100 protein-coding genes and 2 tRNA genes (2 of these 102 cut by a window edge) are annotated in these 113,414 nt (G+C 70.9%); 57 read left to right on the top strand and 45 right to left on the bottom strand.

What is annotated here, in order from left to right:
• A protein-coding gene (locus tag LGI35_RS20530) for a class I adenylate-forming enzyme family protein (protein ID WP_227295266.1) crosses the window boundary here: on the top strand, positions 1-673 show its end. Its footprint begins 1,049 nt before the window's first position; the window shows 673 of its 1,722 coding nt (coding positions 1,050-1,722); its start codon lies beyond the left edge, outside the window; its stop codon occupies positions 671-673.
• 340 nt (positions 674-1,013) lie between these two features.
• Here LGI35_RS20530 and LGI35_RS20525 read toward each other — a convergent pair whose 3' ends face one another.
• Positions 1,014-2,291 (bottom strand): M6 family metalloprotease domain-containing protein, encoded by a 1,278-nt coding sequence (locus LGI35_RS20525; RefSeq protein ID WP_227300402.1) that lies wholly within the window; start codon positions 2,289-2,291, stop codon positions 1,014-1,016.
• A 264-nt stretch (positions 2,292-2,555) separates the two neighbouring features.
• Here LGI35_RS20525 and LGI35_RS20520 point away from each other — a divergent pair, with 264 nt between their 5' ends.
• Together LGI35_RS20520 and LGI35_RS20515 are read left to right on the top strand one after the other, a co-directional pair.
• Positions 2,556-3,227: a TetR/AcrR family transcriptional regulator gene (locus LGI35_RS20520; RefSeq protein ID WP_376567990.1), complete on the top strand. Its 672-nt coding sequence runs from the start codon at positions 2,556-2,558 to the stop codon at positions 3,225-3,227.
• Between the two features lie 154 nt (positions 3,228-3,381).
• A complete protein-coding gene (locus LGI35_RS20515) occupies positions 3,382-4,866 on the top strand; it encodes an MFS transporter (RefSeq protein ID WP_227295265.1) in 1,485 nt (494 codons plus the stop codon).
• Between the two features lie 21 nt (positions 4,867-4,887).
• On the opposite strand, the gene LGI35_RS20510 is transcribed toward LGI35_RS20515, so the two are convergent.
• A complete protein-coding gene (locus LGI35_RS20510; RefSeq protein WP_227295263.1) occupies positions 4,888-5,391 on the bottom strand; it encodes a MarR family winged helix-turn-helix transcriptional regulator in 504 nt (167 codons plus the stop codon).
• Between the two features lie 116 nt (positions 5,392-5,507).
• Between LGI35_RS20510 and LGI35_RS20505 the strand changes: the two genes are divergently transcribed.
• Positions 5,508-6,269, top strand: a complete 762-nt coding sequence (locus LGI35_RS20505; RefSeq protein WP_227300398.1) for a dioxygenase family protein — start codon at positions 5,508-5,510, stop codon at positions 6,267-6,269.
• 58 nt (positions 6,270-6,327) lie between these two features.
• On the opposite strand, the gene LGI35_RS20500 is transcribed toward LGI35_RS20505, so the two are convergent.
• Positions 6,328-6,900 (bottom strand): GNAT family N-acetyltransferase, encoded by a 573-nt coding sequence (locus LGI35_RS20500; RefSeq protein ID WP_376224582.1) that lies wholly within the window; start codon positions 6,898-6,900, stop codon positions 6,328-6,330.
• Between the two features lie 154 nt (positions 6,901-7,054).
• Here LGI35_RS20500 and LGI35_RS20495 point away from each other — a divergent pair, with 154 nt between their 5' ends.
• Positions 7,055-8,059, top strand: coding sequence for a sigma-70 family RNA polymerase sigma factor (locus tag LGI35_RS20495; protein WP_116512489.1), 1,005 nt, complete (start codon positions 7,055-7,057; stop codon positions 8,057-8,059).
• Between the two features lie 54 nt (positions 8,060-8,113).
• Here LGI35_RS20495 and LGI35_RS20490 read toward each other — a convergent pair whose 3' ends face one another.
• Complete coding sequence (locus LGI35_RS20490) at positions 8,114-9,109, bottom strand: helix-turn-helix transcriptional regulator (protein WP_227295260.1); 996 nt, start codon at positions 9,107-9,109, stop codon at positions 8,114-8,116.
• Between the two features lie 153 nt (positions 9,110-9,262).
• Between LGI35_RS20490 and LGI35_RS20485 the strand changes: the two genes are divergently transcribed.
• Positions 9,263-10,765, top strand: coding sequence for an MFS transporter (locus LGI35_RS20485; RefSeq protein ID WP_227295259.1), 1,503 nt, complete (start codon positions 9,263-9,265; stop codon positions 10,763-10,765).
• Between the two features lie 75 nt (positions 10,766-10,840).
• Here LGI35_RS20485 and LGI35_RS20480 read toward each other — a convergent pair whose 3' ends face one another.
• Positions 10,841-12,100, bottom strand: a complete 1,260-nt coding sequence (locus LGI35_RS20480; protein WP_227295257.1) for an extracellular solute-binding protein — start codon at positions 12,098-12,100, stop codon at positions 10,841-10,843.
• Between the two features lie 71 nt (positions 12,101-12,171).
• Between LGI35_RS20480 and LGI35_RS20475 the strand changes: the two genes are divergently transcribed.
• Positions 12,172-12,819: a TetR family transcriptional regulator gene (locus LGI35_RS20475; protein WP_227295255.1), complete on the top strand. Its 648-nt coding sequence runs from the start codon at positions 12,172-12,174 to the stop codon at positions 12,817-12,819.
• A 64-nt stretch (positions 12,820-12,883) separates the two neighbouring features.
• Positions 12,884-13,648 (top strand): glucose 1-dehydrogenase, encoded by a 765-nt coding sequence (locus LGI35_RS20470; protein ID WP_227295253.1) that lies wholly within the window; start codon positions 12,884-12,886, stop codon positions 13,646-13,648.
• A 177-nt stretch (positions 13,649-13,825) separates the two neighbouring features.
• Here LGI35_RS20470 and LGI35_RS20465 read toward each other — a convergent pair whose 3' ends face one another.
• On the bottom strand, positions 13,826-14,143 hold the full coding sequence (locus LGI35_RS20465; RefSeq protein WP_227295252.1) for a hypothetical protein: 318 nt from the start codon (positions 14,141-14,143) through the stop codon (positions 13,826-13,828).
• An 860-nt stretch (positions 14,144-15,003) separates the two neighbouring features.
• The gene (locus tag LGI35_RS20460; protein WP_227295250.1) at positions 15,004-15,255 is read right to left on the bottom strand and encodes a hypothetical protein; all 252 of its coding nucleotides are present in this window, start codon (positions 15,253-15,255) and stop codon (positions 15,004-15,006) included.
• Between the two features lie 115 nt (positions 15,256-15,370).
• On the opposite strand from LGI35_RS20460, the gene LGI35_RS20455 reads away from it, so the two are divergent.
• Positions 15,371-17,011, top strand: coding sequence for a hypothetical protein (locus LGI35_RS20455; RefSeq protein ID WP_227295248.1), 1,641 nt, complete (start codon positions 15,371-15,373; stop codon positions 17,009-17,011).
• A 1,035-nt stretch (positions 17,012-18,046) separates the two neighbouring features.
• Positions 18,047-18,280 (top strand): hypothetical protein, encoded by a 234-nt coding sequence (locus LGI35_RS20450; protein WP_116512495.1) that lies wholly within the window; start codon positions 18,047-18,049, stop codon positions 18,278-18,280.
• A gap of 35 nt (positions 18,281-18,315) precedes the next feature.
• On the opposite strand, the gene LGI35_RS20445 is transcribed toward LGI35_RS20450, so the two are convergent.
• The 3 genes from LGI35_RS20445 to LGI35_RS20435 form a co-directional block, all read right to left on the bottom strand.
• A complete protein-coding gene (locus LGI35_RS20445) occupies positions 18,316-19,086 on the bottom strand; it encodes a DUF6227 family protein (RefSeq protein ID WP_227295247.1) in 771 nt (256 codons plus the stop codon).
• A 134-nt stretch (positions 19,087-19,220) separates the two neighbouring features.
• Entirely contained in the window at positions 19,221-20,504 is a 1,284-nt protein-coding gene (locus LGI35_RS20440; RefSeq protein WP_423835771.1) for a L,D-transpeptidase, read from the bottom strand.
• Between the two features lie 144 nt (positions 20,505-20,648).
• Complete coding sequence (locus LGI35_RS20435) at positions 20,649-21,731, bottom strand: P1 family peptidase (RefSeq protein WP_227295244.1); 1,083 nt, start codon at positions 21,729-21,731, stop codon at positions 20,649-20,651.
• 363 nt (positions 21,732-22,094) lie between these two features.
• On the opposite strand from LGI35_RS20435, the gene LGI35_RS20430 reads away from it, so the two are divergent.
• A complete protein-coding gene (locus tag LGI35_RS20430; protein ID WP_116512499.1) occupies positions 22,095-22,277 on the top strand; it encodes a hypothetical protein in 183 nt (60 codons plus the stop codon).
• 7 nt (positions 22,278-22,284) lie between these two features.
• Here LGI35_RS20430 and mscL read toward each other — a convergent pair whose 3' ends face one another.
• The 6 genes from mscL to LGI35_RS20400 all read right to left on the bottom strand — a co-directional run bounded on the left by mscL (position 22,285) and on the right by LGI35_RS20400 (position 28,496).
• The gene (mscL, locus tag LGI35_RS20425; RefSeq protein WP_116512500.1) at positions 22,285-22,743 is read right to left on the bottom strand and encodes a large conductance mechanosensitive channel protein MscL; all 459 of its coding nucleotides are present in this window, start codon (positions 22,741-22,743) and stop codon (positions 22,285-22,287) included.
• A 150-nt stretch (positions 22,744-22,893) separates the two neighbouring features.
• The gene (locus LGI35_RS20420) at positions 22,894-23,499 is read right to left on the bottom strand and encodes an RcpC/CpaB family pilus assembly protein (RefSeq protein ID WP_227295242.1); all 606 of its coding nucleotides are present in this window, start codon (positions 23,497-23,499) and stop codon (positions 22,894-22,896) included.
• 346 nt (positions 23,500-23,845) lie between these two features.
• Positions 23,846-24,721 carry an S-methyl-5'-thioadenosine phosphorylase gene (locus LGI35_RS20415; RefSeq protein ID WP_227295240.1) on the bottom strand — a complete coding sequence of 292 codons (876 nt, stop codon included), beginning with the start codon at positions 24,719-24,721 and terminating at the stop codon, positions 23,846-23,848.
• Between the two features lie 93 nt (positions 24,722-24,814).
• Positions 24,815-25,159 (bottom strand): FmdB family zinc ribbon protein, encoded by a 345-nt coding sequence (locus LGI35_RS20410; protein ID WP_227295239.1) that lies wholly within the window; start codon positions 25,157-25,159, stop codon positions 24,815-24,817.
• A gap of 67 nt (positions 25,160-25,226) precedes the next feature.
• A complete protein-coding gene (locus LGI35_RS20405) occupies positions 25,227-26,513 on the bottom strand; it encodes an MFS transporter (RefSeq protein WP_227295238.1) in 1,287 nt (428 codons plus the stop codon).
• Positions 26,514-26,924: 411 nt separating this feature from the next.
• Complete coding sequence (locus LGI35_RS20400; protein WP_227295237.1) at positions 26,925-28,496, bottom strand: potassium/proton antiporter; 1,572 nt, start codon at positions 28,494-28,496, stop codon at positions 26,925-26,927.
• Positions 28,497-28,713: 217 nt separating this feature from the next.
• On the opposite strand from LGI35_RS20400, the gene LGI35_RS20395 reads away from it, so the two are divergent.
• Entirely contained in the window at positions 28,714-31,530 is a 2,817-nt protein-coding gene (locus LGI35_RS20395) for a penicillin acylase family protein (protein ID WP_227295236.1), read from the top strand.
• 74 nt (positions 31,531-31,604) lie between these two features.
• Here the strand turns inward: LGI35_RS20395 and LGI35_RS20390 are convergent, their stop codons facing one another.
• A complete protein-coding gene (locus LGI35_RS20390; RefSeq protein ID WP_227295235.1) occupies positions 31,605-32,207 on the bottom strand; it encodes a 5-formyltetrahydrofolate cyclo-ligase in 603 nt (200 codons plus the stop codon).
• A gap of 84 nt (positions 32,208-32,291) precedes the next feature.
• Here LGI35_RS20390 and galU point away from each other — a divergent pair, with 84 nt between their 5' ends.
• The 7 genes from galU to LGI35_RS20355 all read left to right on the top strand — a co-directional run bounded on the left by galU (position 32,292) and on the right by LGI35_RS20355 (position 37,962).
• Positions 32,292-33,194 (top strand): UTP--glucose-1-phosphate uridylyltransferase GalU, encoded by a 903-nt coding sequence (gene galU, locus LGI35_RS20385; protein ID WP_227295234.1) that lies wholly within the window; start codon positions 32,292-32,294, stop codon positions 33,192-33,194.
• Positions 33,195-33,198: 4 nt separating this feature from the next.
• A complete protein-coding gene (glp, locus tag LGI35_RS20380; protein WP_227295233.1) occupies positions 33,199-34,548 on the top strand; it encodes a molybdotransferase-like divisome protein Glp in 1,350 nt (449 codons plus the stop codon).
• An 85-nt stretch (positions 34,549-34,633) separates the two neighbouring features.
• Positions 34,634-35,128 (top strand): cyclic pyranopterin monophosphate synthase MoaC, encoded by a 495-nt coding sequence (gene moaC, locus LGI35_RS20375; RefSeq protein ID WP_116512507.1) that lies wholly within the window; start codon positions 34,634-34,636, stop codon positions 35,126-35,128.
• Complete coding sequence (locus tag LGI35_RS20370; protein WP_116512508.1) at positions 35,125-35,625, top strand: MogA/MoaB family molybdenum cofactor biosynthesis protein; 501 nt, start codon at positions 35,125-35,127, stop codon at positions 35,623-35,625. Before moaC ends, LGI35_RS20370 begins: the two co-directional genes overlap by 4 nt.
• The gene (locus LGI35_RS20365; protein WP_227300395.1) at positions 35,622-36,293 is read left to right on the top strand and encodes a GNAT family N-acetyltransferase; all 672 of its coding nucleotides are present in this window, start codon (positions 35,622-35,624) and stop codon (positions 36,291-36,293) included. Before LGI35_RS20370 ends, LGI35_RS20365 begins: the two co-directional genes overlap by 4 nt.
• A 171-nt stretch (positions 36,294-36,464) precedes the next feature.
• On the top strand, positions 36,465-37,802 hold the full coding sequence (sepX, locus tag LGI35_RS20360) for a divisome protein SepX/GlpR (RefSeq protein ID WP_227295232.1): 1,338 nt from the start codon (positions 36,465-36,467) through the stop codon (positions 37,800-37,802).
• An 86-nt stretch (positions 37,803-37,888) separates the two neighbouring features.
• Positions 37,889-37,962 (top strand) — tRNA-Ala (locus LGI35_RS20355).
• 95 nt (positions 37,963-38,057) lie between these two features.
• On the opposite strand, the gene LGI35_RS20350 is transcribed toward LGI35_RS20355, so the two are convergent.
• On the bottom strand, positions 38,058-38,555 hold the full coding sequence (locus tag LGI35_RS20350; protein WP_227295231.1) for a GNAT family N-acetyltransferase: 498 nt from the start codon (positions 38,553-38,555) through the stop codon (positions 38,058-38,060).
• 46 nt (positions 38,556-38,601) lie between these two features.
• Between LGI35_RS20350 and LGI35_RS20345 the strand changes: the two genes are divergently transcribed.
• Both LGI35_RS20345 and LGI35_RS20340 read left to right on the top strand, forming a co-directional pair.
• On the top strand, positions 38,602-39,423 hold the full coding sequence (locus tag LGI35_RS20345; RefSeq protein WP_227300393.1) for an exodeoxyribonuclease III: 822 nt from the start codon (positions 38,602-38,604) through the stop codon (positions 39,421-39,423).
• Between the two features lie 269 nt (positions 39,424-39,692).
• Entirely contained in the window at positions 39,693-40,589 is an 897-nt protein-coding gene (locus tag LGI35_RS20340; RefSeq protein ID WP_227295230.1) for a DUF6528 family protein, read from the top strand.
• A 13-nt stretch (positions 40,590-40,602) separates the two neighbouring features.
• On the opposite strand, the gene LGI35_RS20335 is transcribed toward LGI35_RS20340, so the two are convergent.
• Positions 40,603-41,229: a MerR family transcriptional regulator gene (locus tag LGI35_RS20335; RefSeq protein ID WP_227300391.1), complete on the bottom strand. Its 627-nt coding sequence runs from the start codon at positions 41,227-41,229 to the stop codon at positions 40,603-40,605.
• 211 nt (positions 41,230-41,440) lie between these two features.
• On the opposite strand from LGI35_RS20335, the gene LGI35_RS20330 reads away from it, so the two are divergent.
• The 4 genes from LGI35_RS20330 (at position 41,441) to LGI35_RS20315 (ending at position 45,152) form a co-directional block, all read left to right on the top strand.
• Positions 41,441-42,982 carry a flavin-containing monooxygenase gene (locus tag LGI35_RS20330; RefSeq protein WP_227295229.1) on the top strand — a complete coding sequence of 514 codons (1,542 nt, stop codon included), beginning with the start codon at positions 41,441-41,443 and terminating at the stop codon, positions 42,980-42,982.
• Entirely contained in the window at positions 42,979-43,932 is a 954-nt protein-coding gene (locus LGI35_RS20325) for an alpha/beta fold hydrolase (protein ID WP_227295228.1), read from the top strand. The genes LGI35_RS20330 and LGI35_RS20325 overlap by 4 nt, the downstream gene beginning before the upstream one ends.
• Positions 43,929-44,804: an SDR family oxidoreductase gene (locus tag LGI35_RS20320; protein ID WP_227295227.1), complete on the top strand. Its 876-nt coding sequence runs from the start codon at positions 43,929-43,931 to the stop codon at positions 44,802-44,804. The genes LGI35_RS20325 and LGI35_RS20320 overlap by 4 nt, the downstream gene beginning before the upstream one ends.
• A 135-nt stretch (positions 44,805-44,939) precedes the next feature.
• The gene (locus LGI35_RS20315) at positions 44,940-45,152 is read left to right on the top strand and encodes a hypothetical protein (protein ID WP_227295226.1); all 213 of its coding nucleotides are present in this window, start codon (positions 44,940-44,942) and stop codon (positions 45,150-45,152) included.
• A 214-nt stretch (positions 45,153-45,366) separates the two neighbouring features.
• Here LGI35_RS20315 and LGI35_RS20310 read toward each other — a convergent pair whose 3' ends face one another.
• Positions 45,367-48,660, bottom strand: coding sequence for a S41 family peptidase (locus LGI35_RS20310; protein WP_227295225.1), 3,294 nt, complete (start codon positions 48,658-48,660; stop codon positions 45,367-45,369).
• Between the two features lie 176 nt (positions 48,661-48,836).
• Between LGI35_RS20310 and LGI35_RS20305 the strand changes: the two genes are divergently transcribed.
• A complete protein-coding gene (locus LGI35_RS20305; RefSeq protein ID WP_227295224.1) occupies positions 48,837-49,427 on the top strand; it encodes a TetR/AcrR family transcriptional regulator in 591 nt (196 codons plus the stop codon).
• Positions 49,428-49,533: 106 nt separating this feature from the next.
• Positions 49,534-51,744 (top strand): MMPL family transporter, encoded by a 2,211-nt coding sequence (locus LGI35_RS20300; protein ID WP_227295223.1) that lies wholly within the window; start codon positions 49,534-49,536, stop codon positions 51,742-51,744.
• Positions 51,745-51,780: 36 nt separating this feature from the next.
• Here LGI35_RS20300 and LGI35_RS20295 read toward each other — a convergent pair whose 3' ends face one another.
• Entirely contained in the window at positions 51,781-52,110 is a 330-nt protein-coding gene (locus LGI35_RS20295; RefSeq protein ID WP_227295222.1) for an SsgA family sporulation/cell division regulator, read from the bottom strand.
• A gap of 203 nt (positions 52,111-52,313) precedes the next feature.
• Here LGI35_RS20295 and LGI35_RS20290 point away from each other — a divergent pair, with 203 nt between their 5' ends.
• Genes LGI35_RS20290 through LGI35_RS20270 form a run of 5 tightly spaced genes read left to right on the top strand, consistent with a single transcriptional unit; the run spans position 52,314 to position 56,917 of the window.
• Complete coding sequence (locus LGI35_RS20290) at positions 52,314-53,366, top strand: energy-coupling factor ABC transporter permease (RefSeq protein WP_227295221.1); 1,053 nt, start codon at positions 52,314-52,316, stop codon at positions 53,364-53,366.
• Position 53,367: 1 nt separating this feature from the next.
• The gene (gene cbiQ, locus LGI35_RS20285) at positions 53,368-54,129 is read left to right on the top strand and encodes a cobalt ECF transporter T component CbiQ (protein ID WP_116512522.1); all 762 of its coding nucleotides are present in this window, start codon (positions 53,368-53,370) and stop codon (positions 54,127-54,129) included.
• On the top strand, positions 54,117-54,893 hold the full coding sequence (locus LGI35_RS20280) for an energy-coupling factor ABC transporter ATP-binding protein (protein WP_227295220.1): 777 nt from the start codon (positions 54,117-54,119) through the stop codon (positions 54,891-54,893). Before cbiQ ends, LGI35_RS20280 begins: the two co-directional genes overlap by 13 nt.
• A gap of 52 nt (positions 54,894-54,945) precedes the next feature.
• A complete protein-coding gene (locus LGI35_RS20275; protein ID WP_227295219.1) occupies positions 54,946-56,103 on the top strand; it encodes a serine hydrolase domain-containing protein in 1,158 nt (385 codons plus the stop codon).
• Positions 56,104-56,143: 40 nt separating this feature from the next.
• The gene (locus LGI35_RS20270) at positions 56,144-56,917 is read left to right on the top strand and encodes an SDR family NAD(P)-dependent oxidoreductase (RefSeq protein WP_227295218.1); all 774 of its coding nucleotides are present in this window, start codon (positions 56,144-56,146) and stop codon (positions 56,915-56,917) included.
• Between the two features lie 9 nt (positions 56,918-56,926).
• Here LGI35_RS20270 and LGI35_RS20265 read toward each other — a convergent pair whose 3' ends face one another.
• The 5 genes from LGI35_RS20265 to LGI35_RS20245 form a co-directional block, all read right to left on the bottom strand.
• Positions 56,927-57,781 (bottom strand): DMT family transporter, encoded by an 855-nt coding sequence (locus tag LGI35_RS20265; RefSeq protein WP_227295217.1) that lies wholly within the window; start codon positions 57,779-57,781, stop codon positions 56,927-56,929.
• Positions 57,778-58,302, bottom strand: coding sequence for a YbaK/EbsC family protein (locus LGI35_RS20260; RefSeq protein ID WP_227295216.1), 525 nt, complete (start codon positions 58,300-58,302; stop codon positions 57,778-57,780). Before LGI35_RS20260 ends, LGI35_RS20265 begins: the two co-directional genes overlap by 4 nt.
• A gap of 55 nt (positions 58,303-58,357) precedes the next feature.
• Positions 58,358-60,022: a penicillin-binding transpeptidase domain-containing protein gene (locus LGI35_RS20255; RefSeq protein ID WP_227295215.1), complete on the bottom strand. Its 1,665-nt coding sequence runs from the start codon at positions 60,020-60,022 to the stop codon at positions 58,358-58,360.
• A 91-nt stretch (positions 60,023-60,113) separates the two neighbouring features.
• Positions 60,114-61,751, bottom strand: a complete 1,638-nt coding sequence (locus LGI35_RS20250) for a penicillin-binding transpeptidase domain-containing protein (protein ID WP_227295214.1) — start codon at positions 61,749-61,751, stop codon at positions 60,114-60,116.
• A gap of 150 nt (positions 61,752-61,901) precedes the next feature.
• Positions 61,902-63,665 carry a dolichyl-phosphate-mannose--protein mannosyltransferase gene (locus LGI35_RS20245; protein ID WP_227295213.1) on the bottom strand — a complete coding sequence of 588 codons (1,764 nt, stop codon included), beginning with the start codon at positions 63,663-63,665 and terminating at the stop codon, positions 61,902-61,904.
• A 110-nt stretch (positions 63,666-63,775) separates the two neighbouring features.
• Between LGI35_RS20245 and rsmI the strand changes: the two genes are divergently transcribed.
• The 7 genes from rsmI (at position 63,776) to LGI35_RS20210 (ending at position 69,915) form a co-directional block, all read left to right on the top strand.
• Positions 63,776-64,672: a 16S rRNA (cytidine(1402)-2'-O)-methyltransferase gene (gene rsmI, locus LGI35_RS20240; protein ID WP_227295212.1), complete on the top strand. Its 897-nt coding sequence runs from the start codon at positions 63,776-63,778 to the stop codon at positions 64,670-64,672.
• Positions 64,673-64,866: 194 nt separating this feature from the next.
• Positions 64,867-65,307, top strand: a complete 441-nt coding sequence (locus LGI35_RS20235) for a hypothetical protein (protein WP_227295211.1) — start codon at positions 64,867-64,869, stop codon at positions 65,305-65,307.
• Between the two features lie 74 nt (positions 65,308-65,381).
• Positions 65,382-66,263, top strand: coding sequence for a TatD family hydrolase (locus tag LGI35_RS20230; RefSeq protein ID WP_227295210.1), 882 nt, complete (start codon positions 65,382-65,384; stop codon positions 66,261-66,263).
• Positions 66,264-66,398: 135 nt separating this feature from the next.
• Positions 66,399-67,748, top strand: coding sequence for a resuscitation-promoting factor (locus tag LGI35_RS20225; RefSeq protein ID WP_227295209.1), 1,350 nt, complete (start codon positions 66,399-66,401; stop codon positions 67,746-67,748).
• A gap of 65 nt (positions 67,749-67,813) precedes the next feature.
• Positions 67,814-68,677: a 16S rRNA (adenine(1518)-N(6)/adenine(1519)-N(6))-dimethyltransferase RsmA gene (rsmA, locus tag LGI35_RS20220; RefSeq protein ID WP_227295208.1), complete on the top strand. Its 864-nt coding sequence runs from the start codon at positions 67,814-67,816 to the stop codon at positions 68,675-68,677.
• Entirely contained in the window at positions 68,674-69,573 is a 900-nt protein-coding gene (locus LGI35_RS20215; RefSeq protein ID WP_227295207.1) for a 4-(cytidine 5'-diphospho)-2-C-methyl-D-erythritol kinase, read from the top strand. Before rsmA ends, LGI35_RS20215 begins: the two co-directional genes overlap by 4 nt.
• Before the next feature lie 78 nt (positions 69,574-69,651).
• Positions 69,652-69,915, top strand: a complete 264-nt coding sequence (locus LGI35_RS20210; protein ID WP_227295206.1) for a hypothetical protein — start codon at positions 69,652-69,654, stop codon at positions 69,913-69,915.
• On the opposite strand, the gene LGI35_RS20205 is transcribed toward LGI35_RS20210, so the two are convergent.
• A complete protein-coding gene (locus LGI35_RS20205) occupies positions 69,851-70,285 on the bottom strand; it encodes a hypothetical protein (RefSeq protein ID WP_227295205.1) in 435 nt (144 codons plus the stop codon). The two genes, LGI35_RS20210 and LGI35_RS20205, sit on opposite strands and share 65 nt — an antisense overlap.
• A gap of 122 nt (positions 70,286-70,407) precedes the next feature.
• Here LGI35_RS20205 and LGI35_RS20200 point away from each other — a divergent pair, with 122 nt between their 5' ends.
• The 4 genes from LGI35_RS20200 (at position 70,408) to LGI35_RS20185 (ending at position 77,162) form a co-directional block, all read left to right on the top strand.
• On the top strand, positions 70,408-72,228 hold the full coding sequence (locus LGI35_RS20200; RefSeq protein WP_227295204.1) for an ABC-F family ATP-binding cassette domain-containing protein: 1,821 nt from the start codon (positions 70,408-70,410) through the stop codon (positions 72,226-72,228).
• A gap of 180 nt (positions 72,229-72,408) precedes the next feature.
• Complete coding sequence (locus LGI35_RS20195) at positions 72,409-74,217, top strand: outer membrane protein assembly factor BamB family protein (protein WP_227295203.1); 1,809 nt, start codon at positions 72,409-72,411, stop codon at positions 74,215-74,217.
• 73 nt (positions 74,218-74,290) lie between these two features.
• Positions 74,291-76,177, top strand: coding sequence for an outer membrane protein assembly factor BamB family protein (locus LGI35_RS20190; RefSeq protein ID WP_227295202.1), 1,887 nt, complete (start codon positions 74,291-74,293; stop codon positions 76,175-76,177).
• A gap of 247 nt (positions 76,178-76,424) precedes the next feature.
• Positions 76,425-77,162: a helix-turn-helix transcriptional regulator gene (locus LGI35_RS20185; protein ID WP_227295201.1), complete on the top strand. Its 738-nt coding sequence runs from the start codon at positions 76,425-76,427 to the stop codon at positions 77,160-77,162.
• A 22-nt stretch (positions 77,163-77,184) separates the two neighbouring features.
• Here the strand turns inward: LGI35_RS20185 and LGI35_RS20180 are convergent, their stop codons facing one another.
• Both LGI35_RS20180 and LGI35_RS20175 read right to left on the bottom strand, forming a co-directional pair.
• Entirely contained in the window at positions 77,185-77,463 is a 279-nt protein-coding gene (locus LGI35_RS20180; protein ID WP_227295200.1) for a hypothetical protein, read from the bottom strand.
• 18 nt (positions 77,464-77,481) lie between these two features.
• A complete protein-coding gene (locus LGI35_RS20175; protein WP_227295199.1) occupies positions 77,482-79,164 on the bottom strand; it encodes a sodium:solute symporter family protein in 1,683 nt (560 codons plus the stop codon).
• A gap of 211 nt (positions 79,165-79,375) precedes the next feature.
• Here LGI35_RS20175 and galT point away from each other — a divergent pair, with 211 nt between their 5' ends.
• Genes galT through galK form a run of 3 tightly spaced genes read left to right on the top strand, consistent with a single transcriptional unit; the run spans position 79,376 to position 82,575 of the window.
• On the top strand, positions 79,376-80,437 hold the full coding sequence (galT, locus tag LGI35_RS20170) for a galactose-1-phosphate uridylyltransferase (protein ID WP_227295198.1): 1,062 nt from the start codon (positions 79,376-79,378) through the stop codon (positions 80,435-80,437).
• Positions 80,434-81,399 (top strand): UDP-glucose 4-epimerase GalE, encoded by a 966-nt coding sequence (galE, locus tag LGI35_RS20165; RefSeq protein ID WP_227295197.1) that lies wholly within the window; start codon positions 80,434-80,436, stop codon positions 81,397-81,399. The genes galT and galE overlap by 4 nt, the downstream gene beginning before the upstream one ends.
• 3 nt (positions 81,400-81,402) lie before the next feature.
• A complete protein-coding gene (gene galK, locus LGI35_RS20160) occupies positions 81,403-82,575 on the top strand; it encodes a galactokinase (protein WP_227295196.1) in 1,173 nt (390 codons plus the stop codon).
• Between the two features lie 36 nt (positions 82,576-82,611).
• Here galK and LGI35_RS20155 read toward each other — a convergent pair whose 3' ends face one another.
• Positions 82,612-83,067: a GNAT family N-acetyltransferase gene (locus LGI35_RS20155; RefSeq protein WP_227295195.1), complete on the bottom strand. Its 456-nt coding sequence runs from the start codon at positions 83,065-83,067 to the stop codon at positions 82,612-82,614.
• Positions 83,068-83,333: 266 nt separating this feature from the next.
• Here LGI35_RS20155 and LGI35_RS20150 point away from each other — a divergent pair, with 266 nt between their 5' ends.
• Positions 83,334-84,083 carry a LuxR C-terminal-related transcriptional regulator gene (locus LGI35_RS20150; RefSeq protein WP_116512544.1) on the top strand — a complete coding sequence of 250 codons (750 nt, stop codon included), beginning with the start codon at positions 83,334-83,336 and terminating at the stop codon, positions 84,081-84,083.
• A gap of 25 nt (positions 84,084-84,108) precedes the next feature.
• Here the strand turns inward: LGI35_RS20150 and LGI35_RS20145 are convergent, their stop codons facing one another.
• Positions 84,109-84,606 (bottom strand): MarR family winged helix-turn-helix transcriptional regulator, encoded by a 498-nt coding sequence (locus LGI35_RS20145; RefSeq protein WP_100596154.1) that lies wholly within the window; start codon positions 84,604-84,606, stop codon positions 84,109-84,111.
• A gap of 89 nt (positions 84,607-84,695) precedes the next feature.
• Here LGI35_RS20145 and LGI35_RS20140 point away from each other — a divergent pair, with 89 nt between their 5' ends.
• Positions 84,696-85,487, top strand: a complete 792-nt coding sequence (locus LGI35_RS20140; protein WP_227295194.1) for a trans-aconitate 2-methyltransferase — start codon at positions 84,696-84,698, stop codon at positions 85,485-85,487.
• Positions 85,487-85,861: a VOC family protein gene (locus tag LGI35_RS20135; RefSeq protein ID WP_227295193.1), complete on the top strand. Its 375-nt coding sequence runs from the start codon at positions 85,487-85,489 to the stop codon at positions 85,859-85,861. The genes LGI35_RS20140 and LGI35_RS20135 overlap by 1 nt, the downstream gene beginning before the upstream one ends.
• On the opposite strand, the gene LGI35_RS20130 is transcribed toward LGI35_RS20135, so the two are convergent.
• Positions 85,858-86,541 (bottom strand): TetR/AcrR family transcriptional regulator, encoded by a 684-nt coding sequence (locus LGI35_RS20130; RefSeq protein WP_116512547.1) that lies wholly within the window; start codon positions 86,539-86,541, stop codon positions 85,858-85,860. The two genes, LGI35_RS20135 and LGI35_RS20130, sit on opposite strands and share 4 nt — an antisense overlap.
• Positions 86,538-87,533 (bottom strand): acyl-CoA desaturase, encoded by a 996-nt coding sequence (locus LGI35_RS20125; RefSeq protein WP_227295192.1) that lies wholly within the window; start codon positions 87,531-87,533, stop codon positions 86,538-86,540. Before LGI35_RS20125 ends, LGI35_RS20130 begins: the two co-directional genes overlap by 4 nt.
• Positions 87,534-87,808: 275 nt before the next feature.
• Between LGI35_RS20125 and ppc the strand changes: the two genes are divergently transcribed.
• Positions 87,809-90,547 (top strand): phosphoenolpyruvate carboxylase, encoded by a 2,739-nt coding sequence (gene ppc, locus LGI35_RS20120; protein WP_227295191.1) that lies wholly within the window; start codon positions 87,809-87,811, stop codon positions 90,545-90,547.
• A 31-nt stretch (positions 90,548-90,578) separates the two neighbouring features.
• On the opposite strand, the gene LGI35_RS20115 is transcribed toward ppc, so the two are convergent.
• The 7 genes from LGI35_RS20115 to LGI35_RS20085 all read right to left on the bottom strand — a co-directional run bounded on the left by LGI35_RS20115 (position 90,579) and on the right by LGI35_RS20085 (position 96,210).
• Positions 90,579-91,034: a hypothetical protein gene (locus tag LGI35_RS20115; RefSeq protein ID WP_227295190.1), complete on the bottom strand. Its 456-nt coding sequence runs from the start codon at positions 91,032-91,034 to the stop codon at positions 90,579-90,581.
• Positions 91,035-91,128: 94 nt separating this feature from the next.
• Positions 91,129-91,725, bottom strand: coding sequence for an aminoacyl-tRNA hydrolase (pth, locus tag LGI35_RS20110; RefSeq protein ID WP_227295189.1), 597 nt, complete (start codon positions 91,723-91,725; stop codon positions 91,129-91,131).
• Positions 91,726-91,825: 100 nt separating this feature from the next.
• Positions 91,826-92,413: a 50S ribosomal protein L25/general stress protein Ctc gene (locus tag LGI35_RS20105; protein ID WP_227295188.1), complete on the bottom strand. Its 588-nt coding sequence runs from the start codon at positions 92,411-92,413 to the stop codon at positions 91,826-91,828.
• Between the two features lie 179 nt (positions 92,414-92,592).
• Positions 92,593-93,570: a ribose-phosphate diphosphokinase gene (locus LGI35_RS20100; protein ID WP_116512553.1), complete on the bottom strand. Its 978-nt coding sequence runs from the start codon at positions 93,568-93,570 to the stop codon at positions 92,593-92,595.
• 119 nt (positions 93,571-93,689) lie between these two features.
• Positions 93,690-95,138: a bifunctional UDP-N-acetylglucosamine diphosphorylase/glucosamine-1-phosphate N-acetyltransferase GlmU gene (gene glmU / locus LGI35_RS20095; protein WP_227295187.1), complete on the bottom strand. Its 1,449-nt coding sequence runs from the start codon at positions 95,136-95,138 to the stop codon at positions 93,690-93,692.
• Positions 95,139-95,255: 117 nt separating this feature from the next.
• Positions 95,256-95,326: transfer RNA gene (locus LGI35_RS20090), tRNA-Gln, on the bottom strand.
• 11 nt (positions 95,327-95,337) lie between these two features.
• The gene (locus tag LGI35_RS20085; protein WP_227295186.1) at positions 95,338-96,210 is read right to left on the bottom strand and encodes a hypothetical protein; all 873 of its coding nucleotides are present in this window, start codon (positions 96,208-96,210) and stop codon (positions 95,338-95,340) included.
• A 167-nt stretch (positions 96,211-96,377) separates the two neighbouring features.
• On the opposite strand from LGI35_RS20085, the gene LGI35_RS20080 reads away from it, so the two are divergent.
• Positions 96,378-97,682 carry a sensor histidine kinase gene (locus LGI35_RS20080; RefSeq protein WP_227295185.1) on the top strand — a complete coding sequence of 435 codons (1,305 nt, stop codon included), beginning with the start codon at positions 96,378-96,380 and terminating at the stop codon, positions 97,680-97,682.
• A 245-nt stretch (positions 97,683-97,927) separates the two neighbouring features.
• Here the strand turns inward: LGI35_RS20080 and LGI35_RS20075 are convergent, their stop codons facing one another.
• Positions 97,928-98,410, bottom strand: coding sequence for an SUKH-3 domain-containing protein (locus tag LGI35_RS20075; protein WP_116512556.1), 483 nt, complete (start codon positions 98,408-98,410; stop codon positions 97,928-97,930).
• 70 nt (positions 98,411-98,480) lie between these two features.
• Positions 98,481-99,053, bottom strand: coding sequence for a YwqJ-related putative deaminase (locus LGI35_RS20070; protein ID WP_227295184.1), 573 nt, complete (start codon positions 99,051-99,053; stop codon positions 98,481-98,483).
• A gap of 222 nt (positions 99,054-99,275) precedes the next feature.
• On the opposite strand from LGI35_RS20070, the gene LGI35_RS20065 reads away from it, so the two are divergent.
• The 3 genes from LGI35_RS20065 (at position 99,276) to LGI35_RS20055 (ending at position 104,291) form a co-directional block, all read left to right on the top strand.
• Positions 99,276-100,301 carry an SMI1/KNR4 family protein gene (locus tag LGI35_RS20065; RefSeq protein WP_227295183.1) on the top strand — a complete coding sequence of 342 codons (1,026 nt, stop codon included), beginning with the start codon at positions 99,276-99,278 and terminating at the stop codon, positions 100,299-100,301.
• Positions 100,302-100,308: 7 nt separating this feature from the next.
• Complete coding sequence (locus tag LGI35_RS20060; protein ID WP_227295182.1) at positions 100,309-103,104, top strand: SUKH-4 family immunity protein; 2,796 nt, start codon at positions 100,309-100,311, stop codon at positions 103,102-103,104.
• Positions 103,105-103,391: 287 nt separating this feature from the next.
• Positions 103,392-104,291, top strand: a complete 900-nt coding sequence (locus tag LGI35_RS20055) for a coiled-coil domain-containing protein (protein ID WP_227295181.1) — start codon at positions 103,392-103,394, stop codon at positions 104,289-104,291.
• A 613-nt stretch (positions 104,292-104,904) separates the two neighbouring features.
• Here the strand turns inward: LGI35_RS20055 and LGI35_RS20050 are convergent.
• The 3 genes from LGI35_RS20050 to LGI35_RS20040 form a co-directional block, all read right to left on the bottom strand.
• Positions 104,905-106,530 (bottom strand): sodium/solute symporter, encoded by a 1,626-nt coding sequence (locus LGI35_RS20050; RefSeq protein WP_227295180.1) that lies wholly within the window; start codon positions 106,528-106,530, stop codon positions 104,905-104,907.
• On the bottom strand, positions 106,527-107,126 hold the full coding sequence (locus LGI35_RS20045; RefSeq protein ID WP_227295179.1) for a DUF485 domain-containing protein: 600 nt from the start codon (positions 107,124-107,126) through the stop codon (positions 106,527-106,529). Before LGI35_RS20045 ends, LGI35_RS20050 begins: the two co-directional genes overlap by 4 nt.
• Positions 107,127-107,241: 115 nt before the next feature.
• Positions 107,242-108,846, bottom strand: coding sequence for an MFS transporter (locus LGI35_RS20040; RefSeq protein WP_227295178.1), 1,605 nt, complete (start codon positions 108,844-108,846; stop codon positions 107,242-107,244).
• A 365-nt stretch (positions 108,847-109,211) separates the two neighbouring features.
• Between LGI35_RS20040 and LGI35_RS20035 the strand changes: the two genes are divergently transcribed.
• The 3 genes from LGI35_RS20035 to mfd form a co-directional block, all read left to right on the top strand.
• Positions 109,212-110,000, top strand: coding sequence for an ABC transporter ATP-binding protein (locus tag LGI35_RS20035; RefSeq protein ID WP_227295177.1), 789 nt, complete (start codon positions 109,212-109,214; stop codon positions 109,998-110,000).
• Positions 109,997-112,567, top strand: a complete 2,571-nt coding sequence (locus tag LGI35_RS20030) for an ABC transporter permease (RefSeq protein ID WP_227295176.1) — start codon at positions 109,997-109,999, stop codon at positions 112,565-112,567. Before LGI35_RS20035 ends, LGI35_RS20030 begins: the two co-directional genes overlap by 4 nt.
• Before the next feature lie 215 nt (positions 112,568-112,782).
• Positions 112,783-113,414: the beginning of a transcription-repair coupling factor gene (mfd, locus tag LGI35_RS20025; RefSeq protein ID WP_227295175.1), read on the top strand. 2,899 nt of this gene lie beyond the right edge of the window; only the first 632 of its 3,531 coding nucleotides appear in the window; its start codon is at positions 112,783-112,785; its stop codon lies beyond the right edge, outside the window.

Here is a 113,414-nt window from a genome sequence, read left to right as displayed (position 1 = left end):
GGAGCGGGTGGAGCCCCGTAACGGATATGGCCTGACGGAGACGCTCGGCGGGGTCACCGCCAACTTCGGTGCGGAGTACCGGGCCCACCCGGAGAGCGTGGGCAGGCCCGCGCCGGCCGTGGAGGTGCGGGTCGCCGGGCCCGGCGGCGAGGCTGTCGCCGACGGCGAGGTGGGGGAGCTGTGGCTGCGCGGGCAGTCGGTGATACGCGGTTACTGGCGCGACGAGGCGGCGACAGCCGCGGCCTTCGCGCCGGGCGGCTGGTTCAGGACCGGGGATCTGGCGACGCTGCGGGACGGGCGGGTCAGCGTGGTCGACCGGATCAAGGACATGGTGATCCGGGGTGGCGAGAACGTGTACTGCGTGGAGGTGGAGGCCGTCCTGCACGACCATCCGGACGTCCTCGACGCGGCGGTGCTCGGCGTGCCGCACCCCGTGCTCGGCGAGGAGGTCGCCGCGGTCGTGCAGGTACGGCCCGGGTCGGAGCTGGACGCCGACGCGGTCAGGGCGCACGTCGCCAAGTCGCTCGCGGCGTTCAAGGTCCCGGCGCACGTGCTCCTGCGGGACGCCCCGCTCCCGCGCAACGCCACGGGCAAGCTCCTGAAGCGGGAGCTGCGCGGGCCGGTGGGCGAGGCCGTCCGCCCGGCGCCGGGTGCGCCCACTGCCTCCGCCTAGGCCAGGTCGCCTCCGCGTGACCTGCACCCGGTGATCCCCTGGTTTGAGGCAGGTCGTGTGCGGGTGACCAGCTTTCTGTGGTCTCCCTGGTGTGGGTCAGGCCGTGTGTGCGTGACCGGCACCCCGTGGTCCCCCTGGCCCGGGCTGCGTCGCTTCCGCGTGACCGGCGCCCGGTGGTCCCCCTGGCCCGGGCTGCGTCGCTTCCGCGTGACCGGCACCCGGTGGTCCCCTTGTTTGAGGCAGGTCGTGTGCGGGTGACCAGCCTTCTGTGGTCTCCCTGGTTTGGGTCAGGTCGTGTGTGCGTGACCGGTACCCCGTGGTCCCCCTGGCCCAGGCTGCGTCACTTCCGCGTGACCAGCACCCGGTAGTCCCCCTTCAGGTCCGCCGCCACGACCTTGATCTTCACCCCTGTCCTGGGGTCCTTGAAGGTCTCGCCGGGGGTGAAAGCGGCGTCGGAGAGTTCCGCGTGGACGTTCGGACTGCGGGTGCAGCCGCCGCTGTCCTGGGTGGCGTCCTCGACGGTGACCGGGCCGTGGCCGGTGTCGACTCCGGCGTCGACCCGGTAGATGAGGACGCCGGGCCGGCACACCGCCTCGTCGTTGCCCGCGCGCGTGCGGACCTCGATCGCGTACCCGGTCTTGGCGGTGAGCGGTACGAAGGTGAGCTTCAGGCCGCCCCGGCGGCCGAGCGGGGTGAGGACGTGCTCGCTCGTGCCGTGCGCCGACGCGCAGCTGATCTGGTCGTCCCCGAGCCAGCCGAGCTTCCACTTGTGCCAGCCGAGGAGGTCGTTGTCGGCCCCCCAGTCCTCGCTCATGATGTCCCAGTGCCCGACGGCGCCGCCGCCGTCCTGGGTGTAGAGGTCGGGCAGGCCGAACGTGTGGCCGTTCTCGTGGGGGAGTACGCGGTATCCGGTCTCGGAGTACGAGCCCGAGCCGTCGTCCTGGCGGCTGTAGACGAACGACGCGTTGGCGATCGGGACGCCGTCGGCGACCGGCGCGTCGTGGTTGCCGGCGAACGTCACGGACAGCACCGTGTCCAGGGCCGAGGGGCCGGCGTTCGGGGTGACCAGGATGTTGATCAGGTCGTAGTCGCGGAAGTCCACGTCCGGGTCGGCCTTGGCCACTATGTCGTCGATGAGGTCGCGGTAGCCGGGGTCGAAGGGCGCGCCCCGTTCTATCCCGTACGCGGCGAACGTCTTCGGCATGCGCAGCCAGTGCCGGATCGGCGCCTCCGGGCGGTAGTCGAGCTTCCCGTACGACGCGGTGCGGAACCAGTCCCGGGTCTGCGGGAAGAACTCGCCGAGGCGGTCGAGCGCGGTGCCCTCACCGTGGGCGTCGGGGAAGTCGACCATGAGGTTCAGGGCGTGGACGGTGCCCGTGGAGCGGGCGTAACCCGACTGTGTGGGCACGCCTTCCGACATCTGTACACCCATCGCCCCCTCGATCATGCAGGGGTTCAGCGCGGCCGGCCGGGACCGGGACGTGGAGCCCGAACCGGACGGGGACGGTGACTGTTCCATGAAGCGGCCCGTACTCGCAGAGGTGGTGACGGCGAGGGCCACGGCGGTGAGCCCCGCGAGCCCCGCGCTGCGCCGGGCCCTGCGTATGCGGTGCCGCAATGAGATCGCCTCGCCCTCGGTCCCCGGCAGCTCCGGGAACGGGCTGCGTCCTTCGATCACCCTGTGACGGGGTGTGCCGGGCCGCTCGCTGGGTGCGCCGATCGTGGGTTTCTCGAAGACGTGACTCAGGTCACACGAATGCCGGGAAATAACCGGGGAGGCCTTCCCCGTTTAGCCCTACGTCCGCACGAAACGGGGACTCACTCCCCGGAACGAGCGGGCAACGGAGAATGACCGCAACGTCCGCCGGAAGGAGCCAGAATCGTGAGCGCCGCAGCCACCACCACCGCACCCGCGACGGGGAAGCGCGTGCCCAAGCCGCGTGCCGACGCCCTGCGCAACAGGGAGCGGATCGTCGCCGCCGCTCGCGAGATGGTCGTCGAGTTCGGGGCCGAGGTGCCGATCGACGAGATCGCCCGCCGCGCGGGAGTCGGCAACGCCACGGTCTACCGGCACTTCGCGGACCGCGCCGACCTGCTCCGGCACGTCGTCCTGTCCGTCATGGACAGCGTCACCGAACACGCCGAACGGGCGCTCGCCGTCGCGGACGCCGACCCGGACGCCTCCTTCGGCGCCCTGCGGACGTTCGTGCACGCGGCCGCCGACGAGCGGATCGGCGCCCTGTGCCCGATGCTCACGGCCGGCTTCGACAAGGACCACCCCGATCTGCTGGCCGCCCGCGACCGGCTCGAGGCCGGCACCGAGGGCCTCATGGAGCGGGCCCGCGCGGCCGGCCGGCTGCGCACCGACATCGCCGTCGGAGATCTGATGGTCGCCCTCTCCCAGCTCACCCGTCCGCTGCCCGGCATCGCCTGCCTGGACATCGACCGCTTCGTCCACCGTCATCTGCAGCTGTTCCTCGACGGCCTGATGGCACCGGCCCGCTCGGAGCTTCCGGGTGCGCCCGCGACTCTGGAGGACCTCCGGCAGGCCTGATCCACCCCGCGCCCCGCCGTCGCCGGCTCGTCGGCGGAGCCCACCAGCATCCTCAGCAGCTTCTGTAACGCCCGATATTTCACGCTTATTTGAGACTTGGAGTGCCGTAGTGGCTACCCCCTTGCCAAAAATAGATCTGCCCCAGGCAGACCCCATGCGCTGGAAGGCGCTCGTCTTCATCGCGCTCGCCCAGCTGATGGTCGTGCTCGACGCGACCATCGTGAACATCGCGCTGCCGTGGGCCCAGCAGGACCTCGGCATCTCCGACGGAAACAAGCAGTGGGTCATCACGGCCTACGCGCTCGCCTTCGGCGGACTGCTCCTGTTCGGCGGCCGCATCGCCGACATGTGGGGCCGTAAGCGGACCTTCGTCACCGGCCTGCTCGGCTTCGCCTTCGCGTCCGCGCTCGGCGGCGCGGCCCAGGGCGAGGCCATGATGCTCGGCGCCCGCGCCCTCCAGGGCGTGTTCGGCGCGCTGCTCGCGCCCGCCGCGCTCTCCCTGCTCGCGGTGATGTTCACCGACGCCAAGGAGCGCGCCAAGGCGTTCGGCATCTACGGTGCGATCGCCGGTGGCGGTGGCGCCGTCGGCCTGATCCTCGGCGGCTTCCTCACCGAGTACCTGGACTGGCGCTGGACGTTCTTCGTGAACATCCCGTTCGCGATCATCGCGGCCGCGGGTGCCTACTTCGTCATCCGTGAGCCGGCCGGTTCCCGTAACCGCTCGTCGCTCGACATCCCGGGCGTCGTCCTGTCGACCCTCGGCCTGGTCTCCCTGGTGTACGGCTTCACGCGCGCCGAGTCCAACGGCTGGTCCGACGCCGTGACGGTCGGCCTGTTCGTGGCCTCCGCCGTGCTGCTGCTCGGGTTCGTCTTCACCGAGTCCAAGGTCCGCTCGCCGCTGCTGCCGCTGCGCGTCCTGCTCGACCGCAACCGCGGCGGCGTCTACATGTCGCTCGGTCTCGCCGTCATCTCGATGTTCGGCCTGTTCCTCTTCCTGACGTACTACCTCCAGGTCGTCCGCGGCTACTCGCCGGTGACCACCGGCTTCGCGTTCCTGCCGATGATCGTCGGCATGATCACGGGCTCCACGCAGATCGGCGCCCGGCTCATGACGCGGGTCCCCCCGCGGCTGCTCATGGGCCCCGGCTTCCTGGTCGCGGCGCTCGGCATGCTGCTCCTGACGCAGCTGGAGATCGACTCCTCGTACCCGTTCCTGATCCTGCCGGCGCAGCTGCTGCTCGGCCTCGGCATGGGTACGGCGTTCATGCCCGCCATGTCCCTGGCCACGCACGGTGTCGAGCCGCGTGACGCCGGTGTCGCCTCCGCGATGGTCAACACCTCGCAGCAGGTCGGTGGCGCCATCGGTACGGCCCTGCTGAACACGATCGCCGCGTCGGCGACCACCGCCTACGTCGCCGCGCACGCGGCCGGCGCCACCAACGCCAAGCTCCTCCAGGCGCAGGCCATGGTGAACGGCTACACCCACGCCATCTGGTGGGCCGTCGGCATCCTGGCCGTGGCGGCGACGATCGCCCTCACCCTCATCAACACGGGTGTCCCGGGCAGTGCCGCCCCGAAGGCCTCCGGCTCCACGGAGGACGCGCAGGACGAGGTGCAGATCCCGGTGATCGCGCACTGACCCCGTAGAAGACCCGGGGCACTACCGGAGCCAGGGGAGATCCGCCCCCGCCTCCTTCGGCTGAAGTCCCTCGGCGACGATCCTCATGATCTCGCCGAGGGACTTCTGCTGTTCCGGGGAGAGTCGGTCGAAGAGCGCCTGCCGGACGGCGGTGACATGACCCGGCGCCGTCCGCGTCAGGACCTCGTGCCCCTCGTCCGTGAGGCACGCCAGCTGGCCGCGCTTGTCGGAGGGGCAGTCCTCGCGGCGCACCCAGCCGTTCTTCTCCAGGCGCGCGACGGCGTGGGAGAGGCGAGAGCGGGTGATCTTCGCGTTCATGGCCAGCTCGGTCATGCGCAGACGCCGGCGCGGCGCCTCGGAGAGCTGGACGAGCAGCCCGTAGTAGATGTGCGGCATGCCCGCGTCCCGCTGGAGTTGGCGGTCGAGGTGGTCCTCCAGCAGCGTGGTCGCATGGAGATACGCCTGCCAGGTGCACTGTTCCTCGTCCGAGAGCCAGCGAGGGGCTTGGGTGGGTCCCGTCGTCATGGGTCCACTGTACGTACCTCCTTCTTGAAGATTAAACAACCCGGAGCTACTCTGTTGGCATAGCTTGAGACTTCAAGTAATCCAGGGTCACGTCATCCAGGAGTGTCGCCATGCGTATGCCCGCCCTCTATCTCAGCCACGGCGCGCCGCCGCTCGCCGACGACGACCTGTGGACCGGCCAGCTCGCCGCGTGGTCGGCCGAACTGCCGCGCCCCAGGGCGATCCTGATGGTCTCCGCGCACTGGGAGGAGGCCCCGCTCGCCCTCGGCGCCACCGAGACCGTGCCGCTCGTCTACGACTTCTGGGGCTTCCCCGAGCACTACTACCAGGTGCGGTACGGGGCCCCCGGCGCCCCCGAACTGGCCGATTCCGTACGGAAGCTGCTGCGTGGGCCCGGCACCCCGGTCCAGGACATCCCGGACCGCGGCCTCGACCACGGCGCGTACGTCCCGCTCGTCGAGATGTACCCCGGAGCCGACATCCCGGTCCTGCAGATCTCCATGCCGACGCTCGACCCGCAGAAGCTGATGGACATCGGGCGCAAGCTCGCGCCGCTGCGTGACGAGGGGGTCCTGATCGTCGGCTCGGGCTTCTTCACGCACAACCTCGCCGCGCTGCGGCAGGGCGGCATCCCGGCCTGGTCGGCGGAGTTCGACGACTGGGGGCACCGCGCCCTGGAGAGCGGCGACGTGGACGGTCTGCTCGACTTCACCCACAAGTCCCCGGCGGGTGCGCTGGCGCACCCCCGGACCGAACACTTCGCGCCGCTGTTCGTGACGATGGGGGCGGCGGACCGGGCCGGCGAGCTGGACGCGCAGCGGAGCGTGATCGACGGGTTCTGGATGGGGCTGGCGAAGAGGTCCGTGCAGTTCGGGTAGCGAGTGGCCGGGCCCCCAATGGGCGGAGGGAGGGGGCGGGCGCACTCGGCCGCGTCGCTCAGCTCCCGTTCAGCGGCTTCTCGTACCAGGCCACGTCCCAGTAGCGGTCGAACTTGCGGCCGACCTCGCGGTACGTGCCGACGTAGGTGAAGCCGAATCGGGTGTGCAGGCGGACCGAGGCGTCGTTCGGCTGGGTGATGCCCGCGTACGCGCGGTGGACGTCCTCGCCCGCGAGCGCCTCGAAGAGCGCCTTGTAGAGCTGGGTGCCGATGCCGCGGCGGCCCGCGTCGGGCGCGCAGTAGACGCTGACCTCCACCGAGGTGTCGTACGCCGCCTTCGCGCGGAAGGGGCCCGAGGTCGCGTAGCCGAGGATGCGGCCGGAATCGCGTTCCTGGGCAACCAGCAGCAGGTGCCGGCCGTCTTCAAGGTGGGAGAGCAGCCAGGGACGGCGCTCCTGCGGGGTGAAGACGGTCGTGTCAAAGGTGATCGGCGTCTCACGCACATAGTGGTTGTAGAGGTCGGTGAGAGCGTCGAGATCCGCTTCGCCGCCTGGCCTGACCAGCACTTCTGTGGACTCCGTCACGCTGTGGACCTCCCTGTGTCCGGCCGGTGGCGGCACAGGGTACTGCATGATCACGAAAATCGATGGTCCGCTTGGGAATTCTGTCCGGATTCCAGTCGTTGTTTCCATCGGATGCAGGGCACCCGGGAGGGTGTGCCGGGCACCACAGGACCACAGGACCTGTCCACCGCAGGCCCCCGCCCACCATCGCAAGGGAGCACGCATGGCAACCCGTGCCGTCGCCCGTCGTAAGTCCGCCGTCTCCGGCGAGACCGACGGCGCACGCAGTGTTCGCGCCGTAGGCGGCGAGATCGCCGACCGCGACCTGGTCGGCATGTACCTCGACGAGATCGCGCGTACACCGCTGCTGGACGCCGCCAAGGAAGTCGAACTTTCCCAGACCATCGAGGCGGGCGTGTACGCCCGGCAGATCCTCGACGGCGAGGCGGAGAGCGAAGCCGCGGGCAAGGCGTCCCGCGAGGAGCTCGAAGCGCTCGTCGCCGCGGGTGAGCGGGCCAAGGACGTCTTCATCAAGTCCAATCTGCGCCTGGTCGTGGCCGTCGCGCGCCGTTACCCGAGGAGCGGTCTTCCGCTCCTCGACCTCATCCAGGAGGGGAACGCGGGCCTGGTGCGCGCGGTCGAGAAGTTCGACTACCGCAAGGGCTTCAAGTTCTCCACGTACGCGACGTGGTGGATCCGGCAGGCCATCACGCGCTCGATAGCCGACCAGTCGCGCACCATCCGGCTCCCCGTCCACCTGGTGGAGGAGCTGGGCCGTATCCGGCGCGTGCAGCGCGAGTTCAACCGGAAGAACGGGCGGGACCCCGAGCCCGAGGAGATCGCCGCCGAGCTCGAGTCCAAGCCCGAGCGCGTCGTCGACGTCCTGGACTGGGCCCGCGACCCGGTCTCGCTGAACATGCCGGTGGACGACGAGGGCGAGACCCAGTTCGGCGACCTCCTGGAGGACACGTCGGCCGTGTCGCCCGAGCAGTCCGTCCTCACGCTGCTGCGCAGCGAGGAGCTGGACGACCTCATCGGACGCCTCGACCAGCGCACGGCGTCCATCATCAAGATGCGGTACGGGATCGACGACGGCCGTGAGCGCACGCTCACGGAGGTCGGCAAGGAGCACGGGCTGACCCGCGAGCGGATCCGGCAGATCGAGAAGCACGCTCTTCTCGAGCTGAAGAAGCTGGCTCGGGACACCGGGTTCGATGCCGCCGCGTGAGGTTCCGGGGGCGCTGCCCCCGGACCCCCGCGCCACGCGCCTTCGAGCAGATCCTCAAGCGCCGGACGGGCCGGATATGACCGGCCCGTCCGTGGCGCGGGCCAGACGGCTGCTCAACTCTCTGAGATAGTCCGCCAGTTCATCGGGCCCGTGCACCGTGAACTCGCAGTCCACCAGCGCGAGCCGCAGCGCCAGCCACTCCACGGAGTCGGTCGCCGTCGCGCGCAGCCGGCAGGTCCCGTCGGGCCGCGCCTCGGGCGCGCCCAGCGCCGAGGGCAGCCGCGCCACCACGAAGTCCGCCGGCGCTTCGAACGTCACGTCGATGTCGTACGAGGGCCGGCCGCGCCCCGACATGGACCTCCGCAGATACTCCGCCGCGTCCCCCGTCGGCAGCTCCCGCGGCGCGAACCGCGCGCCCGTGGCGAACGGCTCCTCGACCCGGTCCACGCGGAAGGTGCGCCAGTCGTCCCGGTCGATGTCGTACGCCACCAGATACCAGCGCCGCCCCGTCGACACCATCCGGTACGGCTCCGTCAGACGGCGTGACTCCGTGCCGTCGCCCGAGCGGTAGCGGAACCGCAGCCGCTCCTGCCCCGCCGTCGCCGAAGCGAGCACCGTGAGCGTCTCCGTGGCGATGGACGCGCCGTCCCCGCCGGTCAGCGGCATCGTGGCGGCCTGGAGCGTGGAGACCCGGTGCCGCAGGCGCGAGGGCAGCACCTGCTCCAGCTTGGCGAGGGCCCGTACGGACGCCTCCTCCACGCCCTCGACGGCATGCCCCGCCCCGGCCCGCAGGCCGACCGCGATGGCCACCGCCTCCTCGTCGTCCAGGACCAGCGGGGGCAGTGCCTTCCCCGCGACCAGGCGGTAGCCGCCCTCCGCGCCCATCGACGCCTGCACGGGGTAGCCGAGATCACGCAGCCGGTCCACGTCCCGGCGCACCGTGCGCCGGGACACGCTCAGGCGCGCGGCGAGCTCGCCGCCGGGCCATTCGCGCGGGGTCTGGAGCAGGGAGAGCAGTTGAAGGAGCCGTGCCGGGGTGTCGGTGGTCATGGTGCGTCCCCTCTCGTTCGCGTCCCGTCATCGTGTCCGTCCCGCTCGCGGCGCCCTCGCTCGTGGCTTTCGCGGCGCATTCGTTATCGGGAGATTCCAGGGTGCGCGCCATGTAGGACACGGTGTGACCTACATGCCTCCTAGTCTCCCCGTATGACTTCACCCGTGACCACCCCCGACAGGCGACGCTGGTTCGCCCTGGCCATCGTGATGACCGCCGCCTTCATGGACCTGGTCGACGTCACGATCGTCAATGTCGCGATCCCGTCGATCCAGCTGGACTCGGGCGCCACCTTCAGCCAGATCCAGTGGATCACCGCCGGGTACGCGCTCGCGTTCGCCGCCGGCCTGATCACCGGCGGGCGGCTCGGCGACATCTACGGCCGCAAGCGGCTCTTCCTGATAGGGATCGCCGGCTTCACGCTCGCCTCGGCGCTCTGCGGCTTCGCCGCGAACCCCGAGATGCTGGTCGCCTCGCGCATCCTCCAGGGCGGCATGGCCGCGATGATGGTGCCGCAGGTCCTGTCGATCGTCCACGCCACGTTCCCCGCCGAGGAGCGCGGCAAGGTCTTCGGCCTCTTCGGCATGATCGTCGGCCTGGGCGCGGTCTCGGGCCCGCTGCTCGGCGCGCTGCTCACCGAGTGGAACCTGTTCGGACTCGAATGGCGCCCGATCTTCCTGATCAACCTGCCGGTCGGCATCGCCGGACTGCTCCTCGGCCGCAAGTTCATCAGCGAGTCCAAGGCACCCCGCGCCCTCAAGCTCGACCTCGTCGGCGTCGTCCTGGTCACGCTCGGCCTGCTGATGCTGCTCTACCCGCTGACGCGCGGCCGCGAGCTGGGCTGGCCCGTGTGGGGTTACGTGGTGATGGCGGCCAGCGTCCTCGTCTTCGGCGCGCTCGTCGCGTACGAGAAGTACAAGGCGCGGCGCGACGGTTCGCCGCTGGTCGAGCTGTCCCTGTTCAAGGTGAAGAGCTTCGCGGCCGGTATCGCCGTGCAGGTCGTCTTCGGTGTCGCGCTCGGCGTGTTCTTCCTGGTGTGGACGATGTACATGCAGGTCGGCCTCGGGTGGACGCCGCTCCACGCGGGCCTGACCGGGGTGCCGTTCTCCATCGCCGTGTCGGCGGCGGCCGGGATGTCCGTGCAGAAGCTCGTGCCGCGGTTCGGGCGCAAGGTGCTCCAGACCGGCGCGCTGGCGATGATCGCCGGACTGCTGATCTACATCTGGGAGGCCGGGCGCTACGGCGCCGGGATCACGTCCTGGCAGATGGCGCTGCCGCTCGTCGTGATGGGCGTCGGCATGGGCCTCATCGTCGCCCCGCTGACCGACGCGGTGCTCTCCGACGTGCCGCGCGAGCACGCCGGTTCCGCGTCCGGGCTGATCAACACCACGCAGCAGATGGGTACGGCGCTCGGGCTCGGCCTCGTCGCCGTGGTGTTCTTCGGGACGATCGGCGACCACCTCGCGCCGGCCGAGGTCGGGCAGGCGTTCACCGACGCGTTCCGCAACTCGCTCTGGTACGTCGTCGGCGTGCTCGCCGTGATCTTCCTGCTGATGTTCGCGCTGCCGGGACGGCCCGCGCAGCATGTCGAAGGGGGCGCGCAGGACGCGGACCCGGAGGCCGGACCGGTCGAGAAGGCGCCGGAACTGGTCTAGTTCCCGCGGGATTCACCAGGGGCGGGCCCCCGCGCAATGGCGCGGGGGCCCGCCCCTTCCGTTTCAGCTCGTCGTTCAGCCGGCCGTACGGATCTCCGCGCGGCTCGCCTTCGTGTCCAGGGCCTGGAGCACCGCGCGAGGGTTGCCGCCCCGGACGACCGCCGAGCCGATGTCCTCGCGGATCGCGGCGCGCACGTCGGGCCAGGACGCCTGGTTCACCGGCTGGAACTCCGCCCGCGGCATCTGGTCGATGAACTTCCACAGCGGGCGCTGCGCCGGGTCGGAGCGGAGGGTGTCCGACGCGGACGCCGTCACGGGCAGCGCCGCCTGGCCGCCCCCGTACGTCCGGGCCGACTTGCGGCTGTAGAGGTACGTCAGGAACTCGCCGCACTCGGTCTTGCGGCCGTTCTGCTTGAACGCGAGCAGCCAGTCGCTCAGCCCGACCGGCGCCGCCGCGCCCCCGTCCCGCTGCGGGAACGCGGCGTGCGCGTACGGGACCTTCGCCCGGTCGGCCGCGTTCATCAGGACCGGGTGGGCGATCATCATGCCGATCTGCCCGCGCAGGAACTGCTCGTACGCGGCCGTCCGGTCGAGGAGCTGGGGCGCGGCGCCGGCCAGGCCCTCGCCGGCGAGGCGGTCGCGCAGCCAGGTCAGCGTCGCGATGTTGCTGTTGGTCGCGAAGTCGTAGCCGGTGACGCCCGCGTAGGTGCCGCCGCCGGCGAGCAGCCAGGCGAGCGCCTCGTCCTCGGCGGCCTCGGGACCGAGCTGGAGCCCGTACGGCGTCTTCACGCCGAGCGCCTTCAACGCCTTTGCCGCGGAGTGCAGTTCGTCCCACGAGCCGGGCGCGGAGACGCCCGCGCGCTCGAAGAGCGCCGTGTTGTAGAAGAGGCGTGGGGTGCTCGCCATGAACGGGATGCCGTACTGGACGTAGTGCGCCGTGCCCGCCTGGGCGAACGACTGCGTGAAGTCGGCCTGGGTGGGGATGTCGAAGAGCTCCGACACCGGGTAGAGCTTGCGCTGCTCGGCGAATGTCGCGAAGACGTTGGACTGCGCGATGTCGGGCGCCTTGCCGTCCTTCACCCGCTGGGCGAGGGTCCGGTCCAGCTTGGCGAACGGGATCCGCTCGACATGGACCGTGACGTCCGGCTTCACCTTCTTGTACGCCTTGACGACCTGGTCCCACTGGTCGCCGATCGAGGAACCGACGCTCTGGTCGTAGCTCGCCACCATCAGGTCGAGGGAGGACTTCGACGAGCCGGAACCGCAGCCGCTGAGCCCGTAGGCCGCGGCGCCGGCGAGCCCGGCCGTCTGAAGAAGGAAACGTCGCCGCCGCACTGCTCTCGCCCACCCCTTGGTTGCACGCCAGATCGGTGGCAGATTCTGCCATATAGGCATACCATGACTTCATGCCCGGTAGCTCTACGACTGAGACGCTGACGGAACGACGCAAGGCCGCCACCCGCCTGGACATCGCCCGCACGGCGGCGGCGCTCTTCGCACAGGACGGCCTGCGCGCCACCCGAGCCGAGGACATCGCCCGCGCCGCGGGGGTCGCCCCGCGCACCTTCTACCGCTACTTCGCGACCAAGGAAGAAGCGGTCGCCCCGCTCCTCGCCGCAGGAGCCCAGCAGTGGGCGGAGGCCGTGCGCGACGCCCCGGCCACGCTCTCCGTGCCCGAGGCGCTGCGGCACGCGGTCGCCCGCTCGCTCACCGCGGAGGACGCGGCGAACGTGGAATCCCTGGAGTGGGTCAGGTCCCTGCTGCGCATGGCGGCGGAGAGCCCGGCGCTGCAAGCGGTGTGGGGCACCGCCTGCCACGCGTCGGAGGCCACGCTGCTGGCGGTCCTCGAGGAGCGGATGGGGGGCGGGGGTGACACGGGGATACCCCCGTCGCTCGCTCTGCGCATGGCCGCCGGGGTCGCGTGCACGGCCATTCGCGTAGGCGTGGAGACCTGGGCCGCGAGCGACGCCCCCGCCGGCGGCGAGCTCGGGCCCGCGTCGCTCGCCGCGCGGTGCCTCGCGTCGCTCGGCGACTTCCCGTGGGCCCCGGCCTAGCCCCCGCCCACGCCCGCACCCCCTGAACTCCCCTGTTCCACCCTCGACTTCTTCTGGAGCACCCATGAACAACCTCACCGGCAAGACCGTCCTCATCACCGGCGGAGCCCGCGGCATCGGCGCCGAGACAGCGCGCCGTGCCGTCGAGGCGGGTGCCAACGTCGTCGTCACCGACGTCCTGGAGGACGAGGGCAAGACCCTCGCCGAGGGGCTCGGTGAGCGCGCCCGCTTCATGCGGCACGACGTGACGTCGGAGGAGGACTGGACGGCCGTCGCCGCGTTCGCCACCGCCGAGTTCGGCGGGATCGACGGCCTGGTCAACAACGCGGGCATCTCCACGGGCCAGCCCCTGGAGACGGAGACCGTCGAGCACTTCCGCAAGGTCCTCGACATCAACCTCACCGGCGTCTTCATCGGCATGAAGACGGCCATCAACGCGATGAAGGACAACGGCGGCGGCTCCATCGTCAACATCTCCTCCGCCGCCGGCCTCATGGGCCTCGCCCTCACCGGCTCCTACGGCGCCTCGAAGTGGGGCGTGCGCGGCCTGACCAAGCTCGCCGCGGTCGAACAGGGCACGGCGAAGATCCGCGTGAACTCCGTGCACCCCGGCATGATCTACACCCCGATGACGGCCCAGCTCGGCATCCAGCAGGGCGACGGCGGCTACCCGAACACCCCGATGGGCCGCGTCGGCGAGGCGGAGGAAATCGCCAAGGCGGCCGTGTTCCTGCTCTCGGACGACTCCTCGTACGTCACCGGCGCGGAGCTCGCCGTGGACGGCGGCTGGACCACGGGCCCGACGGTCAAGTACGTGATGGGTCAGTAGGCGCCGCGGGTGCCGCAGGCACGGCAGGTACCCCCCGAAGGGCCCGGTTCTCCGCGAGGAAGCCGGGCCCTTCGGCCTGCACGGCTACGGCGGCGCTCGCCGACGCCGCCGAGTACGGGGCACGGCCCCGGCACCCCCCGGCGTTCGCTACTGGGTCGGTCGTCCGAACCGTTCGTGTCATTCGGGCCGAACGTCGTTCAGACTGTCGACGATGGTCACCGACGGCGGATGTGCAGGCGCAGGCACTTGAATGAGAATGGGGACATAGACCATGTCGCCGTGCCTGAACTCGGCCTTTGCTGAAAATCGGTAGCAGGTGATCTCGTTCGGACTGCTGCGCGCCGCATAGCACCGAAGCGTCGACTTCGTCGGAGCTACCTGCGACTTCTGCGACAGGGCACCTGATTCACTCGCTGATGCGCTCCATTCGCCGAGCGCGAAACAGCACGAGGCCGCAGCGACAATGCCGGCACTTCGCAATGCCGTCTTCTTCATCCTCATCACCCCGAAATCTGCGAGTGAACTGAGTTGTTCTATCGTCCCACGCCGGCAAGAGCCGCGCGAGGCGCTGCGGGTCCGTCACGCGTGAAAGTCCGTCAGGGACTTCGGCAGCGTCCCTCACGGATCGCACGACCTTTGGTAAGGATCTTCGGCGTGCGCACCGGTCGGGTGACGGTCGTGAGCCGGTTGCAGGCAGGGCCTTCAGGCAGTGGTTCGGGACGTCCGAGGTCTCAACTCCCTTTGCTCGCAGTCACGTTGATTGCCTGTTCTGTCGCGTCGCCGAGCACGACTGTGCCGGCGATGGCGAACGGGAAGACGGCCGCAAGGCCAGACGGAACGGAGTGGACATCCGGTCCGTCATCGACTCCGCGGGCGATCTGATTCCCCACTCGTCGGCGGCGCCCGGGCGCACGACTGAAGATTCTAGTAATCAATTCACATCGGGTGGCGATCTGACACGCCGGGTCGGCGCCAACAACTTCCCCGGCAGGATGCTGGGTTAGACGTCAAAAGAGATGAATGGGTGATGTTCACGGCGACACTGACCGCTTGGGTGGGGTCCAGCCTCCGGCATGTGAGTTTTTATCTAGCATGCAGCCCTGCATCGATATGTGAGCTTGCACAGCTCAGAGTCCGAGGGGAAGAACCTTGCGCAGAATCCAGCACGTTCTGATCACCGTCGCCGCAGTGGGAAGCTTCGCTGTTGCGGGAATGGGTGTCGCTCACGCGGACACCTCGAACAGCTACAACGGCCCGTCCTACAACTTGAACTTGATTAGCTTGCTGGGAGGCCAGACACCCCAGACCCCTCAGACTCCTCAGACACCCCAGACTCCTCAGACGCCGCAGACTCCTCAGACGCCCCAACTGGCGCAGACGTCGACTGCAGCCACGCGGGTGGACGCTCCCCCGAAGGGCTCCGGGGATGAGGCGAAGAACCCGCCGAACACGCCCAACACGCCGAACACGCCGAACACGCCGAACACCCCCAACACGCCGAACACGCCGAACACCCCCAACACCCCGAACACCCCGAACACCCCCAACACCCCCAACACCCCGAACACGCCGAACACCCCCAACACCCCGGGCCTCGTGAAGGCCATCACCGCGCTGCTGCAGCCTGGGGGACTTCTCTGAGACCTGACGCCGTAAAGATGGGGCAGCGCAACCTGTTGTTGCGCTGCCCCATCTTTATTTCTTCGGTGACGTCAACCCGGGGTGTTCGGGGTGTTGGGCGTGTTGGGGGTGTTGGTGTTGCCTCCGCCACCCGGGGTGTTGGGCGTGTTGGGGGTGTTCGGAGTGTTGGTGTTGCCTCCGCCACCCGGGGTGTTCGGTGTGTTGGGGGTGTTCGGAGTGTTGGTGTTGCCTCCGCCACCCGGGGTGTTCGGTGTGTTGGGGGTGTTCGGAGTGTTGGTGTTGCCTCCGCCACCCGGGGTGTTCGGGGTGTTGGGGGTGTTGGGGGTGTTGGTGTTGCCTCCGCCACCCGGGGTGTTCGGGGTGTTGGGGGTGTTCGGAGTGTTGGTGTTGCCTCCGCCACCCGGTGTGTTCGGGGTGTTCGGGGTGTTGGGAGTGTTGACTCCGCCCCTGCCACCCGGTGTGTTCGGGGTGTTGGGCGTATTCGGAGTATTGACTCGGCCCCTGCCCGGGGTGTTCGGGGTGTTGGGCGTGTTCGGGGTGTTGACTCGGCCCCTGCCCGGCGTGTTGGGGGTGTTCGGGGTGTTGGGGGTGAACCGGTTCCTGCCACTCGGGGTGTTGGGGGTGTTCGGGGTGTTGGGGGTGAACCGGTTCCTGCCGCTCGGGGTGTTGGGGGTGTTCGGGGTGTTGGGGGTGAACCGGTTCCTGCCACCCGGGGTGTTGGGGGTGTTCGGGGTGTTGGGGGTGAACCGGTTCCTGCCACCCGGGGTGTTCGGGGTGTTCGGGGTGTTGGGGGTGTTGACTCGGCCCCTGCCCGGAGTGTTGGGGGTGTTCGGGGTGTTGGGCGTGTTGACTGTGCCTCCGCCACCCGGTGTGTTCGGGGTGTTGGGAGTGTTCGGGGTGTTGGTCCCGCCTCCGCCACCCGGTGTGTTCGGGGTGTTGGGAGTGTTCGGGGTGTTGGTCCCGCCTCCGCCACCCGGTGTGTTCGGGGTGTTGGGAGTGTTGGGAGTGTTGGCTCCGCCTCCGCCACCCGGTGTGTTCGGGGTGTTGGGGCTGTTCGGGGTGTTGGTCCCGCCTCCGCCACCCGGTGTGTTCGGGGTGTTGGGAGTGTTGGTCCCGCCTCCGCCACCCGGTGTGTTCGGGGTGTTGGGAGTGTTCGGGGTGTTGGCTCCGCCTCCGCCACCCGGTGTGTTCGGTGTGTTGGGGGTGTTGGGTGTTGGCACAACTGCGGTGCTCTGGGTCGTGGATACAGCCTCTGCGCTGGCTACGCCAACAGATGCAGAGAGCAGGGCTGCGGCGCAGGAGGCTCCTGCGATACGCGCGATCCTATTTCGAGCAATGAACATGGGAGACCTCGCCCTCGGTTTCCAACCAGGTGAACCGTCCCACTGGGCGGCTGGCATTTCGCCTAAAAATGGAGTGCCCGAATATTCGCTTGGTGAATATTCGACGCTGAGAGGTTCAAAGGGGGTTACCACTTCCCGGAGGAGTTGGCGAGGATGTCGGATTTGGATCTGGGGTGGGTGGCTGCGCCCTGCCAACGGCGTACACAACCACACTCTGGGGCAGCGGATTCTCCGCGCCGACCGACGCCGCTGCTGTGGCGAGCAGCGCGATGACATGCGAACCCGCCGGCTGCATGCAGTACGTGCTCGCGAGCGCCGACCATGGCTTGAGGATCCTTCTGAGAGCCGATCCTCAAGTGGAGTGCCGCAGGGAAAGTGATTCTTCAATACGTGGAATCACACCCTCAGAGGCATTTCACTCCAGGCGTTCGCCTTGACTGCCACTCACATATGCAGCTTAGTCCAGAGGTTGCGGCTCGACCACTCGAGTGACTTTGAGGTGTGAATCCCGTACGACATCCGCTGCCTACTCAGTTGGATTTGTCGCGATAGAGGAATGCAGATGGCTTCATCTGCGGCCACCGCCACAGCGCTTTGGCCGTGCGAGAACAGGGATTTCCCCAGACGGGGGAGCCGCAACCATCCGTTGCCCGGCGCCTTCCCTGTCCATATCAGCCATGGCGCTGGCCATACATTCACACTAGCCCCGGCGCGACGTCTACGCAGCTTGCGGCATGCTCTGCCCTGTGCATGAAGGCAGTTCCGGCCGACGGGCACCGCAATGACAGCATCGAGCTGCTACCCCTCCTCGACGCGATTCCGCGAGCCGGCGGCTTGTCTCATCCCGTGAAGTGGCGATGTGGAGGTTGTGACTCCACAGGTCGCGACGACGACCGGCCGCCCGGCGCGCTGCCGAAGATGCGGGTCCGACTTGCGAGAGAAGCTTGGGGGGCGCATCCTGCGCCTGGCTTACTCGACCCAATGTGAGGCACTCAGGCCGAAGTGGTCCGGTTCTCTGCGCCACTTCGGATGGTGCGTCCCTCGAAACGCCTGGATGGCCCCCGGGTATTAGTGCGCACAGGATACCTATATTTTTCGACGTCGCATTTTCACGCTCTCTCGGTATCCCGCCGAGAGTACTATTTCAATGAGAGCGTTTTCGTGCGGATCCAGGAACTTCCAATTCGTAAAGGCTCTTGCTGGAGTTTTACTGGGGCCTCCGTTCGACCTCGTTCGGCCTCGTTCACCGCTGAGGGCGCGATCCCGTTCGCCGTGGCGGGCACCTGCACCCTGTAGATGGCCTCCGACTGCGCCCTGCGTGCCGGTCGCCGCCTGACAGTTCGGAACTGTCCGCTCATGCGAGATACGTCACGGTCCGGGACCAAAGGCCCGGACCGTGGTGTTGACTGGCCCCATGCCTGAACACCTGTCGTACTTCCAGCAGATAGGCGTGGCGTTCCTCGCGGCCGCCGCCGTGGTGTGGGTGGTCGGTGTCGTCCGGCTGGTGCGCCATGTGGGCTGGGGCGCAGAGCAGCCCCTCGCCTCGCTGCCGGTCCAGGGCGGTCCGCCCGCTCAGGAGTCCGTGCCGCTGACGCCGGACGAGCGTGATGCGTTCGCGGGCCTGGTACGACAGTTCAGCCGCCGTTAGTCGCAGGCCGCGGTCGGCGGCCGGTGCTTGTACAGCTAGCCGCAGCTGGGGCGGGAGCGACCGGTGGCGCGGCGCTGCATCGCCGCGCGGGCCTCGTCCTGCGTGGCGTACACCTCACACATGTGACGGCCGTCCGGCGTCGCCGTGTGCTCGATCTCCCAGAGACTGATCTCGCTGCCGTCGTGCAGCAGGAACGCGTGCTCGTACAGCGTGAAGCCGAGTCGTGGGCGGCCGAACGCCTGCGTGATCTGGTGCGCGTACGCGGTGTGCAGGAGCCCTGCCGTGTCGGGCCCCGGGCGGTCCTCGTTCTCCGCGCGGCGCAGCAGGCGGCGGGCGTGGTCCGCCGAGTCGTCGGCCGCGTAACTGCGGCGCGGCTCGGGGATCGACGGGAGCTGGAGCGGGAGCGGCAGCTCGAAGTCGGGGGCGGCCTCGCGGGGCAGCGGGAGGCGGTCCGTCGCCAGGTGGAGGTCCTCCTCCGACGTGTACACCTCGTGCTGGGTCCCCCGCTCGGGCATCGTGTTGTGGACGAGCTCCCACAGGGTGAGCGCGCTGCCGTCCGCGAGCAGCCACGTGTGCCGGTACGTCTCGCGGTGCAGGCCCGCGCTGTGGTGGGCGGAGTGCAGCGAACTGTCGTACGCGAGCGCGCAGTCGAGGCGGGCGAGGGCCTCGTCGGGCAGCTCGAAGGAGTTCAGGGCCCGGCCCAGCAGGCGCCCGAGGTGCTCATCCGGCTGGTGCGTGCCGTCCGGCTGATGCGACTCGTGCGAATCGGGTGGCTCGTACGCTGCGGTGTCGTACGGAACGCTCAAGGCATCTCCCGGCGTTGCTACATGTCACCTTGTGGGTGCATACCGTAGCCCCTAGGTCGGACATCATGTCCTCGAAATCAGAAACGAACGGGCCGCGCGGGGAAGTTCCCGCGCGGCCCGTCCTCATGAGTGCGTCAGACGGCGCTGCCCGCCGTCCACTGGCTCCACGACATGTTCCAGCCGTTGAGGCCGTTGTCGGGCGCGATGGTGGTGTCGGGGGAGTGCTTGACGGTCACCACGTCGCCGACGAGCGAGTTGTCGTAGAACCACTTGGCGATCGTCGCCCCGCCCGCGCCCTGGACGTCCGCGAGGCCGATGCAGCCGTGACTGGTGCCGGAGCGGCCGAAGGGCGGATTGCCCTTCGGATACCAGTAGTTGCCGTGGATGAACGTGCCGGACGAGGACAGACGCATCGCGTGCGGGACGTCGGGGATGTCGTACTCGCCGCCGAAGCCGACCGTCGACCCGTTCATCCGGGTCTGCACGAACTTCTCGGAGATCACCATCTGACCGTTGTACGTGGTGTGCTGCGCGCTGCCGGCCGAGATCGGGATCGTCTTGATCGTCTTGCCGTCCCGCACGACCGTCATCGTCTGGGTGTTGACGTCGACCGTGGAGACCTGGGAGCGGCCCACGGTGAAGCTGACCGTCTTGTTCTGGACGCCCGTCACGCCGTTCGCGCCCTGCACGCCGTCCAGGTCGATCTTCATCGTGACCTTGGAGCCGGCCTTCCAGTACTCCTCGGGGCGGAAGTCGAGCCGCTGCGCGCCGAACCAGTGGCCCACGATCTGCTGGCCGCTGCTGGAGGAGACCGTGATGTGCGACTGCACGGCCTTCTTGTTCGTGATCGCCTTGTCGAACGTGAACGAGACCGGCATGCCGACGCCGACGGTGGTGCCGCCGTCCGGCGTGTACGTGCCGATGAAGCTGCCCGACGTGGTGACCGTCGTGAAGATCGAGTTGGCGGCGGCGGTACGCCCGTCGGAATCCTTGGCGGTGGCCGAAATGCGGTACTTCGTCCCGCGCTCGAGCTGCTCCTTGGGCTTCCACGCCGAGCCGTTGGCGGTGAAGGAGCCCGGCACGGTCTCCCCGCTGTCGGGCTCCGTCATCTTCACGTCGGTGAGCTTGCCGGACTTGACCTTCACGCCCGTCGCGTTGATCGACGCACCCGTCGAACCGTCCTTGGCCGAGATCATGATCTGCGCGGCGGACGAGCCCTTGCCCTTGGTGCCGCCGTTCTTGCCGTCGGCGTTCTCCGCGTTGGCGCTGCCGCCGCAGGCGGTCAGGGCGAGCGCGCCGACGGTGACCGCGGCCGTCGCCACCAGGACCCGCCGCGCGGTACGCCTGCGGCCCTGTTCGGGCTGCCGGGGGTGCTGCTGGGGCGCGGCTGTGTCCGGGGTTGTCACGAGATACTCCAGGATTTGTCAGTTACTCCAGTGTGTGTAGAGAGGGCGAACTGACCGGAAAGGTTCCTTCGGGAAGGTGTGAACGGAGACACAGGTCACGCCAGGAACCGGGCGGGCCGGGCGCGTGGCGCCCCGAGTGGTGCGCGCCCCCGTGCCTCAACTCCCGTACAGATCCCCGTACGAGAGGAACGTCCCGCCCGGCCCTCGCACCGACTCCGCCGCTAGCACCGCCCGCACGATCGCGCGCGTCACCATGTCGGCGCCCGCCGCGAGGATGTCGTTCAGCGCGAGGGGGTCGGCCTCGTCGAGCGGGCGCGTGCCGGTCGCGACGGCGAACACGGTGTCCCCGTCGTTGAGGAGGTGCACCGGACGGACGGCGCGCGCGATGCCGTCGTGCGAGGTGCCCGCGAGCTTGTGCGCCTGGGAACGGGTGAGCACCGCGTCCGTGGCGACGACGGCGAGCGTGGTGTTCATCGGCGGCGCCTGGCCGGCGGCCTCCTCCTTGGCCTGCGCGATCCGCTCCTGCGCCGCCGCGTGCGTCTCCGGCGAGGGGTACGGATACGGGCGCGCGTGGGGTCCGCCGTCCCGCGCGTCGGCGGGGTCCGGGGCGAGGAACCGCCCGTAGAGCGCGCCCGTCGCCGGATCGACCGCGGAGCCCACCGCGTTGGCCACGACCAGCGCCGCGACCGTCACCCCCGAGTCGAGCACCGTGCTCGCCGTGCCCACGCCGCCCTTCAGCCCGCCGATCACCGCGCCCGTGCCCGCGCCGACCGAGCCCTGCGCGACAGGAGAGCACGGCGCGGAAGCGGCCGCCGCCTCCACCGCCGCGCGGCCCGTAGCCGCGTCGGGCCTGGCCTGGAACTCCCCGCCGCGCCCCAGGTCGAAGACGCACGCGGCGGGGACGACCGGCACCACCTCGCGCGGCCCGGCCCCCACCCGTACGCCCCGGCCCTGCTCCTCCAGCCACGCCATGACACCCGACGCGGCGTCCAGGCCGTAGGCGCTGCCGCCCGTCAGGGTCACGGCGTCGATGCGCCGGACCACATTGCGCGGGTCGAGCGCGTCCGTCTCCCTCGTGCCGGGGCCGCCGCCGCGCACGTCCACGGCGGCGGTCATCCCGCCCTCGGGCGCGAGCACCACCGTCGTCCCGGTCAGCCAGCCGCCTTCACCGGCGCGGGTGGCATGACCGACCCGCAGGCCGGCGACATCGGTCAGGGCATTGCGCGTGGGCGTCGTCATACGGCATGCGTATCACGTGAGTTGGGGCCCGGGGCCGCCTCCGCGCACGCCCGTGAGCGTGACCATTCACGCTCACGACGCCGTCACGCCGACGGCGAGGGTGAGCGCGGCCACGACGCCCCGGCGACGTTCGCGAACTTCGCCCGTGACGAGCTCCCTGAGGTGCTTCTTGGCCCTCTGCGTCACGTGCATCGGCGTCTGCTGGTGGTTCTACGCCGCAAGGGCGCCGATCCCCCAGCTGACCCCACAACCCGAGCAGCCCGCCCCCTGTGCCCGCAGCCCCCGTGTCCCCAGCCCCTTGTACCTCGTCTCCTTGCACCCCGCTCCCAGCACCCCGCCCCCCGACGGACGTACGCTGGAGGCATGAGTACCGCTCCCGACCCCGAGCCGCGCGATCCGAAGAGCGCGCTGGTCTTCGACGATCCGCTGAGCACGCAGTCCTCGGACGACACGGACCGAGGGTGGGGCGAGCGGCCCACCGCCGGCGGCGACAGCGCCGCCGACCTGGCACGCTTCCTCGACGAGAAGCCGCCCCACCACCTCTGAGCCGCGGCTACTGCTCGCTGTGCCCAGAGCCGCGCTGCGCCACCAGGGCGTCGCGGATCTCCTTCAGGACCTCCAACTCGGACAGCTCCACGACCTCCGCGGCGCCTTCCTTCGCGGCGTCCCGGGCCGCCTTCTTGGCGAGGTACTTGGCCATCGGCAGCACCATCAGGAAGTACACGACCGCGGCCGTGATCAGGAACGTGAGAGTGGCGCTGAGCACCGAGCCCCACAGGATCTCGATGCCGTCGTCGCCCGGGCAGGTGCCCTTCAGGCACGACTTGTAGCCGTTCAGGTCCTTCGTGCCGAACGCGCCGACCAGCGGGTTGATGACGCCCTTCACGACGGAGTTCACGATGTTGGTGAACGCGGCTCCGATGACCACGGCGACCGCGAGGTCGATCACATTGCCGCGCATCAAGAAGGCCTTGAAGCCCTCCCACAGACTCGGCTTCTTCTTCTCGCTCACCAGAAGGCCTCTCTTCACTTGTGCAGGATGTGGAGCAAACAGCTCCGCAACCTACGACAGCGCTTGGCGGGCCTGTCCAATTCGCTGACTCGAACGAGGGACTTGGTTTCGAAACCGTGCGGACCGGCCCGTCCGGGCAGCCGAAAACGATCACCACAGGGTCACCGCCAGCCGCGAGGTGGCACCGGCGCCGGCGAGCCGCGCCGCCGTCTCGCGAGGCACGGACAGGACGACCAGGGCGCCGCCTGCCGAGGCGGCTTCGCCGGCTGACTCCGCCGACTCCGCGGAATCCGGCACGGAACTGACCCTCGCCCCCGCCGCCACGACCCTGCCGTCCTGGCCCCCGGATCCCCGCCCGTCACCGGAGCCGGCTCCCGCGCCCGCCGCCACGACGTCGACCCGGTCACCGGGCCGCAGCAGTCGCACCGCCGCCGCGTCCGCGATCCGCACCGGCGCGGACACCGTCACGACCGACCGCCGCACCCGCTCCCGCCCGGTGCCCGAGGGCTCGGAGCCCGAGGAGCCCGATCCGGAGGACCCGGAACCGGTGGACCCGGAACCTGTGGACCCGGAACCGGAGGACCCCGCCCCCGACGGCCCCGCGGCCACCAGCACCGCCGCCGTCACGGCGAGCCCCGCAGCGACCGCCCGCCGCCGGTGCCGGCCCGCCCGCCGTGGCCGCCACCGCCCGCCGCGCACCCGCAGCGGCGCGAAACGCGGGACCTCGCACGTCGGGGGAGTGCTGAACGGGGACATGGGCGACCACCACCTGGATCGAGAGGCACCGGAAGACATGGAAAACATCGAAGAGCCTCGGAACGCGCAAGCTCGAAAGCCCGCCTCGCGCTCCACGATCCAGGCCCGCGCCGATTCCCGCTGAGCCCCGTGCACTACTCGCCGGTTGTGGACAACACCCTCACCCGAAGGCGAAGTTCAGCCCCGGCCAGCCCCGGCCAGCCCCGGCCGGCGCGAACACCGCACCGGGCCGCCGGCAGCGCCTCCCGGATCCCGCCTCCCGGGGCGCGGCGCCGACGGCCTCCCCAGCCGCGTACCTTCGCCGGCCAGCCCCGGCCATCCCCGCTCAACACCGTTCATCACGCCGCTACGGCAGCACGATCCCCGGATCCATCCCCCCGAGCGCCCTCACGCACAGGCAGTCCCGCTCGCCCTCCGCCGGCAGCCCCGCCACCGTGTCGAAGAGCACCGTCCGCAGCCGGTCCACATTGGCGGCGAAGACCTTGAGAACCTCGTCGTGCGACACGCCCTCGCCCGACTCGGCGCCCGCGTCGAGATCGGTCACCAGGGTCAACGACGTGTAGCAGAGCTCGAGTTCACGCGCGAGCATCGCCTCGGGGTGACCGGTCATGCCGACCACCGACCAGCCCTGGGAGGCATGCCAGCGGGACTCGGCGCGGGTCGAGAAGCGAGGCCCCTCGACCACGACGAGCGTCCCACCGTCCACCGGCTCCCAGTCGCGGCCGCGCGCCGCCTTCACGGCGACCCGGCGCCCGGCCGGGCAGTAGGGGTCGGCGGGCGACACGTGCACCACGTTCGGCACGGTCCCGTCCGCCAGCGGCTCCCCGTCGAAGTACGTCTGCGCGCGGGCCTTCGTCCGGTCCACGAACTGGTCCGGCACCAGGAGCGTCCCTGGCCCGAACTCGGGCCGGAGGCCGCCCACGGCGCACGGGCCGAGGACCTGCCGTACGCCCACGGAGCGCAGGGCCCAGAGGTTGGCGCGGTAGTTGATGCGGTGCGGCGGCAGATGGTGGCCGCGGCCGTGGCGGGGCAGGAAGGCGACCTTGCGGCCCGCGATCTCGCCGAGGAACAGGGAGTCGCTCGGCGCTCCGTACGGGGTGTCGACCTGGACCTCGGTCACGTCGTCCAGGAACGAGTAGAAGCCGGAGCCGCCGATGACGCCGATCTCGGCCGTGCCCGGTGTGTTCGCCGTGTTCGCCGTGCCCGGAACTGTATTCGCCATGTCCGGCACAGTATCCGCCCGGGAACGCCGAAAACCCCGTCGTCAAAGGACGACAGGGTTCCGTAAGAACTTGGCCGAAGCGGCCGAGTGGCCTTACGCGGCGGAAGAGCTCGAGGACGAGCTCGAAGAGGAAGACGAAGCGGAGGCCGAGGACGTCGACGTGGAGGACGACGACCCGGACGCCTTGGAGTCCGAGGACGAAGACTTCGTGTCCGAGGCCGACTTCGCGGACGACGACGCCGGCGAGCTGCTCGACGAGGAGCCGCGGCTGTCGTTGCGGTAGAAGCCCGATCCCTTGAAGACGATGCCGACCGCCGAGAACACCTTCTTGAGGCGTCCGTCGCAGCTGGGGCACACGGTCAGGGCGTCATCGGTGAACTTCTGCACCGCCTCGAGGCCCTCGCCGCATTCGGTGCACTGGTACTGGTACGTCGGCACTTGCTTCCTCCTGGCACTCTCACTCGATGAGTGCTAACGACAATCCATAGTGACGTATTCCGCGAGATCAGTCCACTGACACGGGCACTCGGTGACCGACGCCACGCGCCACGGTCAGGCCTGTCGACGGCGGGACGAGGCGGGATCGCAGGGTCGCCAGGATCAGCAGGGCGAGCACCGTGCCGCCCATCGGGACGAGGAATCCGGCGCCGTCCCAGAGGCGGTCCTCCAGCTGACCGGCGACCGTGACGGCCGCTGCCTGGCCCAGCGCGACCGCGCCCGTGAGCCACGTGAAGGCCTCGGTGCGGGCGGTCGGGGGGACCAGCTTCTCGACGAGCGTGTAGCCGGTGATCAGGGCCGGGGCGATGCACGTGCCCACCAGCAGGCCGACCCCGGCGAGCAGGAGCACGGACTGCGCGGCCCAGAGGCCGGAGGCGGTCACGGCGAGCGCGGTGTAGGCGAGCAGGAGGCGGCGCTGGGGCGCGATCTTCCAGGCGACGGCTCCGCAGACGATGCCGGAGAGCATGTTGCCCGCGGCGAACGTCCCGTACAGGACACCGTTCAGGCCGGGCTCGCCGATCGACTCGGTGAAGGCGGCCAGGGCGACCTGCATGCCGCCGAAGACGGAACCGATGCCGAGGAACGCCACGATCAGGACGCGCACTCCGGGGACGCGCAGCGCGGAAACGTGCTCCACGCGTGCGTGGACATCGCCGGCCGACCGCGAGGGCAGGGGCTGTGTGCCGCGCTGCGCGGCGAACAGGAGGCCGCCCACGAGCGTCAGGGACGCCTCCGTGACGAGACCGGCGGCGGGGTGCACGCCGGTGCACAGGGCGGTCGCGAACAGCGGGCCGAGCACGAACGTGAACTCGTCCGTGACCGACTCGAAGGCGGCGGCCGTGGTCATCAGGGGCGAGCCCTGGAGCTTGACGCCCCAGCGGGCCCGCACCATGGGGCCGATCTGCGGGGTGGAGGCGCCGGTCGGGACCGCCGCGACGAACAGGGCCCACAGGGGGGCGTCGCTGAGCGCGAGCAGCGTCAGCAGAAGCACGGACGCCGTGTGCAGCAGGACGCCGGGCACGAGGACGGCGCGCTGCCCGAAGCGGTCGGCGAGCTTGCCCGTGAAGGGGGCGAACAGCGCCATGGAGACGCCGGTGGTGGCGGAGACGGCGCCGGCGGTGCCGTACGAGCCGGTGGTGTGCTGCACGAGCAGGACCGTCGAGATGGTGAGCATCGCGAACGGCTGCCGGGCGGCGAAGCCGGGGAGCAGGAACGTCCAGGCGCCGCGGGTGCGCAGCAGCTGTCCGTATCCCGGGCGCTTGTCGGTGACCGTGGCCGTGTAATTCTCTGGCACGGCCCTTGCCTTTCTGCCGCCTGGTAGCGCTGACCCGGTGGGGTGCGCCGAGAGCCGTCCTCATGCGCCGGGAACCGAGTGATACCGGGGTCCGCGCCAGGAGGGCCTGGGCCATGCAGGGTATGCAAGGGAACCGCGGCCGCTTTGCGGTCGCGCCGGCTCTACATCAGGCAGAGTCGGTGGAACTTCAAGTGTGTACCGACCATGCTAACGGCCGGACGGGCCACTTTCTTCCGCGTAGCGGAACTTCATCCACCGGCCATCGACCCGCCATCCACCCGCCGGCCCCCGCAAGGAGGCCCGGCTTCCGCCCCGGCACCCCAGCTTCCGCTCCAGCGCCCCGGTCCCCGCCACGGCGTCCCCGCTCTGGCCCCGGTGTCCGAGTTCCCGCCCGGCGCCCCCGCTCTCCGCCTACTGAGCCCGTCGTCCGCGCCCCGCGGCCCCGTTCCCCGAGAGCCATCCGGCGAGCTTGCCGCCCTGTGCCACGGCCCGCAGCCGGGCCTCGGCCTCGTCCCGCACCTGGTCCGTCGCCACCACGAGCAGTTCGTCGCCGTGCCGCAGGACGGTCGTCGGCAGCGGCACGAAGGACTGCTTCTCGCGCACGACGAGCGTGACGGCGGCACCCGGGGGCATCCGCAGCTCGCTGACCTCGACGCCGTGCATCCGGGACCCCTCGGGGATCGACACGGACAGCAGATGTCCGCGCAGCCGCTCCAGGGGCGCCGATTCGATGCCGAGGTCGGCGGCGGACGCGGAGTCGCTGCCGAGCCGCAGCTTCCGGGCGAGCCAGGGCAGCGTCGGTCCCTGGATGAGCGTGTAGACGACGACGAGGACGAAGACGATGTTGAAGATCCGGGTGCTGTCATCGACGCCGTTCACCATCGGGATGGTCGCCAGGATGATGGGCACCGCGCCGCGCAGTCCGGCCCAGGACATGAGGGCCTTCTCCTGCCAGGGCATCCGGAACGGCAGAAGGCTCAGGACGACACTGAGGGGGCGCGCCACCATCGTCAGGACGAGGCCGATGACGATCGCGGGCCATGCGTCGTCCACGAGGTCGTGCGGGGTGACGAGCAGGCCGAGCAGGACGAACATGCCGATCTGCGCGATCCAGCCGAGTCCTTCGGCGAAGCCGCGCGTGGCGGGCCAGTGCGGCAGTTTCGCGTTGCCGAGGACCATCGACGCGAGGTAGACGGCGAGGAACCCGCTGCCGTGGGCCATGGCTCCGGCGGCGTACGCGGTGACGGCGATGGCCATGACGGCGATCGGGTAGAGGCCGGAGGCGGGCAGCGCGACGTGCCGCAGGCCGAAGGAGCCGAGCCAGCCCACCGCGATCCCGATCGCGGCGCCGATCGCGAGTTCGAGGGTGATCTCGCCGATGAGGCCGTACCAGTGCTCGACGGGTCCGGCCGTGGAGAAGGCCACCACCAGGATCACCACAGGGGCGTCGTTGAAGCCGGACTCGGCCTCCAGGACGCCCGTCACGCGGGACGGCAGCGGCACCTTGCGCAGCACGGAGAAGACGGCCGCGGCGTCCGTCGAGGACACCACCGCGCCGATGATGAGCGCCTGCCGCCACTCCAGGCCCACGACATAGTGCGCCCCGGCGGCCGTCACGCCCACGCTGATGGCGACGCCGACCAGCGACAGCATGACGGCGGCCGGCAGCGCCGGTTCGATCTCTTTCCACTTCGTGCCGAGGCCGCCCTCGGCCAGGATCACGACGAGGGCCGCGTAGCCGATGACCTGCGTCAGCTCGGCGTTGCTGAACGACACGTTGCCGATGCCGTCCTGACCCATGGCCACCCCGATACCGAGGTAGAGGAGCAGGCTCGGCAGACCGCTGCGCGAGGAGATGCGCACGGCGGCCACGGCGATCAGCAGGACCAGCGAACAGACGAGCAGGAGCTGGTTGAGGTGGTGGACAGTCAGGGGCTGTTTCCTTCCTCCGAAGGTCGTGCAGGAGGGCCCGTACGGGTGCACGGGCCGCCGTGGAACGACCAGGTACTTCGTTACCTTACCTAATCGTTAACGCTTTCTTGACGCTCGACAGGGTGACCTCGGGCGGTTTGGGGCCCCGGGTTCTTGACACCGCGTCCGAGGCCGCCGAGCCCTGCGCCTATGGTTGCTCCAGCGCTCCGTGACCCCACAGCCCGCCTGCAGCCCGCTCTGCCGCTCGCGAAGGACAGCAAGGACAGCGATGCCCTCGAACACCAACGCCTCTTCCGGCCATTCGTCCGGCAAGAAGAAGGGGCGCAGAGCCCGACTGATCGTGATCGTGCTGGTCCTGGCCATTGTCGCGGGCATCGGCTACGGCACGTACTGGAGCGTCAGTACCGTGCGTGGCTCCTTCCCGCAGACAAAGGGCTCGATCAAGCTCGACGGGCTCTCCGGTCCCGTGGACGTGAAGCGGGACTCCTACGGGATCCCTCAGGTCTATGCCTCGTCCGACGAGGACCTGTTCATGGCCCAGGGCTATGTGCAGGCGCAGGACCGCTTCTGGGAGATGGACGTCCGCCGCCATATGACCTCCGGCCGGCTCTCCGAGATGTTCGGCAAGAGCCAGGTCAAGACCGATGAGTTCCTGCGGACGCTCGGCTGGCACCGGGTGGCGCAGAAGGAGTACGACTCCAAGCTCTCGCCCGAGACGAAGAAGTACCTCCAGGCGTACGCCAAGGGAGTCAACGCCTACCTCGCCGGCAAGGACGGCGCGGACATCTCCCTCGAGTACGCGGCACTCGGGTTCACCAACGACTACGCGCCGCAGAAGTGGACGCCGGCCGACTCCGTGGCCTGGCTCAAGGCGATGGCGTGGGACCTGCGCGGCAACATGCAGGAAGAGATCGACCGTTCCCTGATGACGAGCCGCCTCGGCCCGCAGCAGATCGCGGACCTGTACCCGGACTACCCGTACGACCGGAACAAGGCGATCGTCCAGTCGGGCTCCTACGACAGCGCGACCGGCTCCTACGGGGCGGGCTCCGACGGGTCCGGAAATCAAACCGGCACGGGTACGGGTACGGGTACGAGCACCGGAACGGGTACCTCCACCGGGACCGGCACCAGCACGGAAGGCGCCGCAGGCACCGGTCTCGCCGGCGACACGGAGGCCCCCGACGGCCTCCAGAGTCAGCTGACCGGGCTCTCCGACGCCCTGGACCAGGTCCCCGCGGCCGTCGGCCCGAACGGCAACGGCATCGGCTCCAACTCGTGGGTGGTCTCCGGAGCGCACACCATCACCGGGAAGCCGCTGCTCGCCAACGACCCGCACCTGTCGCCCCAGCTCCCGTCGGTCTGGTACCAGATGGGTCTGCACTGCCGGAGCCTGTCGGCCTCGTGCCAGTACGACGTCACGGGCTACACGTTCTCCGGGATGCCCGGCGTGATCATCGGCCACAACCAGGACATCTCCTGGGGCATGACGAACCTCGGCGCCGACGTCACCGACCTGTACCTGGAGAAGCTCAACAGCGGCGGCGGGTACCAGTACGACGGCAAGACGGTCCCGTTCAAGACCCGCAAGGAGACCATCAAGGTCGCCGGCGGCGACGACAAGACCATCACCGTCCGCGAGACCAACAACGGTCCGCTGATCTCCGACCGGGACGACGAGCTGGTCAATGTCGGCAAGAAGGCGAAGGTCGACGCGGCCGCCCCCGACCGGGGCGACGGCTACGGAGTCTCGCTGCGCTGGACCGCGCTGACCCCCGGCAAGTCCATGGACGCCGTGTTCGAGCTGAACAAGGCGAAGGACTGGAAGCAGTTCCGCAAGGCCGCCGCCGACTTCGAGGTGCCCTCGCAGAACCTGATCTACGCCGACACCAAGGGCAACATCGGCTACCAGGCGCCCGGCAAGATCCCGGTTCGCGGCAAGGGCGACGGCTCGCTGCCCGCGCCCGGCTGGGACGCCGCGTACCGCTGGAAGAGCTACATCCCGCAGTCCGCGCTGCCGTACGAGTACAACCCCAAGCGCGGCTACATCGTGACCGCCAACCAGGCCGTCATCGACAAGGACAAGTACCCGTACCACCTCACCTCCGACTGGGGTTACGGCACGCGCAGCCAGCGCATCACCGATCTGATCGAGTCGAAGATCGCCGGCGGCGGCAAGATCTCCACCGACGACATGCGCACCATGCAGATGGACAACAGCAGCGAGATCGCCAAGCTGCTCGTGCCCAAGCTGCTCAAGATCGACGTCTCGGACAAGTACGTCCGTGAGGCGCAGAAGCTCCTGGAGAACTGGGACTACACCCAGAACCCGGACTCGGCGGCCGCCGCGTACTTCAACTCGGTCTGGCGCAACATCCTCAAGCTGTCCTTCGGCAACAAGCTCCCCAAGGAGCTGCGGGTCAAGGGGCAGTGCCTGAGCGTCGAGCCGGCCGGTGACACCGGCCCGGCGGACGAGGACCGCCGCGTGCGCGAGTGTGGCGAGCGCGACGAGGACTCGGCGCAGCCGGACGGCGGAGACCGCTGGTTCGAGGTCGTCCGCAAGATCATCAACGATGACAACAACGACTGGTGGAAGGCCCCGGCCACCCGCACCGACGCCGAGACCAAGACCCGCGACCAGCTGTTCGCGCGGGCCATGGAGGACGCGCGCTGGGACGTCACGGCCAAGCTCGGCAAGGACATCGACACCTGGAGCTGGGGCCGGCTGCACCAGCTGAGCCTGAAGAACCAGACCCTCGGCACGGACGGGCCCGGCTGGCTCCAGTACGTGCTCAACCGCGGCCCGTGGAAGCTCGGCGGCGGCGAGGCGGCCGTGGACGCGACCGGCTGGAACGCGGCCGGCGGCTACGGCGTCATCTGGGTCCCGTCGATGCGCATGGTGGTCAACCTCGCGGACCTCGACAAGTCCAAGTGGATCAACCTCACCGGCGCCTCGGGGCACGCGTTCAGCGCGCACTACACCGACCAGACCGAGAAGTGGTCCAAGGGCGAACTCCTCCCGTGGGTCTCCTCGGAGAAGGCGGTCGGCGCGAACACGAAGGACACCCTGGTGCTGCACCCCTGACGAGGGGCGACACCGCATGAAAGGGCCCTCCACGCACGCGTGGAGGGCCCTTTCACGTCACCGGGGCAGGCGGTTCACCGGAAGCGGCGCACTCCCGAAGGCGTCACCACGGCGTGCACGGGACGGTCGTGCGGTTCCTCGGGGACGCGCTCGACGACCTCGCCGTCGTACAGGAGCACCACGAGCGCCGGATCCGCGTCCGCGCGCTCGAGGCGGGCGAGGACGCGGTCGTACGAGCCGCCGCCGCGGCCCAGCCGCATGCCGCGCCCGTCGACCGCGAGGCCCGGCAGCAGCACCGCGTCGGCCTCCACGACGGCCTCGGTACCGAGCGGCTCCCCGGAGGGCTCCAACAGGGCCATCTTTCCCGCATGTTGCACGCGCGCGAGGGACCCCTGTCCGTCGTAGGCGCCCCAGTCCAGGTCGTTGTCCTCGAGGAGTACGGGAAGCAGGACGCGTACGCCGCGCGCGTGGAGCGCGTCGAGCAGCGCGCGGGTGCCCGGTTCACGGCCGACGGAGACGTACGCGGCGACGGTCCGCGCCCCGGCCAGCTCGGGAAGTTCCAGTGCCTGACGGGCGAGCGCGCCGGCCGCCGTCTCGACGTCATCGGCGGGCAACCCCGACCTCACCTGGAGGAGTTCTGCCCGCAACGCGTTCTTGTCAGCCTTTGACAAACACATAGCCAGCTCACAAACCCCTCATATAGGCATCAAGTTAACTGGAAGCAAATCTTCCGCCCAGACGCTACGGATATGGTTCACCGCATGACTGAGTCGCACCCCAGGATCAGCAAGGCTGTCATCCCCGCCGCAGGCCTCGGCACCCGGTTCCTGCCGGCCACCAAGGCAACGCCCAAGGAGATGCTGCCGGTCGTCGACAAGCCGGCGATCCAGTACGTCGTCGAAGAAGCCGTGTCCGCCGGCCTCGACGACGTACTCATGATCACAGGCCGCAACAAGCGGCCCCTGGAGGACCACTTCGACCGCAACTACGAGCTCGAGTCGGCTCTCCAGAAGAAGGGCGACGCCGGCCGTCTCGCCAAGGTCCAGGAGTCCAGCGACCTCGCGACCATGCACTACGTCCGCCAGGGCGACCCCAAGGGCCTCGGTCACGCCGTCCTGTGCGCGGCCCCCCACGTCGGCCAGGAGCCCTTCGCGGTCCTCCTCGGCGACGACCTGATCGACCCGCGCGACCCCCTGCTCGCCCGCATGGTCGACGTCCAGGAGCAGCGCGGCGGCAGCGTCATCGCCCTCATGGAGGTCGAGCCCTCGCAGATCCACCTCTACGGCTGCGCCGCGGTCGAGGCGACCGAGGACGGCGACGTCGTCAAGATCACCGGCCTCGTCGAGAAGCCCGACCCCGCGGACGCCCCGTCGAACTACGCGATCATCGGCCGCTACGTCCTCGACCCCGCGATCTTCGAGATACTCCGCCGGACCGAGCCGGGCCGCGGCGGCGAGATCCAGCTCACCGACGCCCTCCAGCAGCTCGCCGACGACGAGAAGGCCGGCGGCCCCGTCCACGGCGTCGTCTTCAAGGGCCGCCGGTATGACACCGGAGACCGTGGCGACTATCTGCGTGCCATTGTCAGACTCGCGTGCGAACGTGAGGACCTGGGCCCGGACTTCCGCGCCTGGCTTCGCAGTTACGTCACCGAGGAGATGTAGCACCTTGAGCAGCACGACCACGCACGTCACCGGTCAGCAGCACGTCTGGTCGGTGGCGGAGCACCTGGAGGACATCCTCGCCACGGTCCGCCCGCTGGAGCCCATCGAGCTCCAGCTCCTCGACGCACAGGGCTGCGTCCTCGTCGAGGACGTCTCGGTACCCCTCTCGCTGCCCCCCTTCGACAACAGCTCGATGGACGGGTACGCGGTCAGGGCCGCCGACGTGGCAGGCGCGAGCGAGGAGTTCCCCGCGGTGCTCACGGTCGTGGGGGACGTCGCCGCGGGCCAGGCCGGGCGGCTCCGCGTCGGGCCCGGACAGGCCGCCCGCATCATGACCGGCGCCCCGCTCCCGCCCGGCGCCGAGGCCGTCGTCCCCGTCGAGTGGACCGACGGCGGCCTGGGCGAAGGCCCGGTCTCCGGGATGCGCGCCCACAGCGCCGCCCCCGAGGGCGCCTCCGGCGAGGTCCGTGTGCACCGCCCCGCCGAGGCACGCGCGCACGTGCGCGCCAAGGGCAGCGACGTGAAGACGGGCGACCGCGCCCTGGAGGCCGGCACGGTCCTCGGCCCGCCGCAGATCGCCCTCCTCGCCGCGATCGGCCGCGGCACCGTACGCGTGCGCCCGCGCCCGCGCGTGGTCGTCATGTCCACCGGCAGCGAACTCATCCAGCCCGGCGAGGAGTTGGCCGAGGGCCAGATCTACGACTCCAACAGCTTCGCCCTCACCGCCGCCGCCCGCGACGCCGGAGCGATCGCCTACCGCGTCGGCGCGGTCGCCGACGACGCGGAGACACTTCGCTCCACCATCGAGGACCAGCTGATCCGCGCCGACCTCATCGTCACCACGGGCGGCGTCAGCGTCGGCGCGTACGACGTCGTGAAGGAGGCGCTGACCTCCGTCGGCGACTCCGAGGACGAGACCGGCATCGGAGCCGGCAGCGGCGTCGAGTTCCGCAAGCTCGCCATGCAGCCGGGCAAGCCCCAGGGCTTCGGCACCATCGGCCCCGAGCACACCCCGCTGCTCGCCCTGCCGGGCAACCCCGTCTCCTCGTACGTCTCCTTCGAGCTGTTCGTACGCCCCGCGGTGCGCACCCTCATGGGCCTGCCCGCCGCGGACGTCCACCGGCCTTCGGCCCGCGCGGTCCTGAAGTCGGCCAAGGCACTCAGCTCGCCCGCGGGACGACGCCAGTTCCTGCGCGGGACGTACGACGCCGAGGACGGGACCGTGACTCCTGTCGGGGGCTCCGGATCCCACCTCGTCGCCGCGCTCGCCCACGCGGACGCGCTGATCGTCCTGCCCGAGAAGACCACGTCGGCCGAGCCCGGCGCCGAGGTGGACGTGGTCCTCCTCGGCTGAGCGCCCCGTCCGCGCGATACCGTGTCGCGCACAACAGGCCGCGCGCCGCACCGCGTAGCCCACGGACCGGGAGCGCCAGAGCACCATGAGCAGTTCGCAGGACCGACTGACGCACATCGACGAGGCGGGCGCGGCCCGCATGGTCGACGTGTCCGCCAAGGACGTGACCGCGCGCACCGCCCGTGCCAGCGGCCGCGTCCTCGTATCGCCCCGCGTGGTGGAGCTGCTGCGCGGCGAGGGAGTGCCCAAGGGCGACGCCCTCGCCACGGCGCGCATCGCCGGAATCATGGGTGCCAAGCGCACCCCCGACCTCATCCCGCTCTGCCACCCGCTGTCGGTGTCCGGAGTGAAACTGGACCTGTCCGTCGCCGACGACGCGGTCGAGATCCTCGCCACGGTGAAGACCACCGACCGCACGGGCGTCGAGATGGAGGCCCTGACGGCCGTCTCGGTGGCCGCGCTCACGGTGATCGACATGGTGAAGGCCGTCGACAAGGGCGCCGTCATCACGGACGTACGCGTCGAGGAGAAGACGGGCGGCAAGTCGGGCCACTGGACCCGCCCGGAGGCCGGGGAATGAGCCCCTACCGCGCCTTGGTCGTCACCGCCTCCAACCGCGCCGCCGCCGGGGTCTACGCCGACACGGGCGGCCCCCGCATCGCGAAGGGCCTCGAAGCCATGGGCTTCCAGGTCGACGGGCCGCAGGTCGTGCCCGACGGCGACCCGGTGGCCGAGGCGCTGCGGGCCGGTGTCGACGCCGGGTACGACGTCATCCTCACCACCGGCGGCACCGGCATCTCGCCCACCGACCGCACCCCCGAGGCCACCCGCAGCGTGCTCGACCACGAGGTGCCCGGCATCCCCGAGGCCATCCGCGCGTTCGGACGCGAGAAGGTCCCCACGGCCGCGCTCTCCCGGGGCCTCGCCGGCGTCGCGGGACGCACCCTGATCGTGAACCTGCCCGGGTCGTCCGGCGGCGTCAAGGACGGCCTCGCCGTACTCGGCACCCTGCTGACCCACGCCGTCGACCAACTGCGCGGCGGCGACCACCCCAGACCTGACGGGGGTGCGAGCTGAACAGCCCATCCTGGCCGGTCGAGCTGACGGACGGTGACGTCTGTCTGCGCCCGATAAAACTGCGCGACCAACGGGCCTGGCGCGAGGTCAACCGCCGCAACCGCGACTGGCTGCGCCCCTGGGAAGCGACCATCCCGCCGCCCACGCCCAGCGGCCCCGTCGCCCACCGTCCGACCTACCGTCAGATGGTTCGCCATCTGCGCGCCGAGGCGAGCGCGGGGCGCATGCTGCCCTTCGTCATCGAGTACCAGGGGCGCATGGTCGGGCAGTTGACGGTGGCGGGGATCACCTGGGGCTCGATGTGCTCGGGCCACGTCGGCTACTGGGTCGACGAGTCGGTGGCCGGGCGCGGTGTGATGCCGACGGCTGTGGCGCTCGCGGTCGACCATTGCTTCCGCACGGTGGGCCTGCACCGCATCGAGGTCTGCATTCGCCCGGAGAACGGGCCGAGCCGCCGGGTCGTCGAAAAACTCGGATTCCGTGAGGAAGGGCTGCGGCCCCGCTATCTCCACATCGACGGCGGGTGGCGCGACCATCTCGTCTTCGCGCTCACCGCGGAGGAGGTCCCGGAAGGCCTCCTGAGCCGCTGGCGTCGCAAGCGTGGCGGCAACGCCGCTGGTCCGGGCGGTCCGAACACCGCGGGGCAGCCCGGCACATCGCCAAAATAAAATAAGTGTTCGATATTGATCGGGATCCGTCCGCCGCAGGCATTAAATTCGCTCGACGGGCGGCGCGTTGATGCCTCAGTCGGAAAAAAAGCTCGAAATATCAGCCAGATCGTGCGACACACCGGCTCAATTGGCGGATGCCCCCATGCAAACCCCTCTACCGTGTGAGGCGTGAGCAGCAGCGGCCTCATCTACGCAGTCATCGTCGGGGCCTGGGCCGCCTACTTGGTGCCGATGTGGCTCCGTAGGCAGGACGAGCTGAACGAGGCCCGTCCGACGGAACGCTTCAGCACCGCCATCCGGCTGCTGTCCGGACGGGCGGGCATGGAGCGCCGATACGCCAAGGACCTGCAGACGCGCTCTCCCGAAGGGGAGGAGCAGCGCAGCGACCCGGACGACGTCACCGACTCGGTGGACGTCCGGGCCTTCGCCGCGCCTCCGATCCGCGGCGAGCGCAGGAACGAGAACCGGGACGCCTGCCACGAGCGGCAGCCCGGATCCGAGTCCCGGCCCCAGCCCAGGACCTCGCCCGCCCGGCAGACACCCGAGCGCCAGGTCTCCGCCCGGACCCCCCACGACCAGCAGGCACACGACCGGCCGAACCACGACCGGCCCGCCGGCGACCCGCACACGAACGGCAGGTCGGCAACCGGACGCCCGGGCCCCGACCGCCAGCAGTCGGACCGCGCGCAGTCCGACCGGTCCGCGGCCGAGCGCCAGGCCGCCTCGGCGGACGCCGCCGCCCGTGCCCGCCGCTCCAAGGTGCTCGCGCGCAGGCGCCGTACGACCGTCATGCTCTTCCTCGCCTTCACGGCCGGCGCGGTCGTCGCCGCCGTCGGCGGGCTCGCGTTCCTGTGGGCACCTGCCGTGCCCGCCGTGCTGCTCAGCTCGTACATCTTCTATCTGCGGGCCCAGGAGCGGCGGCGCTTCGCGTACACGATGGACCGGCGCCAGGCCGAGGTCGCGGCGCAGCGGCTGCGCGAGCGGCAGCCTCGCAGGCGCCAGCCCGCCGCGGGCCGGGCCGCCGCGGAGGAGACCGAAGAGGGGCCTGCGCCAGAGGTGGAGACCGACCCCGGTCTCGAGGCGCTCGCGGCCGACCGGCGCGCACTCGTCGAGCAGACCGACCATGCCGAGTGGGTCGACCAGCAGCGCGAACGGCAGCGCGGCCCCGGCCAAGGCGACAGCTGGGACCCGGTCCCGGTGCCCCTGCCTACGTATGTGACCGCCCCGGTCGCCCCGCGCGCCACGGGCAGCGTCGACCTCGGCGCCCCCGACGCGTGGAGCTCGGCCCGCTCCAGCACGGCGGGCGCGGCGCAGCAGGAGCCGGACGGGCATGCCGGCGAGGAGCCGGCGGCGGCGTCCGAGGAATGCGACGGCGCGGACGAGATCGGGGACGAGCGCAGCGACGCCCGCCGGGCCGCCTCCGCGCGCCGCTCGCGCGAGCGCGGCCGCACGCCGCTCTTCGACCAGTACGACGACGGCGGCCGCCCCCGCGCGGCCAACGAGTGAGACCCGTCCGGGGCCACCCTGGCTGACCAGCCAGGAACGGATTTCCGAGCACCCCGATCGGGATGCTAGAGTTTCACTCGTTGCAAGGGCCTGTGGCGCAGTCTGGTAGCGCACCTCGTTCGCATCGAGGGGGTCTGGGGTTCAAATCCCCACAGGTCCACCGCAATTAAGAGCCCCACCGGATTCGTCCGGTGGGGCTCTTGCCTTGCTTTCCGCTCTCTCCCCCGTGGCGCCCTTTCCCTGATGTTGCGCGCGTCACAGTGCCTTGGCGAAGCAGCGGCTCAGTTCCTCGAAGCGGTAATGGCCGAACTTGCTGCAGGGCGTGTAGCCGCTCGACCCGTAGAGAGCGATGGCCTCCGGCTGCTTGAGGCCCGTCTCCAGGACCATGCGCGAACGGCCGGCGGCGCGGGCGTCGTCCTCCAGGGCCGCGAGAATGCGCCGGGCCAGACCCAGGCCCCGGGCCTCCGGCGTGACGTACATCCTCTTCAGCTCGGCGTCGCCGTCCGAATATCCCTCGTCGTTCCGGTCCTGGGTACGCCAGCCGCCGGTGGCGAGCGGGGTGCCCCCGTCGTCGTACGCGATCAGGTAGAGGCCGCGCGGGGCGTCGAACATCGTCGGGTCGAGCGGGGTGACGTCGCCGTCGTCGCCGTAGCGCTCGGCGTATTCGAGCTGCACGCGGTCGTTCAGCTTGATCGCGTCGGGGTGTCCGAAGGAGACGCGCTGGAGGGTGGGCGCCATGGGCTGAATAGTCATGCTGAGTATCGTATCTCTATGCTGGCGAATGCGGCTGTCCGTTCAAGTGTGCCGGTATGGTGCCCCGGTGCTGACTGTGACGAGTGTCAACGTGAACGGGCTGCGGGCCGCCGCCAAGAAGGGCTTCGTGGAGTGGCTGGCCGGGACCTCCGCGGACGTCCTGTGCCTCCAGGAGGTGCGGGCGGAGCCGCAGCAGCTGCCCGACGAGGTGCGCGAGCCCGAGGGGTGGCACGTCGTGCACGCCCCCGCCGGCGCGAAGGGGCGGGCGGGTGTGTCGCTCTACACGCGCCGTGAGCCGGAGCGCGTACAGATCGGCTTCGGGTCCGAGGAGTTCGACGGGAGCGGGCGGTACGTGGAGGTGGACCTCCCCGGCGTCGTCGTCGCCAGCCTCTATCTGCCCTCCGGCGAGGTCGGGACCGAGCGTCAGGACGAGAAGATCCGCTTCATGGGCGAGTTCCTGGCCTATCTGAAGGGCCTGCGCGAGCGGGCCGCCGCCGAGGGCCGCGAGGTGCTCGTGTGCGGCGACTGGAACATCGCCCACCGCGAGGCCGACCTCAAGAACTGGAAGTCCAACAAGAAGAACTCCGGCTTCCTCCCCGAGGAGCGCGACTGGCTCGGACAGGTCCTCGACGAGGCCGACGGCGGCTACGTCGACGTGGTGCGCTCCCTGCACCCCGACGAGGAGGGTCCGTACTCGTGGTGGTCGTACCGGGGGCGGGCTTTCGACAATGATTCTGGATGGAGGATCGACTACCACCTCTCGACGCCCGGGCTCGCCGGGCGTGCGGTCAAGGGGTTCGTCGAGCGGGCCGCCACGCATGACGAGCGGTGGTCGGACCACGCGCCGGTGACCGTCGTCTACGAGTAGGTCCTTGAGGCGCGCGCGGGGCCTTGGGGTGCGAGTGGTCCTGCGTCACAAAGTCCGGTAGGGGTCTGTCCCCGCGCTCGCGCGCCGTGGCAGATTTCGGCGTGCGCATGGCACGTCGTTCGAGTGGTCAACTGGCAATCGTGCGGGGGGACTTCATGTCTGTGCTTCCTTCCAGGCGTCGTGTGCTGCTCGGGGCCGCCGGGGCCGGGGTTGCGGCTGTGGTGGCGCCGGGGGTCGCTCGTGCGGTGGCCTCCGGGGTGCCCGGGGTCATGGTCACCGAGCAGGCGAGCAAGCGGATCCTCGTGCTCGATCCGGGGCGGACCGTCTGGGATCCGGCCGTCGATCCGTCCTGTGTGCGGTGGCAGTTCTCGCCCGTCGGGGACCCGCGCTACCGGGATCTCGTGCCGGACGAGAGCTGGGTGTACCCCGCCGAGGCGAAGGTCCGGGTGCATCGTGGGCGGACGTATCTGCTGACCACGGCGTCCTTCGGGTTCGCGGCCGTCGTGTCGTATCCGTCGGGGCGGCGGTACTGGGGTGCGACGCTCGGGCCCGGCGACGACCTCTTCAACCCGCACAGCATCGAGATCCTGCCGGACGGGAACGTGGCCGTCGCGTGCAGTACGGGGGCGCTCGTCAGGCTCTACGCCGCCTCGCTCGGCCCGCACGCGCAGCGGTTCGCCGAGGTGACGCTGAAAGGTGCGCACGGGCTGCACTGGGACGCCCGGCGTGAGGTGTTGTGGGCGCTGGGCGACGACGAGTTGGTCGCGTACCGGGTGGGTGGCAGCCGGGTGCGGCCCGCGCTGACGCGGCTGTCGTCGGTGGGGCTGCCGGTCGCCAAGCCGGGGAAGTCGCCCGGCGGGCACGACCTGTTCCCGGTGGCGGGGCGCCCGGGGCGGCTGTGGGTGACCACGAGCGCTTCCGTGTTCCAGTACGACATCGCGGGCGGGGTCTTCGTGCAAGACTTCGCCGGTGCGGCCGAGATCGTGCGGTCCGGGGTGAAGGCGATCGGGGACGATCCGCGCACCGGGCAGGCGCTCACCACGGTGCCGGAGAGCGGTCTGGGTGAGACCTGGTGGACGACGAAGGTGGGTGTGCACCGGCCGCCGGGTTCGTACACGCTCGTCGACGGCGGGATCTACAAGGCGCGTTGGTGGTTGCCGAGGTAGGCGGCGGGGCTGCTCACTCTTCGGGTTTCCTGGCCAGGGCGCGGTCCAGGGCCAGGGACAGTTCCGCCTCGACGACGCTCTTGGCGAGCGGGCGCAGGCGCTGGAGGTCGTGTTCCGTGGCGTGCGAGAGGACCAGGTCGGTGAAGAGTTCGGCCAGGTCCTCGGCGTGGGCGCGGACGCGTTTGGCGGCCGCGAGGACGTCGGCGAGCGGGACGCCCTCGCGGACCAGGGCGGCCGACACGTCGAGCAGGCGCCGGCTGACGTGGACGATCTCCTCGCCGTCGACGCCGACGTAGCCGAGGTCCATCGCGGCTTCGAGGTTTTCCGGGGTGACCTGGCCCGCGAAGTAGTCGGCCAGCTCCTCGGGGGTGAGGCGGACGGGGGTCTCCTCGGAGGGTTGGCCGAGGCCGAGGAGTTCGCCGACGTCGCGGCCGCGGTCGAAGGCCTCGGAGAGTTCGGCGATGCCGTTGAGGGTGTGGCCGCGTTCCAGGAGGGCGGCGATGGTGCGCAGGCGGGCCAGGTGGCTCTCGTCGTACCAGGCGATGCGGCCCTCGCGGCGCGGCGGCGGGATGAGCTTGCGCTCGCGGTAGAAGCGCAGGGTGCGCACGGTGATGCCCGCCTCCCGTGCGAGCTCCTCCATGCGGAACTCCCGGGTGCCGGTGTTCTTCGCCGCCTCTTTCGCCGCTTCTTCCACGGATGTTTCCGCCGCTTCCTTCGCCACGTGAGAACCCTATGTTGTACCGCCGGTAACTTTCGTGGTCCCGACCCCTACCCATCAGTACGCACCTGCTCTACTCTCCCCATTGTGCCAGTGTTCACTGGCAGGGTCGTGCGGTTAGGGAGGCGCCGGGATGACTGAGCACGAGCATGAGCACGTACGGGTGGCGGTGATCGGGTCCGGGTTCGGCGGCCTCGGGGCCGCGGTCCGGCTGCGGCGCGAAGGCGTCACCGATTTCGTGGTCCTGGAGCGGGCGGGCGCCGTGGGCGGCACCTGGCGCGACAACAGTTACCCGGGATGCGCGTGCGACGTGCCCTCCCACCTGTACTCCTTCTCCTTCGCGCCCAACGCCGACTGGCCGCGCACCTTCTCCGGCCAGGAGCACATCCGGGAGTACCTGGAGCGCGTCGCCGACACCTTCCGGCTGCGCCCGCACATCCGCTTCGACCACGAGGTGACGCAGGCGCGCTGGGACACCGAGAAGCTGTGGTGGGAGGTCGAGACGTCGCAGGGGACGCTCACCGCCGACGTCGTCATCTCCGCGACCGGCCCGCTGTCCGACCCGAAGATGCCGGACATCAAGGGCCTCGACGCCTTCCCCGGCAAGGTCTTCCACTCCGCGCGCTGGGACCACGACTACGACCTGCGCGGCAAGCGCGTCGCCGTGATCGGCACCGGCGCCTCCGCCATCCAGATCGTGCCGGCCATCCAGCGGGACGTGGCGCAGCTGACCCTCTTCCAGCGCACCCCGCCGTGGGTCATGCCGCGCGCCGACCGCGCCATCACCGGCGCCGAGCGCTGGCTGCACCGTCAGCTGCCGTTCACCACGCAGGCCCGCCGCGGCCTGCTGTGGGGCATCCGCGAGCTCCAGGTGCAGGCGTTCACCAAGCGGCCCAACGAGCTGGGCCTCGTCGAGCAGCTCGCCAAGCGCAACATCCACCGGTCGATCAAGGACCCGGCCCTGCGTGCCAAGCTCACCCCGAACTACCGCATCGGCTGCAAGCGCATCCTGCTGTCCAACGCCTACTACCCGGCGCTCGCGCAGCCGAATGTCGACGTCGTGGCCTCCGGGCTCAGCGAGATCCGCGGCTCCACGCTGGTCGCCACCGACGGGAGCGAGGTCGAGGTCGACGCGATCGTCTTCAGCACCGGCTTCCACGTCACGGACATGCCGATCGCCGACCGGGTCGTGGGCGCCGAGGGGCACACGCTCATGGAGTCCTGGAAGGACGGCATGAAGGCGCTGCGCGGCGCGACGGCGGCCGGGTTCCCGAACTTCATGACCGTCATCGGGCCGAACACCGGCCTCGGCAACTCCTCGATGATCCTGATGATCGAGTCCCAGCTGAACTATCTGGCCGACTACGTACGCCAGTTGGACGTGCTCGGCGGCCGGGTCGCCCTCGACCCGCGCGCCTCCGCGGTGAACGCGTGGAACCGCCGCGTGCAGGACCGGATGGAGCGCACCGTGTGGAGCTCCGGCGGCTGCAGCAGCTGGTACCTCGACGCGAGCGGCGTGAACACCACGCTGTGGCCGGGCACGACGACCGAGTTCCGGTCCGCCACGCGCCGGGTCGACCTCGGTGAGTACGAGGTGGTCAGGGCGCCGGCGGCGGTACCCGCAGGACGTACGAAGAAGGGCCGGGGCGGCAAGGTGGAGGCGGGAGCGGCATGAGCCGGTTGATGCATGTGGTGAGCGGTCCCTACGCGCCGCCCGCGGCCGCGCGTGAGCTGACGGCGGTCTCCGCCGACGGCGCCCGGCTGCACGTCGAGGTGCACGGAACCGTCGACAATGCCGCGGCGCCCACCGTGGTGCTCGCCCACGGGTGGACGTGCTCAACCGCGTTCTGGGCCGCGCAGATACGTTCCCTTGCCGCCGACCACCGGGTCGTCGCCTACGACCAGCGCGGTCACGGTCGCAGCCCCGCGGCGCCGGCCCCGTACTCGACGGAGATGCTCGCCGACGACCTGGAGGCCGTGCTCGGCGCGACGCTCGCGCCGGGTGAGAAGGCCGTGCTCGCCGGGCACTCCATGGGCGGGATGACGATGATGGCCGCGTCGCGGCGGCCGAAGTTCCGTGAGCACGCGGCCGCGGTACTGCTGTGCAGCACGGGCAGTTCGCAGCTGGTCGCCGAGTCGACCGTGCTGCCGCTGCGGCCCGGGCGGCTGCGGACCCGGATCACGACGGCCGTGCTCGGCGCGCGGGCCCCGCTCGGGCCGGTCACGCCGCTCGGCAAGAAGGTCCTGCGCTACGCGACCATGGGCGCGGGGTCGTCGCCGGACAAGGTCGAGGCCTGCGCGCGGATCGTGCACGCCTGCCCGACGAAAGTGCGCCACCACTGGTCGCACGTCCTCGCCGGGCTCGAACTCGACGAAGGTGTGGCCGAGTTGCGGGTACCCACGGCGGTCATCGCCGGTACGGCCGACCGGCTCACGCCCGTCGTGCACGCGCGGCGCCTGGCTGCGACGCTGCCGGAGTGCGTGGGGCTCACCGAACTCGCCGGGCTCGGGCACATGACGCCCGTCGAAGCGCCCGACCTGGTCACCGAGCGCATCCGCGAACTGGCCGGGTACGTCACGAACGACGAGACGAACGACGAGTTGAAGGGAGCGGCATCCGCATGAGCAGGGTCAGTCTCGAAGGACAGGTAGCGGTCGTCACGGGTGCCGCGCGCGGCGTGGGCGAGCTGCTCGCGCGCAAGCTGGCGGCGCGCGGCGCCAAGGTCGCGCTGGTGGGTCTGGAGCCGGACGAGCTGAAGGCGGTGTCGGAACGCCTCGACACCGACAGTGACTTCTGGCACGCCGACGTCACCGATCATGTGGCGATGGCGCAGGTCGCCGCGGAGGTCAAGCAGCGCTTCGGCAAGGTCGACATCGTCGTCGCGAACGCGGGTGTCGCCAACGGCGGCCCGTTCCTCGACTCCGACCCGGTCGCCTGGCGCCGCGTCATCGAGGTCAACCTGATCGGATCCGCGGTCACGGCGCGGGCGTTCCTGCCGGTCCTCATGGAGAGCCGCGGGTATCTGCTCCAGATCGCGTCGCTCGCCGCGATCACGCCGGCGCCCATGATGACCGCGTACTGCGCGTCGAAGTCGGGCGTGGAGGCGTACGCGCACAGCCTGCGCGCCGAGGTCGGCTACAAGGGCGTACGGGTCGGCGTCGGGTACCTGTCGTGGACCGACACCGACATGGTGCGCGGCGCCGACCAGGACGACGTGATGCGCGAGCTGCGGCAGCGGCTGCCGTGGCCGTCGAACAAGACGTATCCGCTGGGCCCGGCCGTGGACCGGATCGTCGCGGGCATCGAGCGGCGCTCCAGCCATGTGTACGCGCAGTGGTGGCTGCGGGGCATGCAGGGCATCCGCGGATATCTGCCCGGGGTCATCGGGGCGGTCGGGCAGCGCGAGATGAGGCGGTTCGAGCCGCGCCTGGGCAGTGTCTCGACGGGGCTGGTCGGGGCGGGCGGCGCCGCCGACGAGTCGGTAAGGGGCGGTTGACGGTCCCTCAGCGGCTCTGACCTGCGGTTTTGAGGGTCGAGTACAGTCCGTTACTGATCGAAATGCGTGCTCTGTCCCAGCGTGTAACTCTGGTCGAGGCCCGACCCCCTCACCCAAAAACGGGAGTGAAATCGCATGGGCATGAAGGACCAGTTCCAGGACAAGGCTGAGCAGCTCGCCGCGCAGGCCAAGAAGCGGCCCGGTCAGAGCAGGGACCGCCGGGACGAGGCGAGCGAGCGCTCCTCGCAGACTCACGACAGCCTGCGTGAGCGTGGCTCGCAGTCCGAGGACTCCGAGCGGCGGCGGCAGGAAGCGCAGGACAGGTACGACCACGACTACGAGGTCTGACGCTTCGTCTGGCTGAGCCAGTCGTACGAGGGCCACCCGGGACGCCGGGTGGCCCTCGTTCTTGTGCGGTCGGGGCGGGGGCGGGCTTGTGCGGGTCGGCGTTGCGGGCTTGTGCGGTCGGGGCGGGGCAGGCCTGTGCGGGTCGGCGAGGCGGACTTGTGCCGGTCAGCGTGGCGGGCCTGTGCCGGTCAGGGCTGCGGGCTGCGGGACGCGGTCAGCGAGGCGGGAGCTTGGGGCGGGCGTGGTTCGGGGTGTTCGTGTAGTCCGGGGGAGTCTTGGCCGGGGAGGCCACCAGGAGGTCCAGGGCCAGATAGACCGCGTCGTCGAGTTGGGCGTGGCGGCCCTCCGCCCAGTCCAGGGGGGTGCGCAGGGCCTCGATGTCCGGTTCGACGCCCTTGTTCTCGACCGACCAGCCGTACTCGGGGAACCAGGCCGCGTTCATGGGGACCGTGATGACCGTGCCGTCGCCGAGCGTGTGACGGCCCGTCATGCCGACGACGCCGCCCCAGGTGCGCTGGCCCACGACCGGGCCGAGCCCGAGGAGCTTGAATGCCGCGGTGATCATGTCGCCGTCGGACGAGGTCGCCTCGTCGGCCAGGGCGACGACGGGACCGCGCGGGGCGTTCGACGCGTACGAGACGGGCTGGGCGTTGCGCGTCAGGTCCCAGCCGAGGATCTTGCGGGTGAGCTTCTCGATGACCAGCTCGCTGATGTGGCCGCCCGCGTTGCCGCGTACGTCGACGATCAGGGCGGGCCGGGAGACCTCCATGCGCACGTCGCGGTTGAACTGCGCCCAGCCGGAGCCGCCCATGTCGGGGATGTGCAGGTAGCCGCACTTGCCGCCGCTCAGCTCCCGTACGACCGCGCGGCGCTTGGCGACCCAGTCCTGGTAGCGCAGCGGACGTTCGTCGATGAGGGGGACGACCGCGACGCGGCGAGGGCTGCCCTCGCCCTCCGCGGGCCGGAACGTCAGCTCGACCGTCGTGCCGCCCGAGCCCGCGAGCAGCGGGAAGGGGCCGGCCACCGGATCGACGGGGCGCCCGTCGACATGCGTGAGGACGGCGCCCTCGCGGATGCCGCTGCCGGCGAGCGGGGAGCGCGCCTTGGAGTCCGACGAGTCTCCGGGCAGGATGCGCACGAGCTGCCAGCCCTCGTCGCGGTGCACGAAGTTGGCGCCGAGGAGGCCCTGGGCGCGCTGGTAGTGGGGAGGGCCCTCGTTGCGGCGGGCGGCGGAGACGTAGGCGTGCGAGGTGCAGAGTTCGCCGAGCACCTCGCGCAGCAGGTCGGCGAACTCGTCGGGGGACGCGACCCGTTCGACGAGCGGCCGGTACTGGGCGAGGACCGCGTCCCAGTCGACGTGGCACATCTTCGGGTCCCAGTAGTAGGCGCGGATGATCCGGCCTGCCTCCTCGTACGCCTGGCGCCACTCGGCGGCCGGGTCGACCTCGTGCAGGATGCGGCGCAGGTCGATCCAGACCGCGGTGTCGCTGTCGGCGACCTCGGTGGAGGGGACGGCGCGCAGCTCTCCCTCGTCGACGACGACGAGGCGGGTGCCGTCGCCGCTGACCGCGAACCAGTCGAGGTGGGTGACGAGTTCGGTCCTCTTGCCCTTGCTGAGGTTGAAGTACTCCAGGGTGGGGCGGCCCGAGGTGTCGGCCGGGTTGACGAACGTCTCGCCGAGCGCGCCGGAGATCGGCCAGCGCAGCCACACGAGGCCGCCGCCCGCGACCGGGTGCAGCGCCGAGTACTTGGAGGCGGAGACGGGGAACGGCACGACACGGTTCGCCAGGCCCTCGATCTCCACGCTCGGCGCCCCGTCGGCCCCCGAGTCCTCGGTCGGGTCGAGCCCTCCGGCGGCCGTGCGTCCGTGGGGCGACAGGGCGAACGGGGAGGGCGTCGCGGAGGACAGCGGCACGAGATACGGGCGGCAGCCGAGCGGGAAGGACAGGTCGCCGGTGTGCACGTCGTACACCGGGTCGAAGCCGCGCCAGGAGAGGAAGGCGAGATAGCGGCCGTCGCGCGTGAAGACCGGATTCTCGTCCTCGAAACGGCCGTTGGTGACGTCGACGATCGTCCGGTCCTTGATCCGGGCCATCTTGATCTGCCGCAGCGAGCGCCCGATGCCCGGATGGGACCAGGTGAGCCAGGCACCGTCCGGCGAGAACGCCAGGTCGCGCACGGGTCCGTTGATCGACCGGATCAGCTCGGTGACCTCGCCGCCGCGCTGTTCCGCTCCCGCTCCCCCTGCTTCTTCCTCTCCCCCTTCTTCCTCGTCCTCGATCGTGTCGATGAGGAGGAGACGGCCGTCGTCCGACGCGATGGCGAGGCGCTCGCCGTCCGGGTCGCTGACCATTTCGAGGACCCGCCCGAGCTCCCCGGAAGCGAGGCGGCGCGGCGCGCGGTCACCGCTCGCGCGCGGCAGGTACGAGATCTCGACCGCGTCCTCGCCCTCCGCGTCGGTGACGTACGCGACCTGCCCGCCGGAGCCGAGCATCTCGGGCTGCCTGACCCGCACGCCCGGGGTGTCGGCGATGGTCCGGGCGGGGCCGTCGCGGTGGGTGAGCCAGTACAGGCTGCCGCGTACGACGACGGCGCTGGCCCGGCCCGTCTCGTCGACGGAGAGCCCGTCGACGTGGAGGGCGGCCGGCACCTGGTAGGGGCGGCGCCCGACGCGGGGGCCGCCGAGGCGCACGTCCAGCTTGCGCGGGACGGAGCCGGCGGAGAGGTCGTCGATGATCCAGAGGTCGCCTGCGCACTGGTAGACGATCCGGGTTCCGTCGCTGGAGGCGTTGCGGGCGTAGAACGCGTCGTGGTCGGAGTGGCGGCGCAGGTCGGAGCCGTCGGGCAGGCAGGAGTACACATTGCCGATGCCCTGGTGGTCGGAGAGGAACGCGATGCGTCCCGCCACGAACATCGGTGCCTCCAGATGCCCGTCCAGGTCGGCGACGAGCTGCTCGCCGTGCAGCCACAGGCGGCCCTGCGCGCCGCCCCGGTACCGCTTCCAGGCGGCCGGCTCGTGCGGGGCGGTGCCGGTCAGGAGCAGGGTCCTGCGCTCGCCGTCGAACTCGGCGACCGCGATGTCGGAGACCGGGCCCCAGGGCAGCCTGCCGCCGGGGGAGCCGTCGGTGGGGACGTCGTAGGCCCAGGTGAAGTACGAGAACGGCTGGCCGTGCGAGGCCACCGCGAGGATGTCGGTGCGCCCGTCCTTGTCGGGCGGTGTCCAGCCGCGGACCTGGGTGTCCGTGCTGCCCCAGTAGGTGAGCCGCCGGGTGGGGCCGCCGTCCACGGGCGCGAGATGGATCTCCGGGTCCAGGCTGCGCCAGGTCGTGTACGCGATGTGGCGGCCGTCGGGCGAGAACCGGGGGCTGCTCACCTTGGTCCGGTCGACCGTGACCCGCCAGGCCCGGCCGGGTCGGTCGAGCGGGGCGACCCAGAGGTCGTCCTCGGTCTCGAAGCAGAGCCGGTCCTCGTGCAGATGCGGAAACCGCAGGTACGCGTTGTCGCTCACCTACACATGCTTTTCCGCTCCACGGGCCCCGGCAACTCGTGGGTTGCCCCGATTCCGCCCGTTGCCTGTGGCGCAGGACACGTACGAAACGGTTTCGTTTCGTTAAGCGCGGTCGTACAGTACTCGTGTACGAAACGGTTTCGTACACACCGTCCGGACCGGAACAGGAGTGCCCCATGGCTGAAGCCGCGACGACGCGCCGCAGCCGGATCACGCCCGAGCGCGAGGCCGAGCTGTACGGCGCCGTGCTCGAACTGCTCCGCGAGGTCGGTTACGACGCCCTGACCATGGACGCCGTGGCCGCCCGCACCCGGTCGAGCAAGGCCACGCTCTACCGCCAGTGGGGCAGCAAGGCCGAGCTGGTCGTGAAAGCGCTGCGGCACCAGAAACCGTCGCGGCTGAGCGAGATCGACACCGGGTCGCTGCGGGGCGACTTCCACGAACTGGTCCTCCGTGAGGACGACTGCGAGATGGCCCAGGGATCCGCGCTGATGCGGGGCCTGGCCATGGCGGTCCACGAGAACCCGGATCTCCTGCGTGCCTTCCGCGAGCTGCTGATCGAGCCCGAGATGGAGGAGCTCCGGCATGTGCTGGGGCGCGCCGTCGACCGGGGCGAGATCCGTGCGGACAACCCGGCACTCGACTACGTCCTCCACATGATCGTCGGCGCCTTCACGGCGCGGACCCTCATCGACGAACAGCCGCCCACCCAGGCCTTCGTCACCTCGTACATCGACGCCGTGGTCCTCCCCGCTCTCGGCGCCTGATCCCTGCTCCACCCAAGACCCGTCCCACCCGAGCACCTGACGCGACCGCTCACGTCGTCGGGCTGATCACCCCTGCCCCCATACGACTGACCGGGAGTACGCCCTCGTGGCCACGTTCCTCTACAAACTCGGCAAGCTCGCCTTCCGCAGACGGCACTTCGTCGCCCTGATCTGGGTGGCGCTGCTCACCCTCGCGGGGGTGGGCGCCGCCTCCGCGCCCACGGCGGCCTCCAGTTCCTTCTCCATTCCGGGCACGGAGGCCCAGAAGGCCTTCGACCTGCTCGACCAGCGCTTCCCGGGCTCCAGTGCCGACGGCGCCACCGCGCGCGTCGTCTTCCAGGCGCCCGACGGCGAGAAGATCACGTCCGCGGCCAACAAGGCCGAGGTCACCAAGACCGTCGCGGACCTCAAGTCGGGCTCGAAGGAGGTCGCCGCGGCGGCCGACCCGTTCGTCGCGAAGACCGTCAGCAAGGACGGCACGATCGCGTACTCCTCGGTCTCCTACAAGGTCTCCTCGATGGAGCTGACGGACACCGACCGGGACGCGCTCCAGAAGACCGTCGACGAGGCGCGCGACTCCGGGCTGACCGTCGAGGTCGGCGGTGACGCGCTCCAAGCCATGCCGGAGACCGGGGCCACCGAGATCATCGGTGTGGCGATCGCCGCCGTCGTCCTCGTGATCACCTTCGGCTCGCTCGTCGCGGCCGGACTTCCGCTGCTGACCGCCCTGATCGGCGTGGGCATCGGCGTCTCGTCGATCACCGCGCTGGCCAACGCGCTCGACCTGGGCACCACCACCTCGACGCTGGCCATGATGATCGGCCTCGCGGTCGGCATCGACTACGCGCTGTTCATCGTCTCCCGCTTCCGCGCCGAGCTGGCCGAGGGCCGCGACCGCGAGGAGGCGGCCGGACGGGCCGTCGGCACCGCGGGGTCCGCCGTGGTCTTCGCCGGTCTGACCGTCGTCATCGCACTCGTCGGGCTCGCCGTCGTCAACATCCCGATGCTGACGAAGATGGGCATCGCGGCCGCGGGCACCGTCGCCATCGCCGTCCTCATCGCGCTCACCCTCATCCCGGCGCTGCTCGGCTACGCCGGCAAGCGGGTCAACGGCCGCAAGGCCCGTAAGGTCCTGGCCGCCGAGGAGAAGCCCGAGCCGAAGACGAACATGGGCACGCGCTGGGCGCGCTTCGTGCTGCGCCGGCCGGTGGCCGTGCTGCTCACCGCGGTGGTCGGGCTCGGCGTGATGGCCGTGCCGGTGTCCTCGCTGGAGCTGGGCCTGCCCGACGACGGGGTCCAGCCCACGGACACCACGCAGCGCAAGGCGTACGACCTGCTCTCCGACGGCTTCGGGCCCGGCTTCAACGGTCCGCTGGTGGCGGTCGTCGACGTGAAGCACTCGCAGGACCCGAAGGACGCGGTCGCCCGCGTCTCCAAGGACATCGCGGCGACCGACGGCGTCAAGACGGTCACCCCGCCCGCGTTCAACCAGGCCGGTGACACGGCGACGATCACCGTCGTGCCGTCGTCCAAGCCCAGCTCCACGCAGACCGAGGACGTCGTCCACACGATCCGCGACAAGGGTGCGGACATCAAGGCGGACACCCGCGCCGAGGTCCTCGTCACCGGCACCACCGCCATGAACATCGATGTGTCCCAGAAGCTGAACGACGCGCTCGTGCCGTACCTGGCGCTCGTCGTCGGCCTGGCGTTCCTGCTCCTGATGGTGGTCTTCCGGTCGGTCCTGGTCCCGCTGAAGGCGGCGCTCGGCTTCCTGCTCTCGGTGGTCGCCGCGCTCGGCGCCGTCGTCGCGGTCTACCAGTGGGGCTGGCTCGGCTCGCTGTTCGGCGTGGAGCAGACCGGGCCGATCATGTCGATGATGCCGATCTTCATGGTGGGTGTGGTCTTCGGCCTCGCGATGGACTACGAGGTCTTCCTCGTGACCCGCATGCGGGAGGCGTACGTCCATGGGGAGCGGCCCGCGCAGGCCATCGTCACCGGCTTCCGGCACGGGGCCCGGGTGGTCACGGCCGCGGCCGTCATCATGATCGCCGTGTTCGCGGGCTTCATCGGCTCCAGCGAGCAGATGGTCAAGATGATCGGCTTCGGGCTCGCGATCGCGGTCTTCTTCGACGCGTTCCTGGTGCGCATGACGATCGTGCCGGCCGTGCTCGCGCTGCTCGGCAAGCGCGCGTGGTGGCTGCCGAAGTGGCTCGACCGGATCCTGCCGAACGTGGACGTCGAGGGCGAAGGCCTGAAGACGGCCTCCGGCGGCGACGACTCCGCGCAGGAGGGCAGGGAACTGACCCGCGTGTGACCGGGGCCCCTTCCTGACCAGAAGCGCGAAGGGCCCTCAGCGGGCCACCGGGGTGGCGGTCGTGTACGTCCGGCGGAGGAAGCGCACCAGCGCCTTCTTCTCGAACTGCACGACCGCCACCCCTTTCGGCGAGTGGAACTCCATGACGGCCTGGACGCGGCCGCAGGGCCAGATGTGGATGTCGCCCACGGTGGTCGGGGCGCGCAGCCCCTCTTCCAGGAGCTCGCGGGTGAAGTACCAGTCGCCCTCTTCGGGGACGGTGACGTGGACGCGTCCGTCGTAGCTCAGGACTGCGGAGACGGGCGGTGCCTCGTCGGGGGAGTCCGTGACGATGCGCGCGCGTGCGTACTGCTCGACGTCAGACATCGGGGACTCCTCGTCGTCTAGTTGTGCGTGCTGTCATCCAATGTCCCATATAAGTCATATGGGCGGCTATGTACCCAGGGGTTGCTTCGGGATTAATTGGGTCCACGGCGCTCTTGCAAGCGGTTCGCAACAAGGCACTATCATCGGACGGTCACCAAGCCTGTCTCAAACCTGTCGCTTGCCCCGAAGCGGAGCTCTCACTCATGCATGTCCCCGACGGATTCATCAACGCCCCCGTCTCGGCGGCCGCGGGTGTCGTCGCCGCGGGCGCCGTGGCCGTCAGCCTCCGGGGTGCCCGGCGCGAGCTCGACGAGCGCACGGCCCCCCTCGCGGGCCTCGTCGCCGCGTTCATCTTCGCCGTGCAGATGCTGAACTTCCCGGTCGCGGCAGGCACCAGCGGCCACCTCCTCGGCGGCGCGCTGGCCGCGATACTCGTCGGCCCCTGTACCGGCGTCCTGTGCGTGTCCGTGGTGCTCCTGATGCAGGGCGTGCTCTTCGCCGACGGCGGTCTGACCGCGCTCGGCGTGAACATCACCGACATGGCGATCACCACGACCGTCGTCGCCTACCTCGTCTTCCGCGGCCTGGTGAAGGTGCTGCCCCGCACGCGCCGCTCCATCACCGTCGCCTCCTTCGTCGCGGCGCTCCTGTCCGTACCGGCCGCGGCCGTGGTCTTCACCCTGATCTACGCGATCGGCGGCACCACCGACGTCTCGATCGGCAAGGTCGCCACCGCCATGGTCGGCGTGCACGTCCTCATCGGCATCGGCGAGGCCGTCATCACCGCGCTGACCGTCGGCGCCGTCGTCGCCGTCCGCCCCGACCTCGTGTACGGCGCCCGCGGCCTGCACCGGCCGCTCAAGCTCCGCGTGGCCGGCGAACTCGTCGACGCCCCGGACACCGTGCCCGCGCCGGTCGCCGCCCGCGGCTCCCACCGCAAGGTCTGGATCACCGGCCTCGTCACCTCCCTCGTCCTCGCCGGCTTCGTCTCCTTCTACGCCTCCGCCGACCCGGACGGCCTGGAGAAGGTCGCCCACGACAAGGGCATCGACAAGACGACCGAGAAGCACGCCTCCGACGGCTCCCCGCTCGCCGGGTACGGCGTCAAGGACGTCGGCGACGCCCGGCTCTCCGGCGGCCTCGCCGGCGTGATCGGCGTCGGCGTCACCGTCGTCGCCGGCAGCGGCATCTTCTGGGCGCTGCGCAGGCGCCGCACCGCGGACGCCTCCCCGAGCCGGCTCACGGAGACCGTCTGACATGGGTGCGGGACACGCGCACAAGCTCTACCGGCACGGGCACTCGCCCGTGCACGGCCTGCCGCCGCACACCAAGCTCGCCGCCGTCTTCTGCTTCGTGATCGTGGTCGTCTCCACGCCGCGCGAGGCGATGTGGGCGTTCGCCCTGTACGCGGTGCTGCTCGCGGCCGTCGCGTACGCGGCCAGGGTCCCGGCAGGGTTCCTCCTCAAGCGGCTCCTCATCGAGGTCCCCTTCGTCGCCTTCGCCGTCCTCATGCCGTTCGTGGCGCAGGGCGAGCGCGTCGACGTTCTCGGGATGTCCCTCAGCGTCAACGGTCTGTGGGGCGCCTGGAACGTCCTCGCCAAGGGCACCCTCGGCGTCGCCGCGTCCGTCCTGCTCGCCTCCACGACGGAGCTGCGCGAGCTGCTCCTCGGCCTGCAACGGCTCAAGCTGCCGCCGCTCCTCGTCCAGATCGCGTCGTTCATGATCCGCTACGGCGATGTGATCACCGACGAGATGCGCCGTATGAAGATCGCCCGTGAGTCGCGCGGCTTCGAGGCGAGCGGCGTGAAGCACTGGGGCGTCCTCGCCAAGTCCGCGGGCGCCCTCTTCATCCGCTCCTACGAGCGCGGTGAGCGCGTGCATCTGGCCATGGTCAGCCGCGGGTACGCCGGATCGATGCCCGTCATCGACGACGTGAGCGCGTCCCGCGCGCAGTGGTCGTACGCCCTCACCCTCCCCTGTGCCGCCCTTGTCGTCTGTCTGCTGGGATGGATGCTGTGACTGTTTCCCCCGCCCCGCTCTCCCCCGCCTCCCTCGAGGTCGGTGGCCTCGCCTACGCCTACCCCGACGGGCACCAGGCCCTCTTCGGCGTCGACCTGACCATCGGCCGCGGTGAGCGCGTCGCCCTGCTCGGGCCCAACGGCGCGGGCAAGACGACCCTCGTACTGCATCTCAACGGCATCCTCACCGGCGGCGCCGGCACCGTGACCGTCGCCGGTCTGCCCGTCGGCAAGCGGCACATGGCCGAGATCCGGCGCAAGGTCGGCATCGTCTTCCAGGACCCCGACGACCAGCTCTTCATGCCGACCGTCCGCGAGGACGTGGCCTTCGGGCCCGCCGCGGCCGGGGTGAAGGGGCCCGAACTCGAGGCCCGCGTGCACAAGGCCCTGGCCCAGGTCGGCATGGCCGACTTCGCCGACCGGCCGCCGCACCACCTCTCCTTCGGGCAGCGCCGCCGCGTCGCGGTCGCCACCGTCCTCGTCATGGAGCCCGAGATCCTCGTCCTGGACGAGCCGTCGTCGAACCTCGACCCGGCCTCGCGCCGTGAACTCGCCGACATCCTCCGGTCGTTGGACGTCACCGTGCTGATGGTCACGCACGACCTGCCGTACGCGCTCGAACTCTGCCCGCGCTCGGTGATCCTCAGCGAGGGCGTGATCGCGGCCGACGGGACGACCGGCGACCTCCTCGCCGACGAGGACCTCATGCGCGCACACCGCCTGGAGCTCCCCTTCGGCTTCGACCCGAAGTCCGTGAAGGTCTGAGCGGCCGAGGAATCCTCGGCGATCCATGGCTGTTGCACCCGAAGTGAGTGACATGAACGGCACAGTGGCCACCGGATTCGAACCGGTCAGGGAAGCGTTCGCCCGTAACTTCGAGACGCTCGGCGAGCGCGGCGCGGGCGTGGTCGTGCACCGCGGCGGACACAAGGTCGTCGACCTGTGGGCCGGCACCCGCGACGTGAGCGGCGGCGCCCCCTGGGAGCGCGGCACCGCCCAGATCATGCGCTCCGCCACGAAGGGCGTGGCCGCCGCCGCGCTGCTCCTCCTGCACCAGCGAGGAGAGCTCGACCTGGACGCGCCGGTCAGCGCCTACTGGCCCGAGTTCAAGGAGCACGGCAAGGAGCACGTCAGCGTCCGCGACGTCCTCGCGCACCGCGCCGGCGTCCCCGCGCTCGACCACCCGCTGACCGTGGCCGAGGCCGCCGACCCCGACACCGGCGCCGCGGCCGTCGCCGCCCAGGCCCCCGCCTGGGAACCCGGCACCGACCACGGCTACCACGCACAGACCTACAGCTGGCTCACCGGCGAGCTCGTGCGCCGCGTCACCGGCCGCACCGTCGGCGCCTGGATCGCCGAGCACATAGCCGCCCCCGTCGGCGCCGACCTCTGGGTCGGGCTGCCCGACGCCGAGGCGCACCGGGCCGGAATCGTCGGCCCCGTCGAACCGCCGGCCGCGCCCGGCGGCCTGCGCACCCGCCCCAAGAGGAACGTCGCCGACGCGTACACCGACCCCGACTCCCTGACCCGCCGCGCCTTCGGCGCCATCCACCCCGCGCCCGACGAGAACGACCCGGCCTACCGCGCGGCGGAGCTGCCCGCCTCGAACGGCGTCGCCACGGCGGAGGGACTCTCCCGCTTCTACGCGTCCCTGATCGGCGAAGTCGACGGCGGCACCCGCCTGTTCACGCCCGACACCATGGAGGCCGCCCGTACCGAGGCGTCCTCGGGCGCCGACCGGGTCCTCGTCGTCCCGACCCGCTTCGGGCTCGGCTACATGCTCCACGGCGTCGCCTCCCCTCTCCTCGGCCCCGGCTCCTTCGGCCACCCCGGGCGGGGCGGCGCGCTCGGCTTCGCGGACCCCGAGTCCGGGATCGCCTTCGGATACGTCACGAACGGTCAGCAGAAGGGCGTCACCGCCGACCCGCGCGCTCAGGCGCTGGTGCGGGCCGTGCGCTCCTCGCTCGCCGGATAGCCCCCGTGTCGCCCGGGCACGCGCCGGGTAGCGTCGGCGCATGAGGCGCTTCGAGGGGTACGGGGTCATGGTCACCGGCGCGGCGCGCGGCATCGGCGCCGCGACCGCGCGCAGGTTCGCCGCCGAGGGGGCGCAGGTCGCCGTCACCGACGTGGATCCGCAGGAGGCGGAGAAGACGGTCGCCGGAATCCGCGAACAGGGCGGCGCGGCAAGGGCGTTCACCTGCGACGTCGGGACGCGCGAGTCGGTGGAGGCGGCGGTCGCGGGCGCCGTGGAGGGGTTCGGCCGCCTCGACGTGCTCGTCAACAACGCCTACGCGTGCGCCCCGGACGCCGCCCTCTTCGAGGACGAGCCCGACGAGGTGTGGGCCCGCGACCTCGACATCACGCTCACCGGCGCGTACCGCTGCTGCCGCGCCGCGCTGCCGCACCTGGTGGCGTCGGGCCGCGGCGCGATCGTGAGCGTCGGATCCGTCAACGGCCTTCAGGACTACGGCAATCACGCGTACAGCGCCGCGAAGGCGGGACTCGGCTCACTGACCCGCACCCTCGCCGGCCACGCGGGCCCGCGCGGCGTCCGCGTCAACCTCGTCGCTCCGGGCACGGTGCGCACCCCCGCCTGGTCGGGCCGGGGCGCCGCCCTGGACGCCGTCAGCGGCCTCTACCCGCTCGGGCGGGTCGGTGAGCCGGAGGACATCGCGGCGGCCGTGACGTTCCTCGCCTCGCCGGACGCGGCCTGGATCACCGGGGTCACCCTCCCGGTCGACGGCGGTCTGACCTCGACGAACCTGGGATTCCGCGCGCACCTCCAGTAGCGCTCCCGCTCAGCCGGCGGTGTGCAGCATCAGCCCGATCCCCGCCACCATCAGCCCCGCAGCCACCATCCGCGGCGTACCGAACCGTTCCTTGAAGAACACCGTCCCGATCGCCGCGCCCACGATGATCGACGACTCGCGCAGCGCCGAGATCGGGGCGAGGTCCGCCCGGGTCTGCGCCCACAGGACGAGCCCGTACGCGGAGACGGACAGCGCCGCGCCGAGCAGTCCGACCGCCGCGAACGGCCGCAGACGGACGGTCAGTTCGCCGCGCCACATCCAGGCCGCGTACACCGGGACGCCGAGACAGCCGAGCATCATCAGCCACGCGATGTAGCCGAGCGAGTTCCCTGAGGCCCGCACGCCGAGGCCGTCCACCACCGTGTACGCGGCGATGGACACGCCCGTCGCGACGGCCGCTCCCACGGCCGCCCAGTCGGGCCTGCGTCCCGAGCCCCGGATGCCCCACAGGGCGAGCCCGGTCAGGCCCGCGCACGAGACCGCGACGCCCGCCGCCTGCCAGCCGTCCGGGATCTCGCCCGCGAACACCGCCGCGAGCACCGTCACCACGAGCGGCGCCGTGCCGCGCGCGATCGGGTACGCCTGGCCGAAGTCGCCGAGCTTGAACGACCGCATGAGCAGGGCGTAGTAGGCGACGTGGAGGAGCGCGGAGAGGAGCAGGTACGGCCAGGCCGCGGCATGCGGGAACGGCACGAACGGCGCGCACGCGAGCCCGATGAGCGCGCCTCCGCCCGAGATCAGCGTGAAGCCGACCAGCTTGTCCGTGATGTGGTGGGCGATCGCGTTCCAGCTGGCGTGCGTGACGGCGGCGAGGAGCACGGCCGCCGCCACCATGGGGGTCACTGAGCGCTCTCGCGCACGTCCACGAGGGCCGCTCCGGCGTGTGCGATCAGCGACTTGGGGTCCATGGGGAACACGGCGTACGGGGTGCCGGCGGCGGCCCACACGATGTCGTGGTCGAGGAGCGAACGGTCGGCGAGGACCCGCGTCCTGGTGACGTGCCCGAAGGGCGGGATGCCGCCGATCGCGTACCCGGTCGTCGCGCGCACGACGTCCGCCTTGGCGCGGGTGACCTTCTCGGCGCCCAGCTCGCGCCGGACCAGCTCCACGTCCACCCGCGACGCACCGTCCATCAGGACGAGCACCGGAACGCTGTCCGCAGCGAAGATCAGCGACTTGCAGATCTGACTGAGTTCGCAGCCGATCGCGGCCGCCGCCTCCTGCGCGGTCCTGGTCGCCTCCGGGAAGCGGCGGACGAGCGGGAGTACGTCGGCCAGGCCCAGCTCGGTGAGGGCTTCGGCGAAACGGGGGTGCGCGGTGGTGGCGGCGGATGCGGTGGATGCGGCGGATTCCGGGGTGCTCATGGCGGCACCGTAGCGCTCGGTGTACCCGCCACGCGAACAGGTATCGGCCCCGCCGTCAGTCCCCGGCGAGCAGCATCTGCCGCACCACGGGACCCGCCGAGTCACCGCCGTGGCCGCCCTGCTGGACGACCGCCGCCGAGGCCAGGTCGCCGCGCCAGGCCGTGAACCAGCCGTTCGGCTTCTTCTGCCCGTCGACCTCCGCCGAGCCGGTCTTCGCGCCCATGTCGGTGCCGAGCCCCGACATCGGCTCGACCGCCGTACCGGCGACCGCCGTGTAGTGCAGCAGCTCGCGCAGGGCGCTCACGGTCGACGGTGACAGCTTGCGGGAGGCCGTGGCGAGCGTGCGGTGGTCGACATCGGGCGAGACGAGGTAGGGCTGCTTGAACTCGCCGGTCTCGGCGGTGGCGACGACCGAGGCCATGTTGAGCGGGTTCATCCGCACCCCGCCCTGCCCGATCAGCGAGGCCGCCATCTGCGCCTGCGACTGCACCGGGACCGCGCCGTCGAAGCTGGGCACGCCGATCGACCAGTTGTCGCGGCCGAGCCCGAAGACCTCCTGGGCCTGCTTCGTCAGATCGCCGTCGTCCAGCTTCTTGGCCTGGCTGATGAAGGCCGTGTTGCAGGAGCGCGCGAAGCTGGCGCGGAAGGTGCCGTCCTTGATCTCGAACTTGTCGTCGTTCTGGAACTTCCAGCCGCCGTACGTCACGTACTTGGGGCACGGGTGCTTCTTGTCGACGCCCGCGAGGTTCTTCTCCAGGAGCATGGACGACGTCACGATCTTCATCGTGGAGCCGGGCGCGAGAGAGCCCTGGAGGGCCGTGTTGAAGCCTTCGGGGCGGGAGTTGGCGACGGCGAGGATCTCCCCGGTCGACGGCTTGATGGTGACGACCGCGGCCTTCTCCCGCTTGGCGACCTCGCGTTCGGCGGCGGCCTGCGCCGTCGGGCTGATCGTCGTGCGCAGGGTGCCGGGCGTGCCCTTGGAGAGGGCGACGAGCGTCTTGTCGGGCGTGTGCTCGCTCTCCTTGCCGCTGTCCTTGTGGACGACGCGCAGTTCGATGCCCGCCGTGCCGCCGGCCTTCTTGCCGTACTTCTCGCGCAGCCCGTCGATGACGGTGCCGAGCGAGGGGTACTTGGCCGCGGTCAGCTCGTTGCCCGAGCGGTCCGTCGCCTTGATCGGCGGGTCGCCGGCCGCGCCCGTGACGAGCCGGTCGCCGTCCTTGAGGTCCGGGTGCACGACGGACGCCTGCCACCCGACGAGCGGCTTGCCGTCCTTCACCCGCCGCACGACGGTCAGTTCGGAGCCGTAGGCGAACGGCTTCGACTTTCCCCCGTACGAGACCGTCGCCGACACCGCGAACGGCATCTTGGCCCCGGCACGCTTCCCCGGCGTCAGCTTCACCCCGGACAGATGGGCGTCCTTGCGGTACGAGGTGAGGGCGGCCGTCGCCGCGGTGGCGTCGTCCGTGGCGGCCGCCGCCTTCGCGGTGTCGCCCGCGGCCCACGCGGTCAGGAACCGGTCGGCCGCGGTGCGGACCTCGGCGGAGGTGACGGGACCCGTCTTGACCTGGGGCTTGTCGTCGGCGGCGGTCGATGAGTCCGAGTCGCCGCTGAAGAGGGCGTAGGCGCTGACCCCGGCGCCGAGCACCACGACGGCGACCACGCCGCCGATCACGGCCGCGTTCGCCTTCTTGCGCTCGGGTTGCCTGCCTCTGCTGCCCACCGGTCCTCCGTCGTTGCCTGTCTGCCCGGTCCACTGGGTTCCTCGCGGACGGCTCAGACTAAGGCGTCCCCACAACTGCTCCCGACGCGGCTCAGCTACCCGCCCGTAGCACCGCCGCCACGATCGGGCCCGCGGCGTCGCCGCCGTGGCCGCCCTCCTCGGTGACCGCGGCCGCCGCGACGTCCCCGCGGTAGCCGGTGAACCAGCTGTTCGACTTGGTCTGGCCGGTGACCTCCGCCGAGCCGGTCTTGGCGCCGATGTCGGGTCCGAGACCCGCCATGACCTGCGCGCCGGTGCCCACCGTCGCGGTGCGGTACATCATCTGCCGCAGCTGAGCGGCGGTGCTGGGGGCGAGGCCGCGGGCGGTGGCGAGCTGCCGGTCGTCGAGGGAGCGCGGCACGATCACCGGCTGCCGGAAGACGCCCGTCTTCGCCGTCGCCGTGACGGACGCCATGTTCAGCGGGTTCATCTGGATCTGGCCCTGCCCTATGGCGTTGGCCGCGCGGTCGGGGCCGCCGGACGGCGGGATCTTGCCGTCCGCGGAGGCGATGCCGGTCTTCCAGTTGTCCTGACCGAGACCGAAACGGTCCTGCGCCTCGCGGGTCAACGACTCGTCCGTCAGCGGCTTCTCGTCGATGAGCTTCACGAACGCGGTGTTGCAGGACCGGGCGAAGCTGTCCGCGAGGTTGGCGCCCTCGTTGGCCTTCATGCCGGGCAGGTTGTGGAAGGTCTGGCTCTGCCAGGTCGCGGTGTCCGGGCAGGGTGCCGGGCTGTTGACCGAGGCGACACCGTTGTCGATGAGCATCGCCGCGGTGATGACCTTCATTGTGGAGCCGGGGGCCTGCTCGCCCTGGAAGGCGGCGTTGAAGCCGTCCTGGCGGTGGTTGGCGACCGCGAGGACCTGGCCCGTGCTCGGCTGCACGGCCACCACGGACGACTCGTCGAAGCTCTTCACGGCCCGCTCGGCCGCCGCCTGCGCGGTGGCGCTGAGCGTCGTGTGCAGCTCGCCGGCCTTGCCCTTCACCAGCGTGAGCAGCGTCTTGGTGCCGGCGTCCTCGCTCTCGCGCTGGATGTACGTCTCCACGCCCGCGCGGCCGCCGGCCGTGTCGCCGTACTTCTCCCGCAGCTGGTCCAGGATCGGCCCGAGCGAGGGGTACTTCTCCTTCGTCAGGACGTTGCCCGAGCGGTCCACGGCCTCGATGGGCGGCGTCGATGCCTCGCCCGTGACGAGGGTGTCGCCCCTGCGCATGTCCGGATGCACGACGGCCGCCTGCCAGTCGACCAGCGCCCGGCCGGTGTTGAGGCCCCGCACGACGGTGAGCGAGGAGTCGTAGGCGAGGGTCTTCCTCTTCCCCTCGTACGACACCGTGGCCTTCACCTTGAACGGCACCTCGGCCCCCGAGGGCGCCCCCGCCGTCAGCGTGGTGTGCGTGATGTGCGCGTCGTCGTGCCAGCCGGTGAGCGCCGAGAGCGCCGACTCCGCGTTGTTCGTGTACGTCGACGCGGAGTCCGGGTCGGACTTCGCCCACGCCGCGAGGAACTTCTGCGAGACGTCCTTGACCTCGTCCGTCGTCGGCGGCCCGGTCCTGCGCGGCGAGGGTGCCCCCGCCGTACTCGATCCGCCCGAACCGGTCACGGCCGTCACCACGTTGTACGCGCCGTACCCCGCGCCCCCGACCATGATGGCGAACACTCCGCCGATCACAGCCGCCTTGGCCCCCTTGCGCATGCTGCGTCCCCTCCCCAGGTTCCGGTGGGAACTTTAGGCGGCGGCCGTGCCCGGTGGGACGAGAGTGCGCAGATGTTGTCCGAACTTGTCTGAACGGAGACCGCTTCCGAGGGGGCGCGACGTCCGCGGCCGGCCCCGAGAGACAGCCGGTCAGACCCAGGTGTCCAGCCACATCCGGGACTGCCAGGAGTCGAACGGGATCGCCTGCCCGGTGTAGATCGGCCAGAAGTAGACGAAATTCCACACGATCAGCAGCACGAGCACGCCCGCGCCCGCCGCCCCGACGATTCTGCGCCGTTCCCCGGACCCCGGTGGCCCGAGGATCGCGCCGACCAGCATCGCGACACCGAGACACAGGAAGGGCACGAAAACGACCGCGTAGAAGAAGAAGATCGTGCGTTCCTGGTAGTTGAACCAGGGCAGGTAGCCCGCGGCGACGGCGCACGCGATGGCGCCCGCCCGCCAGTCGCGGCGGAAGAACCAGCGCCACAGCAGATAGAGCACGGCGAACGCCGCCGCCCACCACAGCAGCGGGGTGCCGAGCGCCAGGACCTCACGGGCGCACTTGTCGCCCGCACCGGCCGGGCAGCCGTCCTTGCCGGGCAGCGGGGACTCGTAGAAGTACGAGACCGGCCTGCCGTCGACGAGCCAGCTCCACGGGTTCGACTGGTAGATGTGCGGGGAGCTGAGCCCCACGTTGAACTTGTAGACCTCGTGCTCGTAGTGCCACAGGCTGCGCATCCAGTCGGGGAACAGCCAGGTCCAGGAGCCGCCCCGCCCGTCGGTCGCCGCCCAGTTGCGGAAGTAGCCGCCGGTCCCGTCGGCAGGAGAAAGGATCCAGCCGAGCCAGGACAGGACGTACGTGGCGACCGCGACCGGCACCGTCGACAGGAACGCCCAGCCGAGGTCCCGCTTGAGCACGGCGACGTAGGGCCGGCCGGCCCCGGCGACGCGGCGCGCGCCGACGTCCCACAGGACCGTGAGCACACCGAACGCGGCCAGGTAGATGAAGCCGTTCCACTTCGTGCCCGCGGCGAGCCCCAGGCACAGACCGGCGAGCAGCCGCCACGGGCGCCAGCCCAGCCGCAGCGTCTCGGCGATGTGCGCGTCGGGGCGCGGCACGCCGTCCTCGCTCCTGGGGAGCGCGGCGGCCAGCTTCCCGCGCGCCTTGTCGCGGTCCACGACCAGACAGCCGAACGCGGCGACGACGAAGAACACGAGGATCGAGTCGAGCAGCGCCGTGCGGCTCATCACGAACGCGAGGCCGTCCACGGCGAGCAGCAGACCGGCCAGACAGCCGAGGAACGTCGAGCGGAACAGCCGCCGCCCGATCCGGCACACAAGCAACACGCACAGCGTGCCGAGCACCGCGGTCATGAACCGCCAGCCGAACGGGGTGAACCCGAACAGCCATTCACCGATCCCGATGACGTACTTGCCGACCGGCGGATGCACGACGTACGCGGCGTCGTGCGGGAGCGGCACATGGCCGCCGGTCTTCAGGATCAGGTCGTTGGCGTTCTTGTCCCAGTTGACCTCGAAGCCGCGGTGGATCAGCGCCCACGCGTCCTTCGCGTAGTACGTCTCGTCGAATATCACGGCCTTCGGGCTGCCGAGATGCCAGAACCGCATCAGGCCCGCGATCAGCGTCACGAACAGCGGACCGAGCCAGCCCGACCAGCGCGTCACGCCCCGCGCGAGGCCGTCGGAGAGACCGAGCGTCGCCCACAGCCGCGACGAAGGCGGCGCGTACGGCGGCACGAGCCGCGTGCCCACGTCGCCTCTGGGCCGCGTCACGTGACCGAACCGCCGCAGCCGGCGCTCCCACGTCGACGGCTGTCGCGCCTCGCCGGGGTTCCGGCCCGGCGGGGCGCTGGTCGAGGGCGAGTGCGGCGAGGACGCAGTACTGGTCACCGCGCCATCGTAGGGAACGTCACTGTGCGAGTCCCGTGTGCGGCCCCGCCGAGTCGGCCGGCCCCGGGGCGGGACGTGTCGGCCCGCCCCGCCCCTGCGAGGATGGATCCGTGACATCAAGCCCAGATTCCCCCGGAACGCTCGTGCTCGCGGGCACGCCCATCGGAGACGTGTCGGACGCGCCGCCCCGGCTCAGCAAGGAGCTGGCCGACGCCGACGTCATCGCCGCCGAGGACACCCGCAGGCTGCGGCGCCTGACGCAGGCGCTCGGGGTGACCCCGGGCGGGCGCGTCGTGTCGTACTTCGAGGGGAACGAGTCCGCCCGCACGCCCGAGCTGGTCGAGGCGCTCGCGGGCGGGGCCCGGGTGCTGCTCGTGACCGACGCGGGGATGCCGTCCGTGTCCGACCCCGGGTACCGGCTCGTCGCGGCCGCCGTCGAGCGGGACATCAAGGTCACCGCCGTGCCGGGGCCGTCCGCCGTGCTGACCGCGCTCGCGCTGTCCGGGCTGCCCGTCGACCGGTTCTGCTTCGAGGGCTTCCTGCCCCGCAAGGCGGGCGAGCGCATGGGCCGGCTGCGGGAAGTGGCGGAGGAACGCCGCACCCTCGTCTATTTCGAGGCCCCGCACCGCCTCGACGACACCCTCGCCGCGATGGCGGAGGCATTCGGCGCCGATCGCAGGGCGGCCGTGTGCCGCGAGCTCACCAAGACGTACGAGGAAGTGAAGCGGGGCCCGCTCGGGGAACTCGCGAAATGGGCCGCGGAAGGCGTGCGCGGCGAAATCACCGTCGTCGTGGAGGGCGCCCCGGAAAAGGGCGCGGAGTCACTCGACGCCTCCGAGCTGGTACGCAGGGTGCAGGTGCGTGAGGAGGCGGGTGAGCGGCGCAAGGAAGCAATCGCCGCCGTGGCCGCCGAGGCCGGGCTACCCAAGCGTGAGGTCTTCGATGCCGTGGTCGCGGCAAAGAATGCCGCTCGGGGCGCCCCATCGGAGGGCAAAGGACTATCGTGAAAGGCAAAGCGCAGGCCGCGCATCGGGCCCTTTCCGATAAGGAAAGGCCAAATCGGATCCAATAGTCGACAGGCCTGATGCGATCGCGCCGGGAGAAGCGTCCACTGGTTGAAGGGACGTACCCGTCCCACGCTTCAGGGCGGATGTAATGCCCCGCCCCGAAGTGCCTTGTCCAGAGGGCAAGAGGAGCAGGCATGAGTGAGATCGCAGGCGCCGTACCGACCCCGGCCGGTGCTGCCGCACCCCAGATACCGAACCGGAGCGCGGCCACAGCCATCGCCCACGAGTCGTACGCCTTCGCCTGCATGCGGTGCGGTCACGGCTGGGAGCAGAGTTACGAGATCGAGCACCACATCGGCGGCGACGGCGCGGAATTCGTGATGTACGTGGTGGGCGGCGCGCGGGTCCCGTCGCCGCTGACCCGGCCCACGTGCCTGAACTGCGGCGGCCATGTCGTACGGATCATGAGGGCGGGGAGGGTCTCGTCGATCCGCGGTGTGATGGAACGCGAGGGGATCATGCCGGCGGAGCGGCCGGAGGGCGAGGAGCACCCCGCGAAGGACCACCCCGCGAAGGACCACCACTGGCACCTCTCCGACCTGCTGCATCCCTTCCAGAACCGCAAGACGCACTGATCACCGACCGGCCACCGCCGGACCGCGACCGGACCCCGACGACCCCACCGACCCCGGCTTCGTAGGATCGGGGCATGAGTTCTGACCGTTCGAAGGACGTCACCCCGCCGCCGCTGCCCGCGCCCCTCGCGGTGCCGGTCGCCGACTCGCACACCCACCTCGACATGCAGTCGGGCACGGTGGAGGAGGGCCTCGCCAAGGCCGCGTCGGTGGGTGTGACGACCGTCGTCCAGGTCGGCTGCGACGTGAACGGTTCCCGCTGGGCCGCCGACACCGCGGCCGCGCATCCGAGCGTGCACGCCACCGTCGCCCTGCACCCGAACGAAGCGCCCCGTATCGTCCTCGGCGACCCCGACGGCTGGTCGCGCCAGGGCGAGCGCACGGCCGGCGGTGACGCCGCCCTCGACGAGGCGCTCGCGGAGATCGACCGGCTCGCGGCCCTCCCACACGTCAAGGGCGTCGGCGAGACCGGACTCGACCACTTCCGTACGGGACCTGAAGGCATCGCCGCGCAGGAGCGCTCCTTCCGTGCCCACATCGAGATCGCCAAGCGGCACGGCAAGGCGCTCGTGATTCACGACCGCGACGCCCATGACGACGTGCTGCGCATCCTCAAGGAGGAGGGCGCCCCCGAGCGCACCGTCTTCCACTGCTACTCCGGAGATGCCGAAATGGCCCGGATCTGCGCCGAGAACGGCTACTTCATGTCGTTCGCCGGGAACGTCACCTTCAAGAACGCGCAGCCCCTGCGCGACGCGCTCGTGGCCGCCCCGCGCGAGCTCGTCCTGGTCGAGACCGACGCGCCCTTCCTGACCCCCGCGCCCTACCGCGGACGGCCTAACGCCCCTTATCTCATTCCGGTCACACTGCGCGCGATGGCCGCGGTGAAGGGTCTCGACGAGGACACCCTCGCGGCGGCCGTCTCGGCCAACACGGCCCGCGCTTTCGGCTACTGACCGGCTGCGCCGACGGGGCTGCGCCGGGAGAGAAGGTCCGGGAACGCGCCGCGACACAGCGTAGTCGCGCTGCTTTGGAGAGTGACGATCGCTCCGCTAGGTTCTCCTCGCCGATCCGGACCCAGGAGCGTCGTCGTGAGCAATTCGCCGTACGGGACGTATGAGCAGCAGGAAACGCTCGTCGCGCTCGAGACATACGAACCACCGCCCGGCCCCCACCCGCACGCGGACACCTACGTCCCCGGCTACGAGTCGATGGAGACCCAGCCCGCCTGGCCCGTGCCCGAAGCGCTGCTGCCGCGCCCGTCGGCCCCGGCCGCGGACCCCGCCCCGCAGCCCGCGGGGCGCGCCGAGGCCCGCAGGGCGGCCCGGCGCAGGAAACGGCCCGAGCGGCCCGAGACTCTCAGACGCCTGCTGCCGCAGGCCCTCGTCGTCGCCTTCCTGGCCGGCGGCACCACCGCCTTCGTCGCCGCCGACAAGGCCGTCCAGCTCAGCGTCGACGGCAGGCCGCGCACCCTGCACACCTTCGCGGACGACGTCGGCGAGCTGCTCGCCGACGAGGGGGTCGACGTCGGCCCGCACGACGTCGTCGCCCCCGCCCCCGGGACCGCGCTGTCCAGCGGCGACGAGGTCGCCGTGCGCTACGGCAGGCCCGTGCACCTCACCATCGACGGGGAACGCCGCAAGGTGTGGACCACCGAGGGCACCGTCGACGGAGCCCTGCACCAGCTCGGCGTCCGCGCCGAGGGCGCCTACGTCTCCACGTCCCGCTCGCGCCGCATCGCCCGCGACGGCCTCGCGTTCGACGTCCGCACCGAACGCAGCGTCACGGTCATGGCCGACGGCCGCGAGCGCACCATCCGCACCAACGCCGCCACCGTCCGGGACGTCGTCGACGAGGCGGGCGTCTCGCTGCACGGCCAGGACACCACGTCCGTGCCGCAGGACAGCTTCCCGCGCGACGGGCAGACGATCACCGTCATGCGCATCAAGGGCAGCAGGGAGGTGCGCGAGGAACCCATCGCGTACGAGGTGGTGCGCACCGAGGACCCGACCCTGTTCCGCGGCACCGAGGTCGTCGAACGGGCGGGCCGCGAGGGCGCCCGGCGCGTCACCTACGCCCTGCGCACCGTCAACGGCGTCAGGCAGAAGCCGCGCCGCATGAGCGCCGAGGTCGTGCGCGAGCCCCGCAGCCGGCTCGTGAAGGTCGGCATCAAGCCCCCGCCGTCCTCCGTCGCCGGCGCCGACGGCCTGCACTGGAGCGCGCTCGCCCGGTGCGAGTCCGGCGGGCGCCCCGGCGCGACCGACGCCACCGGCACCTACGGCGGCCTCTACCAGTTCGACGTACAGACCTGGCGCAGCCTGGGCGGCGGCGGCCGGCCCCAGGACGCGTCCGCCTCCGAGCAGACGTACCGGGCGAAGAAGCTGTACGTGCAGCGCGGCACGAGCCCGTGGCCGCACTGCGGTGGCCGGCTGCACGGGTAGCCGGGGCGGTGCGGGGGTCCGCGGTCCGGTCGGGACCCGGCCGCGGCGCCCCGTACCCTGAGACCGTGAGCACCACTGACCCCCAGGGCCCCCTGCTTGGCCCCGCCGACATCCGCGAACTGGCGGCAGCCCTGGGCGTGCGGCCCACGAAACAGCGCGGCCAGAACTTCGTCATCGACGCCAACACGGTCCGCCGTATCGTCCGCACCGCGCAGGTCACCCCCGAGGACAACGTCGTCGAGGTCGGCCCCGGCCTCGGCTCGCTGACCCTGGCGCTCCTGGAGGCGGCGGCCCATGTCACCGCCGTCGAGATCGACGACGTGCTCGCCGCCGCGCTGCCCGCGACGATCGAGGCCCGCCTCCCGCAGAAGAAGGACGCCTTCGCGCTCGTCCACTCCGACGCGATGCAGGTACGCGAACTGCCGGGCCCCGCGCCCACGGCGCTCGTCGCGAACCTGCCCTACAACGTCGCCGTGCCGGTCCTGCTCCACATGCTCGACACGTTCCCCACCATCGAGCGCACGCTCGTCATGGTGCAGGCCGAGGTCGCCGACCGCCTCGCGGCCGCCCCCGGCTCGAAGGTCTACGGCGTCCCGTCGGTCAAGGCCAACTGGTACGCGGACGTGAAGCGCGCCGGCTCCATCGGCCGGAACGTCTTCTGGCCCGCGCCGAACGTCGACAGCGGTCTCGTGGCCCTGGTCCGGCGCACCGAGCCGGTGGCGACGACCGCCTCCAAGCGCGAGGTCTTCGCCGTGGTCGACGCGGCCTTCGCCCAGCGCCGCAAGACCCTGCGCGCCGCCCTGTCCGGCTGGGCCGGATCGGCCGCCGCCGCCGAGGCGGCCCTGGTCGCGGCCGGAGTCTCCCCGCAGGCGCGCGGCGAAGCCATCACGGTCGAGGAGTTCGCACGGATCGCGGAGAACAAGCAGTGAGCGTGACGGTACGGGTCCCCGCGAAGGTCAACGTCCAGCTCGCGGTGGGCGCCGCCCGCCCCGACGGCTTCCACGACCTCGCCAACGTCTTCCTGGCCGTCGGCCTGCACGACGACGTCACGGCGACCGCCGCCGACGAGCTGACCCTCACCTGCGAGGGCCCCGGCGCGGACCAGGTCCCGCTGGACCGCACCAACCTCGCGGCCCGCGCCGCGATCGCGCTGGGCGAGCGGTACGGGATCGAGCCCCGCGTCCACCTCCACATCGACAAGGACATCCCCGTCGCCGGCGGCATGGCGGGCGGCTCCGCGGACGCCGCCGGCGCCCTCGTGGCCTGCGACGCGCTGTGGGGCACCGGCGCCACCCGGGACGAACTCCTGGACATCTGCGCCGAGTTGGGCAGCGATGTGCCGTTCAGCCTGGTCGGCGGGGCGGCGCTCGGCACCGGACGCGGCGAGAAGCTGCAACTCCTGGACGTGGGCGGCGAGTTCCGGTGGGTGTTCGCGGCCGCCGACGGAGGGCTCTCGACGCCCGCCGTGTACGGCGAGTTCGACCGCCTGGCGCAGGGGCGTGCGATCCCCGAGCCGGAGGCCTCGCCCGCCCTGCTCGACGCGCTGCGCTCCGGCGACGCGAACGCGCTGGCCGCGACGCTCACGAACGACCTCCAGCCCGCCGCGCTCTCCCTGTTCCCCGCGCTGAAGGACACCCTCGACGCGGGCACGGCGGCGGGCGCCCTCGCGGGCCTGGTCTCCGGCTCGGGCCCGACCACGGCGTTCCTGTGCGCGGACGAGGAGTCGGCGCAGGCGGTCGCCGGCGCCCTCACGGCGTCCGGCACCTGCCGCTCCGTACGGGTCACGACGTCTCCGGCGCCGGGCGCGACGGTCGTCCGGCGCTGACGCGGCCGGACATACTCACGGGTGGCTGAGTACGTCCGCCCTGTCGGCCACCACGGGCGACGCGGCACCGTGGTCCCCATGACCACCGACACCACGAGCGCCCGGCCCCGGCGCCGCAGACGCCGTATCGGCCGCGGGCAGGTCCTCGTACCGCTCGGCGCGATCGCCCTCGTCGGGCTGCACTCCGCGCTCGCCACCCGCGGCCACCTCCTGCCCCCGCCCGCCGGTGGCGGCTGGCAGGGCAGGGTGGCGCGGCCGCGCGAGGTCGCCGCGGTGCTCAGGCGGGCAGGCGCAGGTCCCCGCAGCCGTGCCGCTCGACGGCGCTCCGCACGAAGGCCTTGAACGCGGCCGTCGCGGACTTCTTGTCGTGGGAGGACGCGAAGCCGTACGGCGCCACCGAGAACCGGGCGCGCTCGGTGTCCCCGGGGCACTTGGCGCCGGCCCTGCAAGGGCTCTTCCTGTGCCGGGGTTCGTGGTCGAAGCGGTGCTGCGAGCGCAGGCGGGCATCGAGCGTGCTCGGGCCGTAGCGCGCGGAGAAGCTGTACAGCTCGCCGTCCTGATTGCCCTGGCAGGCGGTCTGCCGGGTGCCGAGGACACCGTGCTCCTCCAGCGGGTTCCGGTCGGTCTTCGCCTGCCAGGCCCGGTCGACGCGCTCGTCGGGGCCCGTGTCGATCCCTGCGCGGGTGCCGCCGCGCACAAGCCGTCGCGGCACCCGCACCCCCGTACCCCCGTGCCTCCCGCCCGTGTCCGGGCTGTCACAACGAAGGCGCAGGCTGTCCAATCCCTCGTGGCGACTACGCTGGAAGACTGATCCATCCCCTTGTCAGGAGCGAAATGGCAGTCAACCTGGTCAATGTCGAGGCAGTCAGCAAGGTGTACGGCACCCGTGCCCTGCTCGACGGCGTATCGCTCGGCGTGTCCGAGGGGGACAGGATCGGTGTCGTCGGGCGTAACGGCGACGGCAAGACCACCCTCATCCGGATGCTCGCCAAGCTGGAGGACGCCGACACCGGCCGCGTCACCCACAGCGGCGGCCTGCGCCTCGGCGTCCTCACGCAGCACGACTCCCTCGACCCCGAGGCGACCGTCCGGCACGAGGTCATCGGCGACCTCGCCGACCACGAGTGGGCGGGCAACGCCAAGATCCGCGACGTGCTCACCGGGCTGTTCGGCGGACTCGACCTGCCCGGCTTCCCGCAGGGCCTCGACACGGTCATCGCGCCGCTGTCCGGCGGCGAGCGCCGCCGCATCGCCCTCGCGAAGCTCCTCATCGGCGAGCCCGACCTGATCGTCCTCGACGAGCCCACCAACCACCTCGACGTGGAGGGCATCTCCTGGCTGGCGAGCCACCTCCAGGCACGCCGCTCCGCCCTCGTCTGCGTGACCCACGACCGCTGGTTCCTCGACCAGGTCTGCACCCGCATGTGGGACGTGCAGAAGGGGGACGTCTTCGAGTACGAGGGCGGCTACAGCGACTACGTCTTCGCGCGCGCCGAGCGCGAGCGCATCGCGGCGACCGAGGAGACCAAGCGGCAGAACCTGATGCGCAAGGAGCTGGCCTGGCTGCGCCGCGGCGCCCCGGCCCGCACCTCCAAGCCCCGCTACCGCATCGAGGCCGCCAACGAGCTCATCGCCGACGTGCCGGAGCCGCGCGACAAGAGCGAGCTGATGAAGTTCGCCAGCTCCCGGCTCGGCAAGACGGTCTTCGACCTCGAGGACGTCACCGTGCAGGCCGGGCCCAAGGTGCTCCTCAAGCACCTGACCTGGCAGCTCGGCCCCGGCGACCGCATCGGCCTCGTCGGTGTGAACGGCGCGGGCAAGACCTCCCTGCTGCGCGCCATGGCGCAGGCCGCCCGCACCGACGGCGAGGAGCAGCCCGCGGCGGGCCGCGTCGCCGTCGGCAAGACCGTGAAGCTCGCCTACCTCTCCCAGGAGGTCGCCGAGCTCAACCCCGAACTGCGCGTCCTCCAGGCCGTGCAGCAGGTCCGCGACCGCGTCGACCTCGGCAAGGGCCGCGAGATGACCGCGGGCCAGCTCTGCGAGACGTTCGGCTTCAACAAGGAGAAGCAGTGGACGCCCGTCGGCGACCTGTCCGGCGGTGAGCGCCGCCGCCTCCAGCTCCTGCGCCTCCTCATGGACGAGCCGAACGTCCTCTTCCTCGACGAGCCGACGAACGACCTCGACATCGAGACGCTCACGCAGCTGGAGGACCTCCTCGACGGCTGGCCCGGCTCCATGGTCGTGATCTCCCACGACCGGTTCTTCATCGAGCGCACCACGGACCGGGTGTTCGCGCTGCTCGGCGACGCCACGCTGCGGATGCTGCCGCGCGGCATCGACGAGTACCTGGAGCGGCGCAAGCGGATGGAGGAGGCCGTCGCCGCCTCGATGACGGCCGCCGCCCCGGCCCCCGCCGCGGGCACGCCGGAGAAGACGGTGTCCGCCGCGGACGCCCGCGCCGCGAAGAAGGAACTCCAGAAGATCGAGCGGCAGATGGACAAGATCTCCGAGAAGGAGACCAAGCTGCACGCGCAGATCGCCGATAACGCAACGGACTTCGCGAAGGTGGCCAAGCTGGACGGCGAGCTGCGCGAACTGATCGGAGAGCGCGAGGAGTTGGAGATGCGCTGGCTCGAGCTCGCGGAGGACGCGTGAAGCTCCAGTAACAGACCCATCACGGGCCGGTGCTCCCTTGGGAACAGGGGAGCGACCGGCCCGATGTGGTACTGCACAGGGTGATAGAAAGGGCGCTCTGGGTTTGCCTGAGAACGACCAGAGAACGTCCTGAAATCGACCCAGGCGAGCAGACACATCAGTGAAGAGGGGGGAGCGCTGATGACTCAGCCGCCCAACCAGCCGCCGCAAGGCGGCTTCGGAGCACCACAGGACCCGCAGCAGCCTCCGGGGCAGCCGCCGCAGCCTCCGGCCCAGCCGCCGCAGACGCCGCCGGCCCCGCAGCCCGGATACGGCTACCCGCAGCAGCCGGGCCCGTACGGACAGCCCCCGCAGGGCGGCCCTTACGGTCAGCCCCAGCAGCCGGGTCCCTACGGCCAGCCGCAGCAGCAGCCCGGACCCTACGGCCAGCCTCCGCAGCAGCCCGGACCGTACGGCGCGCAGCAGCCCGGTCCCTACGGGCAGCAGCCCCAGTACGGCTACCCGCAGCAGCAGCCCCCGTTCCCCGGTGGCCCCGCGGCCCCGGGCGGCGGCGGCAAGAACCCCTTCAAGGGCCGGACCGGGATCATCGTGGCCGCCGCGGTGGCCGTCGTCGTGATCGCCGGCGGTGTGGTGTGGGCGGTCGTGGGCGGCGGTGACGACAAGAAGAAGGACCCCGTCGCCGACAAGAGCCAGGACCCCAAGCCCACCGGCTCCGCGCCGGTCGACCCGGGTGACGGCTCCGGTGACGGACGCGAAGGCAAGGAGGACCTCAACGCGGGCCGCCAGGCCGGTGAGTCGAAGGTCCTCTGGTACAAGACGGCTCCCAAGGCCCCCGGTGACGGCGCGGACGCGCCCGGCATGTGGGTCACCGACACGCTCGCCGCGAAGGCGGTCTACAACGAGCTCGTCGCGTACAACATCTCGGACGGCAAGCCGAGTTGGCCGACGATCAAGCTGCCGCAGAAGATCTGCGGCGCCAGCGTGCAGAAGTCGGACGACGACAAGGTCGCCGTCGCGTACATGAGCGGTGTCACCGACCGGGCCAAGTGCAACCAGGTCCAGCAGATCGACCTGAAGACCGGCAAGAAGGACTGGGAGAAGAAGATCCCCGAGGGGGACCTCTTCGACGGCACCGGTACCGGCGTCGAACTCACCTACGCGGGCAGCACGTTGATGGTCGGCCGCCAGATGTCCGGCCTCGGCCTGAGCGTCAGCGACGGCAAGCAGCTCTTCGAGAAGAAGAAGTACGGCGCGGCCTGCTTCCCCGGCGCGTTCGCCGGCGGCGAGCGCCTCCTCGCCGTCTCCTCCTGCGGTGCCTCCACGGACAAGGAGCACGACGAGATCCAGGAGCTGGACCCGGCGACGGGCAAGGCGAAGTGGACCAAGCCGTTCCCCAAGGGCTGGAAGGTCGCCCGCGCCTACTCCGTCTCGCCGGTCGTCCTCTACCTCACCAACGAGGACAAGAAGCAGTGGAACATCACCACGCTGAAGAACGGCAGCAGCGCGGTGCGTTCCGAGGTCTCGGTCGACGAGGACTTCGCCCCCGAGTGCGGCTGGGCCATCCTCGACCGTGACCTCCAGGGCTGCACGGGCGTCGCGGCGGACACCAACACCCTGTACCTGCCGACCAAGGCCACCAGCGGCACCGCCAACGAGGTCGTCGCGATCAGCCTGGAGACCGGCAAGGAGCGCTGGCGCGTGAAGTCGCCGGTGGCGCAGAACATCCTGCCGCTGAAGACCTCGGGCGGCGCGGTGATCGCCTACGTCAACGCCTCGTACGACGCCGGAGGCCGGGTCGTGTCGATCGCGACGGCGGGCTCGCACACGCCGAAGACCCTGCTGCAGAACCCGGCGGGAACCGCGCAGATCGAGAACGGCTTCTACTCCAAGGCGGTCGACTACGTCGACGGGCGCTTCTACATCTCCACGACGCGCCTGTCCGGCACCGCCAAGGGCGAGGAGAAACTGATGCTGGCGTACGGCAAGTGACCGCCGCAGCCCCAGTGACCGCCCACCGCACCGCCGCCCGCTCCTTCCCCCCGTCACCCGAGGTACAGACGTCATGACGCAGCCGCCCCAGCCGCCCAACGAGCCGCCGCAGGGCCCGCCCCAGGGTCCGCCGCCGGTGGGCTTCGGCAAGCCGCAGGACCCCCCGCCCGGAGGCTTCGGCGCCCCGCAGGACCCGCCGCCGGGAGGGTTCGGCGCGCCCACGCCGCCGCCCCCGCCCGCGCAGCAGCCCGGCTACGGCTACCCGCAGGCGCCCCAGACGCCGCCCCCGGCGCAGCCGCCCGCCCAGCCGCCGACGCCTCCGCAGGGCCGGCCCGGGGGCTACGGCCACCCGCAGCCGCCGGCCCCCAACTACGGCTACCCGCAGGCCCCCCAGGGCCAGCCGCCGACGCCCCCGCAGGGCTACGGCTACCCGGGCCAGCAGCCGCCGCAGTACGGCGCGTACCCGCCGCCGGTCACCACGCCCCTGCAGGCGGCGGGCGGCGGCGCGGGCAAGAAGATCAGCTCCCAGATGATGATCATCATCGGCGCTGTCGTCGCGGTCGCCCTGATCATCGGCGGCGGCGTCTGGTACTCGGCCTCGTCCGGTGGCGACAAGACCGACGCCAGCACCGCGGGCCCGACCGGTGGCACCGGCGGCAAGGGCGACGGCGGGGACAAGGGCGGCTCCGGCGGCACCACCACCGGCGGCGCGAGCAAGGAGAAGGTCCCGGGGAACACCGGCTCCCAGGTCCTCTTCCAGCTGCCCCAGCACGAGGTGCCCAAGGACGAGGTGTTCAGCACCAAGGGCTCCTGGCTCACGGACACGACGTACGCCAAGGCGGGTCTGGGCGAGATCAACGGCTACGCCGCGGACACCGGCAAGAAGTCCTGGACGCTCCCGCTGCCCGGTCAGACGTGCGGCGGCGCCCCCGAGGTCACCCAGGACGGCCTGAGCGCGGTCGTCAGCGAGGCGGCCCCGCGCAAGCCCAAGGAGTACGACTACCAGCCGTGCACCAAGATCACGGTCTTCAACGTCGACACGGGCAAGAAGCTGTGGACGAAGAGCGTCGGCAGCGGCGGGCGTGACATCCCGTTCAAGGAACTGTCGATCACCGGCTCCACGCTGGCGGCCGGCGGCGGCTACGACGGCGGCGCGGCCTTCGACATCAAGTCGGGCAAGATCCTGTGGCAGCCGCAGACCGGCTCCTGCGAGGACGTCGGCTACCGCGGCGGCGAGCAGCTGGTCGCCGTGCGCAAGTGCGGGGACTACGGCGACGAGAAGCACCAGGTGCAGCTCCTCGACCCGGCGACGGGCAAGCCGAGGTGGACCTACAAGATCCCGGCCGACGTGAACGTCATCTCCGTCGTCTCCACCAAGCCGGTCACCTTCGTGATCGCCACCGGCGAGGAGGTCCAGATGTCGGACCTGTTCTCCCTCGACGACACCGGCAAGCTGCGCGCCAAGGTCTCGCTGGAGAAGGACCGGTACGACTTCGACTGCGACGTCAGCGAGATTCACGGCTGCCGTGGCATCACGGTCGGCAACGACCGCGTCTACATGCCGACCCGCGAGCACGACGGCGGCGGCGCGTCCGGCCAGACCAACGAGATCGTGTCGTTCTCCCTGGCGAACGGCCGGCTCACCGGTGACCGCGTCGACGGCGGCGAGTACACGCTCTTCCCGGTCCGCATGGACGGCGGGAACGTCCTGGCGTACAAGGACGGCCCCTACGACAAGGGTGCCGAGATCGTCACGATCGACCCGAAGACGCTGAAGCAGAAGACGCTCCTGGTCACTCCGGCGACGGAGACCGTGACCAGCGTCATCAGCAGCATGACCCCCACCCAGTCCGAACTGCTCTACACCAACGGCAGGCTGGCCATGGGCAAGGAACTGATCTCCAAGCCGTACTCGGCGGACGAGAAGGAGTACGAGGCCGTGGTCTTCGCGGCGAAGTAACTCCTGGGCCGCTCACCGCGGCCGGGCGACGGCCCCGCACCCGGACAGGGTGCGGGGCCGTCGGCATATGCGCCGCCCGCCGAGAGATTCCGGCATTCCGGGTCACTTCTCACCAGTAGGGGAAGCGCAACGCCGAACGAGCGTGTAGCTTCCGGGAGATGGAGGAGGTCGGGGAGTCGGGGGGCTTTCCGCACCAAGGGGGTTCTGGGGGTCCTGCGGGATCCCGGGGGATGTGGGGGGTGGCTCTATGGGTGTGCGGCTCATGGTGGTCGACGACCATCGACTGCTCGCCGAGGCGCTCGCCTCGGCTCTCAAGCTGCGCGGGCACCGGGTGCTCGCGGCGGCCGCGCCCGCCGCGGGAGCGGCCGAACTGGTGATCTCGAGGGCGCCCGAGGTCTGTCTCATCGGTACGGCGACGCCCGCGGAGCCGGGCATCTTCGACCCGATCGTGCGCATCAAGCGGGAGCGCCCGCAGGTGGCGGTGGTCGTCCTCGGGCCCGTGCCGTCACCGCGCGGGATCGCGGCGGCGTTCGCGGCCGGCGCCTCCGGCTACGTACGGCACGACGAGCGGATCGAGGGGGTCGAGCGCGCCCTGATGAAGGCGCGGGCGGGAGAGGCGGCCGTGGCGCCGCAGCTGCTGCAAGGGGCCTTCAGCGAACTGCTCAATCCGGCCGCGCAGCCCGACGACGAGGGGCAGCGGCTCCTGCAGATGCTGACGCCGCGCGAGGTCGAGGTCCTGGTGCGGGTCGCGGACGGCGAGGACACCCGGCTGATCGCGGCCGGGATGGGCATCGCCCCGAGCACGGCCCGTACGCATGTGCAGCGCGTCCTGATGAAGCTGGGGGTCGGTTCGCGGCTGGAGGCGGCGGCGCTGGCCGCGCGCACGGGACTCCTCGACCGGGCGGGGCCGGTGCAGGTGACGGGCCACGCCGACGATGCCGAGCACCCGGACATGCCGCAGGGGCCGGAGCCACCCGTGCGGTGAACTCCGGCCCCTGTCGCGCTGGTTACTCGGCGGCGTCGGGCGTCGGCGGGGCCGTCGGCCGCAGCTTCAGCCACACCAGGAAGAACAGCCCGAGGGCGAGCATGCCGAGGCCCGTCCACAGGTTGATGTTGATGTTCTCGGCCTTCTTCAGGTCCGCGTCGGACGCCGTGATGCCGGCGATCGTGACGATGACCCCGTAGACCGCGAACAGTCCGCCGATGATGCGCCGGATGTCGAAGAGCCGCGCCGCGGTCGCGGACTTGCGCTCCAACTCGGTGACTTCGTTGTGGAGTTCAGACATGGTTGATCGCGCCTCCGATCAGAGGGAGAAGGGGACGTAGCACAGCGCGGCGAGGACGATCGCGCCCCAGCCGAGCAGTGCCGGCTTGCGGTACCAGGCGTCGTCGCCCTCGGCGGGCGGCTCCTCCAGGCCGGGTGCCGTCGTCCCGTACACGAGGCCCGCGAGCTCGGCCTCGGGCTTGGGCGCGGTGAACAGGGTGACGACGACCATGACGACCGCGCCGGCGACGAAGCCGACGATCGCGGACACGAAGTTGGCGCCCTGGTCGGTCGGGATGTCGATGACGCCCTGCTTGTAGATCCAGAAGTAGTTGACCATCGCGGCGGTGGTGCCCGCGAGCAGGCCCCACACGCCGGACTTCACCGAGGCGCGCTTCCAGAACATGCCGATGATGAAGACGACGAACATCGGGACGTTGAAGAACGAGAACAGCGTCTGGAGGTAGCCCATGATGTTCGAGAACGACGAGGCGATGAACGCCGTGCCGATCGACGCGAGGACACCGACGGCCGTGATGAGGCGGCCGAACTTCAGGTAGTACGCGTCGGGCTTGCCGGTCTTCACGTACTTGGCCCAGATGTCGTACGTGAACACGGTGTTGAAGGACGACACGTTCGCCGCCATGCCCGCCATGAACGCGGCGAGCAGACCGGTCACCGCGATGCCGAGCACGCCGTTGGGCAGCAGCTCCTGCATCAGGTAGGGGATCGCGTCGTTGTACGTCAGGTCCGAGCCGGCCATGCCGATCTTCGGGACGAGGACGGCGGCGACCATGCCCGGGATCATCACCAGGAAGACGATGAAGATCTTCGGGAACGCGGCGATGAGCGGGGTGCGCTGGGCCGCGGAGAGGTTCTTCGCGGACAGGGCGCGCTGCACCTCGGCGAAGTTCGTCGTCCAGTAGCCGAAGGAGAGCACGAAGCCCAGGCCGAGGATGATCGTCAGCCAGTTCGCGCCGAGCGGGTTGGCCTCACCGATGCCCGTACCGCCCCAGGCGGAGAGGAAGTTGTCGCCGTGCGCGCTCTTCAGGGAGTCGGTCATGCCGCCCCAGCCGCCGACCCGCTTGAGGCCGATGATGCAGATGGGGATGAGCGCGGCGAGGATCACGAAGAACTGGAGGACCTCGTTGTAGATCGCCGAGGAGAGTCCGCCGATGGTGATGTACGCGAGCACGAACAGACCGGCGACGACGATCGCCAGCCACTGCGGCCAGCCGAGCAGCGCCTCCACGACGATCGACAGGGCGTACAGGTTCACGCCCGCGATCAGGATCGCCGCGAAGGCGAAGAGTATGGAGCTCAGCAGGTGCGCGCTCTTGTCGAACCGCTGGAGCAGGTACTCGGGGACCGAGCGCACCTTGGAGCGGTAGTAGAAGGGCATCATCACGAGGCCCAGGAAGACCATCGCGGGGATGGCGCCGATCCAGTACCAGTGGACGACCGAGACGCCGTACTGCGCGCCGGTCGCCGCCATGCCGAGGATCTCGGTGGCGCCCAGGTTGGCCGCGACGAACGCCAGACCGGTCACCCAGGCGGGCAGGGACCGGCCCGAGAGGAAGAAGTCGAGGCTGGTCTTCACGGAGCGCCGGGCGGCGAATCCGATGCCGAGGACGACGGCGAAGTAGATCGCCAGGATCGCGTAGTCGAGGCCGTTGGTGGGCAGCCGGAGCCCCGCGGCCAGGGTTTGTGTGGGGGACAGCATGGAGAACTCGCTTCGTTGCGCGAACTGATCAGACCGGAACCTACGCTTCTATGTTCAATAAATGAACACTTCTGCTGAGGTTCTTTGTTTGATTGTGATGCGAGTGACACGCCACGCACCGAAGGATGCGTCAGCGGCCTTGACCATCCCGTTGAAGCGTGCTTTGTTATGTTTGATTATGTTGAGTTGATGCGAATGAGGAGCATCGGACGTGAAGAAGACGTCGACCCGGCTCGCCGACGGTCGCGAGCTCATCTACTACGACTCGCGTGACGACGTCGTGCGGGACGCGGTGGACCGGCGTCCGCTGGATCCCGTCGCCTCCTCCTCGCAGATCCGCCGCGACCCCCTCCTCGGGGACAGCGTCGCCATCGCCTCGCACCGTCAGGGCCGCACCTACCACCCGCCGGCCGACGAGTGCCCCCTGTGCCCGTCCGAGGGCGACCGGCTCAGCGAGATCCCCGACTCCTCGTACGACGTGGCGGTCTTCGAGAACCGCTTCCCCTCGCTCGCCGGGGACGCCGGCCGCTGCGAGGTGGTCTGCTTCACCTCCGACCACACGTCGTCCTTCGCCGACCTCACCGAGGAACAGGCCGGGCTCGTCCTGGACGCCTGGACCGACCGCACCGCCGAGCTGTCCCATCTGGACTCCGTGGAGCAGGTGTTCTGCTTCGAGAACCGCGGCGCCGAGATCGGCGTCACCCTCGGCCACCCGCACGGCCAGATCTACGGCTACCCGTTCACCACCCCGCGCACCGCCCTCATGCTGCGCTCGCTCGCCGAGCACAAGGAGCAGACCGGCGGTCGCAACCTCTTCGACGACGTACTCGCCGAGGAGCGCGCCGGTGAGCGGGTCGTCCTCGAGGGCGACCACTGGGTGGCCTTCGTCCCGTACGCGGCCCACTGGCCCTACGAGGTGCACCTCTACCCCAAGCGCCGCGTGCCCGACCTGCTCGCCCTCGACGACGGCGCGCGCACAGAGTTCCCCCAGGTTTATCTGGAACTCTTGAGGCGCTTCGACCGGCTCTTCGGAACGGAGGAGTCCCCGACGCCGTACATCGCCGCCTGGCACCAGGCGCCCTTCGGCACCCTGGACGACTTCTCCGGCGTCCAGCGGGACGACTTCGCGCTCCACCTCGAGCTTTTCACTATCCGCCGCACTTCCGGCAAGCTGAAGTTTCTCGCGGGTTCCGAATCCGGCATGAGCGTGTTCATCAACGACGTGCCGCCGGAGACCGCGGCCGAGAGACTGCGAGAGGTAGCGAGTACATGAGCGGGAAGTACCTGGTCACCGGTGGTGCGGGATATGTGGGCAGCGTGGTCGCGCAGCACCTGGTCGAGGCGGGGCACGACGTCACCGTCCTCGACAACCTCTCGACCGGCTTCCGCGAGGGCGTGCCCGCCGGGGTGACGTTCGTCGAGGGCGACATCCGCGACGCCGCCAAGTGGCTCGACCCGTCCTTCGACGCCGTCCTGCACTTCGCCGCGTTCTCCCAGGTCGGCGAGTCCGTCGTGAAGCCCGAGAAGTACTGGGACAACAACGTCGGCGGCACCATGGCGCTGCTCGCCGCGATGCGCTCGGCGGACGTCCGCAAGCTCGTCTTCTCCTCCACCGCGGCGACGTACGGGGAGCCCGTCGGCACCCCCATCACCGAGTCCGACCCCACCTCCCCCACCTCCCCGTACGGCGCCTCCAAGCTCGCCGTCGACCACATGATCACCGGGGAGGCGGCCGCGCACGGACTGGCCGCCGTGTCGCTGCGCTACTTCAACGTGGCGGGCGCCTACGGCAGCTGCGGCGAGCGCCACGACCCCGAGTCGCACCTCATCCCGCTCGTCCTCCAGGTCGCCCAGGGCCGGCGCGACGCGATCTCCGTCTACGGCGACGACTACCCGACGCCCGACGGCACGTGCGTGCGCGACTACATCCACGTCGCCGACCTCGCCGAGGCCCACCTGCTCGCCCTGGACGCCGCCCGCCCCGCCGAGCACCTGATCTGCAACCTCGGCAACGGCAACGGCTTCTCCGTGCGCGAGGTCATCGAGACCGTCCGCCAGGTGACCGGCCACCCGATCCCCGAGGTCACCGCCCCGCGCCGCGGCGGCGACCCGGCCGTCCTCGTCGCCTCGGCCGCCACCGCGCGCGAGCGCCTCGGCTGGAACCCGTCCCGCGCGGACCTCGCGGGAATCGTCGCCGACGCCTGGGCCTTCGCCCAGGCACGCCAGGAGGGGTAAGTCATGTCCGTCGCCTCGCAGTTCAGCGATCTGTACGGATACGAGCCCGAGGGGGTCTGGGCCGCGCCCGGACGCGTGAACCTCATCGGCGAGTACACCGACTTCAACGAGGGCTTCGTGATGCCGCTCGCGTTGCCGCACACCGCGGTGGCCGCCGTCGCGCGCCGCACCGACGGCGTCCTGCGGCTGCACTCCGCGGACATCGACGCGCCGATCGCCGAACTGCGGGCCGACGAACTGACCCCGCTCTCCGAGTTCGGGCAGGGCGGCTGGGCCGCGTACCTGGCGGGCGTCGTATGGGCGCTGCGCGAGGCCGGGCACACCGTCACCGGCGCCGACATCCACCTCGCGTCGACCGTGCCGACCGGCGCGGGCCTGTCCTCGTCGGCCGCGCTCGAGGTCGTCACGGCGCTCGCGCTCAACGACCTGTTCGAACTGGGGCTCACCGGGCCCGAGTTGGCGCGGATCGCGCAGCGCGCGGAGAACGACTTCGTGCGCGTGCCCTGCGGGATCATGGACCAGATGGCGTCGGCGTGCGCCACCGAGGGCCATGCCCTGCACCTGGACTGCCGTGACCTGTCCGTCCGCCAGGTCCCCTTCGACCTGGCCGCCCACGGCCTCCAGCTCCTCGTCGTCGACACCCGCGTCAAGCACGAGCTCGGCGACGGCGCGTACGCGGAGCGCCGCGCGGGCTGCGAAGAGGGCGCCCGCGCGCTCGGCGTCTCCCATCTGCGTGACGTGTCCTACGCCGAACTGCCGCAGGCGCTCGCCACGTTGGCGGACCTCACCGACGAGCGGATCGTGCGCTACGTCCGCCACATCGTCTGCGACGACCACCGCGTCGAGCGGGTCATCGAGCTCCTCGACGCCGGTGACGTACGGGCGATCGGCCCGGTCCTCACCGAGGGCCACGTCTCGCTCCGCGACGACCTGCGCATCTCCTGCGCCGAGCTGGACCTGGTCGTCGACACCGCGAACGCGGCGGGCGCGCTCGGCGCCCGGATGACCGGCGGCGGCTTCGGCGGCTCGGCGATCGTCCTGGTGGAGGAGCCGGACGCGGAAGCGGTGACGAAGTCGATCACCGAGGCGTTCGCCGCGGCGGGCTGCACGGCCCCGCGGGTCTTCCCGGCGGTCCCGTCGGCAGGAGCCCACCAACTCGCCCCCGCCGCTTCGTAGGCGTGAACTCCCTGATCCCCGGCGGACGGCCGGGGATCAGCCGAGCCGCTTGGTGAGCGTGAACTCCTTGATCCCCGGCGGGTAGTCGGGGATCACGCACATCAACTCGTAGCCGTGCTGGCGGTAGAAGCCGGGCGCTTGGAAGTCCCAGGTCTCGACCCGGGCGCCGCGGCAGGCGCGGTCCTCGTGGGCGATGCGTTCCGCTTCCGCCAGGAGGCGGGAGCCCAGGCCCTTCGTGCGGTGGTGGTCGTCGACCCAGAGCAGGTTCACATGGAGCCAGGTCGCCCAGGTGTGTCCGTCCAGGCCGCCGGCGATCTCGCCGCTCTCGTCCAACGCCCAGACCTGGAGCGGAACTTCGTGCTCCGCGGGCGTTCCGCGCAGTGACCTGAGCTCCGCCGACGCCGCGGTGTTCGCCTCACGCAGCCGGGAGTGGAGAAGATCGCGCCGCTGTTTGTCGACTTCTGTCTCAATACGAAACATACGCCTCACCATAAACGCGCGGGCCAATCAGTTCTGCAAATTGCCTTCCGCTCCTGGCCCGCGGCCCTACTCTGAGGGGCAGCGCCGGTGGGGGCCGGTGCTGATCAGGGGGCGAGACAGCCGGGTGCGCGTCCGGAGTGGGGGTGGCGGTACGAGCGCGGCGGCGGCCGTGCGACCGCGACGACCTGCCTCTTCGAACGCCGTACCCGTGCCGGACAGCCTCCCGGCGCCGGGGAATCCCCTGCTCCGCGAGGAGCTTGGGGGAGGGGGTAATACACGTGGTTCGCATCCGAGTCCTGGTCGTCGACGACCACCGCATCTTCGCCGAGTCGCTCGCCGCGGCTCTCGCCGCCGAGCCCGACGTGGACGTGTCCGCGGCCGGCAGCGGCCCCGCCGCGCTGCGCTGCATGGACCGCGCCGCGGCGGAAGGGCGCCGTTTCGACGTCCTCCTCGTGGACGCCGACCTGGGGGCGGCCCTGCACGGCCCGCGCCCGGCGACGGCCGTGCCCGACGCGGCGCCCGGCCAGGACGGCCTGGTCGACGGCATCTCGCTGGTGGCGGGCGTCCGTTCGGGCCAGCCCACCGTCCGGACGGTGGTCCTCGCCGAGAAGGACGACCCGCGCCGCGCGGCACTCGCGCTCCAGGCGGGTGCCTCCGGCTGGGTCGCCAAGGACTGCTCGCTCTCGCGGCTGCTCACGGTCATCCGGGGCGTCCTGCGCGACGAGACGCATCTGCCGCCCGCCCTGCTCACGAGCGTCCTGCGGGAGCTGACCGCGGCCCGCAAGCACCGCACCGATTCGGAGCGCCTGGTGGAGTCCCTGACGCCGCGTGAGCGCGAGGTGCTGCGCTGCATGGTCGCGGGCCTGGGCCGCAAGGCGGTCGCCGAGCGCCTGTTCCTGTCCCCGCACACGGTCCGTACGCACATGCAGAACGTGCTGGGCAAGCTCGGGGTGCACTCCACGCTCGCGGCGGTGGCCCTGGCACGCAGGGCCGGGGTCGGTCCCGCGGACCTGGAAGCGGCGTCGTAGGAACGGGAACCCGTACGGCCGGGCCCTAGCCGGGGATGTTGTCGAACGGCGCGGTCAACTGCCGCAGCAGGCCCGCCAGTTCACCGCGCTGGGTGCGGGACAGCTCCGCGAGGATCGCCCGCTCCTGCGCGAGGAGGCCGGCGAGTGCCTGGTCGGCGCGATCCTGCCCCTCGGTGGTCAGCCGGACGAGGACGCCCCGCCGGTCGCTCGGGTCGGGGAGACGCTCGACGAGGCCCTTCTTGGCGAGCCGGTCGATACGGTTCGTCATCGTGCCGGAGGTGACGAGGGTCTGGGTGAGGAGCTGTCCGGGGGAGAGCTGATAGGGGGCGCCGGCCCGCCGCAGGGACGTCAGTACGTCGAACTCCCACGGCTCCAGCTGGTGCTCGGCGAACGCCAGGCGCCGGGCCCGGTCAAGATGACGCGCCAGCCTGCTGACCCGACTGAGCACCTCGAGGGGCTCCACGTCGAGGTCAGGGCGCTCTCGACGCCACGCTGCGACCAGCCGATCGACCTCGTCCTCCATGACGATCAGTCTAGTGGGTCCCTCGACATGAAGTCTCTTGAATTCAACTATCTTGACATCGAGATAAAACCCAGAGGATCCTGGCCGCCATGAGCGCACCCACCTGGGACCCCCAGCAGTATCTCCGGCACGCGGACCACCGCACACGCCCCTTCGCCGATCTCCTCGCCCGCGTCCAGGGCGACCCGGCGAGGATCGCCGACCTCGGCTGCGGCGCCGGCAACGTCACCGCCCTGCTCGCCGAGCGCTGGCCGAAGGCCAGGATCACCGGCTACGACAACTCCCCGCAGATGCTGGAGAAGGCCGCCGCCCACGCTACCGACCTGCTTGACTTCGCCCCCGCCGACGCGGCCACCTGGACCCCCGGCGAGCCCTTCGACCTGATCGTCTCCAACGCCCTGCTCCAGTGGGTCCCCGGCCACACCGGCCGCTTCCCCGACTGGCTCGCCGGCCTCACCCCGGGCGGCACGTTCGCCTTCCAGGTCCCCGGCAACTTCGACGCCCCCAGCCACGTCCTGATGCGCGAACTCGCACAGTCGGCGCGCTGGCGGGACCGGCTCGGCGACACCCTGCGCCACGCGGACGCCGTCCACACGCCGGAGCGGTACCTGAACGAGCTCACGGAGCTCGGCTGCCACGCGGACGTCTGGGAGACGACGTACCTGCATCTCCTCCAGGGCGAGGACCCCGTCCTCGACTGGGTCAAGGGCACGGGCCTGCGCCCCGTCCTGACCGCCCTAGCGGACGACCCGGGGGCCACCGACGCATTCCTGACCGCCTACCGCGCCCTGCTCCGCACCGCGTACCCCACGACAGCCCACGGCACGGTCTTCCCCTTCCGCCGCCTCTTCGCGGTGGCCCGCAAGCCCGCCGACGCCTGATGCTCCGGGCCCTGGACCACGTACAGCTCGCCGCCCCCGCGGGATCGGAGGACGCGCTGCGCCGGTTCTACGGGGACGCCCTCGGCATGACGGAGACGCCGAAGCCCCCGGCGCTCGCGGCGCGCGGGGGCTGCTGGTTCGAAGCGGGCCAGGTGCGAGTGCACCTGGGAATCGAGCGGGACTTCCGGCCGGCCCGCAAGGCCCACCCGGGGCTGCGGGTCACGGGGATCGAGACGTACGCGGCGCGCCTCGCGGCGCACGGTGTGCGGATCATCTGGGACGAGGACCTGCCGGGCCACCGCCGGTTCTACGCCGACGACCCGGTGGGCAACCGGCTCGAATTCCTCGAACCGGTCAACCCCGGACCCGCCTAGTTCTTGCGCCGCCCGATCAGATGCGGGTTCGCCTCCATGCCGTCCAGGCCGTGCCACGCCAGATTCACCAGGTGCGCCGCGACCTCGGCCTTCTCCGGCTTACGGGCGTCCAGCCACCACTGGCCCGTCAGGGCGACCATGCCGACCAGTGCCTGCGCGTACAGCGGCGCGAGCTTCGGGTCGAAGCCGCGGTTCTTGAACTCGCGGCCCAGGATGTCCTCGACCTGCGTGGCGATGTCGGAGATCAGCGAGGCGAACGAGCCCGTGGACTGAGGGATGGGGGAGTCGCGGACCAGGATGCGGAAGCCGTCCGTGTACTCCTCGATGTAGTCGAGGAGCGCGAAGGCGGCCTGCTCGCACAGTTCGCGCGGATGCCCGGCCGTCAGCGAGCCGGTCACCATGTCGAGGAGCTGGCGCATCTCACGGTCCACGACGACCGCGTACAGGCCCTCCTTGCCGCCGAAGTGCTCGTACACGACCGGCTTGGAGACCCCGGCCTTCGCCGCGATCTCCTCCACCGACGTGCCCTCGAAGCCCTTCGCGGCGAAGAGGGTGCGACCGATCTCGAGCAGTTGCTGGCGGCGCTCCGCACCGGTCATCCGGGTGCGGCGCGCGCGCCGGGGCTTGTCGTTGCCGGCTGGGCTCGCAGTGTTCGGATCGGTCGCCACATGCTCCATCATGCCGCGTCAGCGGCCTGCGGCTTGCGGCGGGAGGCGATCCGCTCCTTCGACGGCCAGCGCACGTCATGCGCCCAGCCCAGCTGCTCGAACCAGCGGATCAGCCGCGCGGACGAGTCCACCTGGCCGCGCATGACACCGTGCCGCGCCGACGTCGGGTCCGCGTGGTGCAGGTTGTGCCACGACTCGCCGCACGACAGGACCGCCAGCCACCACACGTTGCCGGACTTGTCGCGCGACCTGAACGGGCGCTTGCCCACCGCGTGACAGATCGAGTTGATCGACCACGTGACGTGGTGCAGCAGCGCCACCCGCACGAGCGAGCCCCAGAAGAACCCGGTGAACGCGCCCCACCACGACATCGTCGCCAGACCGCCGATCAGCGCCGGCAGAGCCAGCGAGAGCATCGTCCAGAAAATGAACTGACGCGAGATCGCCCTTATGGCGGGATCGTTCACCAGATCGGGTGCGTACTTCTCCTGCGGCGTCTGCTCCTCATCGAACATCCAGCCGATGTGCGCCCACCACAAGCCCTTCATCAGCGCGGGCAGCGTCTCGCCGAAACGCCACGGCGAGTGCGGGTCACCCTCCGCGTCGGAGAACTTGTGGTGCTTGCGGTGATCCGCCACCCAGCGCACGAGAGGACCCTCGACCGCCATCGAGCCCGCGACGGCCAGCGCGATCCGCAGCGGCCGCTTCGCCTTGAAGGAACCGTGCGTGAAGTACCGGTGGAAGCCGATCGTGATGCCGTGGCAGCCGAGGTAGTAGAAGAACACCATGAGGCCGAGGTCGAGCCAGCTCACACCCCAGCCCCAGGCCAGCGGCACCGCCGCGACCAGCGCCAGGAACGGGACGGTGATGAAGAGCAGCAGCGCGAGCTGCTCCAGCGAACGCTTCTGCTCACCGCCGAGCGTGGCGGAGGGCAGCGGAGCGCCGGTCGAGTCACTCGACGGCGCCTCCGGGGCGTCATCGATCAGATCGGGGCTTGGTGTCATGGGGCGTCCCCTGTGGGGTCGAGGGTCGAGAACGGGGATGTGGTGCTGGGGAGTGGTGCGGAGAACTTTTACTACGCGTCCGTAACCTACGGCGTCGTAAGTATGGCAGCGCGCAGGCCAGCGGCAAGAGGCCCGGAAACAGCCCTCCCGGGCGGACACCTATCCTTGGAAACGGTCGGACAGCGCGGTCCGCTCTGTATCTCCACCCGGGACTCATACCCGGTTCCCGGGATTTCCCTCCCAGACGTGCTTCAACACTGCAAGGAGCCGCACCTGTGAGCAGTGCCGACGACCAGAGCCGTGAGGCCACCTCCAGCGCCGAGCTGCGCGCCGATATCCGCCGACTCGGCGACCTCCTCGGCGAGACACTCGTACGCCAGGAGGGCCCCGAGCTCCTCGAACTGGTCGAGAAGGTCCGTAGCCTCACCCGGGAGGACGGCGAGGCCGCCGCCCGCCTGCTCGGTGAGACGGAGCTGGAGACCGCGGCCAAGCTGGTCCGCGCCTTCTCGACGTACTTCCATCTGGCGAACGTGACCGAGCAGGTGCACCGAGGCCGCGAGCTGCGCGCCCGCCGTGCCGCCGAGGGCAGCCTCCTCGCCCGCACCGCCGACCGGCTCAAGGACGCCGACGCCGAGCACCTGCGCGAAACGGTCCGGAACCTGAACGTACGGCCGGTGTTCACCGCCCACCCGACCGAGGCCGCCCGGCGCTCCGTCCTCAACAAGCTGCGCCGCGTCGCCGAGCTCCTCGAGACCCCCGTCATCGAGGCCGACCGCCGCCGCTACGACACCCGCCTCGCCGAGAACATCGACCTGGTGTGGCAGACCGACGAACTGCGCGTCGTGCGCCCCGAGCCCACCGACGAGGCGCGCAACGCGATCTACTACCTCGACGAGCTGCACGCCGGCGCCGTCGGCGACGTCCTCGAGGACCTCACCGCCGAGCTGGAGCGCGTCGGCGTCACCGTGCCCGCCGCCACCCGCCCGCTCACCTTCGGCACCTGGATCGGCGGCGACCGCGACGGCAACCCGAACGTCACCCCCGCCGTCACCTGGGACGTCCTGATCCTCCAGCACGAGCACGGCATCAACGACGCCCTGGAGCTCATCGACGAGCTGCGCGGCTTCCTGTCGAACTCGATCCGCTACACCGGCGCCACCGAGGAACTCCTCGTCTCCCTCCAGAACGACCTGGAGCGCCTCCCGGAGATCAGCCCCCGCTACAAGCGCCTCAACTCCGAGGAGCCCTACCGGCTCAAGGCCACGTGCATCCGGCAGAAGCTGGAGAACACCAAGGAGCGCCTCGCCAGGGGCACCGCGCACGTGGAAGGCCGCGACTACCTCGGCACCGGCGAGCTCCTCCAGGACCTCACGCTCATCCAGACGTCCCTGCGCGAGCACCGCGGCGCCCTGTTCGCCGACGGCCGGATGAACCGCACCATCCGCACGCTCGCCGCGTTCGGCCTCCAGCTCGCCACCATGGACGTACGCGAGCACGCCGACGCCCACCACCACGCCCTCGGCCAGCTCTTCGACCGGCTCGGCGAGGAGTCCTGGCGCTACGCCGACATGCCCCGCGAGTACCGCCAGAAGCTCCTCGCCAAGGAACTCAGGTCCCGCAGGCCCCTGGCCCCCTCGCCCGCACCCCTCGACGCCGCCGGCGAGAAGACCCTCGGCGTCTTCCACACCGTCAAGCGCGCCCTCGACGTCTTCGGACCCGAGGTCATCGAGTCGTACATCATCTCGATGTGCCAGGGCGCCGACGACGTGTTCGCCGCCGCCGTCCTCGCCCGCGAGGCCGGACTCGTCGACCTGCACGGCGGCTGGGCCAAGATCGGCATCGTGCCGCTCCTGGAGACCACCGACGAGCTGCGCGCCGCCGACGTCATCCTCGACGAGATGCTCGCCGACCCGTCCTACCGGCGCCTCGTAGCCCTGCGCGGCGACGTCCAGGAAGTCATGCTCGGCTACTCGGACTCCTCCAAGTTCGGCGGCATCACCACCTCCCAGTGGGAGATCCACCGCGCCCAGCGCCGACTGCGCGACGTCGCCCACCGCTACGGCGTGCGCCTGCGCCTCTTCCACGGCCGCGGCGGCACCGTCGGCCGCGGCGGCGGCCCCTCGCACGACGCGATCCTCGCCCAGCCGTGGGGCACCCTCGAGGGCGAGATCAAGGTGACCGAGCAGGGCGAGGTCATCTCCGACAAGTACCTCGTGCCGTCCCTGGCCCGCGAGAACCTCGAACTGACCGTGGCCGCCACCCTCCAGGCATCCGCGCTGCACACCGCGCCCCGCCAGTCCGACGAGGCCCTCGCCCGCTGGGACGCGGCCATGGACGTCGTCTCCGACGCCGCGCACGCCGCGTACCGCAAGCTGGTCGAGGACCCGGACCTGCCGACGTACTTCCTCGCCTCCACGCCGGTCGACCAGCTCGCCGATCTGCACCTCGGCTCCCGGCCCTCCCGCCGCCCCGGCTCGGGCGTCTCGCTCGACGGCCTGCGCGCCATCCCGTGGGTGTTCGGCTGGACCCAGTCGCGGCAGATCGTGCCCGGCTGGTTCGGCGTCGGCTCCGGACTCAAGGCACTGCGCGAGGCGGGCCTCGGCACCGTGCTCGACGAGATGAGCGAGCAGTGGCACTTCTTCCGCAACTTCCTGTCGAACGTCGAGATGACCCTCGCCAAGACGGACCTGCGGATCGCCCGCCACTACGTCGACACGCTCGTCCCCGACGAGCTCAAGCACGTCTTCGCCGACATCGAGGCCGAGCACGAGCTGACCGTACGAGAGGTGCTCCGCATCACCGGCGGCCAGGAACTCCTGGACACGCAGCCGGTGCTCCAGCAGACCTTCTCGATCCGCGACGCCTACCTGGACCCGATCTCGTACCTCCAGGTGGCCCTGCTCAAGCGCCAGCGTGACGACGCGGCCGCCGGCGCCGAGCCGGACCCGCTGCTCGGGCGGGCGCTCCTGCTCACCGTGAACGGAGTGGCGGCGGGCCTGCGCAACACCGGCTGATCACTCCGACCGGCCGACGGATGACGGCAGTTCACCAGGTGAGCGTCGCGAACGCGACACTCAGCAACGCGACCCCGGTGGCTGCCGTCACCCATGCCCAGCGCGTCAGACGCAGCCCGCCCGCGATCACCACGGCGGCCAGCAGCAGCGCACCGCCCAGCGGAACCCACGCGTGGAAGAACCCCGCAGCCCCCGCACGCACCACCTCACCCGTGCCGGGCTTCACCACCACCGGGATGCGCGCGCCCTTCTTCTCCGCGATCGACCGGTCGATGACGACACGGTCGCGGGGCTGCGAACCCGGCGACAGAGGCGCGTAAGGGCCGGTGCACGTGTCGTCGGTGCACCGCGTCACCGTCATCGTGCCGCGCTCACGGCCCTTGGTGAGCATCACGTGCTGAGCCGACGCCCAGGACGCCCGGACGCCCGCGATCAGGATCAGCAGGGCCACGACCGTCATCGCGGCCCGCCGGGTGTACGAGAGCATGGCGGCGATCCTTGGCCATGGCCCCGCGAAGAGTCAAGAAAAGCAGACAGGCCCCGGGCGAGATGCCCGTGACCTGTCGAGATGCCCGGTGAACTCAGGAGTTGTACGCGCTCTGCGCCCGCTCCAGGCCCTCCGTGACCAGACACTCCACCGAGTCCGCCGCCCGGTCCACCAGATAGTCCAGCTCCTTGCGCTCCGTGGACGAGAAGTCCTTCAGAACGAAGTCCGCGACCTGCATACGCCCCGGCGGACGCCCGATCCCGAAACGCACCCGGTGATAGTCCGCACCCATCGACTTCGTGATCGACTTCAGACCGTTGTGCCCGTTGTCGCCACCGCCCAGCTTCAGCCGCATCGTCCCGTAGTCGATGTCCAGCTCGTCATGGATCGCCACGATGTTGCCGACCGGCACCTTGTAGAAATCCCGCAGACCCGTCACCGGACCACCCGACACGTTCATGAACGACATCGGCTTCGCCAGGATCACCCGGCGGTTCTGCGGACCCGGCGCACCGATCCGCCCCTCGAGCACCTGCGCCTGAGCCTTGCCGGCCCGCTTGAACTTGCCGCCGATCCGCTCCGCGAGCAGATCGGCCACCATGAAGCCCACGTTGTGCCGGTTCATCGCGTACTCGGGCCCGGGGTTCCCGAGACCCACGATGAGCCAGGGGGCAGTGGCATCGGTCGTCATCGGGACCGCGTCTCCTCACGTACAACAGACGGACACGAACATGAAAAAACGGGGTGGCGGGCCGCAGTGGCCCGCCACCCCGTCAAGCAGAGCGTACGGCTCAGGCCTCGGCGCCCTCGGCCTCGGCGGTCTCCGCAGCCGGCTCCTCGGCCTGCGCGGCCAGGATCTGGATGACGACGGCCTCGGGGTCCGTGACCAGGGTCGTGCCCGACGGCAGCGTGACGTCCTTCGCGTGGATGGCGTCGCCGCCCTCCAGGCCCGCGATCGACACGGTGACGGAGGTCGGGATGTGCGTGGCCTCGGTCTCGACGGACAGCGTGTTCAGCACGTTCTCGACGAGGAAGCTGCCCGGAGCCAGGTCACCCTCGGTCTCGACCGCAACCTCGACCGTGACCTTCTCGCCGCGCTTGACGAGCAGCAGGTCGACGTGGACCAGGTAACCCTTGATGGCGTCACGCTGGACGGCCTTCGGGATCGCCAGCTCGTTCTTGCCGTCGATGTCCAGGGACAGCAGAACGTTCGGGGTACGCAGGGCGAGCAGCAGCTCGTGGCCCGGCAGCGTCACGTGAACCGGCTCGGTGCCGTGACCGTAGATGACACCGGGAACCTTGTTCTCACGGCGAACGGTGCGGGCGGCACCCTTGCCGAACTCGGTACGGATCTCGGCGGCAAGCTTGATCTCAGCCATGTGCACTCCTCGTAGAAAAGGGGAAAGGTGGTCACCCGGCCACGAACGGGCCTGCTACGAAGAGCGCGTCGATAACGGACCGCCGCACATGACAGTGCGGCCTCCCTCGCCGAGCAACTCCGTGAGTCTACCCGGCGGGAAGGCCGCCCCAAAATCGATCTAGAAGAGCCTCGGCGCTACTACGCCTGCTCCTCGAACAGGCTCGTCACCGAACCGTCCTCGAAGACCTCACGCACCGCACGCGCGATCGTCGGCGCGATCGACAGCACCGTGATCTTGTCCAGCTCCAGCTCACCCGGCGTCGGCAGCGTGTCCGTGAAGACGAACTCGCTCACCTTCGAGTTCTTCAGACGGTCAGCCGCCGGACCCGACAGCACACCGTGCGTCGCCGTCACGATGACGTCCTCCGCACCGTGCGCGAACAGCGCGTCCGCCGCGGCGCAGATCGTGCCACCCGTGTCGATCATGTCGTCGACCAGGACGCAGACACGGCCCTTCACATCACCGACGACCTCGTGCACGGTGACCTGGTTCGCCACGTCCTTGTCACGACGCTTGTGCACGATCGCCAGCGGCGCGCCCAGACGGTCACACCAGCGGTCCGCCACCCGCACACGGCCGGCGTCCGGAGACACCACCGTGAGCTTGTCGCGGTCGACCTTCGCCCCCACGTAGTCCGCCAGGATCGGCAGCGCGAACAAGTGGTCCACCGGGCCGTCGAAGAAGCCCTGGATCTGGTCCGTGTGCAGATCCACCGTCAGAATGCGGTCCGCACCCGCCGTCTTCATCAGGTCCGCCACCAGACGCGCCGAGATCGGTTCACGTCCACGGTGCTTCTTGTCCTGACGGGCGTAACCGTAGAACGGCACGATCACCGTGATGGAGCGGGCCGACGCACGCTTCAGCGCGTCGATCATGATGAGCTGCTCCATGATCCACTTGTTGATCGGAGCCGTGTGGCTCTGGATCAGAAAGCAGTCGGCGCCGCGAGCGGACTCCTGGTAGCGGACATAGATCTCGCCGTTGGCGAAATCGAAGGCCTTGGTCGGAACGATCCCGACACCGAGCTGGTGCGCGACCTCCTCGGCAAGCTCGGGGTGGGCGCGGCCGGAGAAGAGCATCAGCTTCTTCTCGCCGGTCGTCTTGATCCCGGTCACAGCACTTGTCTCCTCAGACGCGTTCTTCCGCCGCTGCGCCCGCTCGTCCCATTAGCAGCGAGGCAGCCGAATCGTGTGCACCTATCACGGTACGCCGTGTCGGACGCACCTGTTTCCGGTCAGCCTTCGCTGCCGGCCTCCCGGGACGCCTCCTCAGCCGCCTTCGCAGCCGCACTCCCCGGACGCTTACGGGCCACCCAACCCTCGATATTCCGCTGCTGGCCACGGGCCACGGCCAGCGAACCCGCCGGCACATCCTTCGTGATCACCGACCCCGCGGCGGTGTACGCACCGTCCCCGACCGTGACAGGCGCCACAAACATGTTGTCCGAACCCGTCTTGCAATGCGACCCGACAGTCGTGTGGTGCTTGCTCTCACCGTCGTAGTTCACGAACACACTCGCGGCACCGATGTTCGTGTAGTCACCGATCGTCGCGTCCCCCACGTACGACAGATGCGGCACCTTCGTACCCTCACCGATCGTCGAGTTCTTCGTCTCCACGTACGTACCGATCTTGGCCTTCACACCCAGCCGCGTACCCGGCCGCAGATACGCGAACGGACCCACCGACGCGCCCTCGCCCACCTCGGCACCGTCCGCCACCGTGTTGTCGACCCGCGCCCCCGCACCGACCTTCGTGTCCCTCAGCCGCGTGTTCGGCCCCACCTCGGCACCCTCACCCAGCCACGACTCACCCAGCAGCTGCGTACCCGGATGCACGATCGCGTCCCGCTCGAACCCCACCGTCACATCGACCCACGTCGACGCCGGATCCACGATCGTCACGCCCGCGAGCATCGCCCGCTCCAGCAGCCGATCGTTCAGCGTCCGACGCGCCTCCGCCAGCTGCACACGGTTGTTGATACCCGCGATCTCACGGTGATCCGCCGCCACCGAAGCACCCACACGGTGCCCGGCCTCCCGCAGAATCCCCAGCACATCGGTCAGGTACTCCTCGCCCTGACTGTTGTCCGTACGCACCTTGCCCAGCGCATCCGCCAGCAGCGCACCGTCGAACGCGAACACACCCGAGTTGATCTCACGGATCGCGTGCTGCGACTCGCTCGCGTCCTTGTGCTCGACGATCGCCGTCACCGCGCCCGACGCACCGTCCCGCACGATCCGGCCGTAACCGGTCGCATCCGGAACCTCGGCCGTCAGCACCGTCACCGCATTGCCGTCACCGGTGTGCGTCGCCGACAGGTGCTTCAGCGTCTCGCCGGTCAGCAGCGGCGTGTCACCGCACACCACGATCACCGTGCCGTCCACAGCGCCACCGAGCTCCTCGAGCCCCATGCGCACGGCGTGCCCCGTGCCGTTCTGCTGCTCCTGCACGGCGGTACGGGCGTCCGGATCGATCCCGGCGAGGTGCTCACGCACCCGGTCCCGCTCGTGACCCACGACGACGACCAGGTTCTCGGGGCTCAACTCCCGCGCGGCGGCGAGCACATGCCCGACGAGCGAGCGCCCACTGATCTCGTGCAGGACTTTGGGTGTGGCCGACTTCATACGGGTGCCCTCACCCGCTGCAAGAACGACGACGGCGGCCGGGCAATTGGCGCTCACGGGTGGCCCTTCGGCTTCGGATGCTGTGTGGGGTGGACATCCGCAGGATACCGGGGCGTTGTGGGCGCGAAATGGGGGCGGGGCCCGACCTGGTGGTCGGGCCCCGCCTCACCTGTGCTCCCGGGGAAGGAATCGAACCCTCATTCAATGGACCAAAACCATTTGTCCTGCCATTAGACGACCCGGGATGGTTCGTCCGCTAGGTTCGAATCTGACGATCCGTACCGCGCGCGGACAACACTATGCCGTACCACCAGCCCTCAATGCGACGGTACAGATCGGCCCCCTGGGGAACGCGCACGAGCAAGCAGCCGTGATAGTCCGCACCCACACGCTTGCGGTTGGTCTTCGGGTTGTGCTTTTTGAGTGAGGTCTTGCCGAACTGCGAGGGGTCGGCACCGACCAAGGCGGCCCAGAACTTCTCGGCCGTCGCGATGTCGGCGGTCTCGTGGATCTGTACGTGGAACCTCAGTCGCTCCGGGTTGACTCCAAGGAGGCGGAGCCAGTCCAGGTAGACCTGGATCATGTCCGGATCGCTGTTGACGAAGTCGACTCGTTCCTGGCGGCGATGGGCCTTCGCCTTCGAGCCCTCGGACCAGTAGAGCCCGACACCTACCAGAAACAGCTCACGGTCGGACAGGGCGCCGATCTCTTCGGCCGCTGCCTGCCTGGTCTTCTGGCGCCCCTCCTCCCGGCGCTGAAGGGTGGCTTCCCATCCGCGCCTCGCGATAGCCGAAGCTTCCTCGCGGGTGCGCTTGCGTTCCGGCTTCGGCAGGTCCCGTACCCAGAGCGAGATCGAACTCTTCGAGCACCCGAGCTCGACCTGGATCTGGTCGTACGTCCATCCCTGGAGCCGTAGCTCCCGTGCCCGGTCCCGCAGGTCGTCCTTTGCGTTCGGGCGTTTCGTCCACTCCGGTGCCGGTTCTCCGTCCAGGAGGCGGTTCAGGATGTCGTTGTTGTCGATGAAGAGGCGGTCGCGGATCTCTCGGCGGCTCAACCCCTCCCGCCGCAGCGCCACCGCCCGCTCCCGCAGTCCCTCGAAGTCCCTGTATTTGCCTGTGGCCTGTGTCATAGGCAAAGGCTCGTCCGGGACGGGTTCGGGTGGGTCGTATTTGCATATGGGCCAACAGTTCGAGGGATACCGGCTGGTTTCGCTTCTGTTCGAATGGTGCCCGTGGCAGGGGGCCGTCGCGGAAACTCACCGGAAAAGGGGCACTGTGCGCCCGTAGGCTGGACGGCATGACCACGACGGGGGAAATGCACCGGACGGCCGGGGGGCCGTGGTGGTGGGAGCGGTGGCGCAGTGCCGCGCTCGATGTCGGGCTGGCTGTCGCGTCGGCGGCGGAGTGCGGGGTGGAGGGGGTCGGGTTCGCGCGGGACGCCGGGGTGCCGGCGGCCGTGGGTGTCGTTTTCGGGGTGCTTGCCGGGGCCATGCTGGTGCTGCGGCGGCGGTGGCCGATCGCGGTGGTGCTGATCGGGGTCGCGGTGACTCCGGCCCGGATGGGTGTGCTGCTGAGCGTGGTGGGTCTCTACACGCTGGCCGCGTCCGAGATGCCGCGGCGGATCATCGGGGCCCTGGCGGGGATGTCGTTCGTCGGGACGCTGATCGTGTCGGTGGTGCGGGCGCAGCAGGACATGGGGCACGGGAATCTCGTGCGGGTGGGGGACTGGTTCGTTCCGTTCGTCGCCATCACGACGTCGTTGGGTGTGACCGCTCCGCCGTTGCTGCTCGGGCTCTATGTCGGTGCGCGGCGGCGTCTCATGGAGAGTCTGCGGGAGCGGGCGGATTCGCTGGAGCGGGAGCTTCAGCTGCTCGCGGAGCGCGCGGAGGAGCGGGCCGAGTGGGCGCGGGGCGAGGAGCGGACGCGGATCGCCCGGGAGATGCACGACGTGGTGGCGCACCGGGTGAGTCTGATGGTGGTGCATGCGGCGGCGTTGCAGGCGGTGGCCCGTAAGGATCCGGAGAAGGCCGTGAAGAACGCGGCGCTGGTCGGGGACATGGGCCGGCAGGCGTTGACCGAGTTGCGGGAGATGCTCGGGGTGATGCGGTCCGGTGGTGGCGGGCGTGAGCCGCGTGCGGCGGTGCCGTTGGCGGCGGTGGGGGTGGCGGCTGCGGCCGCTGCGTCGCGTGCCGTTGACGACGAGGACGGGCCGAGTCTGGGTGATCTCGACGAGCTGGTGGGTCAGTCGCGGGCTGCGGGCATGGTGGTGGAGCTGCTCGTCGAGGGCGATCTGCGGTCGTATGTCGCGGCGGTGGAGCAGACCGCGTACCGGGTGGTGCAGGAGGCACTGACGAACGTGCACAAGCATGCGGCGGGCGCGAAGACGTATGTGCGGCTGGCTCATCGGGTGTCGGAGATCGCGATGCAGGTGGAGAACGAGCCGCCGCCGGACGCGGATTCGGCGTCCGACGCGCGGCTGCCGAGTGGGGGGAACGGGCTCGTCGGTATGAAGGAGCGGGTGACGGGCCTGGGCGGGGTGTTCGTGTGCGGGCCGACCGATGCCGGTGGGTATCGGGTGTCGGCTGTGTTGCCTGCGGCTTAGCGCTCAGTGCTCGGCCGCAGGCACTTGGCGACTGTGGGGAGCGGGGCTGCCGGGGGTTCGCGCCAGGGCGTGGCGGGGCCGCGCGGGATGTACGTGTTCGCTGTTCTGCGGGGCGTCGTCACCCGGCCGGTCACCCGCGTGTGGTGCCGGTGGCTCTGCGCGCGCGTTCCGGCATGTCCCCTCGCGTCCCGTACGCGCGTGGCAGCCGGTGATGGCCGGGGCGTATGCCGTCGTGCGCCGGGGCTCTACGCGGTCAGGCGGGTCGGCTGGGTGCCGTTGACGAGGGTCTCCAGGGCGTGGTCGATGCCGGGGCCGAGGTACCAGTCGCCGCTGTGGTCGAGGGCGTAGACGCGGCCTTCGGTGTCGATGGCGAGGAGGGCTTCGGAGCCGGATTCGGCGCCGAGGGGGCAGACCTCGGTGTCGAGGGCGCGGCCGAGGTCGCCGAGGGTGCGGGCCATGTGGAGGCCGTGGAGCGGGTCGAGGTGGGGCTGGGCGGGTGCTATCTGGCGGCCGGGGCCCTGCGGCGTGAGGTGGAGGCCGCCGAATTCGGCCCAGGCCTCGACGGCGGCGGGGAAGACGGTGTGGCGGTGGCCGGCGGGGGATACGTGGGTGCGCAGGGCGTCGGCCCAGAATTCGGCCTGCTTGATGTCCCAGCGTCCGGGCTGCCAGCCGGCGGCGCGCAGGGCGGCGTCGACGGGGGCGGTGAAGCGGGTGCGGTCGGCGGTCATGTGGGGTGGCCTCGTCCTGTTCTGCTGCTGCCTGCGGTGGTGCGTGCGTGCTGCCGTGCGCCGGTTCCGGTCAGCCGGTGGTGTCCGTGGCCGGGTCCACGACGTGGACGCCGAAGTGGGCGGTGAGTGCGGCGCAGGCGCGGCAGGGGCGGGCGAAGCCGCCGTGCAGGGGGTCGCCGTCCTCGCGGATGCGGCGGGTGGTGAGTTTGGCGTGTTTGAGGGCTTTGCGGGCTTCGCCGTTGGTCATGGGTTTGCGGCGGGCGCGTTTGGAGCGTTCCTCGTCGGCGGCCGTGAGGTGGCGGGAGATGAGGATCGTTTCGGCACAGCGTCCGGTGAAGCGGTCGCGCTGGGCGCTGGTGAGGGTGTCGAGGAAGTCCTGGACGAGGGGGTGCAGGGCGGGGGAGTGTTCGCCGCGGGCCGCGGTGCTGGTCAGTGTGGTGCCGCGCACGGAGAGGGCGGCGGCGACGGTGGGCAGGATGCCGTCGCGGCGCTGGCGCAGGGCCGGGGCGGGCGCGTCCTCGGCGCTGCTCCAGCCGACGCGTGGGTCGCCGGAGGCGCCGTCGGCGGTGGCCGGGTGCCCGGTGTCGGGCTCCGAGGCGGTCGCGACGGCCGTGTCGGATGACGGTGCGGTGCTGCTCTGCATGTAGATGCTTACCCTCCTGCAATCCCCCGGGTTGCGTGCACAGACTGCCAAATGCGGCCGGTGGTGCGGAAGCTGGGGCGTGGCGACACGCGGGAGCGTCGGCTCATCGTCACGGTGGGGTGACTGCTGGTCATGGAACCGGAGGGCCGGTGACCGGTGTCGTACAACCGCATAGGCTGTCGCTATCCGCGATCCATAACAGTGCCGCAGGGGGCAACCGCCATGACGACAGGTCGGCTCGGGCAGCAAGCCGCGCCGCCGAACGCGGCCTACGCCGGGCAGGTCGTGCACTTCCCGGACCCGGTCCGTGCAGCGCGCCATCCCAGGGGCGTACGGATCGACGGGAACGGCTATCCGGATTTTTCGGCCTACGCGCGTGCCGCGGCGGAGATCGCCGAGCCCCCGGAGGGGTTCGGGGTCGACGAGCTGCGGCTGACGGACTATGTGTCGGCGAACGCGGCTCTGGCCGCCGCCGGGCACGACTTGTGGGACACGATCGTGCCGGTGGCGACGCCGCACGGCTGGACCTGGCATCACGTGCCGGGCAGTCGTCGCATGGAGTTGGTCCCGGTCGAGGTGAAGGCGCTGCTGCGGCATCACGGCGGTCTCGCGACGGCGGCGGTGGATCACGGCAAGCGGGGGACGCGTCCGTTGCAGGAGACGCGGCCGGCGCACTTCGGGCTGCCGAAGTCGTCGGTGGCGGTGACGGAGCAGCAGGTCCTCGGCGCCGAGGAGGACCTGGGGTACCGGTTGCCGGGTGCGTACCGGGCGTTCCTGAAGGCGGCGGGCGGGTGCGCTCCGGTGGGTGCGGCGCTCGACGCCGAGCTGGGGCTTCTGGTGGACCAGCCGTTCTTCACGGTGCGGGACGAGGCCGCGGTCAACGATCTGGTGTACGTCAACAAGTGTCTGCGTGACCACCTGACCAAGGACTATCTGGGTGTCGGGTTCGTGCAGGGCGGCATCCTGGCCGTCAAGGTCAAGGGTGACCGGGTGGGTTCGGTGTGGTTCTGCGCGTACGACGACGCGCGGGACAGCGGGGACACGGCCGGCTGGTCGGTCGCCGAGCGGGTGGAGCGTCTGCTGCTGCCGTGCGGTGACGACTTCGACGCGTTCCTGGCCCGGCTCGCGGGCAATCCGCCGGAGCTGGAGACGGTGGCGAACCTGATGGTGGACGGCGGTTTCGCGAGTGCGGTCGACGCCTCGGGCGTGGCCGTATCGGCTGCTTCGACGGTCCCGGACGAGGGGTGAGTGTCCGATGGTGACGTTCGCGCAGGCGCAGGAGCGCGCCGAAGAGTGGATCAACGGCGATGTGCCCGGCTATCAGCACCGTGAGGTGCGGGTGCGGGAGTTCGAGCTGGGGTTCGTGGTGTGGGCCGAGGACCGCGAGGGCGGTCCGGTGTCCGACGGCGGGCGCCAGCGGCTCGTCATCGCGCGCGACAGCGGGGACGCCTCGCTGTGGCCGGGGCTGCCGGTGGGTGAGGTGATCCGGCGGTACGAGGAGGAGTACGGGCTGCCGGAGGCTTCGCCGGAGCCGGCGGACGCGCCTCCGGAGCGGGTGGACCTGAATCAGACGTCGTTCCTGTTGAGCCCTCCGGAGTGGCTCCAGGAGGCGGCGGACAAGCTGGGCATTCCGGATCGGCGGGGGGACGCGTCGTCGGCCGGCGCGTCTTCCGGGGCCGGGTCCGGTACGGGTTCTGCTTCCGGCGCGGGTGCCGGTGCCGGCGCGGGTACGGGTGCGGGTTCGAGTCCGGGTGCGTCCGCTCCTGAGTCGGCTGCCCCTGCCCCTGCGCGTGCCGACGCGGGCAGCGGTGCGACGCCGTGGCCCGCCTCGCCCGCGGCGCCTTCCGGGGCGACCCCGTGGGCCGGTACGGACACGAACGCGGACGAGGAGGAGGACCGCTCGGTCGCGCCTCCGGCGACGGTGTTCGCGCCGCCGCTGGTCGACGGGGACGACGTGCCCGTGTCCACCGCCGCGCCGGAGGCCAAGACGGCGCTGATGTCGGGCGGCAGCCAGCTTCCGCGCACCGCGGTGGCCCCGGCGGTCGGCGGGCCGGCGCCCGCCGCTCAGGGAACCCCGCCGCCGGGTGCCCCCGACGCGTACGGCTATCCGCAGGGCGCCGGTGCGCAGCAGACTCCGCCGCCCGGTGCTCCGCCGAACTACGGCTATCCGCAGGGTCCCGGCACTCCGCCCCCGTCGAACGTGCCGCAGGCGCCCGGGAGTTCGCAGGGCGGTGCGCCGCAGACTCCGCCGCCCACGTACGGCTACCCGCAGGGCGCCGGTGCGCAGCAGACTCCGCCGCCGGCGGGTGGGCAGGGCGCCCCCGGGCGGCCGCTCGCGCCCGGGGCCGGTGACATCGCCGACGCCGCGACCAGCAAGGCGCAGGGTCCGCCCCGCGGTGCGCGCGGTGGTGGCGCGACGACTCCGCCGCCGCCCGGCGCCCCGGGCACTCCCGGTGCGCGCCCCTCGGGGCCCGGCGCTCCGGGTACCCCGGCGGGAGGCTACGTCCCGACGCAGCTCGTCTCCCAGCTCGGCCCCGACGGCCCCGAGGCCCCGCCCGCCGCGGGTGGTACGCCGCCCGGCGGTGTGCACCACGCCGCGACGATGCTGGCCGACCCGAGCATCGGTGGCCCCGGTGCTCCCAAGCCGCCCGGTCCGCCCGGCGCGCCCGGTGCGGGTGCTCCCAAGCCGCCCGGCGCCCCCGGAACTCCCGGCGCGCCGAAGCCGCCTGGTCCCCCCGGTGCCCCCGGTGCGCCGCAGTCTCCCGGCCCGCCCGGAGGGACGCCGCCCGGTGGCGTGCACCATGCCGCGACCATGCTGGCCCAGCCGGGACCGGCCGGTCCCGGCACGCCGCCCCCGCCGGCGGCACCCGGCGTGCCCGGTGCGCCGGGGACTCCCGGTGGCGGTGTCCATCACGCCGCGACGATGCTGGCCGGTCCCGGTCAGGTCGGTCCCGGCATGCCTCCTCCCGCGCCGCCGCAGGCGCCGGGCGGTATGCCGATGCCGCCGCCCATGCCCGGGCAGCAGGTTCCGGGCGGTCCGCCCCCGGCCTCGTACGGATATCCGCAGCCCACGGGGCAGCCGACCGTCGGGCCCGGCTATCAGGCCGTGCTGCGCTACCGCGCGCCCGACGGGTCCGAGCAGCAGCTCATCCGCCGCTCGGCGCCCGGTACGCCGCACCCGGAGTGGCAGATCTTCCATGAGCTGCGCGGCATGAACATCCCGCCGGACCAGGTTCTGGAGCTGCACACGGAGCTGGAGTCCTGCGAGCTGCCGGGCGCGTACTGCGCCCGCATGATCCGTGAGCAGTGGCCGCAGGCCAGGATCACGTCCATCGCCCCGTACGGCAGGGACCACGCGTCGCGCCAGCAGGGTATGCAGCAACTGATCGCGCACCAGGGCGAGTTGCACCAGGTGGCGGACGGTCCGGCGCGGCTCGCGCCGGTGCGTGCGCCGCTGCCGCCCGCGCAGCCGATGCCGCCGGTTCCGCCGGAGGCGATCGGGCATGAGCTGGCCGCGGCATTCGGTCCCGGGGTGTTCCGGTTCGACCAGCGGGCCGTGTCCCGTCAGGGCGTGCCGGACATCGTGGCGCACACCCTCGTCGTGGCGGGGCTGCCCGCCGACTTCGGGCCGTTCTTCTGGGCGCAGGCCCAGCCGGGCCGCCCGGTGCCGACGCTCGCCGAGCTGGCGCAGGAGCGGGGGGCTCAGCCCGCGTCGGACGCGGGTTCGTACCTCGTGATGGGCAGTGACTTCGGGCGGGCGATCTGCGTCCAGTACGGCACGGCGAACATCGTGGCCGTGCCGGTGGAGGCGGGTCCCGGCGGTGCGCCGGTGCCGCCGCAGTTCGTGAACACGGGCCTGCCCGAGTTCGCGCGCAGCCTCGCGGTGCTCGGCCGGATGTGGCCGCTGCGGTTCGGGCTCAACCAGGAGCAGGCGGGCCGCTGGACCGTCGACTTCCAGGCGCAGCTGGCCGCTGTCGACCCGGCGGCGCTCGCGTCGCCGGAGGGCTGGTGGTCGGTGCTGCTCGAGCAGATGTGGGACGGCCTGCTGTAACCGTCGGTAGAAGTGCCGGCAGAAGTACGGACAGAAGTACGGACAGAAGTACGGGAGAGGCGCGCGACCGAATCGGTCGTGCGCCTCTCCCCTTTATGTGCGCCGTGCGCGTGCGTCTCGGTGGGCCGGGTGTGAGCTCGCTCGCCCTTGGGGCTCCCGATTCCGACTTTCGGCAGTATTTGCCGCATCCTTGTCGAGTGGGTTGGGTGGAGTGTCTTGTTTTGAGCGCTTCGGCTCGATCAGGTGCCGGGTAGGAGAGCCGAAGAGGCGAAGAAGGGGAATCAAGGATGAGCAGCGGTGCGTCGGTGTCGCCCCATGGCTTCGTCACGGGACGGGGCCGTGGCTACAGTCCCGGGCAGGTGGACGCGCTGGCCGCCGAGCTGTCCCGGGGCCGCGACGACGCCCACGAGCGCGTCGCCCGGCTGACCGCCCAGGTCGAGGAGCTGGAGGCCGAGGCGCAGCGGCTGCGGCTGGCCGTGACACAGCTCGCCCCGCAGACGTACGAGTCCCTCGGCGACCGCGCCCGCGAGATCCTCGCCCTCGCCGAGGAGGAGGCGGACGGGGTACGGGCGGCCGCCGCCGATGACGTCAGGCGGATCAAGCAGGACGCGGAGGCCCGCGCACGGGAGACGCGTGAGGCGGCTCGCGCCGCGGCCGACGCCGTACTGGCCGAGGCCGAGCAGTGGGCCGACGAGCGGCTGGGGGCCGACCGGGCCACGGCCGACGGGGTCCGCGTCGCCGCGCGTGACGAGGCGAAGGAGCGGCGCGAGGAAGCGCTCGCAGCGCTGGACGACGCGCGGGAGCGGACCGCGGCGACCCTCGCCGCGCAGGAGAAGGACCACGCCGAGCGGCGGGACGAGGCCGAGCGGGAGATCGCCGGGCAGGAGGCCGCGGCGGACACGCGCGAGGCGGAGCGCCTGGCGCTGGCCGAGAGCCGGCTGTCCGAGGCGCGGCGGGCGTTCGCCGAGGCGGAGGAGTCGGCCCGGCACGGCGAGGAGGACGCCGAGGCCCGCGCCGCGGAGCTCCTCGCGGAGGCGAGCCTGCACGAGGAGGGCGTGGGCCGCGAGACGGAGCGGGTGCTGCGCGCGCACGGCGAGAAGTGGGACGAGGTCCGCGCCCACATGGAACACGTCCGCACCACTCTGGCCACGCTCACGGGCCGCAACCCGTCCGACGGGACGCAGTAGGCACTGTCGGCCACGGACCTGCCCACGCTGACGGGATGCCCTGAGCGGGCCGCGACCTCGTCGGTGGGGAGCCGTGGTGGGGTCGCGCCCTTGCCGACGGGGAGCCGTGGAGGGTCCGCGGGCGGCCCGCCGACGGGAGGCCGTGGAGGCGCCGCATATCCCGGCGACGTGGCGCTGTGAAGGTGCCGAACCGTGCCGACGGGACGCCGTGAAGGCGCCGCGTATCCCGGCGCTGGGCGCGGCGAGGGGGCTGCAGCCTTGCCGGCGGGACGCTGTGGAGGCGCCGCAGTCCTGCCGACGTGGTGCTGTGGAGGTGCCGAACCTCGCCGATGTGACGCGGTGGAGGCGCCGCGTATCCCGGCGCTGGGCGCGGCGAGGGGGCTGCAGCCTTGCCGGCGGGACGCTGTGGAGGCGCCGCAGTCCCGCCGACGTGGCGCTGTGGAGGTGCCGAACCGTGCCGGCGGGACGCCGTGAAGGAGCCGCGTATCCCGGCGACGAGACTTCGTGAAGGCGCAGCGACCCCGCCGACGGACCCCGCGAGCGCGCTGCGCGGCGACCCCCGCCCGCGGCACGCCGTAGCCGGGCGGCACGCAGTCCGTGTCGGGCCCAGGGCCTACCCGTCCTCCCCCTTCGGGGCCTGTCGCGTCGCGCCCGCCAGGATCCACGCCTCCACCGCCTCGTACTGGCGGCGTTGGCCGTCGGCCGTTCGGCGGCCGGAGGCCATCGTGCCGAGCCAGCCGAAGAGGAAGCCGAGCGGGATCGAGACGATGCCCGTCGTGGTGAAGGGGAACCAGTTGAAGTCCTGGCCGGGGAACGCCGAGGCGGGCGAGCCCGACACCAGGTTGGTGCCCGTCATCAGGACGAGGCAGGACGCCGTGCCGCCGAGCAGCGTCCACAGCAGGCCCGTGCTCGTGTAGCGGCGCCAGAACAGGCTGTAGACGAGCGCGGGCGCGAGCGCCGAGGCGCCCAGGCAGAACGACAGCGTGACCAGCGGCTGGAGGTTGTAGTGCTGGACGAACGTGGCCAGGAGGATCGCGGGCACGCCGACGGACAGCGCCGAGACGCGGGCCAGCGTCATCTCCTTGCGGGCGGTGAGCGGCGTCCTGCGGTGCGCGAAGACGTCGTGCGCGAGGGAGTTGGCGCAGGCCAGGATCATTCCGGCGACGGAGGCGAGCAGTGTGAGGAAGAGCGCCGTGGTGACCGTGGTGAACACCAGCGTCTCCGCCGTCGAGGCGTCCGCGCCGAACGCGGCCCGCGCCCCGAGCAGATACGCGGTGTTGCCCTGCGGGTCGGCCGCCGCGACGGCGGCCCGGCCGAGGAACGCCGTCGCGCCGAACCCGACGATGGTGATGATCAGGACGAAGAGGCCGACCGCCGACACCGCCCAGGACATCGAGCGGCGCACCTCACGCGCGCTGCGCGCCGTGTACATGCGCATCGTGACGTGGGGCAGGCACGCGCCGCCCAGGACGACGGTCAGCTCCGAACTGATCATGTCCAGGCGGGGGTTGGCGGTGCCGGCGAACTGGAGGCCCGAGTGCAGGAAGGCGTCGCCCACGCCGCTGGCCAGCGCGGCCTGTGAGGCGAGGGCGCCGGGGTTCCAGTCGAAGCGGTACAGGATCAGGAGGGCGACGGTCAGGCCCGATCCGAGCAGCATCACGGTCTTCATGATCTGGATGAGGGCGGTGCCCTTCATGCCGCCGATCGCCGCGTAGCTGATCATCAGGGCGCCGAGCGCGATGACGCAGCCCGTCTTGAACCCCTCGCTGGTGAAGCCGAGGACGAACGCCAACAGGTCACCGGCGCCCGCCAGCTGGACCAGCATCAGCGGGAGCAGCGCCGCGAGGGTGGTGGCGCACGCGGTGATGCGTACGGCGCGTCCCGGCAGGCGGCGGGCGATCACGTCGCCCATGGTGAACCGGCCCGCGTTGCGCAGGGGTTCGGCCAGCAGGAACATCAGGAGCATCAGGGACAGGGACGTGCTCAGGGCGAGGACGATCCCGTCGTAGCCGGTGAGCGCGATGATGCCGCCGGTGCCGAGGACGGTCGCCGCGGAGATGTAGTCGCCCGCGATGGCGAGGCCGTTGCGCATCGGGGTGAGGGAGCCGAAGCCGGTGTAGAACTCGTCGAGGTTGTCGCGGTCGGGGCCGGTCATCACGCACAGGAGCAGCGTGATGGTGGCGACCGCGGTGAAGGCGACCAGGGACATGCCCTGGGCCGAGCTGCTGAAGTCCGTCATCGGAAGTTCCCCCCGGCCGGTCCGGGAGCCGGACGCTGGTCCAACTCGGCTTGTCTGCGCAGCCGGTGGGCGAGCGGGTCCACGCGGCGGCGGGCGGTGTACTCGTAGAGCCAGAGCGCGAGCGCCGTCACCGGGAGCTGGCACAGGCCGAGGAAGAGGCCGGTGGAGAAGCCGCCGGGGAGCGTGCCCGTCATGAGGGACGGCGCGAACGCCGACAGGACGAGGAAGAGGGTGAAGTAGCCGAGTGCGGTGAGCGTGGCGACGCGCCGCTGCCAGCGGTAGGCGCTGCGCAGCAGTCGCAGGTCGCTGTGGTGGCCGAGCGCGGGGTGACGCGGGAGCCGGTGCGTGGGCGCGGGTGGTGGGGGAGGGGGTGCCCAGGGATAGGTGAGGGCGGGGTCGGGCTGCTTTTGCGGGTGCGGTGCTTGTTGCGGGTACGGCTGCTGCTGCGGGTGCGGTGCTTGTTGCGAGTACGGCTGCTGTGGCTGCTGGTACCCGTGCCGGTTTTGGTTTCCGTATTGGCTCCGGCCCGTGGGGAAGGGGCCCTGCCATGGCTCGTTCTGCTGGTCGGAATATGAGCGGTGCGGTGTGTCGGACATCCCGGTTCTCCTTGCGCGGCTTGGGTCCGCCGGGGATTGCGGACGCAGGGAGCGAGGGGGGAGCCGGAACGTTACTCGTAGGTAGGGGGTTTGCGCGACGGTTATCGCGAACTGTTCAGTCGGTACGTTGTGAGAGGGGTGAGTGATGCGGATGCGCATCTTGTGAGCCGGCTGAGTTGTCATCGGCCCCTGATGCCGCCCCACCCGACCGCTCGCCGCCGCGCTCACCGTCCTGGTCGAGCACCGGGAAACGTCGCGGCGCGAGGCACAGCAGGGCGATCAGCGCGAGCGCGGCCGCGCACGCGGCGCCCACGTAGACCGAGTCGACGGCCGCCGCCACGGCCCGCCGCAGCCGGTCGGGGTCGGCCACGGAGGCGGGGTCCTCCAGGGCCCTGGCCACCGAGTCGAGGGACCCCGCGCCGCCCAGGCGCCCGGCGAGCACGGTGTTGGCGACGGCGCCGAACAGTGCGGCGCCGACCGTCTGGCCTATCTGCCGGCAGAACAGGACGGACGCGGTCGTCGTGCCGCGCTCGGACCACCCGACGGTCGACTGGACCCCGACGATCAGGGGCAGTTGGAAGAGTCCGAGCGCCGCGCCGAGCAGCAGCATGACCAGCGCGGGCTGCCAGGCGGATCCGGGATAGGGCAGCAGCGGGAACGCGAGCAGGATGAGGAGCGCGGCCGCGATGCCGACGACGGCCGTGTTGCGGAAGCCGATCCTGCGGTACACGTGCTGGCTCAGGGCCGCGGAGACGGGCCAGCTCAGCGTCATCACGGAGAGCACGAACCCGGCGGCCATGGGCGCGAGTCCGAGGACGGCCTGCGCGTACGTGGGGACGAACACGGTCGGCGCGACCATCAGGAGGCCCAGCGCGCCGAGCGCGAGGTTGACGGCGGCGATGGTGCGGCGGCGCCAGACCCAGCCGGGGATGATCGGCTCGGCGGCCCGCCGCTCGATGGCGACGACGGCGCCGATCAGCGCGACTCCCGTACCGAACATGGCGATCGACGGGACCGAGATCCAGTCCCAGGCGACGCCGCCCTGCACGAGCGCGGTCAGGAGCACCCCGCCGCACGCGAACACCGCGAGCGCGCCGGCCCAGTCGATGCGGGCGCGCGGCCCCTTCTCCCGTACGGGTTCGTGGAGATGGCGCACGACGAGCCAGAGGGCGATCGCGCCGACGGGCACGTTGATCAGGAAGATCCAGCGCCAGCCCGCGTACGAGGCGAGCAGTCCGCCGAGCGCCGGGCCCGCGACGGCCGAGGTCGCCCACACCGTCGACAGCCTGGCCTGGATGCGCGGGCGTTCCTCGAGCGGGTAGAGGTCGGCGGCGAGGGTCTGGACAGTGCCCTGGATGGCGCCGCCGCCCAGGCCCTGGACGACGCGGAAGGCGATGAGCGCGCCCATGTTCCAGGAGCCCGCGCACAGGACCGATCCGACGAGGAAGAGGATGCTGCCGCCGATGAGGACGGGCTTGCGGCCGAAGGTGTCGGACAGTTTCCCGTAGACCGGCAGCGTGACGGTGACGGCGAGCAGGTAGCCCGAGAAGAGCCAGGAGAAGACGGAGAAGCCGCCGAGGTCGCCGACGATCTGCGGGACCGCCGTGGAGACGATGGTGGAGTCGAGTGCCGCCAGTGCCATGGAGAGCATCAGCGCGGCGACGACCGCTCCCCGGCGCCGGTCCTTTCCTGTGCCCGTCTGCGTTGTCGCGCCGCCCACCGGATTCCTTCCCCCTGCATCTATCTCGCTCCCGACACCTTCTCACCCGCCCCTGCCGCGGCGGGAGGGTGGAGCGTGACTGCGCAGGAAGGTGGAGCGAACCCCTAGAGGAGCTCCACCGTTGGGTGGACTCCCCCTAGGGGGACCTCCGTACTACGGGCAGGGGGCGGTTCGTACCCCCGGAGGACGAGAGGGGTGGGGGGTTCTTCCTACCTTCAAGGGGTGGGGTTTTCCCCCGGGAAAGAGGGTGACCTACACCAGCGCGCCGGGGCCCCACCGCCACCAGACTGAAGTACATCGCACAGACCCGCTGACGCATCGCGCACAGCTCTGAACATTCGCATGACCGACATAGGAGACGTACCGTGACAACGGCTGTAACCATTCCCAGGCACGGGGGCACTGGAGGGCGTACGGCCGTCGCCGCGCGGGCGCGGCAGGTCGTCAAGGCCTACGGCACCGGCGAGACCCGGGTCGTCGCGCTCGACCACGTCGATGTGGACATCGCCCGCGGCCAGTTCACCGCGATCATGGGCCCCTCGGGGTCCGGCAAGTCCACACTCATGCACTGCCTCGCCGGGCTCGACAACGTCACGTCCGGTCAGATCCACCTGGACGAGACCGAGATCACCGGCCTCAAGGACAAGAAGCTCACGCAGCTGCGCCGGGACCGGATCGGCTTCATCTTCCAGGCGTTCAACCTGCTGCCGACGCTGAACGCGCTCGAGAACATCACGCTTCCCATGGACATCGCGGGCCGCAAGGCGGACAAGCAGTGGCTGGACCGCGTCGTGCAGACCGTGGGTCTGGCCGAGCGCCTCAAGCACCGGCCCACCGAGCTCTCCGGCGGGCAGCAGCAGCGCGTCGCCGTGGCCCGCGCGCTCGCCGCCCGGCCGGAGATCATCTTCGGTGACGAGCCGACCGGAAACCTGGACTCCCGCGCCGGCGCCGAAGTGCTCGGATTCCTGCGGCAGTCCGTCGACGAGCTCGGCCAGACCATCGTGATGGTCACCCACGACCCGGTCGCCGCCTCGTACGCGGACCGGGTGCTGTACCTCGCGGACGGCCGCATCGTCGACGAGATGCTCCGCCCCACCGCGGACGCCGTCCTCGACCGCATGAAGGACTTCGACGCCCGGGGGCGCACGTCATGAGTGCGAACACCGTGATGAAGACCTCTCTGCGCAACTTCTTCGCGCACAAGGGACGCATGGCCCTCTCGGCCGTGGCGGTCCTGCTGTCGGTGGCGTTCGTGTGCGGCACGCTCGTCTTCACCGACACGATGGACACGACGTTCGACAAGCTGTTCGCGGCGACGTCGTCCGACGTGACCGTCAGCCCGAAGGCCGCCAAGAGCGAGGGCAGCGACACCGGGCGTCCCGAGTCGATGCCGGCCTCCGCCCTCACGCAGGTCCAGCGGGCCGACGGCGTCAAGTCGGCCGAGGGCGCGGTCAGTTCGATGAACGTGACCGTCGTGAACGCGGACAACGAGAACATGGGCTCCGAGAACGGCGCCCCCACGATCGCGGGCAACTGGACGCACAACGACCTGCGTTCCATGGACATCACCTCGGGCCACGCCCCGCGCGGGCCCACCGAGGTCATGGTCGACTCCGACACCGCGAAGAAGCACCACCTGAAGATGGGCGACGAGCTGCGCACCATCGCCGCCACCGGTGACTTCAGGGCGAAGATCGTCGGCATCGCCTCCTTCAAGGTGACCAACCCCGGTGCCGCCGTCGTCTACTTCGACACGCCCACCGCTCAGCGGGAACTGATCGGCCGCAGCGGCCGGTTCACCCAGATCAACGTCGCCGCCGCCACCGGCGTCAGCGACAGCGTCCTCAAGACGAACGTCGCGGCGTCCCTCGACGGCCCGTACAAGTTCCAGACGCAGAAGGAAGCCGCGGACGCCAACCGCAAGGACGTCGGCGAGTTCATGGACGTCATCAAGTACGCCATGCTCGGCTTCGCCGGGATCGCCTTCCTCGTCGGCATCTTCCTGATCATCAACACCTTCTCCATGCTGGTCGCCCAGCGGACCCGTGAGATCGGCCTGATGCGCGCCATCGGGTCGAGCCGCAAGCAGGTCAACCGCTCGGTCCTCGTCGAAGCGCTGCTGCTCGGCGTCTTCGGGTCGGTCATCGGCGTCGGCGCGGGCGTCGGACTCGCCGTCGGCCTGATGAAGATGATGTCCGCGGCGGGCATGGACCTGTCCACCGACGACCTGACCGTCCGGTGGACGACCCCGGTGGTCGGCCTGCTCCTCGGCATCGTCGTCACCGTCTTCGCCGCCTACGTTCCGGCCCGCCGCGCGGGCAAGGTCTCACCGATGGCGGCCCTCAGGGACGCCGGCACCCCCGCCGACGTCAAGGCGGGAGTCGTCCGCGCACTGATCGGTCTCGTCCTCACGGGTGGCGGCGGCTTCGCGCTCTACACCGCGACGCAGGCCGACAAGGCGAGCGAGGGCTCCTTGTGGCTCGGCGTCGGCATCGTCGCCACGCTCATCGGGTTCGTCGTCGTCGGACCGCTGCTCGCGGGCGGTGTGGTGCGCGTCATCAGCGCCGTGCTCCTGCGGATGTTCGGCTCCGTCGGCCGCATGGCCGAGCGCAACGCGCTGCGCAACCCGCGCCGCACCGGCGCCACCGGCGCAGCCCTGATGATCGGTCTCGCGCTCGTCGCCTGCCTGTCCGTCGTCGGCTCCTCGATGGTCGCCTCGGCCACCAGCCAGCTCGACAGGTCCGTCGGCGCCGACTTCATCGTCGAGGGCCAGAACGGGCTGAAGCCGCAGGCCGCCGAGGCCCTCAAGAAGGCTCCGTACGTCTCGCACGTCACCGAGGTGAAGTACGTCAAGACGAAGCTGACCACGCCGGACGGTACGAAGGAGGACGAGGAGCTCGTCGCCGCGACGCCCACGTACGCCCAGGACCTGCGGCGCGAGACGACCGCCGGTGAGCTGTCGGCGGCGTACGGGAAGAACGCGATGTCGGTCGGCTCGGAGTTCGCCGAGAAGAACCACCTCAAGGTCGGCGACACCATGAACGTCGCCTTCGAGCGCGGCCGTACCGCCGACCTGAAGATCGCGGCGATCACGTCGGACGACACCACGTTCGACAAGGGCGCGATGTACATCAACCTCGCGACCGCGAAGCAGTACCTGCCCGCCGACCGGCTGCCGCTGAACGGGATGATGTTCGCCAAGGCGGACGCCGGCAAGGCCGACCAGGCCTACAAGGCGCTGAAGTCGTCGGTCGCGTCCGACCCGACGGTCCACGTCAAGGACCAGACCGACTACAAGCAGACCCTCAAGGACCAGATCGGCCAGCTCCTCAACATGATCTACGGCCTCCTGGCCCTCGCGATCATCGTGGCGGTCCTGGGCGTCGTGAACACGCTGGCCCTGTCCGTGGTGGAGCGCACCCGTGAGATCGGCCTGATGCGGGCCATCGGCCTCTCGCGCCGGCAGCTGCGCCGCATGATCCGCCTGGAGTCGGTGGTCATCGCCCTCTTCGGCGCCCTCCTCGGCCTCGGCCTGGGCATGGGCTGGGGCGCGACCGCCCAGAAGCTCCTCGCCCTGGAGGGCCTGGACGTCCTGGAGATCCCCTGGCCGACGATCATCGGCGTCTTCGTCGGCTCGGCCTTCGTGGGCCTGTTCGCCGCCCTGATCCCGGCGTTCCGGGCGGGCCGGATGAACGTACTGAACGCGATCGCCACGGAGTAGCTCCGCGGGGCGATGCGAACGGGGGAACGGGGACGGCGGCCCCGGAGTGTCCCACCCGGACACTCCGGGGCCGCCGTGCGCCCCGGGGACCATGCATGTGATCCGCGAATGATCCGCACGCGGCTGTCGGCGGCGCGTCGTAGTCTGGAAGACCCCCGGCCCGTTCGACGTGTCGGGCGGTTCGCGTTGCCCACTCCCCGGGATGGAAGCCCTTCATGAGCCTGCACGGTCTGCTGGACGCCGTAGTACGAGACCCGGCGCTCGCCGAAGCGGTGAAGGCCGCCACCGACGGGCACCGCCCGCATGTCGACCTCGTCGGCCCGCCCGCCGCGCGGCCCTTCGCGGTGGCCGCTCTCGCGCGGCGGACCGGGCGGACCGTGCTGGCCGTGACCGCCACCGGGCGGGAGGCCGAGGACCTGGCCGCGGCACTGCGCTCGCTGCTGCCGCCGGACGGCATCGTCGAGTACCCCTCGTGGGAGACGCTCCCGCACGAGCGGCTCTCCCCGCGCTCCGACACCGTGGGCCGCCGCCTAGCCGTCCTGCGCCGCCTCGCGCACCCCCGCACCGACGACCCCGAGACCGGCCCGGTCTCCGTCGTCGTCGCCCCCGTCAGGTCCGTGCTCCAGCCGCAGGTCAAGGGGCTCGGCGACCTGGAGCCCGTGGCGCTGGGCACCGGACAGAGCGCCGATCTGAACGAGATCGTCGAGGCGCTCGCCGCGGCCGCCTACTCCCGGGTCGAACTCGTCGAGAAGCGCGGCGAGTTCGCCGTGCGCGGCGGCATCCTCGACGTCTTCCCGCCGACCGAGGAACACCCCCTGCGCGTCGAGTTCTGGGGCGACGACGTCGA

This window comes from Streptomyces longhuiensis (genome assembly GCF_020616555.1).
GTDB classification, from domain to species: Bacteria; Actinomycetota; Actinomycetes; order Streptomycetales; family Streptomycetaceae; genus Streptomyces; species Streptomyces longhuiensis.
The sequence above is the reverse complement of the archived record's forward strand: the minus strand, read 5'-3'. Positions and strand labels throughout refer to the sequence as shown.

What these genes read in the sequence shown, in the direction of transcription:
- LGI35_RS20435 (WP_227295244.1), bottom strand. Translation starts at nt 21,731, where the DNA reads ATGACGACGCCCACGCGCAATGCCCTGACCGATGTCGCCGGCCTGCGG.
- galE (WP_227295197.1), top strand. Translation starts at nt 80,434, where the DNA reads ATGAGCGGGAAGTACCTGGTCACCGGTGGTGCGGGATATGTGGGCAGC.
- LGI35_RS20475 (WP_227295255.1), top strand. Translation starts at nt 12,172, where the DNA reads ATGCCCGGTAGCTCTACGACTGAGACGCTGACGGAACGACGCAAGGCC.
- LGI35_RS20510 (WP_227295263.1), bottom strand. Translation starts at nt 5,391, where the DNA reads ATGACGACGGGACCCACCCAAGCCCCTCGCTGGCTCTCGGACGAGGAA.
- LGI35_RS20125 (WP_227295192.1), bottom strand. Translation starts at nt 87,533, where the DNA reads ATGACACCAAGCCCCGATCTGATCGATGACGCCCCGGAGGCGCCGTCG.
- LGI35_RS20515 (WP_227295265.1), top strand. Translation starts at nt 3,382, where the DNA reads ATGCGCTGGAAGGCGCTCGTCTTCATCGCGCTCGCCCAGCTGATGGTC.
- LGI35_RS20185 (WP_227295201.1), top strand. Translation starts at nt 76,425, where the DNA reads ATGGGTGTGCGGCTCATGGTGGTCGACGACCATCGACTGCTCGCCGAG.
- LGI35_RS20135 (WP_227295193.1), top strand. Translation starts at nt 85,487, where the DNA reads ATGCTCCGGGCCCTGGACCACGTACAGCTCGCCGCCCCCGCGGGATCG.
- LGI35_RS20415 (WP_227295240.1), bottom strand. Translation starts at nt 24,721, where the DNA reads ATGGCGAATACAGTTCCGGGCACGGCGAACACGGCGAACACACCGGGC.
- LGI35_RS20280 (WP_227295220.1), top strand. Translation starts at nt 54,117, where the DNA reads ATGGATGCTGTGACTGTTTCCCCCGCCCCGCTCTCCCCCGCCTCCCTC.
- LGI35_RS20350 (WP_227295231.1), bottom strand. Translation starts at nt 38,555, where the DNA reads ATGACTATTCAGCCCATGGCGCCCACCCTCCAGCGCGTCTCCTTCGGA.
- LGI35_RS20450 (WP_116512495.1), top strand. Translation starts at nt 18,047, where the DNA reads ATGCCTGAACACCTGTCGTACTTCCAGCAGATAGGCGTGGCGTTCCTC.
- LGI35_RS20325 (WP_227295228.1), top strand. Translation starts at nt 42,979, where the DNA reads ATGAGCCGGTTGATGCATGTGGTGAGCGGTCCCTACGCGCCGCCCGCG.
- LGI35_RS20330 (WP_227295229.1), top strand. Translation starts at nt 41,441, where the DNA reads ATGACTGAGCACGAGCATGAGCACGTACGGGTGGCGGTGATCGGGTCC.
- LGI35_RS20495 (WP_116512489.1), top strand. Translation starts at nt 7,055, where the DNA reads ATGGCAACCCGTGCCGTCGCCCGTCGTAAGTCCGCCGTCTCCGGCGAG.
- LGI35_RS20270 (WP_227295218.1), top strand. Translation starts at nt 56,144, where the DNA reads ATGAGGCGCTTCGAGGGGTACGGGGTCATGGTCACCGGCGCGGCGCGC.
- LGI35_RS20145 (WP_100596154.1), bottom strand. Translation starts at nt 84,606, where the DNA reads ATGGAGGACGAGGTCGATCGGCTGGTCGCAGCGTGGCGTCGAGAGCGC.
- LGI35_RS20210 (WP_227295206.1), top strand. Translation starts at nt 69,652, where the DNA reads ATGACCACCGACACCACGAGCGCCCGGCCCCGGCGCCGCAGACGCCGT.
- LGI35_RS20115 (WP_227295190.1), bottom strand. Translation starts at nt 91,034, where the DNA reads ATGCTCTCGTACACCCGGCGGGCCGCGATGACGGTCGTGGCCCTGCTG.
- LGI35_RS20105 (WP_227295188.1), bottom strand. Translation starts at nt 92,413, where the DNA reads ATGGCTGAGATCAAGCTTGCCGCCGAGATCCGTACCGAGTTCGGCAAG.
- LGI35_RS20055 (WP_227295181.1), top strand. Translation starts at nt 103,392, where the DNA reads ATGAGCAGCGGTGCGTCGGTGTCGCCCCATGGCTTCGTCACGGGACGG.
- LGI35_RS20505 (WP_227300398.1), top strand. Translation starts at nt 5,508, where the DNA reads ATGCCCGCCCTCTATCTCAGCCACGGCGCGCCGCCGCTCGCCGACGAC.
- LGI35_RS20465 (WP_227295252.1), bottom strand. Translation starts at nt 14,143, where the DNA reads ATGAAGAAGACGGCATTGCGAAGTGCCGGCATTGTCGCTGCGGCCTCG.
- LGI35_RS20050 (WP_227295180.1), bottom strand. Translation starts at nt 106,530, where the DNA reads ATGACGGACTTCAGCAGCTCGGCCCAGGGCATGTCCCTGGTCGCCTTC.
- LGI35_RS20460 (WP_227295250.1), bottom strand. Translation starts at nt 15,255, where the DNA reads ATGGCCTTCACGAGGCCCGGGGTGTTGGGGGTGTTCGGCGTGTTCGGG.
- LGI35_RS20275 (WP_227295219.1), top strand. Translation starts at nt 54,946, where the DNA reads ATGAACGGCACAGTGGCCACCGGATTCGAACCGGTCAGGGAAGCGTTC.
- LGI35_RS20155 (WP_227295195.1), bottom strand. Translation starts at nt 83,067, where the DNA reads ATGGTGAGGCGTATGTTTCGTATTGAGACAGAAGTCGACAAACAGCGG.
- LGI35_RS20260 (WP_227295216.1), bottom strand. Translation starts at nt 58,302, where the DNA reads ATGAGCACCCCGGAATCCGCCGCATCCACCGCATCCGCCGCCACCACC.
- LGI35_RS20190 (WP_227295202.1), top strand. Translation starts at nt 74,291, where the DNA reads ATGACGCAGCCGCCCCAGCCGCCCAACGAGCCGCCGCAGGGCCCGCCC.
- LGI35_RS20080 (WP_227295185.1), top strand. Translation starts at nt 96,378, where the DNA reads ATGACCACGACGGGGGAAATGCACCGGACGGCCGGGGGGCCGTGGTGG.
- LGI35_RS20250 (WP_227295214.1), bottom strand. Translation starts at nt 61,751, where the DNA reads ATGCGCAAGGGGGCCAAGGCGGCTGTGATCGGCGGAGTGTTCGCCATC.
- LGI35_RS20180 (WP_227295200.1), bottom strand. Translation starts at nt 77,463, where the DNA reads ATGTCTGAACTCCACAACGAAGTCACCGAGTTGGAGCGCAAGTCCGCG.
- LGI35_RS20195 (WP_227295203.1), top strand. Translation starts at nt 72,409, where the DNA reads ATGACTCAGCCGCCCAACCAGCCGCCGCAAGGCGGCTTCGGAGCACCA.
- LGI35_RS20030 (WP_227295176.1), top strand. Translation starts at nt 109,997, where the DNA reads ATGAGTGCGAACACCGTGATGAAGACCTCTCTGCGCAACTTCTTCGCG.
- LGI35_RS20230 (WP_227295210.1), top strand. Translation starts at nt 65,382, where the DNA reads ATGAGTTCTGACCGTTCGAAGGACGTCACCCCGCCGCCGCTGCCCGCG.
- LGI35_RS20370 (WP_116512508.1), top strand. Translation starts at nt 35,125, where the DNA reads ATGAGCCCCTACCGCGCCTTGGTCGTCACCGCCTCCAACCGCGCCGCC.
- LGI35_RS20065 (WP_227295183.1), top strand. Translation starts at nt 99,276, where the DNA reads ATGACGACAGGTCGGCTCGGGCAGCAAGCCGCGCCGCCGAACGCGGCC.
- LGI35_RS20305 (WP_227295224.1), top strand. Translation starts at nt 48,837, where the DNA reads ATGGCTGAAGCCGCGACGACGCGCCGCAGCCGGATCACGCCCGAGCGC.
- LGI35_RS20045 (WP_227295179.1), bottom strand. Translation starts at nt 107,126, where the DNA reads ATGTCCGACACACCGCACCGCTCATATTCCGACCAGCAGAACGAGCCA.
- LGI35_RS20320 (WP_227295227.1), top strand. Translation starts at nt 43,929, where the DNA reads ATGAGCAGGGTCAGTCTCGAAGGACAGGTAGCGGTCGTCACGGGTGCC.
- LGI35_RS20430 (WP_116512499.1), top strand. Translation starts at nt 22,095, where the DNA reads ATGAGTACCGCTCCCGACCCCGAGCCGCGCGATCCGAAGAGCGCGCTG.
- LGI35_RS20340 (WP_227295230.1), top strand. Translation starts at nt 39,693, where the DNA reads ATGGTCACCGAGCAGGCGAGCAAGCGGATCCTCGTGCTCGATCCGGGG.
- LGI35_RS20060 (WP_227295182.1), top strand. Translation starts at nt 100,309, where the DNA reads ATGGTGACGTTCGCGCAGGCGCAGGAGCGCGCCGAAGAGTGGATCAAC.
- LGI35_RS20500 (WP_376224582.1), bottom strand. Translation starts at nt 6,900, where the DNA reads ATGCAGTACCCTGTGCCGCCACCGGCCGGACACAGGGAGGTCCACAGC.
- galK (WP_227295196.1), top strand. Translation starts at nt 81,403, where the DNA reads ATGTCCGTCGCCTCGCAGTTCAGCGATCTGTACGGATACGAGCCCGAG.
- LGI35_RS20235 (WP_227295211.1), top strand. Translation starts at nt 64,867, where the DNA reads ATGAGTGAGATCGCAGGCGCCGTACCGACCCCGGCCGGTGCTGCCGCA.
- LGI35_RS20070 (WP_227295184.1), bottom strand. Translation starts at nt 99,053, where the DNA reads ATGCAGAGCAGCACCGCACCGTCATCCGACACGGCCGTCGCGACCGCC.
- LGI35_RS20075 (WP_116512556.1), bottom strand. Translation starts at nt 98,410, where the DNA reads ATGACCGCCGACCGCACCCGCTTCACCGCCCCCGTCGACGCCGCCCTG.
- LGI35_RS20335 (WP_227300391.1), bottom strand. Translation starts at nt 41,229, where the DNA reads ATGGAGGAGCTCGCACGGGAGGCGGGCATCACCGTGCGCACCCTGCGC.
- LGI35_RS20290 (WP_227295221.1), top strand. Translation starts at nt 52,314, where the DNA reads ATGCATGTCCCCGACGGATTCATCAACGCCCCCGTCTCGGCGGCCGCG.
- cbiQ (WP_116512522.1), top strand. Translation starts at nt 53,368, where the DNA reads ATGGGTGCGGGACACGCGCACAAGCTCTACCGGCACGGGCACTCGCCC.
- LGI35_RS20470 (WP_227295253.1), top strand. Translation starts at nt 12,884, where the DNA reads ATGAACAACCTCACCGGCAAGACCGTCCTCATCACCGGCGGAGCCCGC.
- LGI35_RS20485 (WP_227295259.1), top strand. Translation starts at nt 9,263, where the DNA reads ATGACTTCACCCGTGACCACCCCCGACAGGCGACGCTGGTTCGCCCTG.
- LGI35_RS20130 (WP_116512547.1), bottom strand. Translation starts at nt 86,541, where the DNA reads ATGATGGAGCATGTGGCGACCGATCCGAACACTGCGAGCCCAGCCGGC.
- LGI35_RS20295 (WP_227295222.1), bottom strand. Translation starts at nt 52,110, where the DNA reads ATGTCTGACGTCGAGCAGTACGCACGCGCGCGCATCGTCACGGACTCC.
- LGI35_RS20420 (WP_227295242.1), bottom strand. Translation starts at nt 23,499, where the DNA reads ATGTCCCCGTTCAGCACTCCCCCGACGTGCGAGGTCCCGCGTTTCGCG.
- LGI35_RS20395 (WP_227295236.1), top strand. Translation starts at nt 28,714, where the DNA reads ATGCCCTCGAACACCAACGCCTCTTCCGGCCATTCGTCCGGCAAGAAG.
- LGI35_RS20200 (WP_227295204.1), top strand. Translation starts at nt 70,408, where the DNA reads ATGGCAGTCAACCTGGTCAATGTCGAGGCAGTCAGCAAGGTGTACGGC.
- LGI35_RS20315 (WP_227295226.1), top strand. Translation starts at nt 44,940, where the DNA reads ATGGGCATGAAGGACCAGTTCCAGGACAAGGCTGAGCAGCTCGCCGCG.
- LGI35_RS20390 (WP_227295235.1), bottom strand. Translation starts at nt 32,207, where the DNA reads ATGTGTTTGTCAAAGGCTGACAAGAACGCGTTGCGGGCAGAACTCCTC.
- LGI35_RS20085 (WP_227295186.1), bottom strand. Translation starts at nt 96,210, where the DNA reads ATGACACAGGCCACAGGCAAATACAGGGACTTCGAGGGACTGCGGGAG.
- galU (WP_227295234.1), top strand. Translation starts at nt 32,292, where the DNA reads ATGACTGAGTCGCACCCCAGGATCAGCAAGGCTGTCATCCCCGCCGCA.
- pth (WP_227295189.1), bottom strand. Translation starts at nt 91,725, where the DNA reads ATGACGACCGATGCCACTGCCCCCTGGCTCATCGTGGGTCTCGGGAAC.
- LGI35_RS20175 (WP_227295199.1), bottom strand. Translation starts at nt 79,164, where the DNA reads ATGCTGTCCCCCACACAAACCCTGGCCGCGGGGCTCCGGCTGCCCACC.
- LGI35_RS20140 (WP_227295194.1), top strand. Translation starts at nt 84,696, where the DNA reads ATGAGCGCACCCACCTGGGACCCCCAGCAGTATCTCCGGCACGCGGAC.
- LGI35_RS20490 (WP_227295260.1), bottom strand. Translation starts at nt 9,109, where the DNA reads ATGACCACCGACACCCCGGCACGGCTCCTTCAACTGCTCTCCCTGCTC.
- moaC (WP_116512507.1), top strand. Translation starts at nt 34,634, where the DNA reads ATGAGCAGTTCGCAGGACCGACTGACGCACATCGACGAGGCGGGCGCG.